Annotated in this window: 111 protein-coding genes and 3 tRNA genes (2 of these 114 only partly in view); 49 read left to right on the top strand and 65 right to left on the bottom strand. The window is 65.0% G+C overall.

The genetic code is table 11. The annotated features are described in order from the left end of the window. Together VI26_RS17910 and VI26_RS17905 are read left to right on the top strand one after the other, a co-directional pair. On the top strand, positions 1-332 hold the end of the coding sequence (locus tag VI26_RS17910; RefSeq protein WP_048411106.1) for a hypothetical protein. 805 nt of this gene lie to the left of the window's left edge; 332 of the gene's 1,137 nt are visible here — the last part of the coding sequence; its start codon lies beyond the left edge, outside the window; the stop codon is at positions 330-332. 15 nt (positions 333-347) lie between these two features. Beyond that, on the top strand, positions 348-1,250 hold the full coding sequence (locus VI26_RS17905) for a tetratricopeptide repeat protein (protein ID WP_231581049.1): 903 nt from the start codon (positions 348-350) through the stop codon (positions 1,248-1,250). Positions 1,251-1,315: 65 nt separating this feature from the next. Here VI26_RS17905 and VI26_RS17900 read toward each other — a convergent pair whose 3' ends face one another. Next, positions 1,316-2,389: an alkene reductase gene (locus VI26_RS17900; RefSeq protein WP_048411105.1), complete on the bottom strand. Its 1,074-nt coding sequence runs from the start codon at positions 2,387-2,389 to the stop codon at positions 1,316-1,318. A gap of 103 nt (positions 2,390-2,492) precedes the next feature. Between VI26_RS17900 and VI26_RS17895 the strand changes: the two genes are divergently transcribed. Continuing rightward, positions 2,493-3,362, top strand: coding sequence for a LysR family transcriptional regulator (locus VI26_RS17895; RefSeq protein ID WP_231581048.1), 870 nt, complete (start codon positions 2,493-2,495; stop codon positions 3,360-3,362). On the opposite strand, the gene VI26_RS17890 is transcribed toward VI26_RS17895, so the two are convergent. Then, complete coding sequence (locus VI26_RS17890; protein WP_048411104.1) at positions 3,331-3,855, bottom strand: hypothetical protein; 525 nt, start codon at positions 3,853-3,855, stop codon at positions 3,331-3,333. The genes VI26_RS17895 and VI26_RS17890 overlap by 32 nt on opposite strands. Next, entirely contained in the window at positions 3,852-4,328 is a 477-nt protein-coding gene (locus VI26_RS17885; RefSeq protein ID WP_048411103.1) for a MarR family winged helix-turn-helix transcriptional regulator, read from the bottom strand. Before VI26_RS17885 ends, VI26_RS17890 begins: the two co-directional genes overlap by 4 nt. Positions 4,329-4,581: 253 nt before the next feature. On the opposite strand from VI26_RS17885, the gene VI26_RS17880 reads away from it, so the two are divergent. Together VI26_RS17880 and VI26_RS17875 are read left to right on the top strand one after the other, a co-directional pair. Next, on the top strand, positions 4,582-5,268 hold the full coding sequence (locus VI26_RS17880; protein WP_156183935.1) for a hypothetical protein: 687 nt from the start codon (positions 4,582-4,584) through the stop codon (positions 5,266-5,268). Positions 5,269-5,683: 415 nt separating this feature from the next. Further along, positions 5,684-5,959, top strand: coding sequence for a hypothetical protein (locus VI26_RS17875; protein ID WP_048411127.1), 276 nt, complete (start codon positions 5,684-5,686; stop codon positions 5,957-5,959). A gap of 19 nt (positions 5,960-5,978) precedes the next feature. Here the strand turns inward: VI26_RS17875 and VI26_RS17870 are convergent, their stop codons facing one another. Further along, the gene (locus tag VI26_RS17870; protein WP_048411101.1) at positions 5,979-6,872 is read right to left on the bottom strand and encodes a LysR substrate-binding domain-containing protein; all 894 of its coding nucleotides are present in this window, start codon (positions 6,870-6,872) and stop codon (positions 5,979-5,981) included. A gap of 118 nt (positions 6,873-6,990) precedes the next feature. Between VI26_RS17870 and VI26_RS17865 the strand changes: the two genes are divergently transcribed. Then, positions 6,991-7,914 carry a DMT family transporter gene (locus VI26_RS17865; RefSeq protein WP_048411100.1) on the top strand — a complete coding sequence of 308 codons (924 nt, stop codon included), beginning with the start codon at positions 6,991-6,993 and terminating at the stop codon, positions 7,912-7,914. Between the two features lie 18 nt (positions 7,915-7,932). On the opposite strand, the gene VI26_RS17860 is transcribed toward VI26_RS17865, so the two are convergent. The 6 genes from VI26_RS17860 to VI26_RS17840 form a co-directional block, all read right to left on the bottom strand. After that, positions 7,933-8,478, bottom strand: a complete 546-nt coding sequence (locus VI26_RS17860; protein WP_048411099.1) for a disulfide bond formation protein B — start codon at positions 8,476-8,478, stop codon at positions 7,933-7,935. A gap of 13 nt (positions 8,479-8,491) precedes the next feature. Beyond that, the gene (locus VI26_RS24670; RefSeq protein ID WP_156183934.1) at positions 8,492-8,647 is read right to left on the bottom strand and encodes a DUF5993 family protein; all 156 of its coding nucleotides are present in this window, start codon (positions 8,645-8,647) and stop codon (positions 8,492-8,494) included. 127 nt (positions 8,648-8,774) lie between these two features. After that, complete coding sequence (locus VI26_RS17855) at positions 8,775-9,008, bottom strand: hypothetical protein (protein ID WP_048411098.1); 234 nt, start codon at positions 9,006-9,008, stop codon at positions 8,775-8,777. Next, positions 8,998-9,270: a hypothetical protein gene (locus VI26_RS17850; RefSeq protein ID WP_048411097.1), complete on the bottom strand. Its 273-nt coding sequence runs from the start codon at positions 9,268-9,270 to the stop codon at positions 8,998-9,000. The genes VI26_RS17855 and VI26_RS17850 overlap by 11 nt, the downstream gene beginning before the upstream one ends. Before the next feature lie 121 nt (positions 9,271-9,391). Continuing rightward, a complete protein-coding gene (locus tag VI26_RS17845) occupies positions 9,392-9,856 on the bottom strand; it encodes a hypothetical protein (RefSeq protein WP_048411096.1) in 465 nt (154 codons plus the stop codon). Between the two features lie 237 nt (positions 9,857-10,093). Then, positions 10,094-10,618, bottom strand: coding sequence for an ATP-binding protein (locus VI26_RS17840; RefSeq protein WP_048411095.1), 525 nt, complete (start codon positions 10,616-10,618; stop codon positions 10,094-10,096). Between the two features lie 227 nt (positions 10,619-10,845). Between VI26_RS17840 and VI26_RS17835 the strand changes: the two genes are divergently transcribed. After that, positions 10,846-11,535 (top strand): SOS response-associated peptidase, encoded by a 690-nt coding sequence (locus tag VI26_RS17835; protein WP_048411094.1) that lies wholly within the window; start codon positions 10,846-10,848, stop codon positions 11,533-11,535. A 197-nt stretch (positions 11,536-11,732) separates the two neighbouring features. Here the strand turns inward: VI26_RS17835 and fumC are convergent, their stop codons facing one another. Beyond that, on the bottom strand, positions 11,733-13,112 hold the full coding sequence (gene fumC / locus VI26_RS17830) for a class II fumarate hydratase (RefSeq protein ID WP_048411093.1): 1,380 nt from the start codon (positions 13,110-13,112) through the stop codon (positions 11,733-11,735). Between the two features lie 180 nt (positions 13,113-13,292). Here fumC and acnA point away from each other — a divergent pair, with 180 nt between their 5' ends. Continuing rightward, positions 13,293-15,965: an aconitate hydratase AcnA gene (gene acnA / locus VI26_RS17825; protein ID WP_048411092.1), complete on the top strand. Its 2,673-nt coding sequence runs from the start codon at positions 13,293-13,295 to the stop codon at positions 15,963-15,965. 206 nt (positions 15,966-16,171) lie between these two features. Here acnA and VI26_RS17820 read toward each other — a convergent pair whose 3' ends face one another. After that, positions 16,172-17,260, bottom strand: coding sequence for a polyamine ABC transporter substrate-binding protein (locus tag VI26_RS17820; RefSeq protein ID WP_048411091.1), 1,089 nt, complete (start codon positions 17,258-17,260; stop codon positions 16,172-16,174). A 385-nt stretch (positions 17,261-17,645) separates the two neighbouring features. On the opposite strand from VI26_RS17820, the gene VI26_RS17815 reads away from it, so the two are divergent. Beyond that, positions 17,646-19,196 carry an APC family permease gene (locus tag VI26_RS17815; RefSeq protein ID WP_048411090.1) on the top strand — a complete coding sequence of 517 codons (1,551 nt, stop codon included), beginning with the start codon at positions 17,646-17,648 and terminating at the stop codon, positions 19,194-19,196. Between the two features lie 62 nt (positions 19,197-19,258). Here the strand turns inward: VI26_RS17815 and VI26_RS23350 are convergent, their stop codons facing one another. The 9 genes from VI26_RS23350 to VI26_RS25190 all read right to left on the bottom strand — a co-directional run bounded on the left by VI26_RS23350 (position 19,259) and on the right by VI26_RS25190 (position 25,533). Further along, positions 19,259-20,890 (bottom strand): methyl-accepting chemotaxis protein, encoded by a 1,632-nt coding sequence (locus VI26_RS23350; protein WP_053074490.1) that lies wholly within the window; start codon positions 20,888-20,890, stop codon positions 19,259-19,261. A gap of 256 nt (positions 20,891-21,146) precedes the next feature. Next, on the bottom strand, positions 21,147-21,929 hold the full coding sequence (locus VI26_RS17805) for a peptidylprolyl isomerase (RefSeq protein WP_019100385.1): 783 nt from the start codon (positions 21,927-21,929) through the stop codon (positions 21,147-21,149). A gap of 26 nt (positions 21,930-21,955) precedes the next feature. Then, positions 21,956-22,744 carry a peptidylprolyl isomerase gene (locus VI26_RS17800; RefSeq protein WP_048411089.1) on the bottom strand — a complete coding sequence of 263 codons (789 nt, stop codon included), beginning with the start codon at positions 22,742-22,744 and terminating at the stop codon, positions 21,956-21,958. Between the two features lie 25 nt (positions 22,745-22,769). Then, a complete protein-coding gene (locus VI26_RS17795; protein WP_048411088.1) occupies positions 22,770-23,036 on the bottom strand; it encodes a BolA family transcriptional regulator in 267 nt (88 codons plus the stop codon). Next, positions 23,033-23,335: a YciI family protein gene (locus VI26_RS17790; protein ID WP_048411087.1), complete on the bottom strand. Its 303-nt coding sequence runs from the start codon at positions 23,333-23,335 to the stop codon at positions 23,033-23,035. The genes VI26_RS17795 and VI26_RS17790 overlap by 4 nt, the downstream gene beginning before the upstream one ends. Continuing rightward, complete coding sequence (locus tag VI26_RS17785; RefSeq protein ID WP_048411086.1) at positions 23,335-23,868, bottom strand: septation protein A; 534 nt, start codon at positions 23,866-23,868, stop codon at positions 23,335-23,337. The genes VI26_RS17790 and VI26_RS17785 overlap by 1 nt, the downstream gene beginning before the upstream one ends. Before the next feature lie 59 nt (positions 23,869-23,927). Next, positions 23,928-24,872: an SPFH domain-containing protein gene (locus VI26_RS17780; RefSeq protein WP_048411085.1), complete on the bottom strand. Its 945-nt coding sequence runs from the start codon at positions 24,870-24,872 to the stop codon at positions 23,928-23,930. 8 nt (positions 24,873-24,880) lie between these two features. Beyond that, the gene (locus VI26_RS17775) at positions 24,881-25,312 is read right to left on the bottom strand and encodes an NfeD family protein (RefSeq protein ID WP_048411084.1); all 432 of its coding nucleotides are present in this window, start codon (positions 25,310-25,312) and stop codon (positions 24,881-24,883) included. 92 nt (positions 25,313-25,404) lie between these two features. After that, a complete protein-coding gene (locus VI26_RS25190) occupies positions 25,405-25,533 on the bottom strand; it encodes a hypothetical protein (protein WP_255360820.1) in 129 nt (42 codons plus the stop codon). 117 nt (positions 25,534-25,650) lie between these two features. Between VI26_RS25190 and VI26_RS17770 the strand changes: the two genes are divergently transcribed. Next, complete coding sequence (locus VI26_RS17770) at positions 25,651-26,238, top strand: YigZ family protein (RefSeq protein WP_048411083.1); 588 nt, start codon at positions 25,651-25,653, stop codon at positions 26,236-26,238. A gap of 58 nt (positions 26,239-26,296) precedes the next feature. Next, positions 26,297-27,226: an exopolyphosphatase gene (locus tag VI26_RS17765; RefSeq protein WP_048411082.1), complete on the top strand. Its 930-nt coding sequence runs from the start codon at positions 26,297-26,299 to the stop codon at positions 27,224-27,226. A gap of 92 nt (positions 27,227-27,318) precedes the next feature. Here the strand turns inward: VI26_RS17765 and VI26_RS17760 are convergent, their stop codons facing one another. Continuing rightward, positions 27,319-27,981 (bottom strand): HAD family phosphatase, encoded by a 663-nt coding sequence (locus tag VI26_RS17760; RefSeq protein ID WP_048411081.1) that lies wholly within the window; start codon positions 27,979-27,981, stop codon positions 27,319-27,321. A gap of 104 nt (positions 27,982-28,085) precedes the next feature. On the opposite strand from VI26_RS17760, the gene VI26_RS17755 reads away from it, so the two are divergent. After that, positions 28,086-28,736: a ParA family protein gene (locus VI26_RS17755; RefSeq protein ID WP_048411080.1), complete on the top strand. Its 651-nt coding sequence runs from the start codon at positions 28,086-28,088 to the stop codon at positions 28,734-28,736. 186 nt (positions 28,737-28,922) lie between these two features. After that, positions 28,923-29,873, top strand: coding sequence for a GMP reductase (locus VI26_RS17750; RefSeq protein WP_048411079.1), 951 nt, complete (start codon positions 28,923-28,925; stop codon positions 29,871-29,873). 23 nt (positions 29,874-29,896) lie between these two features. On the opposite strand, the gene VI26_RS17745 is transcribed toward VI26_RS17750, so the two are convergent. Next, positions 29,897-30,388 carry a MaoC family dehydratase gene (locus VI26_RS17745; RefSeq protein ID WP_048411078.1) on the bottom strand — a complete coding sequence of 164 codons (492 nt, stop codon included), beginning with the start codon at positions 30,386-30,388 and terminating at the stop codon, positions 29,897-29,899. A 96-nt stretch (positions 30,389-30,484) separates the two neighbouring features. Between VI26_RS17745 and VI26_RS17740 the strand changes: the two genes are divergently transcribed. From VI26_RS17740 to VI26_RS17720, 5 genes are all read left to right on the top strand, one after another. Then, positions 30,485-31,234 carry a copper homeostasis protein CutC gene (locus VI26_RS17740; protein ID WP_048411077.1) on the top strand — a complete coding sequence of 250 codons (750 nt, stop codon included), beginning with the start codon at positions 30,485-30,487 and terminating at the stop codon, positions 31,232-31,234. A 67-nt stretch (positions 31,235-31,301) separates the two neighbouring features. After that, positions 31,302-31,829 carry a cupin domain-containing protein gene (locus VI26_RS17735; protein WP_053074489.1) on the top strand — a complete coding sequence of 176 codons (528 nt, stop codon included), beginning with the start codon at positions 31,302-31,304 and terminating at the stop codon, positions 31,827-31,829. Between the two features lie 69 nt (positions 31,830-31,898). Continuing rightward, positions 31,899-32,690, top strand: coding sequence for a hypothetical protein (locus VI26_RS17730; RefSeq protein ID WP_156183933.1), 792 nt, complete (start codon positions 31,899-31,901; stop codon positions 32,688-32,690). A gap of 83 nt (positions 32,691-32,773) precedes the next feature. Beyond that, positions 32,774-33,448 carry a hypothetical protein gene (locus VI26_RS17725; protein WP_231581047.1) on the top strand — a complete coding sequence of 225 codons (675 nt, stop codon included), beginning with the start codon at positions 32,774-32,776 and terminating at the stop codon, positions 33,446-33,448. Positions 33,449-33,523: 75 nt separating this feature from the next. Beyond that, positions 33,524-34,300 carry a transporter substrate-binding domain-containing protein gene (locus tag VI26_RS17720; RefSeq protein WP_048411076.1) on the top strand — a complete coding sequence of 259 codons (777 nt, stop codon included), beginning with the start codon at positions 33,524-33,526 and terminating at the stop codon, positions 34,298-34,300. Positions 34,301-34,450: 150 nt separating this feature from the next. Here VI26_RS17720 and VI26_RS17715 read toward each other — a convergent pair whose 3' ends face one another. Next, positions 34,451-35,242 carry a helix-turn-helix transcriptional regulator gene (locus tag VI26_RS17715; protein ID WP_048411075.1) on the bottom strand — a complete coding sequence of 264 codons (792 nt, stop codon included), beginning with the start codon at positions 35,240-35,242 and terminating at the stop codon, positions 34,451-34,453. 117 nt (positions 35,243-35,359) lie between these two features. On the opposite strand from VI26_RS17715, the gene VI26_RS17710 reads away from it, so the two are divergent. From VI26_RS17710 to VI26_RS17695, 4 genes are all read left to right on the top strand, one after another. Next, complete coding sequence (locus VI26_RS17710) at positions 35,360-36,730, top strand: APC family permease (RefSeq protein ID WP_048411074.1); 1,371 nt, start codon at positions 35,360-35,362, stop codon at positions 36,728-36,730. Further along, complete coding sequence (locus VI26_RS17705) at positions 36,727-37,884, top strand: P1 family peptidase (RefSeq protein WP_231581046.1); 1,158 nt, start codon at positions 36,727-36,729, stop codon at positions 37,882-37,884. The genes VI26_RS17710 and VI26_RS17705 overlap by 4 nt, the downstream gene beginning before the upstream one ends. A gap of 57 nt (positions 37,885-37,941) precedes the next feature. After that, complete coding sequence (locus VI26_RS17700) at positions 37,942-38,901, top strand: sensor domain-containing diguanylate cyclase (protein ID WP_048411072.1); 960 nt, start codon at positions 37,942-37,944, stop codon at positions 38,899-38,901. Positions 38,902-39,059: 158 nt separating this feature from the next. Further along, a complete protein-coding gene (locus VI26_RS17695; protein WP_231581045.1) occupies positions 39,060-40,751 on the top strand; it encodes a cation:proton antiporter in 1,692 nt (563 codons plus the stop codon). Between the two features lie 10 nt (positions 40,752-40,761). On the opposite strand, the gene VI26_RS17690 is transcribed toward VI26_RS17695, so the two are convergent. The 12 genes from VI26_RS17690 to VI26_RS17635 all read right to left on the bottom strand — a co-directional run bounded on the left by VI26_RS17690 (position 40,762) and on the right by VI26_RS17635 (position 52,644). Further along, positions 40,762-41,166: a hypothetical protein gene (locus VI26_RS17690; RefSeq protein ID WP_048411070.1), complete on the bottom strand. Its 405-nt coding sequence runs from the start codon at positions 41,164-41,166 to the stop codon at positions 40,762-40,764. Between the two features lie 62 nt (positions 41,167-41,228). Then, positions 41,229-42,947, bottom strand: coding sequence for a sensor domain-containing diguanylate cyclase (locus tag VI26_RS17685; protein WP_197081521.1), 1,719 nt, complete (start codon positions 42,945-42,947; stop codon positions 41,229-41,231). Positions 42,948-43,577: 630 nt separating this feature from the next. Then, positions 43,578-43,665, bottom strand: a tRNA-Ser gene (locus tag VI26_RS17680). Between the two features lie 114 nt (positions 43,666-43,779). Continuing rightward, a complete protein-coding gene (gene recN, locus VI26_RS17675; protein ID WP_048411068.1) occupies positions 43,780-45,450 on the bottom strand; it encodes a DNA repair protein RecN in 1,671 nt (556 codons plus the stop codon). 17 nt (positions 45,451-45,467) lie between these two features. After that, positions 45,468-46,343, bottom strand: a complete 876-nt coding sequence (locus VI26_RS17670) for an NAD kinase (RefSeq protein WP_048411067.1) — start codon at positions 46,341-46,343, stop codon at positions 45,468-45,470. Positions 46,344-46,352: 9 nt separating this feature from the next. Then, on the bottom strand, positions 46,353-47,021 hold the full coding sequence (locus tag VI26_RS17665; RefSeq protein ID WP_048411066.1) for a response regulator transcription factor: 669 nt from the start codon (positions 47,019-47,021) through the stop codon (positions 46,353-46,355). A 21-nt stretch (positions 47,022-47,042) separates the two neighbouring features. Continuing rightward, positions 47,043-49,319: an ATP-binding protein gene (locus tag VI26_RS23345; RefSeq protein ID WP_053074487.1), complete on the bottom strand. Its 2,277-nt coding sequence runs from the start codon at positions 49,317-49,319 to the stop codon at positions 47,043-47,045. 134 nt (positions 49,320-49,453) lie between these two features. Further along, positions 49,454-49,978: a peptide-methionine (S)-S-oxide reductase MsrA gene (gene msrA, locus VI26_RS17655; RefSeq protein WP_048411065.1), complete on the bottom strand. Its 525-nt coding sequence runs from the start codon at positions 49,976-49,978 to the stop codon at positions 49,454-49,456. Then, positions 49,975-50,931: a histone deacetylase gene (locus VI26_RS17650; RefSeq protein ID WP_048411064.1), complete on the bottom strand. Its 957-nt coding sequence runs from the start codon at positions 50,929-50,931 to the stop codon at positions 49,975-49,977. Before VI26_RS17650 ends, msrA begins: the two co-directional genes overlap by 4 nt. An 8-nt stretch (positions 50,932-50,939) precedes the next feature. Then, positions 50,940-51,155, bottom strand: a complete 216-nt coding sequence (locus VI26_RS17645; RefSeq protein ID WP_048411063.1) for a DUF1653 domain-containing protein — start codon at positions 51,153-51,155, stop codon at positions 50,940-50,942. Between the two features lie 15 nt (positions 51,156-51,170). Continuing rightward, the gene (locus tag VI26_RS17640) at positions 51,171-52,115 is read right to left on the bottom strand and encodes a nucleoside hydrolase (RefSeq protein ID WP_048411062.1); all 945 of its coding nucleotides are present in this window, start codon (positions 52,113-52,115) and stop codon (positions 51,171-51,173) included. A gap of 82 nt (positions 52,116-52,197) precedes the next feature. Then, positions 52,198-52,644, bottom strand: coding sequence for an N-acetyltransferase (locus VI26_RS17635; RefSeq protein ID WP_048411061.1), 447 nt, complete (start codon positions 52,642-52,644; stop codon positions 52,198-52,200). 58 nt (positions 52,645-52,702) lie between these two features. On the opposite strand from VI26_RS17635, the gene VI26_RS17630 reads away from it, so the two are divergent. Beyond that, complete coding sequence (locus VI26_RS17630; protein WP_048411060.1) at positions 52,703-53,650, top strand: tRNA-dihydrouridine synthase; 948 nt, start codon at positions 52,703-52,705, stop codon at positions 53,648-53,650. Positions 53,651-53,917: 267 nt separating this feature from the next. After that, positions 53,918-55,450: a mechanosensitive ion channel family protein gene (locus VI26_RS17625; protein ID WP_048411059.1), complete on the top strand. Its 1,533-nt coding sequence runs from the start codon at positions 53,918-53,920 to the stop codon at positions 55,448-55,450. 97 nt (positions 55,451-55,547) lie between these two features. On the opposite strand, the gene mmsB is transcribed toward VI26_RS17625, so the two are convergent. The 6 genes from mmsB to VI26_RS17595 all read right to left on the bottom strand — a co-directional run bounded on the left by mmsB (position 55,548) and on the right by VI26_RS17595 (position 62,055). After that, positions 55,548-56,438, bottom strand: a complete 891-nt coding sequence (mmsB, locus tag VI26_RS17620) for a 3-hydroxyisobutyrate dehydrogenase (RefSeq protein WP_048411058.1) — start codon at positions 56,436-56,438, stop codon at positions 55,548-55,550. Between the two features lie 18 nt (positions 56,439-56,456). Then, a complete protein-coding gene (locus VI26_RS17615; RefSeq protein WP_048411057.1) occupies positions 56,457-57,575 on the bottom strand; it encodes an enoyl-CoA hydratase/isomerase family protein in 1,119 nt (372 codons plus the stop codon). Between the two features lie 24 nt (positions 57,576-57,599). Then, entirely contained in the window at positions 57,600-58,382 is a 783-nt protein-coding gene (locus VI26_RS17610) for an enoyl-CoA hydratase (protein ID WP_048411121.1), read from the bottom strand. A 96-nt stretch (positions 58,383-58,478) separates the two neighbouring features. Beyond that, on the bottom strand, positions 58,479-59,639 hold the full coding sequence (locus VI26_RS17605; protein ID WP_048411056.1) for an acyl-CoA dehydrogenase family protein: 1,161 nt from the start codon (positions 59,637-59,639) through the stop codon (positions 58,479-58,481). 13 nt (positions 59,640-59,652) lie between these two features. After that, on the bottom strand, positions 59,653-61,155 hold the full coding sequence (locus tag VI26_RS17600; protein ID WP_048411055.1) for a CoA-acylating methylmalonate-semialdehyde dehydrogenase: 1,503 nt from the start codon (positions 61,153-61,155) through the stop codon (positions 59,653-59,655). Between the two features lie 51 nt (positions 61,156-61,206). Further along, entirely contained in the window at positions 61,207-62,055 is an 849-nt protein-coding gene (locus VI26_RS17595; RefSeq protein ID WP_043641775.1) for a 3-hydroxybutyryl-CoA dehydrogenase, read from the bottom strand. Between the two features lie 137 nt (positions 62,056-62,192). Here VI26_RS17595 and VI26_RS17590 point away from each other — a divergent pair, with 137 nt between their 5' ends. Continuing rightward, positions 62,193-62,594: a MerR family DNA-binding transcriptional regulator gene (locus VI26_RS17590; protein WP_081554702.1), complete on the top strand. Its 402-nt coding sequence runs from the start codon at positions 62,193-62,195 to the stop codon at positions 62,592-62,594. A gap of 10 nt (positions 62,595-62,604) precedes the next feature. Then, positions 62,605-63,789 carry an acetyl-CoA C-acyltransferase gene (locus tag VI26_RS17585; protein ID WP_048411053.1) on the top strand — a complete coding sequence of 395 codons (1,185 nt, stop codon included), beginning with the start codon at positions 62,605-62,607 and terminating at the stop codon, positions 63,787-63,789. Between the two features lie 31 nt (positions 63,790-63,820). Here VI26_RS17585 and VI26_RS17580 read toward each other — a convergent pair whose 3' ends face one another. After that, positions 63,821-65,050: an amidohydrolase gene (locus tag VI26_RS17580; protein ID WP_048411052.1), complete on the bottom strand. Its 1,230-nt coding sequence runs from the start codon at positions 65,048-65,050 to the stop codon at positions 63,821-63,823. 152 nt (positions 65,051-65,202) lie between these two features. Here VI26_RS17580 and VI26_RS25265 point away from each other — a divergent pair, with 152 nt between their 5' ends. After that, the gene (locus VI26_RS25265) at positions 65,203-66,738 is read left to right on the top strand and encodes a thioredoxin family protein (RefSeq protein WP_048411051.1); all 1,536 of its coding nucleotides are present in this window, start codon (positions 65,203-65,205) and stop codon (positions 66,736-66,738) included. Between the two features lies 1 nt (position 66,739). Here VI26_RS25265 and VI26_RS23340 read toward each other — a convergent pair whose 3' ends face one another. Then, entirely contained in the window at positions 66,740-67,921 is a 1,182-nt protein-coding gene (locus VI26_RS23340; RefSeq protein WP_053074486.1) for a diguanylate cyclase, read from the bottom strand. A gap of 167 nt (positions 67,922-68,088) precedes the next feature. On the opposite strand from VI26_RS23340, the gene arfB reads away from it, so the two are divergent. The 5 genes from arfB (at position 68,089) to VI26_RS17545 (ending at position 71,091) form a co-directional block, all read left to right on the top strand. Further along, complete coding sequence (gene arfB / locus VI26_RS17565; protein ID WP_048411050.1) at positions 68,089-68,496, top strand: alternative ribosome rescue aminoacyl-tRNA hydrolase ArfB; 408 nt, start codon at positions 68,089-68,091, stop codon at positions 68,494-68,496. 81 nt (positions 68,497-68,577) lie between these two features. Then, the gene (locus VI26_RS17560) at positions 68,578-69,177 is read left to right on the top strand and encodes a hypothetical protein (RefSeq protein ID WP_048411049.1); all 600 of its coding nucleotides are present in this window, start codon (positions 68,578-68,580) and stop codon (positions 69,175-69,177) included. Continuing rightward, complete coding sequence (locus VI26_RS25065) at positions 69,138-70,199, top strand: methyl-accepting chemotaxis protein (RefSeq protein ID WP_053074485.1); 1,062 nt, start codon at positions 69,138-69,140, stop codon at positions 70,197-70,199. The genes VI26_RS17560 and VI26_RS25065 overlap by 40 nt, the downstream gene beginning before the upstream one ends. 77 nt (positions 70,200-70,276) lie before the next feature. Then, entirely contained in the window at positions 70,277-70,483 is a 207-nt protein-coding gene (locus VI26_RS17550) for a hypothetical protein (protein WP_019101381.1), read from the top strand. Beyond that, positions 70,480-71,091, top strand: a complete 612-nt coding sequence (locus tag VI26_RS17545; protein ID WP_048411048.1) for a PolC-type DNA polymerase III — start codon at positions 70,480-70,482, stop codon at positions 71,089-71,091. The genes VI26_RS17550 and VI26_RS17545 overlap by 4 nt, the downstream gene beginning before the upstream one ends. A gap of 20 nt (positions 71,092-71,111) precedes the next feature. Here VI26_RS17545 and VI26_RS17540 read toward each other — a convergent pair whose 3' ends face one another. Then, complete coding sequence (locus tag VI26_RS17540) at positions 71,112-72,044, bottom strand: LysR family transcriptional regulator (protein WP_048411047.1); 933 nt, start codon at positions 72,042-72,044, stop codon at positions 71,112-71,114. Positions 72,045-72,163: 119 nt separating this feature from the next. On the opposite strand from VI26_RS17540, the gene VI26_RS17535 reads away from it, so the two are divergent. Continuing rightward, positions 72,164-72,973: a phytanoyl-CoA dioxygenase family protein gene (locus VI26_RS17535; RefSeq protein ID WP_048411046.1), complete on the top strand. Its 810-nt coding sequence runs from the start codon at positions 72,164-72,166 to the stop codon at positions 72,971-72,973. 5 nt (positions 72,974-72,978) lie between these two features. On the opposite strand, the gene VI26_RS24665 is transcribed toward VI26_RS17535, so the two are convergent. The 5 genes from VI26_RS24665 to rpe all read right to left on the bottom strand — a co-directional run bounded on the left by VI26_RS24665 (position 72,979) and on the right by rpe (position 77,314). After that, on the bottom strand, positions 72,979-73,398 hold the full coding sequence (locus VI26_RS24665; protein ID WP_197081520.1) for an N-acetyltransferase: 420 nt from the start codon (positions 73,396-73,398) through the stop codon (positions 72,979-72,981). Positions 73,399-73,499: 101 nt separating this feature from the next. Further along, on the bottom strand, positions 73,500-74,963 hold the full coding sequence (gene trpE / locus VI26_RS17525) for an anthranilate synthase component I (RefSeq protein WP_048411045.1): 1,464 nt from the start codon (positions 74,961-74,963) through the stop codon (positions 73,500-73,502). Positions 74,964-75,101: 138 nt separating this feature from the next. Continuing rightward, positions 75,102-75,770, bottom strand: coding sequence for a phosphoglycolate phosphatase (locus VI26_RS17520; protein ID WP_048411044.1), 669 nt, complete (start codon positions 75,768-75,770; stop codon positions 75,102-75,104). Between the two features lie 78 nt (positions 75,771-75,848). After that, positions 75,849-76,604, bottom strand: coding sequence for an SDR family oxidoreductase (locus tag VI26_RS17515; RefSeq protein ID WP_048411043.1), 756 nt, complete (start codon positions 76,602-76,604; stop codon positions 75,849-75,851). 29 nt (positions 76,605-76,633) lie between these two features. Continuing rightward, entirely contained in the window at positions 76,634-77,314 is a 681-nt protein-coding gene (rpe, locus tag VI26_RS17510) for a ribulose-phosphate 3-epimerase (RefSeq protein ID WP_048411042.1), read from the bottom strand. A gap of 107 nt (positions 77,315-77,421) precedes the next feature. Here rpe and apaG point away from each other — a divergent pair, with 107 nt between their 5' ends. Next, positions 77,422-77,802 (top strand): Co2+/Mg2+ efflux protein ApaG, encoded by a 381-nt coding sequence (gene apaG, locus VI26_RS17505; RefSeq protein WP_048411041.1) that lies wholly within the window; start codon positions 77,422-77,424, stop codon positions 77,800-77,802. Between the two features lie 192 nt (positions 77,803-77,994). Next, positions 77,995-79,788, top strand: a complete 1,794-nt coding sequence (locus VI26_RS17500) for an ABC transporter ATP-binding protein/permease (RefSeq protein ID WP_048411040.1) — start codon at positions 77,995-77,997, stop codon at positions 79,786-79,788. A gap of 142 nt (positions 79,789-79,930) precedes the next feature. Here VI26_RS17500 and VI26_RS17495 read toward each other — a convergent pair whose 3' ends face one another. The 6 genes from VI26_RS17495 to VI26_RS17470 form a co-directional block, all read right to left on the bottom strand. Beyond that, complete coding sequence (locus VI26_RS17495) at positions 79,931-80,326, bottom strand: hypothetical protein (RefSeq protein ID WP_048411039.1); 396 nt, start codon at positions 80,324-80,326, stop codon at positions 79,931-79,933. A gap of 71 nt (positions 80,327-80,397) precedes the next feature. Next, on the bottom strand, positions 80,398-81,120 hold the full coding sequence (locus VI26_RS17490) for a metallophosphoesterase (protein WP_048411038.1): 723 nt from the start codon (positions 81,118-81,120) through the stop codon (positions 80,398-80,400). A gap of 133 nt (positions 81,121-81,253) precedes the next feature. Further along, complete coding sequence (locus VI26_RS17485; RefSeq protein WP_048411037.1) at positions 81,254-81,919, bottom strand: HD domain-containing protein; 666 nt, start codon at positions 81,917-81,919, stop codon at positions 81,254-81,256. A 104-nt stretch (positions 81,920-82,023) separates the two neighbouring features. After that, on the bottom strand, positions 82,024-82,950 hold the full coding sequence (locus tag VI26_RS17480; protein ID WP_048411036.1) for a pseudouridine-5'-phosphate glycosidase: 927 nt from the start codon (positions 82,948-82,950) through the stop codon (positions 82,024-82,026). Between the two features lie 25 nt (positions 82,951-82,975). Continuing rightward, the gene (locus VI26_RS17475) at positions 82,976-84,058 is read right to left on the bottom strand and encodes a PfkB family carbohydrate kinase (RefSeq protein ID WP_048411035.1); all 1,083 of its coding nucleotides are present in this window, start codon (positions 84,056-84,058) and stop codon (positions 82,976-82,978) included. Between the two features lie 59 nt (positions 84,059-84,117). Then, complete coding sequence (locus VI26_RS17470) at positions 84,118-84,948, bottom strand: GNAT family N-acetyltransferase (protein WP_197081519.1); 831 nt, start codon at positions 84,946-84,948, stop codon at positions 84,118-84,120. A 175-nt stretch (positions 84,949-85,123) separates the two neighbouring features. Between VI26_RS17470 and VI26_RS17465 the strand changes: the two genes are divergently transcribed. After that, positions 85,124-85,312 (top strand): putative motility protein, encoded by a 189-nt coding sequence (locus tag VI26_RS17465; RefSeq protein WP_048411033.1) that lies wholly within the window; start codon positions 85,124-85,126, stop codon positions 85,310-85,312. Positions 85,313-85,511: 199 nt separating this feature from the next. On the opposite strand, the gene VI26_RS17460 is transcribed toward VI26_RS17465, so the two are convergent. From VI26_RS17460 to trxB, 5 genes are all read right to left on the bottom strand, one after another. Further along, entirely contained in the window at positions 85,512-86,339 is an 828-nt protein-coding gene (locus VI26_RS17460) for an alpha/beta hydrolase (protein ID WP_231581044.1), read from the bottom strand. Beyond that, positions 86,339-87,742 carry a PhoH family protein gene (locus VI26_RS17455; protein ID WP_048411031.1) on the bottom strand — a complete coding sequence of 468 codons (1,404 nt, stop codon included), beginning with the start codon at positions 87,740-87,742 and terminating at the stop codon, positions 86,339-86,341. The genes VI26_RS17460 and VI26_RS17455 overlap by 1 nt, the downstream gene beginning before the upstream one ends. 60 nt (positions 87,743-87,802) lie before the next feature. After that, on the bottom strand, positions 87,803-88,255 hold the full coding sequence (locus VI26_RS17450) for a peroxiredoxin (protein ID WP_048411030.1): 453 nt from the start codon (positions 88,253-88,255) through the stop codon (positions 87,803-87,805). 98 nt (positions 88,256-88,353) lie between these two features. Next, entirely contained in the window at positions 88,354-88,977 is a 624-nt protein-coding gene (locus VI26_RS17445; protein ID WP_048411029.1) for a Smr/MutS family protein, read from the bottom strand. 4 nt (positions 88,978-88,981) lie between these two features. After that, positions 88,982-89,938 carry a thioredoxin-disulfide reductase gene (gene trxB, locus VI26_RS17440; protein ID WP_048411028.1) on the bottom strand — a complete coding sequence of 319 codons (957 nt, stop codon included), beginning with the start codon at positions 89,936-89,938 and terminating at the stop codon, positions 88,982-88,984. 588 nt (positions 89,939-90,526) lie between these two features. On the opposite strand from trxB, the gene tig reads away from it, so the two are divergent. The 11 genes from tig (at position 90,527) to VI26_RS17385 (ending at position 101,589) form a co-directional block, all read left to right on the top strand. Further along, a complete protein-coding gene (gene tig / locus VI26_RS17435) occupies positions 90,527-91,834 on the top strand; it encodes a trigger factor (RefSeq protein ID WP_048411027.1) in 1,308 nt (435 codons plus the stop codon). An 18-nt stretch (positions 91,835-91,852) separates the two neighbouring features. Continuing rightward, on the top strand, positions 91,853-92,485 hold the full coding sequence (gene clpP / locus VI26_RS17430; protein WP_048411026.1) for an ATP-dependent Clp endopeptidase proteolytic subunit ClpP: 633 nt from the start codon (positions 91,853-91,855) through the stop codon (positions 92,483-92,485). A gap of 19 nt (positions 92,486-92,504) precedes the next feature. Further along, positions 92,505-93,779: an ATP-dependent Clp protease ATP-binding subunit ClpX gene (clpX, locus tag VI26_RS17425; RefSeq protein WP_048411025.1), complete on the top strand. Its 1,275-nt coding sequence runs from the start codon at positions 92,505-92,507 to the stop codon at positions 93,777-93,779. A 144-nt stretch (positions 93,780-93,923) separates the two neighbouring features. Continuing rightward, a complete protein-coding gene (gene lon / locus VI26_RS17420) occupies positions 93,924-96,341 on the top strand; it encodes an endopeptidase La (protein WP_048411024.1) in 2,418 nt (805 codons plus the stop codon). A gap of 174 nt (positions 96,342-96,515) precedes the next feature. Next, on the top strand, positions 96,516-96,785 hold the full coding sequence (locus VI26_RS17415; protein WP_043572292.1) for an HU family DNA-binding protein: 270 nt from the start codon (positions 96,516-96,518) through the stop codon (positions 96,783-96,785). A 44-nt stretch (positions 96,786-96,829) separates the two neighbouring features. Continuing rightward, positions 96,830-96,905 (top strand) — tRNA-Val (locus VI26_RS17410). Between the two features lie 10 nt (positions 96,906-96,915). Further along, positions 96,916-96,992: transfer RNA gene (locus tag VI26_RS17405), tRNA-Asp, on the top strand. Positions 96,993-97,064: 72 nt separating this feature from the next. Further along, a complete protein-coding gene (locus VI26_RS17400) occupies positions 97,065-98,900 on the top strand; it encodes a SurA N-terminal domain-containing protein (protein ID WP_048411023.1) in 1,836 nt (611 codons plus the stop codon). Between the two features lie 389 nt (positions 98,901-99,289). After that, the gene (locus tag VI26_RS17395; RefSeq protein ID WP_048411022.1) at positions 99,290-100,027 is read left to right on the top strand and encodes a methionine ABC transporter ATP-binding protein; all 738 of its coding nucleotides are present in this window, start codon (positions 99,290-99,292) and stop codon (positions 100,025-100,027) included. Continuing rightward, complete coding sequence (locus VI26_RS17390; protein ID WP_048411021.1) at positions 100,027-100,713, top strand: methionine ABC transporter permease; 687 nt, start codon at positions 100,027-100,029, stop codon at positions 100,711-100,713. The genes VI26_RS17395 and VI26_RS17390 overlap by 1 nt, the downstream gene beginning before the upstream one ends. Positions 100,714-100,779: 66 nt before the next feature. Beyond that, positions 100,780-101,589, top strand: a complete 810-nt coding sequence (locus tag VI26_RS17385) for a MetQ/NlpA family ABC transporter substrate-binding protein (protein ID WP_048411020.1) — start codon at positions 100,780-100,782, stop codon at positions 101,587-101,589. A 374-nt stretch (positions 101,590-101,963) separates the two neighbouring features. On the opposite strand, the gene VI26_RS17380 is transcribed toward VI26_RS17385, so the two are convergent. Next, positions 101,964-102,239, bottom strand: coding sequence for a metal/formaldehyde-sensitive transcriptional repressor (locus tag VI26_RS17380; protein ID WP_048411117.1), 276 nt, complete (start codon positions 102,237-102,239; stop codon positions 101,964-101,966). A gap of 124 nt (positions 102,240-102,363) precedes the next feature. Here VI26_RS17380 and VI26_RS25260 point away from each other — a divergent pair, with 124 nt between their 5' ends. Next, positions 102,364-103,503 carry a sulfite exporter TauE/SafE family protein gene (locus tag VI26_RS25260; RefSeq protein WP_048411019.1) on the top strand — a complete coding sequence of 380 codons (1,140 nt, stop codon included), beginning with the start codon at positions 102,364-102,366 and terminating at the stop codon, positions 103,501-103,503. A 169-nt stretch (positions 103,504-103,672) separates the two neighbouring features. On the opposite strand, the gene VI26_RS17370 is transcribed toward VI26_RS25260, so the two are convergent. Continuing rightward, positions 103,673-104,863, bottom strand: a complete 1,191-nt coding sequence (locus VI26_RS17370; RefSeq protein ID WP_048411018.1) for an MFS transporter — start codon at positions 104,861-104,863, stop codon at positions 103,673-103,675. A 55-nt stretch (positions 104,864-104,918) separates the two neighbouring features. Between VI26_RS17370 and VI26_RS17365 the strand changes: the two genes are divergently transcribed. Then, complete coding sequence (locus tag VI26_RS17365) at positions 104,919-105,386, top strand: MarR family winged helix-turn-helix transcriptional regulator (protein ID WP_048411017.1); 468 nt, start codon at positions 104,919-104,921, stop codon at positions 105,384-105,386. A 74-nt stretch (positions 105,387-105,460) separates the two neighbouring features. Here the strand turns inward: VI26_RS17365 and VI26_RS17360 are convergent, their stop codons facing one another. Both VI26_RS17360 and VI26_RS17355 read right to left on the bottom strand, forming a co-directional pair. Continuing rightward, on the bottom strand, positions 105,461-107,893 hold the full coding sequence (locus VI26_RS17360; RefSeq protein WP_048411016.1) for an alpha/beta fold hydrolase: 2,433 nt from the start codon (positions 107,891-107,893) through the stop codon (positions 105,461-105,463). A 104-nt stretch (positions 107,894-107,997) separates the two neighbouring features. Then, a protein-coding gene (locus VI26_RS17355; RefSeq protein ID WP_231581043.1) for an LD-carboxypeptidase crosses the window boundary here: on the bottom strand, positions 107,998-108,877 show its 3' portion. 119 nt of this gene lie beyond the right edge of the window; only the last 880 of its 999 coding nucleotides appear in the window; the start codon falls outside the window, past its right edge — the gene reads right to left on this strand; it ends in the stop codon at positions 107,998-108,000.

The raw sequence follows: 108,877 nt of genomic DNA, 5'->3' as shown, positions 1-108,877 counted from the left end.
CGGAGCCGGAGGGGAGCGTGTCCGGCGTCAGCGCCGATGGCCGGATGATGATAGGCAGCGCGCATGAGCTGAAGACAAGTATGTTCACGCGCCGGCTGCAAAGCACGGACGATTCTGTTCCGGTGATCTGGAACGATTCCGACACGGCGATCAAGTTCGCCGATTATCTGCAACAACACGGGGTGGAGATGCCCCAAGGCGAGGAGTTGGAAGCTTCCCCCTTCTTGATGAGCAAGTCCGGCGAGGTGTTCATGGGCGGGCTCAAGAGCGGCAAGCATTTCGTGGTCAAGGTGCCGCGCGCCGGCCAGGCTGGCCGCGTGGCGCATGAGTGAAGGCGGGAGCGGATGATGAGAAAACTAGGCGTGTTGTGCTTTGGCCTGCTGGCATTGGCCGGCGGGGTGAACGCGGCCACGCTGCCGAAGGCGTGGCTGGACAAGCCGCTGGCGCAGATACGGCAGCAGGCGCAGAACAATGACGCCGGCGCTCAGGCGGCGTTGGGCGCAATGTACAAGGACGGCGTCAAGGTGGCGCAGGACCGGGAGCAGGCCTTGTTGTGGTTGCGCAAGGCCGCCGAGCAGGGCGAAGCCGGCGCGCAGGTCGATCTGGCCGATCTCTATGCCGCCGACGGCGGGGAGGCGGCTCAGGAGGCGGCGGCCGAGCTGTACCGCAAGGCCTTTGCCACGCTGCTCAAGGCGGCGGAGCGAGGCGAGGCCGAGCGGCAGCATGATCTTGGCTTCATGTATCTGAACGGTTTGGGCGTGGAGCAGAACGACGCCGAGGCCGCCCGCTGGTTCCGCAAGGCGGCGCAGCAGGGCCTGGTGGACGCCGAGGTCAGCCTAGGCTGGATGTATGAAGGCGGGCGAGGCGTGGAGCAGGATTATGGCCAGGCTGCGGACTGGTATCGGAAAGGCGCGGACCGCGGTTATGACCTGGCGCAAACCAACCTGGGCTGGATGTACGCCAACGGCCTGGGCGTGCCGGCGGACGCGGTCAAGGCGGTGGAACTATATCGTTTGGCTGCGGTGCAGGGCCTGGCCCGCGCGCAGACCAATCTGGGCTGGATGTATTTGCAGGGCTTGGGCGTGGGCGCCGATCCCGTCGAGGCTTACGCCTGGTTCGCGGTGGCCAAGGTGAACGGCAGCCACACCGCGCCGGGCAATCTGGATCTGGCCGAGACCAAGCTGAGCGGCGCGCGGCTGGCGGCGGCCAGGAAGCGGGGAGAGCAGTATATCGCCCGGTATTCGAAGTAAGAAGCTGTTCAAAGTCTGCCGCGCTAAACAGCGGACCGGCGCCGCAACGCCGGCCGCTGCCGCGATCAGGCCGGCTGCGCGTCGCGCAGGGTAGGGTAGTCGGTATAACCCTGTTCGTTCCCGCCGTAGAAGCTGGCCTTGTCGGCGGTGTTCAGCGGCGCATTCAGCTTGAGCCGTTCCACAAAGTCCGGGTTGGCCAGCACCATGGCGCCGTAGGATTCCAGCTCCGCCAGGCCGGCGGCGATGTCGGCGCCGATCTGTTCGCGTGGGCGGCCCGGACGGTTGAGGATCAGCGCGCCTTGCCAGAGCCGGCGCAGCTCGGCCAGCAAGGCCTCGTCGCCCAGGTGCATCAGGTGCAGATAGGCCAGCCCCAGCTTGTTCAGTTCATTCACCAGATAGCGGTACAGCGCCGGGCCTTGCTCGCCTTCGTCTATGCCCCAGAGGCTGAGGCCGGGCGACAGGCGGATGGCGGTCTTGTCCGGGCCGATTTCCTCGGCGATCGCGGTGGCCACTTCGATGGCGAAGCGGGCGCGGTTTTCAATGGAGCCGCCGTATTCGTCGTCGCGGGTATTGGCGCTGGGCGCGAGGAATTGCTGGATCAGATAGGCGTTGGCGCCGTGGATTTCCACGCCGTCGGCGCCGGCCTCGATGGCGCGGCGGGCGGCGTGGCGGAAGTCCTGAACCGTCTGGCGCACTTGTTCTGTGCTCAGCGCGCGCGGGCTGGGAATCGGCTGCATTCCCGTGGCGGTGAACATATCGGCGCCCGGCGCGATGGCGGAGGGCGCGACGCCCGGTTCATGGCGCGGGGTGTTGTCCGGGTGGCTCATGCGGCCGGCGTGCATCAGCTGGATGAAGATGCGGCCGCCCCGCGCATGGACGGCGTCGGTGACTTGCCGCCAGCTGGCGACGTGGGCGTCGGTGTAGATGCCGGGCGTGGCGAGGTAGCCTTGGCCCGCGTCGGACGGCTGGGTGCCTTCGCTGATGATCAGGCCAAGGCCGGCGCGCTGAGCGTAGTAGCGGGCGGTCAGCGGGTTCAGGCTGCCGTCCGGCAGCGCGCGCGAGCGGGTCATCGGGGCCATGGCCAGGCGGTTTTGCAAGCCGAGGCCGGCGAGGCGGATGGGATCGAATACGGTGTTCATGGCTTGTCTCCTGGGTGTCGGGGGTGTCGCCATCATCTCGCGCTTTTCCTGTGGGATAAATGGGGTATTCTGGAGAAGACTGATCCATTTTTGGAGCAATGGGGTGGAACTGCTGAACGATATGGTCTTGTTCGTCGAGGTGGTCAAGGCCAAGGGCTTTCGCCGCGCGGCGGAGGCGACCGGGGTGCCGAATTCCACGCTGTCGCGGCGCATTGCCGCGCTGGAAAAGTCGATCGGGCTGCGGCTGCTGCATCGCACCACTCGCCGCATCGAGCTGACCGAGGCCGGGTTGCTGTATTACGAGCGCTGCCGCCGCATCGTCGACGAGGCCAGGCTGGCGCATGAGCAACTGGGCGAGATGCTGGCCCAGCCCAGCGGCGTGCTGCGCGCCTCGCTGCCGGTGGATTTCGCCGTGATCTATCTGGCGCCGATGATCGCCGAGTTTGCGCGGCTTCATCCCGGCATTGATTTCGATCTGGACCTGACGCCGCGGCGCGTCGATCTGGTGAGCGAGCCCTTCGATGTCGCGGTGCGCATGGGCGTGCCGGAAAACTCGCAGCTGATCGCGCGGCCGCTGGGCGCGCTGACGCCGCATCTATACGCGTCGCCGGCTTATCTGGCGCGCGCGGGCGAGCCATCAGCCCCGGAGGCGCTGGCGCGACATCAATGCCTGGGCGTGTTGAAGCCCGGCGTCTGGCGCTTTCACGGCGAGGGGCGGCAGCTCGAGGTGGCGGTGGACAGCCGCTTCGCCTTGAACAGCATCGGCTTGGCCAAGCGCTTGGCGACGCTGGACATGGGCATTGTGCTGATGCCGGAGGAGATCGTCGCCGATGAGGTGGCCAACGGCGCGCTGCGCCGAGTCCTGCCGGGCTGGCGCGGCACGCCGGTGCCGGTGTATGCGCTGACCGAAACCCGCTTGCTGCCGGCCAAGACCCAGCGCTTCATCGAATTTCTGCAGCAGCGCCTGCGTTGACGCCAGGGGCGTCCGCCTTGAAGCGGCCGCGGCTGCCGCTGCGCCAGACGCCAACGGCGGCGGTGGCCAGGATCAGCAGGATATTCAGCCCGCCGCCTATCGCCTCGCGCAGGGTGGCGGCGTGGAAGTCCGCGCCCAGCGCGCCGCCCGAGCCATTCAGCAGCGCGGCTTGCGCCAGCTGATTGGCCTGGTCCACCGCCGGCACCACCACCAAGGAGGCGTTGAGCAGAATCAGCAGCGTCAGGCCCAGCTTGAGCTGGAAGAAGCGGTTGCGCGGGCCGTAGCGCCGGTAGCCCAGCAGCAGGCCGCTGCACAGCATCAGCCACAGGCCGGGCACGGTTAGCGCCCAGGTGCCGGTCTGGATTTGCTGCCGTGTCTGCGCCAGCAGGGCCGGCGTGGTCGGGCTGGTTTCGGACAGCACGACCCAGGCCAGGATGCTGCCCAGGAACAGGGCCAGCGCGATGAAGTGGATCAGCTTGAGAGTACGGTTCATGGCTCTTCTCCAATCGGTGGGCTGAGCGCGTCCAGCGTGCTCAGCAGTTGGCGCAGGGTGTGGCAGGCGGCGGCGAAATCCGCGTCGGGCAATTGCCGCGCCAGTTGCTCGGTCCATTGCGTCTGGCTGTGCTGGGTGCCGGCGACGGTGCGCTCGCCCAGGGCGCTCAGCCGGTACAGCGGAGAGCGGGCGTGCTGGGGATTGGCTTGTACCTCGAAATAGCCTTCTTCCACCAGCTTGTGCAGTTGCTTTTGCGCGCCTTGGCGGCTGATGCCCATGCGGGCGGCGATCTGCGGCGCGGTTTGCGGCGCGCCGGCCAGGCCCACCGCGCCAAGCACTTGCCAGCGCGCGCTATTGATGCCCAGGTGGGCGACCAGTTGGTCGCCTCTTTCCAGCAGGGTGCCGTTCAGGCGGAAGATCAGCAGCATCAGATCGGTGATGTCTTGAGGGCGATGGTTTTGCTTGGTGGACATAGGGTTTCTCTTTTCGACAACTGGTTGCCATTATTGACAACTGGTTGTCAAATTGCAAGTCCTTGTGACTCTGGGCGGTGTTTTGTTGGATAGAGGCGATACAGGAATGAGGGCAGGCGCCGAGACGGTGGGCGGGGCGCGTTGCGCGCCAGATAATGATAAATGCGTATGTTCTTGTAAATACAGTCAAAAATGAAAATGTAATTTCTATGTTAGCATCGTCGGCTTCCTAAAAAAGCTCAGGTCAAAGCCAATGAAAAAACTCTTGCCCTTCTTGATGTTGCTCAGCCTGCATGCCCATGCCGACGATGAGGCGTTGCGCCAGATGTTCAATTGCGACGGTGGTTTTTTCCGGTACATCGCCGAGCCCGGCAAGGCCATTCCCGGTCTGCCGGTGACGGTGGAGAACGGCCGCGCCGCGCTGCGGATGCAGCCTATCCGCGATCAGGCGCGCGAGATGGAGGAGGATGTCAGCGGCGCGTCCGAGGGTTTGACTTCGCTGCTGCGCCATTCCGCCATCGAACAGCCGGTGGCGCTGACGCCGCAGTGGGCCTTGCGCAATTACGTGGAAGAGCACTTCTACAACACCAATGGTCCGTCGGACGTCAATGGCGTATTGGAAACTTATACTTGGGGTTTCCGGCTGCTGGGGCAGCGGGATATGACGCTCAAGCAGTTTGTGGTACAACGGCCGGATTTGAAGTTCAGCTGTTCCAAGGAGAAGGGCGGCGTCTGCGCGCTGTACCGGCAGAGGGACAAGGGTGCTTGGAAAACCATCAAGCCTTCGCAGCAGTACGCGGATGTGCCGCGCTTGTTGCTGATCGCTTCCAAGTCCGATCCCAAGCATTTCTCGCTGGAATGCTCCTTGCTGGTGGAGGGCGAACGCCTGCCGCCGCAGTTGATCAAGGATTTGCAGCCGGATTGGGCTTTGAATTTCTGAGAACCTGTTCAAAGTCTGCTGCGCTTCGGCGATACGGCGTTGAAACCGAGCTCAAAATGCTCATGTACCGTTTGTACATTCCGCTTTTTCGCTCGTTTTCGCCTTGTCTCACCCTTGCTCGCGAGGCTTTGAATTTCTGAGAGCTTGGTCTCGCGTACTGCTAATGAAAAACCCACGGAAAACCGTGGGTTTTTTGCGTGTGTTGGCGGCCTTGGCGCTTGGACTTGCGGGGGCTCAGTCCGCTTGGCGCTATGTTAATGACAAATGGTAATTAAATTATAAAAGTCAATTACGTAGTAATAACTAAAACCTTGCCCCGGCTTCGATGCGCTTGCTATACCGGCTGTGGGCGGGGCGGGCGTCGCCTGCTCCGTGTGGTCTCCAGTGTTGGATAACTCATTACGGGAGCATGATCATGTCTGAACAATTGCTGGGCGGTTGGTCCGGGTTCCGGCCCTTGAACGAGCAGGATCGCAAGGTGTTTCATCAGGCCACCGAAGGCCTGCTGGGCGTGAAATACGTGCCCTTGGCGGTATCCACCCAGGTGGTGGCGGGGGAGAACTTCATCTTCCTGGCCAGCGCGGAAGTGGTCTACCCCGGCGCGCAGCCGCACTTGGTGGCGGTGTACATCTTCCAACCGCTGGGCGGCAAGCCGCCGCATGTGGTCCGCATCGAGAACCTGCGTTTGTAAACATCCCGCCAAGACGCTGTCACGTCTCCAGCCCGCCGCTCGGCGGGCTTTTGTTTTGGGTCGCCGCCGCTTGTTCCAGCAGCCATTGTTTGAAGATGCCCATTTCCGGGTCGCGCACCGTGTCCGGGCGGTGTATCAGGTAATAAGCGAGCGCGCTTGGCAGCGGCGGCGCCGGCAGTGGGCGTAGGCGGCCGGCGGCCAGTTCGATTTGCAGCAGCGAGCGCCGCGCCAGCGCGTAGCCGCGGCCGGCCAGCGCCGCTTCGATGGCGGCGTTGGAATCGACGCAGACCACGCCTTGTTCGCAATCCAGCGTGTCCAGGCCGGCGGCGCGGCTCCATAGCCGCCAGTCGCCGCGGTGCTCGTCGTGCAACAGCCGCTCGCCGCTGAGCGCGTCCAGCCGCGCTGGCAGCGTGGGCGCGCATACCGGCACCAGTTCGTCGTCCAGCAGCTTGCTGGCGCTGAGGCCGGGGTAGTGGCCCAGGCCATGACGCACGGCGAAGTGGATGTTTTCCGTGGCGAGATCGACCACGCGGTTGCCGGTGCTGACGTGGACGTCGATGCGCGGATGCGCGCGCAGGAAGTCCTGCAAGCGCGGAATCAGCCATTGCGCGCCAAACGACGGGGTGCAGCTGAGCAGGATCACACGGCGGGCGGCGATGAGGCGGGCGGTGGCGCGGTCTATCTCGGCCAGCGCGCGCTGGCAGGCGGCCAGGTAGTCGCGGCCGGCTGTGTTCAGGGCCAGGCCGCGGGCGTGGCGTTCGAACAGCGGCTGGCCCAGGCAGTCTTCCAACTTGCGCAGCTGCTGGGACACCGCGCCGGGGGTGACGTGGAGTTCCTCGGCGGCGAGCTTGACGCTGAGCCGGCGCGCGGCGGCTTCAAAGAAGCGCAGGGATTCCAGCGGTGGCTTGGGCATGTGAGTTTAGCTTTGCTAAATGCTTGAACAGGATAAATCGTTTGTTCGCGCGGCTGACGGCATGGATGATTTCAGTATCCGGTTTAGGCGGATTCAATACAAGGTGGAGGGAAGCATCATGGGGATGGCGAGTCTGGGACGTTTGCTGCTGCTGGCGGCCTTGTGGGGCGGCAGCTTTTTATTCATGCGCATCGTCGCGCCGGTGTTGGGCGCGGCGCCGACGGCCCTGGGCCGGGTGGCGCTGGGGGCGGCCGGCCTGCTGGGCTTGATCGCGCTGCTGCGTTTGCGGCTGTCCTTTCACGGCAAGCTGCGCGCCACGCTGCTGTTGGGCGTGATCAATTCCGGGCTGCCGTTTCTATTGTTCGCGCTGGCGGCGCGGGTGTTGCCGGCCGGCTATAGCGCGATTTTGAACGCCAGCACGCCGCTGATGGGGGTGTTGATCGGCGCGGCGCTGTTTGGCGAGCGCATTGGCGTCAACAAGCTGGCCGGGGTGCTGATCGGCCTGGGCGGGGTGGCGGTGCTGACCCGCACCGGTCCGGCGACGGACCCGGCGGCCTTGTGGGGCGTGGCGGCCTGCCTGGCGGCGACCGCTTGCTACGGGCTGGCCGGTTTTTTGACCAAGCGCTGGATCGCGGACCGCGGCGGGCTGGACAGCCGGGTGGTGGCCTTGGGCAGCCAGCTGGGCGCGGTCTTGCTGCTGCTGCCCTTCATGCTGTGGCAGGCGGCCGCGCAGCCGCTGTCCTGGCCGGAGGCGGGGCCGCGGGTGTGGGCCGCCTTGCTGGCGCTGGGCTTGCTGTGCACCGCGCTGGCTTATGTGCTGTATTTCCGCCTGATCGCCGATGTCGGCCCGTTGAAGGCCCTGACGGTGACGTTTCTGATTCCGCCCTTCGGCATGTTCTGGAGCTGGCTGGCGCTGGGCGAGACGGTCAGCGGCCTGCAGGCGCTTGGCGGCGCGTTGATCGCGCTGGCCTTGTGGCTGGTGCTGCGGCCGGAGGCGCCGGCGGCGCGCGCCGCCGCGCTGGATGAGGATTGGTCGATTTAGCGGCGGCGCGGGCGCGCGTCAATTGAGCAGCAGATAGCGGACCGGGCTTTCGCCGCAGGCGGCCAGCCCGCATTCCAGGAACACCGACAAGGCATTGCCCAGCAGCAGCAATAGGGTGAGCGCGATGCCGGCCTTGGCCAGCGGGGCCAGCCGCGCCGGCGCTTGCTGGTCGAAACTGCGCGTTTGCTGGCACAGCATCAGCAGCAGCGCGCAGCCGATGAAGACGCCGAAGAAGGCGAGGGCGGCCCAGGTGTAGAAGTGCAGGCCGAGGATGGGCGGGCCGAAGCCGGCGTCGCCGGGGGCGATGTGCAGCAGCACTTGGCGGCCGGCCACCAGAAAGCCGGCGGCGGCGGCCAGCAGCATCATGCCGTAATGGCCGGGCTTGTCGCCCAGCAGCACATTGGCGGCCAACGCCACCGCGATCGCGCTCAAGGCCACGCGCTGCAGCAGGCATAGCGGGCAGGGCAGCTCATGTTGGGCGAATTGGAAGTAAAAGGCGACCAGCAATAATAGATTGATCAGCAGCAGGCCCAGCAAGTTCAGCTGGCCGGTGAGTTTCGACATGATGGGCGCGTCCTTACAGGGAGATGGGCAGCATGCTGGTGGCGTGGAATTTGAACCAGTACAGGGTCAGCGCGAAGGCGAGGCCCCAGCAGGCGTAAGCCCATTGGCGCTTGCGCAGGATCAGCGCCAGCATGGCGGCGGCGAGCAGCAGAAACAGCAGGGTGTCCATCGGGGAGTCCTTGTGGTGGTGGCGATGGGGCGCCGGCGGACGCCGGCCTTGTGCTGAAGATTAGCATTGGCGCAAGGCTTGGGGATATAGCGCCGCGCGGCAGGCGGGGACGGGCGTGGCGGCCGGCTCAGCGCGGAGGCGGCGTCTCGGCTTGTTCGCGGATCAGGTCCAGCTCGTTGTGGCTGTCTTGCAGCATGGTGGTCGCCAGCTGGCACAGCCCGGCGATGTGCTGGCGCGCGCGCGGATCGGACAATTGATTGAGCCGCGTGATCGCGTGGAGCAGCGGCTCCAGCGATTGCAGCGTGTCCATCGCCAGCCGGCAAGCCGTGGCGGTGTCGGGCGGCGGCGGGTCAGGCTTCATGCGGCTGGGGCGCGATATAAAGGCGCAAGCTGGTATAGCGCAGGCTGTAACCGGTTTCGGCGCAGTAGAGCGAGCCGGTGTGGCGGTCCGCCCATAGCCGCTGGTGATGGATGCACACCGCGCACACCTTGCGCGGCAGCACGCCCCTGGGGGTGTGCAGCATGGCCTTGACGCTGGGCAGCGGCTTGAGCAGGCGCAGGCTTTCCACGGCGATGCAGCTGCCGTGATCGGTGAGTCTGGGGCGTAACGGTTCGAAGGTCATGCCAGTCTCCATGATCATGGACGAAGCGACTGGTCTAGCCTATCAATCAAGATATTAAATAACAATAACCGCGAGGTTATGTTTTGGACGAGTGTTGCGTATTGGGCAATGCCGCGACGGCTCAGTCGTCCTGTTCGTCCTGCTCGGGATTGGGCAGCGCCAGCGGCTGGTTGTCTATGACCCGGCTGAGGTCCTGGCTCAACGCGTCCACCATGCTGCGCAGGCAGATCAGGCTCTTGCGGCTGAGCGACTTGCCGCGCATCGCGCGGTGCAGGTCGTCGATCAGCAGTTGCAGCAAGGCTTGTTCCGATAGCGACACTTCGTACTCGGCAACCCGCTCCCGCAACGGCGGCAGCGTGTCCATGTCGCCTTCTTCATCCAGCCAATAGCGCTGCAGGCCCAGGCAGTTTTCGATGTGGCGCGCCAGGCTTTCTCCCATGCCGCGGCCGCTTGGCGCGTCGGAGAACAGCCGGTAGATTTGAGGAGGGCGGCGGTCGATAAACTCGGCGAATCGGGCGACGTTGCCGTCGAAATCGCGTGCGATCAACAGGCCCAGCTTGTAGCGGCGGATTTCGGTCGTGTTCATGTGGGCTATTCAAGCCTAAATATATCCGAGTGGTAAGCTGGCAGCCGGTTAGCTTTTAACATAACCATATGGTTATGATTTGGGAGCGAAAAGACGCAAAGCCAGCAAGCATGGGCGTTTACCGTGCGCGTAAATGACATTGGCAAATTGACGGCGGCTGGTTTAGGGCGTTGTTTTTGTGCAGCGGGGATGAAAAAGCGCCAGCCGGGGCTGGCGCTGCGCGGGGCGATGCCGGTTTCAGGCGTCGGCGCTGCGGTGGGTGATGATGTTGAAGCCTTCTTGCGCGCCGGGCGGCACGAAGTAGCGGGTGATGTGGTCGAACTCGGCCTCGCTGACGCTGAACGGGTGGCTGCCCTTGGCATTGCGCTGGCGCAGCCGCGATTTGCAGGCATCGTCGTCCACATCCAGGTGGTGCAGCTGGTGGGCGGCGCCGCTGGCATCGATCAGCTCGCGCATCCAGCGGCGGTTGTCCAGGGTGTTGGCCGGCATGTCCAGCACCACCGACAGGCCTTGGCCGAGCAGGGCGGCGAGATGCGGCGCCAGCGCATCCTTCAGCGATTGCGAGCGGCGCACGTAATCGGTCAGGGTGCGGATTTCGCCGGGGTAGAGCTTGGCCAGCCAATCGTCTTCGCTGATCAGCACGGTGCGCGGCTGGTCGGCCAGGCGGCGGGTCAGCGTGGACTTGCCCGCCGCGATCTTGCCGCAAACCAAGTGCAGTGTCGCCTTAGTGGCCGTATCTTTGAATTGTTCATTGCTTGGCATGACAGTCTCCTTGGGATAGGGGCAGCTATGAAAAAACCCGCCGGTTGGGGCGGGTTGCCGGGCTTCGTCTGGCCGCGCGCCAACCCGCCTCAGAAAAAGGCGTCAATCCAATCTTGGCTGGCGTAAGGGGCGAAGCGGCGCATAGCGGCCTTATGGTGGCCGCTTGGGGCGGGCTTGTCAAACCGCCGCGGCGGGCCGGCCGGCGCAAGATCCGGTAGACTGGACCGATGTGCGTCAATTATCTGTGTCCCCATCCGGATCAACTGCCGCTGTTCGGCGTCGAGGCCGGCGGGCTGGTCTGGCAAGAAGAGGCGTGGCAGGACTACGCCGCGCCCTTCATCGTCGCCGGCCGCCAGGGTTTGGAACTGCGGCTGGGCAATTACGGCCTGGTGCCCAAGCGCCATCAGCCGGAAGGCCTGCGGCTGTCCACCACCAATGCGCGTTCGGAAACCGTGGCCGAGCTGAAAAACTTCCGCTACCCATGGCGCGCCGGCCAGCGCTGCCTGGTGCCGATGCGAGCCTTCTTCGAACCCTCGTATGAAAGCGGCCGCGCGCTGCGCTGGCGCATCGGCCTGGCCGACGACGCGCCGTTCGCGGTGGCCGGCTTGTGGCGCGCGTGGTCGGAGCCGGACGGCTCGATCAGCCACGCTTTCACCCAATTGACGGTCAACGCCGAGGCGCATGCGCTGATGCGCCGCACCCATAAGCCGGAGGACGAGAAGCGTTCGCTGGTGATCGTGCGGCCGCAGGACTACCAGGCCTGGTTGACGGCGCGGCGGCCGGAGGAGGCGCAGCGCTTGCTGCGGCTGTATCCGGCGGAGGAGATGCGGGTGGAGGACGCGCCGCTGGCGCCGCGCCAGGGCGCGTCCAAGCCGGCGCCGCAGCTGCTGCCGCGAACCCTGGGTTTGTTCGACTGAGCGACTGCCGCCTGTTCATGCTCTTCGCCGCGAGCATCCGCGAGGAAGAGCGTGAACCGGCTTTTAGTACGTGCTTACGATCTCGCGAGCAAGAGCGAGACAAGGCGAAAACGGCTGAGAAAGCGGAATGTACACACGGTACATGAGCATTTCGAAGTCGTTTTCAACGCCGTATCGCCGAAGCACAGCAGAGGTTCTTAGATCATCGCCTTCGGATCCACCCACTGATCAAACTGCTCCGCCGTCACATAGCCCAGCTCCAGCGCCGCCTGCTTGAGGGTGCCGCCGTTGGCGTGGGCCAGCTTGGCGATGGCGGCGGCCTTGTCGTAGCCGATGTGAGGGTTGAGCGCGGTGACCAGCATCAGCGATTGCTCCAGCAGTTGCTCGATGCGCGCGCGGTTGGCCTGCATGCCATGCACGCAATGATGGTTGAGGCTGTCCATGCCGTCGGCGAGCAGGCGCGCGCTTTGCTGGAAATTGTGCGCGATCAGCGGCTTGAACACGTTCAGCTCGAAATTGCCGGAGGCGGCGCCGATGGACAGCGCCACGTCGTTGCCCAGCACTTGGCAGCACAGCATGGTCATCGCCTCGCACTGGGTGGGGTTGACCTTGCCCGGCATGATGGAGCTGCCCGGCTCGTTTTCCGGGATCAGCAGTTCGCCCAGGCCGCTGCGCGGGCCGGAGGCCAGCCAGCGGATGTCGTTGGCGATCTTGATCAGCACCGTGGCCAGTTGCTTGAGCGCGCCATGGGCGTGCACCAGCGCATCGTGGCCGGCCAGCGCGGCGAACTTGTTGCCGGCGCTGGCGAAGGGCAGGCCGCAGGCGTGATTGAGTTCCGCGGCCACGCGGGCGCCGAACTCCGGATGGGTGTTGAGGCCGGTGCCGACGGCGGTGCCGCCGACCGCCAATTGATAGAGGCCTGGCAGCGCGGCGCGGATGGCGTGTTCGGCTTGTTCCAACTGGTCCACCCAGCCGGACAGCTCCTGGCCCAGGGTCAGCGGCGTCGCGTCCTGCAAATGGGTGCGGCCGATCTTGACGATGTCGGCGAAGGCGGCCACTTTGTCCAGCAGCGCGGCGCGCAGCCGGCCCAGCGCCGGCAGCAGCTTGTCGTGCACCGCGCGCGCGGCGGCGACATGCATGGCGGTGGGGAAGATGTCGTTGGAGGATTGGCCGCAGTTCACATCGTCATTGGGGTGGACGCGCCGGCTCGGACCGCGCTCGCCGCCCAGCAATTCGGACGCGCGATTGGCCAGCACTTCGTTCATATTCATATTGCTCTGGGTGCCGGAGCCGGTTTGCCATACCGATAGCGGGAAGGCGTCCGGATGCTTGCCGGCCAGCACTTCGTCGGCGGCGAGGACGATGGCGTCGGCTTTCTCCGCCGGCAGCGTGCCCAGTTCGCGGTTGGCCAGCGCGGCGGCGCGCTTGACCTGGGCCAGCGTCAGGATCAGTTCCAGCGGCAGGGTTTCGCTGGAGATGGCGAAGTGGCCGAGTGAGCGCTGGGTCTGCGCGCCCCATAGCGCGTTGGCGGGGACTTCGATGTCGCCGAAGGAATCGTGTTCTATTCTGTGTGTCATGGCATGCCTTTCGCACGGGAATGAGGTTTCGATTGTATGCTAAATGCAAGTTCAGGGCTGAACCATTGACCTGTTTTCCGGTCTGACCTCTTGGCGGAGCGCCTCAGGGCTGAGCACTTTAGCGGCGTTCCCTTATGTTTTCGTCCTTGCTTGCATCTTGGCTTTCAACAGGAGTCCTTCATGTCGCTTCGTTCCGAATCCACTTTGCGTTCCTTTACCCTGGCGTCGGGCCAGTCCTGTCAATTCCATTCGCTGCCGGCGCTGGCGGAGCTGGGGGTTGGCGATGTCGGCCGGCTGCCGGTGTCGCTGCGCATCGTGCTGGAGTCCTTGCTGCGCCATCTGGACGGCCAGCGCGTGACCGACGCGCATGTGCGCCAGCTGGCCGGCTGGCAGCCGCGCGCGGCGCGCAGCGAGGAAATCCCCTTCGTGGTGGCGCGCATCGTGCTGCAGGATTTCACCGGGGTGCCGCTGCTGTGCGATCTGGCGGCGATGCGTTCGGTGGCCGAGCGCGCCGGCAAGCCGCCCAAGCGCATCGAACCGCTGGTGCCGGTGGACCTGGTGGTGGATCACTCGGTGCAGATCGACCACTTCCGCGAAAACAATGCCTTGGACCTTAACATGAAACTGGAATTCCGCCGCAACGCGGAGCGCTACCGTTTCATCAAATGGGGGATGCAGGCCTTCGACACCTTCAAGGTGGTGCCGCCGGGCATAGGCATCGTGCACCAGGTGAACCTGGAGTATCTGGCGCGCGGGGTGCTGAGCAAGGATGGGGTGTATTACCCGGACAGCCTGGTGGGCACGGATTCGCACACCACCATGATCAACGCTCTGGGCGTGGTGGGCTGGGGCGTGGGCGGCATCGAGGCGGAAGCCGGCATGCTGGGCCAGCCGGTGTATTTCCTGACGCCGGACGTGGTGGGCGTGCATTTGAAGGGCAGGCTGGGCGAGGGCGTGACCGCCACCGATCTGGTGCTGACCGTGACCGAAATGCTGCGCAAGGCGCAGGTGGTGGGCAAGTTCGTGGAGTTCCACGGCGAAGGCGCGGCCTCGCTGACCTTGCAGGACCGCGCGACGCTGGCGAACATGGCGCCGGAATACGGCGCCACCATGGGCTTCTTCCCGCCGGACGAGCAGACCGCCGCCTATCTGACCGCCACCGGCCGCAGCGAGGCGGAGGTGGATGCGTTCCGCCGCTATTTCCAGGCGCAGCAGATGTTCGGCATGCCGCAGGCGGGCGAGATCGATTACAGCAGCGTGCTGGAGCTGGACCTGGCCACGGTCGCGCCCAGCGTGGCCGGCCCGCGCCGGCCGCAGGACCGCATCGCGCTGCCGGATTTGAAAAACCGCTTCAACGAGCTCTTGCATCAGCCGGCCAAGGCCGGCGGCTACGGCAAGGAGGGCGCCGGCGGTTTCAGCGGCAAGCTGCGTCACGGCTCGGTGCTGATCGCGGCGATCACCTCCTGCACCAATACCTCCAACCCCGGCGTGATGCTGGCCGCCGGCCTGCTGGCGCAGAAGGCGGTGGCGCGCGGCCTGAGCGTGGCCGGCCATATCAAGACTTCGCTGGCGCCGGGTTCGCGGGTGGTGACCGATTACCTGGGCAAGGCGCATTTGCTGGGACCGCTGGAGCAGCTGGGTTTCCGCGTCGCCGCCTATGGCTGCACCACTTGCATCGGCAATGCCGGCCCGCTGGAGCCGCAGCTGGAAAGCGAGGTCAGCGGCCAGGATCTGATCTGCGCGTCGGTGTTGTCCGGCAACCGCAACTTCGAGGCGCGCATTCATCCGGCGATCAAGGCCAACTTCCTGATGAGCCCGCCGCTGGTGGTGGCCTTCGCCATCGCCGGCCGGGTGGATATCGATCTGGAACATGAGCCGCTGGGCGTCGGCGTGGACGGCAAGCCGGTGTATCTGCGCGATGTCTGGCCCAGCCAGCAGGAGGTGGGCGCCGCCTTGCTGCAAGCGACGGACGCGGCCACTTACCGTCGCTTGTATCAGGATTTCGCCAGCGGCAACCCGCTGTGGAACGATATCGCCGCCAGCGTGGGCGAGGTTTACGGCTGGGAGCCGTCCAGCTATATCGCTGAGCCGCCGTTCTTCCAGGATTTCGCGATGCAGCCGACGCCGCAGCCGCCGATCCGCGGCGCGCGCGCCTTGGCGATCTTCGGCGACTCGGTGACCACCGACCACATCAGCCCGGCCGGCTCGATCAAGCCGAGTTCGCCGGCCGGCCTGTATCTGCAGGCGCAGGGCATCACGCCCGGCGATTTCAATAGCTACGGCTCGCGTCGCGGCCATCACGAGGTGATGATGCGCGGCACTTTCGCCAATGTGCGCATCCGCAACCTGATGTTGGCGCCGGACGCAGACGGCAAGCCGGTGGAGGGCGGCCTGACCCTGCTGCAGCCGGACGGCGAGCAGATGTCGATTTACGATGCGGCGATGGCCTATGTGCGCGCTGGCACGCCGACGCTGATCTTCGCCGGCGAGGAGTACGGCACCGGCTCCAGCCGCGACTGGGCGGCCAAGGGCACGCGGCTGCTGGGGGTGAGGGCGGTGGTGGCCAAGAGCTTCGAGCGCATCCACCGTTCCAATCTGGTGGGCATGGGGGTGTTGCCGCTGCAGTTCCTGGACGGCGACAGCGCCGCCGGCCTCAAGGGCGACGAGACCTTCGAGCTGCGCGGGCTGGAGGACGGCATCGCGCCGCAGCAGCGGGTGCGCCTGCTGATCCGCGACGCCGCCGGCGGCGAGCGCGAGCTGCCCTTGTTGCTGCGCATCGACACGCCGGTGGAGGTGGATTACTACCAACACGGCGGCATCCTGCCCTATGTGTTGCGCCAGTTGTTGAGCTGAAGCGCCGCGTTTGAATCGTTCCCAATGACCAACAGCCGCTTATCGCGGCTGTTGGTCATTGGCGCGGCGGGCTTAGAAGCTTGTTTACGATCCGCTGCGCGTCGGCGCTACGGCGTTGAGACCGAGCTCAAAATGCTGATGTACCATTTGTACATTCCGCTTTTTCTCTCGTTTTCGCCTTAGCTCGCGAGATCGTAAACACCTTCTTAGCTGCGGCCCAGCTTGAAGTTCTGCCACAGCCGGCCGTAGATGCGCAGCGTATCCTGGCCGACGCTTCTCTGGATGAAGCTGTTTTTCAGGTCTTCGGCATTGGGGAAGATGGAGCGTTCATTCAGATACTGCTTGCCGACGAATTGCCGCGCCGGCAGGCTGCCCGGCGCGAAGGTCACGGTATTGGCGTTGTCCGCGGCGATCTTGGGATCCAGGCTGTAGTTGATGAAGGCCAGCGCGTTGGCGGTGTTCTTGGCGTCCTTGGGGATGGTCATGCTGTCCACCCAGATGGCCACGCCCTGTTTGGGCATCAGCGGAACCACCTTGACGCCGTTCTTGGAGTCGGCGGCGCGGCGCTTGGCGATATTGAGGTCGCCGCCATAGCCCATGGCCAGGCAGACTTCGCCGCTGGCCATGTCGTTGATGTAGCCGGAGGAGGAGAAGCGGGTGACGCTGGCGCGGATGGCGTTGAGCTGCGGCATGATGGCGCGGTAGTCGGCTTCCTTGGTGCTGCCCGGGTCCTTGCCGAAGTAGTGCAGCGCCATCGGGAAGAATTCGGATGGGGAATCCAGGACGCTGACGCCGCAGGACTTGAGCTTGGACACGTATTCCGGCTTGAACAGCAGGTCCCATTCATTGGCCGGCAGCTTGCCGCCCAGCGCTTTCTTGACCTTTTCCTCATTGATGCCCAGGGTGATCACGCCCCAGAAATACGGCACCGCGTATTTATTGCCGGGGTCGGACACTTCCATCATTTTCAGCAGCGCCGGGTCGATGTTCTTGTAATTGGGGATCTTGCTTTTGTCCAGCGGCTGAAACAGCCCGGCCTTGATGCCCAGGCCCAGCACATTATTGGACGGCACCACCAGGTCGAAGCCGGAGCGGCCGGTCATCAGCTTGGCGTTCAGGGTTTCCATGCTGTCGTAGACGCTGTAATTGACCTTGATGCCGGTTTGCTTGCTGAAGGCCGGCACGGTGGTGGGGGCGATGTAGTCGGACCAGTTGTAGACATTGACGGTATTGGCCTGAGCGAGGCCGGCGCCGGTCAGGCCGAGCGCGAGCAGAGCGTGCTTCCAGGTGTTCATGTTCTCTTCCTTCTCTCTCTCTTTGCATGGCTCTCTTAGGAGCCTGTTTTCAAATCGGTATCGCCGCAGATCGTGAACAGGTTCTGTGCGGCGGCGCGGCGGCCGGGTGGGCCCGGCTCTACGCAAGGCGCGGGACGCAGCTTGCCGAACCAGCATATCGTCCTGTAGTGGTGCCGTCTATTATTTTTGCCATTTGATGTTTTTGTGTTAATTATCTGCATACTCCATGCAACCACGCCTGACGCGCGCGGTCCTGCCATAAGCGGGACCGGCCGGCGGACACGGCGGGACGCGCGCATTCGCGGCGGCATTCGCATGCCGGCGCGGACACATAACAAGGCGAGGGCCGACGTTGCGACGCGGTCCCGGACAAAGGAGATGCACCATGCGTAATGTTGACAACGCGCTGCCGGCCCCGGACGGGGGAGGACTCAGCGCCAAGGGTTTGCCCGCCGGCTCCATCGGCATTCTCGGCCTGGTGGTGATCGGCATTTCGGTGTGCGCGCCGGCGTACACGCTGACCGCCTCGCTGGGGCCGGCGGCCACCCAGGTGGGCAAGCAGATGCCGGCGGTGTTTTTCGTCAGCTTCATTCCGATGTTGCTGGTGGCGATAGGCTACCGCGAGCTGAACCGCGAGATGCCGGACGCCGGAACCTCCTTCACCTGGGCCACGCGCGCGTTTGGGCCGTGGATAGGCTGGATCGCCGGCTGGGGGCTGGTGGTGTCCACGGTGCTGGTGCTGTCCAATACCGCCGCGGTGGCGATGGATTTCATGTATCTGGCCTTGGGCCAGGCGCTGGGGCGGCCGGACATCGCGGCCCTGCCTGACAACACGGCGGTGAACATCGTCTCCTGCCTCGGCTTCATGGCGGTGGCCACCTGGATTTCCTGCCGTGGCCTGCAATCCACCAAGCGGGTGCAATATGTGTTGGTGTCGTTTCAGGTGTTGGTGCTGGCCTGGTTCGCTTGGGCGGCGTTCAGCGCCGCCGCCGACGGCGGCCATCCGTATTCCATACCGGTGGAGTGGAGCTGGTTCAATCCCTTCGCGGTGGAGAGCTTTTCCCAATTCGCCGCCGGGGTGGCGGTGTCCATCTTCGCCTATTGGGGCTGGGATACGGTGGTGACCATCAGCGAGGAAACCACGGGCGACAAACGCGCCAATCTGTCCGGCAAGGCCGCCACGCTGGTGATGGTGCTGCTGGTGGGCTCTTATGTGCTGATCAGCGCGGCGGTGGTGTCCTTCGCCGGCGTGGGCACCGACGCCACGGGCCTCGCCAATCCGGCCATCGCGGCCAATGTGTTCACCGCGCTGGCCGGGCCGGTGATGGGGCCGGCGGCCATCTTGCTGTCGCTGGCGGTGATGTCCAGCTCCGCCGCGTCCTTGCAATCCACCTTTATGTCGCCCGCGCGCACCATGCTGGCTATGGGCCATTATCAAGCGCTGCCGGCCAAGTACGCGGTGGTGGAGTCCCGCTTCAAGGCGCCGGCTTACGCCACCGTGGTGTCCGCGCTGGTGGCCTCTGTGTTTTACGCGGTGATGCGGGTGGTCAGCGAGAACGTACTGTCCGATACCATTACCGCTCTGGGCATGATGGTGTGCTTTTATTACGGCCTGACGGCCTTTGCCTGCGTCTGGTATTTCCGCAAACAGGCGCTGACCTCAGCGCGCCATTTCCTGCTGCGCGGCCTGTGCCCGGGCTTGGGCGGCATCCTGTTGTTCGTCGCGCTGATCCGCACCACGCTGGACAGCATGGACCCGGCCTTCGGCAGCGGTTCGCATATCGGCGGCCTGGGTCTGGTGTTCATCCTGGGGGTGACGGTGGCCGTGGTCGGCTTGTTGCTGATGCTGTACATGTACCGCCAGCACCCGGCCTTTTTCCGCGGCGAGGTGTTGAAGAAGGGGACGCCGGTGTTCAGCTTCGACGAAAAGATCTGAGCGCGCGCAAATGAAAAGCCGCCCGGGAGGGCGGCTTTGATGTTTGACTAGCGGCTGGCGGCTCAGATGCGGAAGAAACGCACCGCCTGATGCAGGTTCTGGGCGATGTCCGACATCGAGCGCGAGCTGTCCGCCACATTGCTGACGATGGCGGTATTTTCCTCGGCCATCTGCGCCACTTTTTCCATGTTCTGCGCGATCTCGGTGCTGGCCAGCTTCTGTTCCTGCACCGCGCTGACGATGGTGCCGGTGCTGTCGGTGGACTTGGCCACCGCTTGTTCGCCTTCCTGCAAGGCGTTTTCCACGGTGGAGACAAAGGACTGGCTGCTGCTGAGAGAAGCAAGGCTGGTGGTGATGGCGTCTTCCAGCTCCACCGACTGGGTGCCCAGCACATGGGTGACCTGGTCGATTTCCTTGGCGGACTCGGCCGAGCGTTCCGCCAGCACGCGCACTTCGTCGGCCACCACCGCGAAGCCGCGGCCCAGTTCGCCGGCGCGCGCGGCCTCGATGGCGGCGTTCAGCGCCAGCAGATTGGTCTGGTCGGCGATGTCGCGCACCTGGCTGGTCATGCTGGTGATCTTGCGGGTGTTGGCGACGAAGTTCTTCACCGCGTCGGCGATGCCGTTGACCGCTTTCTCGACATTGTCGACTTCCTTGATCAGCAGGCTGAGCTGGGCGGTGCCGTTCTTGGCGGTGACCAGGCTGGTCTGCGCGTGCTCGCGTACTTCCTGGGCGGCCTCGGCCACGTGGCTGATGCTGACGGTGAGCTGTTCCACCGCGGCGGCGGAGCTGGCGGCAGCCTGGCTTTGCTGGTGCGAGGCGGTCAGCACCTGCTCGGCGGATTCGGACAGATGGCCGGCCACGCTATTGGCTTCTTCCGCGCCTTGCTGCACATTGCCGATGGCTTTCACCAGCTGCTCGCGCATATCGGCCAGCGCGGCGATCACCTGGGCCGGTTCGTCCTTGCCGTCCGGCGTCAACTCAATGCGCAGATTGCCGGCGGCCACTTCGCGAGCGGCCTCCACCGCGCTGTTCAGCGGGCGGGTGATGGAGCGGGTCAGCAGCCAGCCTATCAGCGCGGCCGCGGCCAGGCAGATGGCGGTGATGGTTAGCGCGGTGGCGCGCACCGCGGTGGCGCTGGTTTCCGCGTCCTTGCGGCTGTCTTGGGCGCGGTCGGCTAGCGCCTTGCTGAGGGCTTCCACCTTTTGTTCCAACTGGTGGATCAGCGGGCGGTGCTCCCCAACCATGAAGGCTTCTGCCTCCTTGTTCTGGTTGGCCATCGCCAGCGCCATCAACTTTTTAGTGGGCGCGTCCAGTGCTTCCTGGGCCTGGCCCACGTCTTTGAGCAGGGCGGCGGTGGCCGGTATTGGCGGAAACTTGGCGAAGTGGTCTTCCAGCGCCTTTTCCGCGTTGTTGAAGGCCTTGATGGTTTGGTCGGTCTGCGCCTTGATCTCGGCCATCTTGGCCGGATCGGTTTCAATGATTAGATCGCGCGCGCCGATGCGTTGCTGCTGCAGGTGGTGGTCCAGCTGAGCGACTATCAGCAAGGATTCCAGCCGGTTGTCGGTAATGTCCTCCATGCCGTCGCTGATGGAGGAGAGTCCGTTGAGCATGACCACACTCATGATCAGCACCAGGGCGATCAGCGCGCCGAAGGCGAGGGCGAGTCTTTGTCCAATGCGCAGGTTTTTCATCAGTTTGTCCCGTGGTGACTTTATTGTGGTACTTCCAATTTAATATATTTATGAAGTGATCAAAAAGTGAATAATTACTTATAGGACAGCGGATAAAACTTTTGGAGACGTTTTTGCGACCTTGCGGAAAAACCATGGGCATGAGGCGGTGCGACGGCAAGGCGGGCAGGGGCGCGGCCTGGCGGCGTCGCTTATGCGAGAGGTATGAAAAAAGCGGACCGGGGTCCGCTTGGTCTGCTTTGCCACGGCGCGCGGCTTACTTCTGGATTTGCGCCTTGGCTTTGAGCTCGGCGATCAGCTTTTCCACGCGGCCGCCCATGATGCGCTGGGTCAGTTGCGGGCGGATGTCGTCCAGCGCCGGTACATTGCGTTGCACGCGGGCGTCGTCCAGCTTGATCACGTGCCAGCCGAACTCGGTTTTCACCGGTTTGGCGGTCACTTCGCCCTTGGACAGCTTGGTCATGGCTTCGGAGAACGGCGCTACGAAGGTGCCGGCTTCCTGCCAGTCCAGATCGCCGCCCTTGTCTTTGCTGCCCGGATCCTGCGATTTTTCCTTGGCCAGCTTGTCGAAGGACTTGCCTTTCTTCAGCGCGTCGATCACCGCCTTGGCTTCGGCTTCGGTTTTCACCAGGATATGGCGAGCGTGGTATTGCTTGGTTTCCGGCACGCTGGCCACTAGCTTGTCGTATTCGGCTTTCAGGTCGGCGTCGCTGACCGGATTGGACTTTTCATAGTCCTTGATCAGGCGGTTGGCCAGCGCCATTGCTTGCATATTGGCCAGTTCGGCGGCGAATTCCGGCGACTTGTCCAGACCCTTCTTCACGGCTTCCTGGCGCAGCACTTCGGCGGTGACCAGTTGATCCTTGACCATGTCGCGCGCTTGCGGGTTGGCCGGCTGGCCTTGGGCTTCCATCATCTTGACCACGGCGTCGATGCGAGCGTCGGAGATGGCCTGGCCGTTGACGACCGGGCCGGCAACCACGATGGCGCTGCCGGCGAAGGCGGCGACGAGGGCGCTGGTCAGCAGGAGTTTACGCATATTCTTAGGTGTCCTGAAGGTTTGGTTTATTGGATCTTGGCCTTGGCGCGCAGGTCTTCCACTGCCTTGGCTATGGCTTCTTCTTGCAGTTGGCGGCCGATTTGCGGCTTGGCCTCATCCAGCGACGGAAGCTTGGCGTCACGAATGTCTTCCACCTTGAACACATGCCAGCCCAGCGGGGACTGGTAGGGCTTGCCGCTGGTCTGACCCTTGCGGATGTCCTTCAGCGCGGCGGCCAGCGGCGGATCCATGCGGTTGAGGTTGCCCCAGCCCATTTCGCCGTTGCTCTGCTTGGCGTTGGGGTCGATGGAACGGGTGCGCACCAGGTCGTCGAACTTGGCGCCTTTTTTCAGGTCGGCAATCACTTTTTGCGCGTCGGCCTCGCTCTTCAGCGTGATCTGGCGCGCGTGGATTTCCTTGCTGCCGGATTGCTGGGCGGCCAGCTTGTCGTAGACGTCCTTGATCTGGGCGTCGGTCACCGGCGCCTGTTTGGCGATGTCGGCGAACAGCGCTTCGCGCAGCATTTCATTGCGGATGTCGTCCAGGCGCTGGGCGAACAGCGGCTGCTTGTCCAGCTGGCGCTTGCGCGCTTCCTGCAGAATCACTTCGCGGGTGATCAGCGAGTTCTTCAGCTGCTCGCGCAGTTCCGGATTGTCCTGGGCCTTGCCGCCGCTGCTTTGCACCACGTTGGCGACGGCGGTGTCCAGTTCTTTCTTGTCGATGGCGGCGCCGTTGACCACGGCGATGGATTCCGCGGCGGCGGGCAGGGCGATGCTGGTGGCCAGCACGACGGCGGCGATGCGGGAAAGCTTCATGGGGTTGTCCTTCTTTGGAATCAAGTCAGATTTCTTCAGGCGTGAACGCTTTGATGGCCAGCGCGTGCACCTTGGTTTGCATCAAGCTGCCCAGGGCCTCATAGATCAGCCGGTGGCGATGCACGCGGCCCAATCCTTGAAAGCGGGCGCTGACAATGGTTAGCGTGTAATGTCCGCCGCCGTCGCGCGCGCCGGCGTGGCCGGCGTGCAGCGCGCTGTCGTCCTGGATGTCCAGGTGTTCCGGCTCCAGCGCCTGCAAGGCGGCGTTCAAGAGTTCAAGCGTGCTGCTCATTGCGGAAACGCCTTGAGAAAGGGTTTGACGCTGACGCTGGCGTAGACGCCGGCCGCGATATAGGGGTCGGCGTCGGCCCAGGCCTGGGCGGCGTCCAGCGATTCGAACTCGGCGACGATCAGGCTGCCGCTGAAGCCGGCGGGGCCGGGATTGGCGCTGTCTATGGCCGGACAGGGGCCGGCCAGCACCAGGCGGCCTGCATCCTGCAGCGACTGCAGCCGCGCCAGATGCGCGGGCCGCGCTGCCAGCCGGCGCGGCAGCGAGTCGGCGGTGTCCTGGCCGATGATGGCGTAAAGCATTATTTCTTTTCCTCAATGTATTTGGCGAGGAACAGGCTTTGTGCGATGACGAAGGCCAGCATCAGGCCCAGGCCGCCAAACAGTTTGAAATTGACCCAGACGTCTTCGCTGAAACGGTAGGCGACGAACAGATTGAGCGCGCCCATGAAGGCGAAGAAGCCGGTCCAGGCCCAGGTCAGCTTGCGCCATACCGGCGCCGGCAGCTGCAGCTGCTGACCCATCATCAGTTTCAGGCCGTTCTTGCCGAGGAAGTCGCTGATCAGCAGGCCGGCGCCCATCACCCAGTACAGCACCGTGGGCTTCCACATGATGAAGTGCTTGTCGTGCAGCAGCAGGGTGGCGCCGCCCAGCACCACGATCAGGCCCAGGCTGACCCATTGCATGGTGTCCACCTTGCGGTGGCGCAGCCAGGTCCAGCCCACCAGCAAGGTGGTGGCGGCGATGGCGACGCCGGTGGCGATGAACATGTCGCGGCTCAGCCAGTAGGTGGCGAAGAACAGGATGACGGGGAACAGGTCGGTGAAGAATTTCATGCGAACGATTATGAGGGCGGCCCGGCCGATATTCAAGCCGGGCAAGGATTAAGAAGGGATTAGCGCTGGGTCTGCTTGACCACGCTCATCGCGCTGGCCACCAGCGAGCCGACATCGGCGACATTGGCCGGCAGTATGATGGTGTTGTTTTCCTTGGCCAATTTGCCGAAGGCGGCCACGTATTGCTCGGCCACTTTCAGGTTGACCGCCTCCAGGCCGCCCTCGGTGTGGATGGAGCTGGCCACGCGCTTGATCGCGTCGGCGGTGGCGTCGGCCACCAGGCGCAGCGCCTCGGCCTCGCCCAGTGCCTTGTTGATGGCGGCCTGCTTGTCGCCTTCGGAATTGTTGATGGTGGCCTGCATCTCGCCCTGGGATTTCTGGATCGCCGCTTCGCGCGCGCCGTTGGCCAGGTTGATCTGCTCCATCTTCAAGCCTTCGGATTGAGCGATGCGCGCGCGCTTTTCCCGCTCCGCGGTGATCTGCGCCTGCATCGCGTGCAGGATGTCCTGCGGCGGCACCAGGTCCTTGATCTCGTAGCGCAGCACTTTGACGCCCCAGTTGATCGCGGCCTCGTCCAGCGCCGCCACCACGGTCTGGTTGATCTCGTCGCGCTCTTCAAAGGTCTTGTCCAGCTCCATCTTGCCGATCACCGAGCGCAGCGTGGTCTGCGACAGCTGGGTGATGGCGATGATGAAGTTGCTGGTGCCGTAGGAGGCGCGCTGGGCGTCGGTGACCTGGAAGTAGAGGATGCCGTCCACTTTCAACTGGGTATTGTCGCGGGTGATGCAGACCTGGCTGGGCACGTCCAGCGGCACTTCCTTCAGGCTGTGCTTGTAGGCGATGCGGTCGATGAAGGGAATGATGATGTTGAGGCCGGGCGCCAGGGTGCCGTGATAGCGGCCGAGGCGCTCGACGATGTAGGCGTTCTGCTGCGGCACCACCGCCAGCGATTTGAACACGAAGACGATGACGGCGGCGAGCAGGATCAGGGGCAGGAGTTCCATGGGTCTTGTTATTCCGGTTGGGTTGAACTGATTTTGAGCAGATTGCCGTCGCGGCCGACGATGTAGGCGGTGGCGCCGGCTTCCAGGCTTACGCCGTCCACCGTCGCCGCGTCCCAGGCCGCGCCGCGGTATTGCACGCGGGCATGGCCGGAAGCGGCGGCATGGAGGATTTGCACCGGCTGGCCCAGGTCCGGGTCGTCGGCGCGCGGTTGGCTGGGGGCGGGCGGATGGCGGCGCTTGTAGCCGTACACCAGCACGACGCCGGCCACGCCGGCAAGGCTGGCGATCACGTATTGGCTGGCTTCGGCGGCGCCGAGCCAGGCGGCGGCGCCGCCGCAGAGCATGGCGACGGCGACGACCAGCAGGTAGAAGGTGCCGGAGAAGAACTCGGCGATCAGCGCGATCAGCGCGCTGGCGATCCAGATGGCGGTTAGCGGCAAGTCGATGACCTTGTCAAATTGATGCGCACATTTTCATGCCATCGCCGCGGAATGACAAGCGCGCGGGCGCGTCCTCTCAAGCGGGCGGGCGTTTAAACATGATCCTTGTCCGGCAGATAATGAGACAGGCGAGCCTCTTCCTCATCATCCAGCCAGAATTTGTCCAGCATTACCCAGACCACGGCAAGCAGCGAAACCAATACGACGAGCAGAGCGATCATGGCTTGGACTCCTCATCAAGGTGAATAAGGCGCGTTCCCATTTCCATTGTAGTGCCTGCCCGGCGCTTTGCCGGCGATGGGGTACAATCCTCCACCTCAGACAAGCCGAGGGGCGGAATGTTCCAGTTGCAAGCAAGGGCGCAGGCCGAGATCGAGATCAAGAAGAGCCGTTTCATCGGCATCGTGCAGCCGGTGAGCAGCCGGGAAGAGGCGCTGGCGCGGCTGGCGGAGATCCGCGCGCAATGGCCGGACGCGCGCCATTACTGCGCGGTGCTGCTGTGCGGCGCGGATTCCATGCTGGACGACGACGGCGAGCCTTCCGGCACCGCGGCGCGGCCGATGTACAACGTGTTGCGGCATAAGGACGTTTGCGATGTGCTGGCGGTGGTGGTCCGGTATTTCGGCGGAATTAAATTGGGTGCGGGCGGCTTGGTCAGAGCCTACACTCAAGCTGTCAATGCCGCGATGGACATGGCCAGCCTGATGGCGGTGGTGGCGCGCGGTGATTACGCGGCGACGGTGGATTTCGCCGGCGAGGCGCGGCTGCGCCACTTGTGCCAGGAACTGGGCGTGCCGGTATCGACGCCCGTTTACGGCGAACGGGTGAGCTTGACGCTGAGCCTGCCGCTCGCCGAGGCCGAGGCCTTGCTGGCGGCGTTGACGGACGGGATGGCCGGCGCGCTGGAGGTGTCGCCGGTCGACTGAGGCGCCGTACGGCGCGGGCGGGGCCGCGCCGGCCCTTCTAAAGGGAGAGAGGGAACTCATGTCGCAACAGCAATATCGCCTGGTGACGCGCAGCGATTTCGACGGACTGGTGTGCGCGGTGCTGCTCAACGAACTGAATATGATCAAGGAGATCAAGTTCGCTCACCCCAAGGACATGCAGGACGGCAAGGTGGAAATCACCGAGAACGACATCACCACCAACCTGCCTTACGTGGCGGCGGCGCATCTGGTCATCGACCACCATCTTTCCGAAACCCTGCGCAATTCCAGCGCGGACAATTATGTGATCGATCCCAAGGCGCCGTCGGCGGCGCGGGTGGTGTTCAACCACTTCGGCGGCAAGCAGGCGTTTCCCAATATCAGCGACGAGATGATGGAGGCGGTGGACAAGGCGGATTCCGCCCAGTATTCGCTGCAGGAAGTGCTGCACCCGTCCGGCTGGGTATTGCTCAATTATCTGATGGACGCGCGCACCGGCCTGGGGCGCTTCAAGGAGTTCCGCGTCAGCAATTACCAACTGATGTTGGACTTGATCCGTTACTGCCGCGACCACGGCATAGACGAGATCCTGGCCTTGCCCGATGTGCAGGAGCGGGTGGACTTGTACCGCCAGCACGAGGCGCTGGCCAAGGAGCAGATCCGGCGCTGTTCCCGCGTCTACGGCAATCTGGTGGTGTTGAACCTGCTGCATGAGGACGTGATCCATCCCACCAACCGCTTCATGATTTACGCGCTGTTCCCGGACTGCAATATCTCCATCCACCAGCTATGGGGCGTCAATCGGCAGAACACGGTGTTCGCGGTGGGCAAGTCCATCATCAACCGCAGCTCGCGCACCAATGTCGGCGCGCTGATGCTGCAGTACGGCGGCGGCGGCCACGAGGCGGCCGGCACCTGCCAGGTGGGCAACGACCAGGCCGAAGATGTGCGCGATGAACTGGTCGCGCGCATCCGCGGCCACGGTTGAGAGCCGATTAACGATCGCGCGGATTAAGGCGTGACAAGGCGGCGCGGCTGAACTCGCCGTGTCGCGCCTCATCACGCGCAGCAGGTCGTCGCTCAGGCCAGCTGTTGCAGCACTTCCAGCGCCTGGTGCAGGTCCTGGCATACCGCCAGCGCGTGATGGGTCTGGTCCGCCGGCGGCGTCACCAGGTCCGGCACCAGGATCACCCGCATGCCGGCGGCGACGCCGGCGTGCAGGCCGTAGATCGAATCCTCCAGCACCACGCAGCGCAGCGGATCGACGCCCAGCTTGCGCGCGGCGGCGAGGTAGACGTCCGGAGCCGGCTTGGTATGGGCGACTTCGTCGCCGGCCACCACGGTATCGAAATAAGACGCGAGCCCGGTGCGGCCCAGCTTGATGTCCGCCAGCTGGCGCTGGGTGGAGGTGGCCACCGCGCGCGGCAGCTTCTGTTCGCGCACCCAGTCCAGCAGCGCCTCGATGCCGCGCTTGAGCGGGATCTCCTCATGCTCCAGCATCTGCCAGTAATGCCGGCGGCCCACGTTTTGCAGCGCGACGGCGTGGTCCTGGCTGCCCAGCCTTTCACTGAGGAATTCGGTGCAGCGGCGCATGGACAGGCCCACCATGTCCAGCAGCAATTGATCGCTGAGCGTCATGTCCAGTTCGTCGGCGGCGCGGCGCCAGGACTCCATCGAAATTCTCTCGGTGTCTATCATCAGGCCATCCATGTCGAACAAGATGGCGTCATAGTTTTGCGGCATGAGGACTCCTTTTCCGGGCTTCGACCTTACGCCAGATGGCCCGGCTGCGGCAAGCACTTCCCCTCTGGTATAGTGGGCCATCGCAAACGGCAGAGGAGGCGGATGTGCAATCGGTATTGGTGGCCAATCCCAAGGGCGGCAGCGGCAAATCGACGCTGGCGACCAATCTGGCCGGCTATTACGCCGCGCGCGGCAAACGGGTGATGCTGGGCGATGTGGACCGGCAGCAGTCGTCGCTGGGCTGGCTGGCGCAACGCGATGCGGCGCTGCCTTCCATCGCCGGCTGGGAAGTCAAGGCCGGCGAGGCGGCGCGGCCGCCCAAGGGCACCGAGGTGGTGGTGCTGGACAGCGCCGCCGGCCTGCACGGCAAGAAGCTGGCGGCCCTGGTGTCCCGCGTCAGCCGCATCCTGGTGCCGATTCAACCTTCTCCGTTCGATATGTGGGCGAGCGAGGCCTTCTTCGAGCAATTGCTGGAAGAAAAGGCGATCCGCAAGAACAAGGCCTTCATGGCGGTGGTGGGCATGCGGGTGGACCCGCGCACCCGCTCGGCGCGCGAATTGGAAAAATTCCTGGCCAATCATGATGTGCCGGTGCTGACCTGGCTGCGCGACACCCAGCTTTACGTGCAGGCGGCTTCCAGCGGCCTGTCGCTGTTCGATCTGCCGCCATCGCGCACCCAGCGCGACCGCGACGCCTGGCAGCCGGTGCTGAATTGGCTGGGCGGCGACGCCGACGGCAGCTGGTGCGACAAATAGCCGTTTGTCTTGATCTGAAATAAAATCGCTTGACGTGAAGAAACCTGCGGCGTAAGGTGTGCCGGTAAGTGCGTGCGAGCCAAGCGAGGCGTCGCAGGGGACACTGTAAACGGGAGCCATCGAGCTCCCGTTTATGTTTGGGGCCCCTCGTTTTTTGACTCTTCATTCCGCTTTGGGAGCACACGCATGATCAAGACAGAACTCAATTACGGCGACGTTTACCTGGTGCCGAAGAAAACCGTGGTGGACAGCCGCAAGGAGTGCGATACCTCGGTTCAGTTCGGCCCGCGCCGTTTCGACATGCCGATCTACCCGTCGAACATGAAGTCGGTGGTCAGCGCCGACACCTGCGAGTTCTTTGCCCGGCAAGGCTGGTTCTACACCATGCACCGCTTCAATGTGGACGCGGTCGAGTTCACTCGCGACATGCAGGCCAAGGGCCTGTTCGCCTCCATCAGCGTCGGCGTCAACGAGGACACGCTGGAACAACTGGCCGCGCTCAAGCAGGCCGGTCTTACCCCGGAATACATGACGCTGGACATCGCCAACGCCTGGTGCGTGAAGGCCGAGCGCATGATCAAGCACATCAAGCAGCACTTCCCCGACACCTTCCTGATTGGCGGCAACATCGCCACCGCCGAGGCCGCGCGCGATCTGCAAAGCTGGGGCTGCGACGCGATCAAGGCCGGCATCGCCGGCGGCCGCGTCTGCATCACCAAGAACAAGACTGGCTTTCATCGCCCGATGATTTCCACGGTGCAGGACTGCGTGGCCGCGGTCAGCGTGCCGGTGATCGCCGACGGTGGCATCGTCGAGCACGGCGACATGGCCAAGGCCATGGCCTGCGGCGCCAGCATGATCATGGCCGGTTCCCTGTTCGCCGGCTATGACGAATCCGCCGGCGATATCGTCGAGATCAACGGCAAGCACTACAAGGAGTACTTCGGCAGCGCCTCGCAGTTCAACAAGGGCGCCTACGTCAATGTCGAGGGCAAGAAAATCCTGGTGGAGTACAAGGGCAGCATCGGCAAGCTGCTGTGCGAGCTGAAGGAAGACTTGCAGTCGTCCATCAGCTACGCCGGCGGCAAGGAATTGCAGGCGCTGCGCAGCGCCGAGATGATCCAGGTCCGCCGCTGATCCGGCCAGGCGGGCCCGCGCGGCTAGGCGGTTTGCGCCGCCGGCGCGGGCGCGTCTTGGTCTTGCCGCGGCAGCGCGCGGCATTGCGCCCAGATCGAGCACTCCAGCTGCATCGCCACTTCGTCGCGCTGATTGCGGGTGGTCCAGCGCACTTTCACCACGCCAAAGCCTGGCTGGCTGCCGGAGCGGCGCTTGTCCAGGATTTCCACGCTGACGCGCAGCGTGTCGCCGGCGCGGGTGGGCTGCGGCCAGCGCATCTTGTCTATCTGCATGCCGATCAAGCCATTGGCCATTTTCCCCAATTCGGTCTGGGTCACCAGCCGCATGCTCAGGCTGCTGGTCTGCCAGCCGCTGGCGGCCAGGCCGCCGAACAGGCTGTCCGCCGCGCGTTGCGGATCGGTATGGAAATATTGCGGGTCGTACTGGTGGGCGAAGCCGGTCAGTTCCTCTTCGCCGAGGGTGTGGCTGGGGCTGTGGAATAGTTGTCCCGGCTGCAGATCTTCAAAATAGAGCATATCGACTTACGTTCGCGTCACTTGAATTTGCAGCTTAACGCGGCCGGCGCAAGCGGTCAAAATCCGGACTGTATTCAACCGAGGGAGAACGATATTTTGTCGCAAGATAGACAGTTGGAAGTGTGCGCCGCCTCGCTGGCCTCCTGCCTGGCGGCGGAGCAGGGCGGCGCGGCCAGGGTGGAATTGTGCGCCAGCCTGGAAACCGGTGGCGTCACGCCGTCGCCGGGCATGATTGCCTTGGCGCGGCAGCGGCTATCCATCGGCCTGCATGTGATCGTGCGGCCGCGCGGCGGCGATTTCCTGTATTCCGCCGACGAGTTCGAGGTGATGCGCCGCGATGTGCTGGCCTGCCGCGACTTGGGCGTGGACGGCGTGGTGTTGGGCTTGCTGGACGCCGATGGCGCGGTCGATGTCGAGCGCACGCGCGAGCTGGTCCGGCTGGCGGGGCCGATGACGACGACCTTCCATCGCGCCTTCGATCTGGCGCGTGATCCCGAGCAGGCGCTGGAGCAGGTGATCGCCAGCGGCTGCCGCCGCTTGCTGACATCGGGCCAGGCGCCGACGGCGCTGGACGGCGCGGTCCTGATCGCAGGCTTGCGCCGTCAGGCGGGCGAGCGGCTGATCCTGATGCCGGGCGGCGGCCTGCGGCCGGACAATCTGGCCGCGCTGGCGCGCGCCACCGGCTGCGCCGAATTCCACGCCTCGGCCAGCGCGGCGGTGGCCAGCGCGATGCGCCATCGCCGTTCCGGCGTATCCATGGGCGCCGGCGGCGATGAGTACGGCTGGCGCGAAACCAGCGCCGCCACGGTGCGGGCGATGCGCGAGGTTTTGCGCGCGCTGGATTGACTCTGGTTTCACGGCTGCGGGATGATGCCGACATCGTCCGGCAAGAGACCGGGACAGGAGCGCAGACATGAGCAAGCCGCCGAATGTGGTCAATATCGAGCAGGTCGCCGCCGTCGACTATCGGGAGGGCGAGGTCTGGGGCGGCAGCTACCAGCCGCTGACGCCGGCCTTGGACGCCTTGCCGGGCCGGCTGGGCGCCAATCTGACCCGGCTGCCGCCGGGACGGGTGGGCTGTCCCTTCCATGCTCATGCCCGCGAGGATGAAATCTTCTATGTGCTGTCCGGACGCGGCGTGCTGCGCCTGGGCGACAGCGTTCAGGAAATCGGCCCTGGCGACTGCGTTTCCTGTCCGGCCGGTCATGGTGTCGCGCACCAGATCGCCAACCCTTTCGATGAAGACCTGGTTTATCTGGGCATCGGCGTCAACGACCCGCACGAAGTCTGCGTCTATCCGGACAGCGGCAAGGTGCTGGTGCGCCATCTGAAACAGGTGGGACGGCTGGAGGGCGCGCCGTATTACGACGGCGAGCCGCCGCGGCCCAGGGTGTTCGACTTGCTGGAGCGCGGCGTGCAGCCGGCGCCGAAGAAGAAATAGCCGGCGCTTGGCAGGCGGGGACGGCATGAGCGATAACGGAAGCATGGCGCACGGGCGGGTAGAGAAACGATGAGGCGGGGATTGGGCCGGGCGGCGGCGCTGGCGCTGGCATGGTCTATGAGCGCGGCGGCGGGACCGCTGTTGTTCTGTTACGAGGATCAGATTTCCTATCCTTGGCTGGACGGCCACGGCGGCGGTTTGGACATTCAACTGATCAAGCAACTGCAAGCGCCGTTGCGGCGGGCCGTGTTGCTGCAGCCGATGCCATGGCGGCGCTGCATCAATATGCTGAGCCAGGGCAAGATGGACGGCGCCTTCGCCGCCAGCTTCCTGCCGGAGCGCTCACAATGGGGCTTGTATCCGCTATTGGCCGACGGCGCGCCGGACGGCGGCCGACGGCTGCACAGTTCCAGTTATTCCTTGTACCGCTTGAAGGGCACCACGGTGGACTGGGATGGCAGCCATCTCTCCAGCGGCATGGCGCCGATAGGCATGCAGACCGATTTTTCCATTGGCGCTTTTCTGCGCAAGCAGCAGGTGGAGATAGACGACAGCAACCGCGATCCCTTGGCCATTCTGCAAATGCTGCGCTTGCGGCGGCTCAGCGGCGCGGCGCTGCAAACCCCGCGCGCCGAACAGCTGCTGCGCGAGCACCCGGAACTGGCGGAGGTGATTGAACGCTGCCGGCTGCCATTGGAGGAGAAGCCTTATTTCCTGATGCTGTCGCGCCAGTTGGCCTACCGCGAGCCGGGGCTGCCGGCCAGGATCTGGGCGGAACTGGAGCGTCAGCGCGAGGCGCCGGCTTTCCAGGCTTTGCTGCGCTCCGCCAGCCAGCATCGGGAGGCGGGCGGACATAAATGAAGTCCGGGTATTTGGCGATTGACCGCTACCGAAACTAAAGCATTTACTTTACCATCCGCTTTCCATTCACCCTGGGAAAACAAATGCACAAGAATATGCTCGTGGCCGCCGGCTGCCTATGGCTGGCGGCCGGCCCGGTCTTGGCGGAGGGCTGGAATCACCCCGGCTGGCAGGATAGCGCCGATACCCGCGTCAAGGCCTTGGCGCTGTTGCAAACGCTGAACGCCACCTTGCTCAGCAATAGCAGCGCCACCCGCACCTTGCAGCAATGGTGCGCCGAGCACCGGATGGCGGCGCCGGCGCAGATCCGCGCCTTGCGCAATCCCGCCGATCACAAGGACGCCAGCGCCGAGGTGAGGGCGCAGCTGCGCGCGCAGCCGGACGAGCGCGTCGCCTACCGCCGCGTGCAGCTGGCCTGTGGCGAGCATGCGCTGTCCGAAGCCGACAATTGGTATCTGCCCTCCAAGCTGACGGCGGAGATGAACCGCCAACTGGACGGCAGCGATGTGCCGTTTGGCCGCGCGGTGGCGGCGCTGAATTTCCGCCGTCAGACCGAGGAGGTCAAACTGCTGTGGTCGCCGCTGGAGGCCGGCTGGGAAATGAAACCGGCGCCCAAGGCCGGCGCCGGCGGCCTGGACATCGCGCAGCAAGTGCTGCAGCACCGCGCGGTGCTGTATCGCGGCAGCGACAACGCGCCGTTCAGCGTGGTGGTGGAGACTTATCAGCGAGACGTCTTCGCCTTCCCGCTGGCCTATTGAGACCGCGCCGAGCGAGTCTTGCGAGCAGGGCGCTGGCAGCGTCCGCTGCGCAAACAACAGAAGAAGAAAGCAAGCATGATGAAGACAACACAGAGATTGGGCGGCCTGTTCTTGGCCGGCCTGATCGCCGGCCAGCCGGTGCTGGCGGACCGCCTGGACGATATCCTGCAACGCGGCAGCGTGCGGGTGGGCACCACCGGAGATTACCGTCCGTTCAGCGAACGGGACGCGGCCAGCGGCGCCTATCGCGGCCTGGACATCGAGATGGCCGAGAGCCTGGCGCGGGCGCTGGGCGTCAAGCTGGAGCTGGTGGCCACCAGTTGGCCGACGCTGATGCGCGACCACGAGGCCGGCAAGTTCGACATCGCGATGAGTGGGGTGTCGATCAATCTGGAGCGGCAAAAGCGGGCGCTGTATTCGCAGCCCTATCTGAACGACGGCAAGACGCCGATCACCCGCTGTGAAAACGTCCAGCGTTTTCAGACCATCGCCCAGATCAACCAGCCCCGGGTCAAGCTGATCGTCAATCCGGGCGGCACCAATGAAAAGTTCGCGCGCGCCCGCCTGCCGGCGGCCACGCTGACCGTGCATCCGGACAACGTCACCATTTTCCGGCAGATCATAGACGGCAAGGCCGATCTGATGGTGACCGACGCGGTGGAAACCCGTTATCAGCAGAAACTGCATCCGGAGCTGTGCGCGGTGCACCCGGAGAAGCCGTTCGACTTTTCGCAAAAAGCCTATCTGCTGCCCAACGACTGGCGCTGGAAAGCCTGGGTGGATCAATGGCTGAGCCAGAGCCTGCAGAACGGCGAATTCGTCGGCTTATCGGCCAAGTGGCTGGGAAATTGAATCGAGCCTAAGAACCTGTTCAAAGTCTGCTGCGCGTCGGCGATACCGCGTTGAAACCGAGCTCAAAATGCTCATGTACCGTGTGTATATTCCGCTTTTTCGCTCGTTTTCGCCTTGTCTCGCCTTAGCTCGCGAGATCGTAAACACGTTCTAAGCTTCGCTGCCGCGCAGTTGCTCGATATAGCAATTGAACAGCTCGGCGTGGCTGGCCACGCCGAGCTTCAGATACAGATTGCGGCGGTGAACCTTGACGGTTTCCGGCGAGATCGCCAATTGCTGGGCAATGGCCTTGCTGGACAGACCGCACAAGGTCAGCCGCGCCACCTCGGCTTCGCGCTCGCTCAGCCTGCCGTGGCCGAAGCGTTCCAGGGTCTGGCTCAATTGGTCCGCCAGCCGCGCCGGCGGCGGCAAGGGCTCGGCCTGCAACTGCCAATGGCGCCGCATCGCCGCCAGCAGCCAGGGCTGCATCACCCGCAGCTTGCCGATGTCCGCGGGCGCGAATTCGCTGGTTTTTCCCAGCGACAATGACAGAACCTGATCCGGCGCCACGCGCAGCAGCAACTGGACCTCGTCCACGCCCACTTCGCCGCTCATATAACGCTGAAAGTATTCGCTTTGGCGGAAATGATCGGGCGCGATGTCGGGCAGGTGATAGAGACCGTCGGCAAAAGGCTGGCGGCTATACAGATAGAACGGGTCCAGCAGGTAGAGGCCCTGGCAGTACAGCGGCATCGGCGATGCCGCCGCGCGGTGCTGGAAATCGCACTCCTCCAGGATCAAGGGCGGCGCGCCGACGCGAAAACAGGCCGCCAGCGCATTGTCCAGCGGCGCGCTGGCGCGCAGCAGCAGCGCCAGCTGGCGCCAAAAGCCCGGCAGGCCGATATGCGCCATCAACTGCGCCAGATGTTGGTGCAGCGGCAACTCCCTCAACAGACCTTCCATCCCGCCCTCCCGGTTTGGGGTAACCCGTCACGGTGATTGGGCCCCTTTCCGCGCCAAAATACACTGTCTCCCACGCGTCTGACTACAAGGCGCCGCACAACAAGAGGAGAGCAGAGCATGAGCACATCCAAGGCCAGCCCCGGGCTGCGCCGTTCATTGAGCGTGACCGACGTGGTGTTGATCACGGTGTCGGGCGTGACGCCGGCCAGTTCCATTTTCGTGATCGCGCCGTTCGCGCTGCAAGGCGCCGGCAGCGGCGCCTTTCTCGCCTTCGCGCTGGCGGCGCTGTTGGCCGCTGCCTTCGCGCTGTGCTATGCCGAGCTGGGCGCGGCCCATCCCAATGCCGGCGGCGAGTACGTGATGATAGAGCGGGTATTCGGCCGTCGGCTCAGCCTGCTGATGTATCTGCTGATCCTGTGTCTGTTGCTGTTCGTGCCGGCGGTGCTGGCCACCGGCGCCGCGCCCTATCTGAACTCCGCGCTGGGCGCGCGGCTGGACGGCGCGGAGGTGGCGCTGGCGATGATCGTGCTGTGCTTCGGCATCGCGGTGCTGGACATCAAGCTGAACGCCTGGCTGACCGGTTCTTTCCTGCTGTTGGAAGTGGCCGCGCTGACCTTGATCGCCTGGCTGGGCTTCAGCGAGGCGCGGCAGCCGGCGGCGGTGTTGTGGCAGCCGGTGATGGCCGCGGCCGATGGCGGACTCGCCACGGTTCCCGTCGCGGCGATCGCGGCGATGGCGGGCATCGCGGTATTCGCCTACAACGGTTTCGGCGGCGCGGTGTATTTCGCCGAGGATATGCGCGAGAGCGGCCGCCCGGTGGCGCAGGCGGTGCTGGCGACGCTGCTCATCGTGGTGCTGGTGGAGTTGATTCCGGTCACCGCGCTGATCCTGGGCGCGCCGTCGCTGGCTGAGCTGAGCCGGCAAGCGGACCCGATCCACTACGTGCTTAGCCATTTGAGCAGCCCGGCGGTGGCGCGGGTGATCAGCGGTGGCATTTTCCTGTCGGTGTTCAACGCCATCATCGCCATCGTGGTGCAAAGCGGCCGTTTTCTGTACTCCAGCGGCCGGGACGGGCTGTGGCCGGCGCCGGCGAGCCGGGCGCTGCAGCGCCTCCATCCGCGCTTCGGCACCCCCTGGGTGGCCACGCTGGCGCTGGCCTTGCCGTCGGCCTTGCTGACCTTTCATTCCAGCCTGGCCGGCCTGGCCTCGTTCACCGTCATTCTGCTGATGCTCAGTTATCTATTGCTGGCGCTGGCGGCGCTGCGCAGCCGTCGCGGCCGCCATCCCCATCCTTACCGCATGCCCTGGTGGCCGTGGCCGCCGTTATTGGCCGCGGCCGGCAGCGTGTATCTATTATGGGCGGCGTTGCGGGACGCGCCGGCGCGCGATGGCTGGATCATGGCCGGCATCGTGCTGGCCGGTGTGCTGCTGGCCGCGCAGCGGCCGCGGCGCAAGGTATTGATTATCGATGAGCAGAAGGAGAGATGACTATGCAATCCAGGGCAAGATCATTGGGCATTCGCATCGGCCAAGGCGAGCCGGGCGCCTTGAACGCCATTACCGACGTGCCGGGCGTGCGCGTCGGGCATGCCGAGGCCTGGGCGGATTTCGCCGACGGCCGGCGCGCGCGCACCGGGGTGACGGTGGTGGAGCCGCGGCCGGGCCTGGCGCGCCACGCGCCATGTTTCGCCGGCGTGCATGTGCTGAACGGCAACGGCGATGCGTCCGGCCTGGAATGGCTGCGCGAGGCTGGCATGCTGACCACGGCCATCGCGCTGACCAATACCCACAGTGTGGGCGTGGTGCGCGACGCGCTGATCGTCGGCGAGCGCGAGGCGGTGGCCGGCGAGCCGCAGTTGTACTGGACCATGCCGGTGGTGCTGGAAACCTTTGACGGCCTGCTCAACGACATCAACGGCTTCCACGTGACGGCGGAGCACGCGCGCGCTGCGCAGAGGGCGGCCAGCGGCGGGCTGCCGGCCGAAGGTAGCGTCGGCGGCGGCAGCGGCATGATCTGCCATGAGTTCAAGGGCGGCATCGGCACCGCATCGCGGCGCTTGCCAGCGGCGGCCGGCGGCTGGACGGTGGGGGCGCTGTTGCAAGCCAACCATGGCAAGCGCGGCTCTTTATTGGTCGAAGGCTATCCGGTGGGGCGGCATTTGAGCTGCGAGCGCATTCCTTCGCCATTCGAGCAGCGGCGGCTGCCGCAGCCGGGCATGGGCTCCATCGTGGTGGTGCTGGCCACCGACGCGCCCTTGCTGCCGGAGCAATGCCGGCGGCTGGCGCAGCGCGCCGCCATCGGCATTGCCCGCACCGGCGGCGGCACCGAGGACTCCAGTGGCGATATCTTCGTCGCCTTCGCCACCGGCAACCGCGATCTGCCGGTAAGCGACTACGCTGATAAAGGGCCCTTGTGCAGCGAAGTGCGCATGGTCAACGCCGATCATCTGTCGCCCTTGTTCGAGGCGGCGGCGGAAGCGGTGGAGGAGGCCATCGTCAACGCCTTGCTGGCGGCCGGCGATATGCGCGGCAACCACGGCCACGCGGCGCATGGCCTGACGCAGCAGCAGTTATTGACCGCGCTGGATGCTTGCGGCTGGCGTCCGCGCGAGCCGGCGCGGCGATTTGGCGCGGCCCGGTAATGCTATTATCATGAATGGGGCCGCGCTGAACGCGGCGTGACAAGGCAGGAGGCTGAGATGAAGACACCGGAAACGCCGGCGGACGAAGCGAAACGCCTGGCGACGCTGCGCGCGCTCGGAGTGCTGGATACCGCGGCGGAAGAGCGTTTCGACCGCTTGACCAGAATGGCCAAGCGGCTGTTCCGGGTGCCCATCGCCCTGGTTAGCCTGGTGGATGAGAACCGCCAGTGGTTCAAATCCTGCATGGGGCTGGAGTCAAATGAGATTTCGCGCGACATTTCCTTTTGCGGCCACGCCATCCTGGGCGACGATATCTTCATCATTCCTGACGCGTTGGCGGATGCGCGCTTCGCCGACAACCCGCTGGTGGTGGGCGAGCCCTATATCCGTTTCTATGCCGGCTGCCCGCTGCATGCGGCCAATGGCGCCAAGGTGGGCACCTTGTGCGTGGTGGATAGTCTGCCGCGGGATTTCGACCAGGACGATGCGCAGGCGCTGCATGATCTGGCCTTGATGGTGGAGGCGGAGCTGATCGCGTTTCAAGCCGCCACCACCGATGAGCTGACCGGTATTTCCAATCGGCGCGGTTTCCGGCTGCTGGCGCAGTACAGCCTGAATTTCTGCGCGCGCCAGGCCTTGCCGGTGAGCCTGGCTTTTCTGGACCTGGACAAGTTCAAGGCCATCAACGACTGCCATGGCCACGCCGCCGGGGATCAGGCGCTGGCGGCCTTCGCCGAGCAGATGCGCGCCTCCTTTCGCTCCGCCGATCTGCTGGCGCGCCTGGGCGGGGATGAGTTCGTGGTGCTGTTGTCCGATGCCGGCCGCGAGCGGGCGCAGGCGGCGGTCGACAAGTTCGCGCGCAATCTGGATGCTTACAACGACGCCGCCGGTCAGCCCTACCGGCTGGCGTTTTCCGACGGCATCGTGGAGCTGGACCCGGAGCGGCATTTTTCGATAGAAGCGCTGCTGGCGGAAGGCGACACGCTGATGTACGCGATCAAGGGCGCCAAGAAATAGCGCGCCGGTCGTGGCCGGCCAGACAGTCAATCTCGGGAAATTTCACCGGAACTTTCACTTTTCCGCCCCCCTCTAGTTTGAAACCGGCGCATGCGGGCCATGCGTTCCATATAACAAACACAGCTCGGGGGGCGGCCGCCATGGTCCACAATGTTTCATTGATTTCAACCATTGCGGCGGGCCTTGGCCTGTCCCTGATCCTGGGGCTGCTGTGCGAGCGGATCCGCATTCCGGCGCTGGTCGGCTATCTGCTGGCCGGCATCGTCATCGGTCCGGCGACGCCGGGCTTCGTCGCGGATATGCAGATAGCCGCGCAGCTATCGGAAATCGGCGTGATGCTGCTGATGTTCGGCGTCGGCCTGCACTTTTCGATGAAAGACCTGCTATCGGTCAAGCGCATCGCCGTGCCGGGGGCCATCGTGCAGATGAGCGCGGCCACCAGCCTGGCGCTGTTCGTCGCCTGGTGCTGGGGTTGGGGCTGGTCCAGCGGCCTGATCTTCGGCTTGTCGCTGTCCTGCGCCAGCACCGTGGTGCTGCTCAAGGCGCTGGAGGTGCGCGGCATTCTCGACACCATCAACGGCCGCATCGCCGTGGGCTGGCTGGTGGTGGAGGACCTGGCCTGCGTGCTGGTGCTGGTGTTGATGCCGCCGCTGGCGGCGCTGCTGGGCGGGTCGGCCGTAAGCACCGGCGGCGGGCCGCTGTGGCTGACCATTGCGCTGACCCTGTTGCAAGTGGCGGCCTTCATCGCGCTGATGCTGATTGTCGGCCGGCGCGCCTTGCCGTGGCTGCTGTGGCGGGTGGCCAAAACCGGTTCGCGCGAGCTGTTCACGCTGGCGGTGACTGCGGCGGCCATCGGCATCGCCTTCGGCGCAGCCCATATGTTCAATGTTTCCTTTGCGCTGGGCGCGTTTTTCGCCGGCATGATGATGCGGGAGTCCGAATTCAGCCATCGCGCCGCCCGCGATTCTTTGCCGTTGCGCGACGCGTTCTCGGTGCTGTTCTTCGTGTCGGTGGGCATGTTGTTCGATCCGACCATTCTGCTGGAGCAGCCGCTGATGGTGCTGAGCGCGGTGGCCATCATCGTGTTGGGCAAAACCCTGGCGGCGCTGGCCTTGGTCACGCTATGCCGCTACCCGCTGACCACGGCGCTGACCATTGCCGCCAGTCTGGCGCAGATCGGCGAGTTTTCCTTCATCCTGGCCGGCCTGGGCGTGACGCTGGGCCTGCTGTCGGCGCAGGGCATGAGCCTGGTGCTGGCCAGCGCGCTGATCTCGATTGCGCTCAATCCGCTGTTGTTCGCCGGGCTGGAGCCGCTGCGCGGCTGGCTGTTGGCGCGCTCGGAATGGGCGCGCAGCCTGGAACGCCGGGCCGACCCTTATGCGGAACTGCCGATGAGCACCGAGCGCAAATACCTGGAAGGCCAGGTGGTGTTGGTGGGTTACGGCAGGATTGGACGCGGTCTGGCCGCGGAGCTGGAACGCGGCCATGTGCCCTATGTGGTGGTGGACCAGAACCGCGAACTGGTGGAAGCGCTGCGCAATCAGGGTCGCGCGGCGGTGACTGGCGACGCCGCCGAGGCGGCGGTGCTGATCCAGGCCCATATCGTCAACGCCTCGGTATTGGCGGTTTCCACCGCCGACGCGCTCAATCTGCGGCAGATGGTGGAACTGGCGCGCACCTTGAATCCGGAGTTGCGCATCGCGCTGCGCGCGCGTAGCGGCGAGGAGGCCGAGCTGCTGCGGCGCGAAGGACTGGGGACGGTGTTTCTGGCCGACGAGGAACTGGTGGGCAGCATGGGCCGGCATGTGCTGGCCGGCTTCGCCGCGGAACGGCTGCAAGCTGCGCACTGAGCGCGCGGCTTCAGCTTGCTGGCTGGCTTTCCAGCCAGGCCTTGGCCGCGGCCAGATCGCGCGCCATCCAGGCGGCGTCGGCTTCGAAGCGGGCGTCGTCGACGCCGGGTGGGCGGAACAGGGTCAGCACCAGTTCGCAGCCATCATCGCGCGCCAGCAGGCGCAGCGGAATATAAACCTCGGCCTGGCCGGGTGGCGACAGCCAATGATCCAGCACGCCGTAGTCGTTGAGCGGAGAGAAGCGCACCGGCATCGCGCCATGCGGCGTGTCCGCCAGCCAGCCGTCGCCGGCGCGGCGCAGCGCGCCGGCCAGGCCGGACGCCCATAGTGGAAAATGTTCCGGCGGCGCCAGCAAGGCATAGGCGCGCTCCAGGGAGCAGGCGATGCTGATGCCGATATGGCGTGGCGTGGACATGGCGGCTTTCGCGGCGGGCAGTGCCTTGAGTGTAGCCGGTGTCGCGGCATGTCCGCCCGCGCTCACGTCTCTTCCAATCCCACCCGGTTGCGGCCGGCGGCCTTGGCGCGATACAGCGCCTGATCCGCGCGCTTGACCACGGTTTCTGCTTGCTCGTCATCGGGACGGGCGGTGGCCAGCCCTATGCTCATGGTGATGGTGCCCACGTCAGGCGCCTGCGATTGCTCGATCGCGGCGCGGATTTTTTCGGCCAGCACCGCGCCGCCCTTGGCATCGGTGTCGGGTAGCAGCAGTAGAAACTCCTCGCCGCCGTAACGGGCGGTGAAATCGGTGACGCGGGCCGAGGCGCGCAGGGTGTCGGCGATGTGGCGCAGCACGCGGTCGCCGGCGTCGTGGCCGAAGCCGTCGTTGACGCGCTTGAAGTGGTCGGCGTCCAGCAACAGAACCGAGTACGTCGCGCCGATGCGGCGGTAACGCAGGTGCTCCTCCTGCAGCTGCTCATTGGCCGCCATGCGGTTGTTGAGCCCGGTGAGAGCGTCGCTGCGTGCTTGCCGCGCCAGTTCGGTGGCCTTGCGCACCAGTTGGCGGTTGGTTTCGCGCAAGGCATCGGTGCGCTCCGCCACGATCTGCTCCAGGTTGGCATTGATATCGGTCAGTTCCTGCTTGCGGGCGAGCAGGGTGGTGGTCATGTTCCGCATCGCCCGCGATAGCTGGCGCAATTCCTGGGTCTCGCTGGCTATGTCCCAGTCGGCGCGCTCGTCGCCCTGGCCGATGCGCTCGGCGATGCCGGCCAATTGTTCCAGCGGCCGGCTGAACAGGGCGGCCAGCTTGTACACCGCCAACATCAGCAGCAGGGTGAGAATCAGCCCGGACAGGATCAAGGTGGCGCGCAACTGGTTCAAGGCCGCCAATGCCTGCCGCTTGGGCTGGCGGACGACGATGCGCCAATCCAGCCCCGCCTCGTTCATCCGCGCCTCGCTGTAGAGGTAGTCGCCGCCATCGGGCCAGAGCCCCAGGCGGAAATCCTGCCTGGATGTCTGCGGCGCCGGCGCACGCACTTTGCCTATCGCTTCGAACGGCGACAGCATATTGCCGCTCTTGTCGATGATGAATACCTGCTGATGGTTTTCGGCGGGCAGGCGCTCGCGTATCGTTGCTTCCACCCAGTCCCACAGGGCATGGGTGGCGAGCACGCCGCGCAGCTTGCCGGCGGGGTCGTAGATGGGCGAGGCGAAATCGACGAAGCGCAAGGGCTCGCCGTTGGCGGCTGCAGGTATCAGTTTGGCCAGCAGCACCGCCTGGTGAACGTCGCCGACGAAGGAGGCGTGCTGGCCATGGATGAACCAGGGGCGCTTGGCGGCGCTCTGGCCCTGCAACATGCCGCTGGTGGCGGAAACAATCTTGCCGTCCGCGTCGGCAATGCCGATCCAGGCATAGTAGCGATAGGCCTGCTTGGTGCGCTCCAGGCTGCGGCGCAGGTCGTCGCTGTCCAGCGGCGCGCGCACATAGGCCGGCGTCTGCGCCAGCAGGATCACTTCGCGGTGGCGCTCCTGTACATTGTTGGCGATGGCCTTGGCGATATTGCTGGCCAGCCCGTACATCGCCTCCCCTTGGCTCCGCACGATGCGATCGGACAGCACCTTGTCCAGACTCAGCGCCGCCAGCAGCGCGGAAGCGAGAAACAGGCCGCCGAACAATAGGGTCAGCCGGAGCCGGAAACTGTCGGGCAAGGCTCGAGGGATCAAGGGCATGGCGGCGGCGCGAGGGTGCGATGCATTCATTATATAGGCCGGTGGCGGGGTTGGAACCTGCTTACGATCCGCTGCGCGTTGTGGAGCGTTACATGGTGAGCACGGTTTCGAAATGCGGATGCACCACTTGCACATTCCGCTTTCTCAGCCGTTTTCGCCTTGTCTCGGCTTAGCTCGCGAGAGGGTAGACACGTTCGACGCATGGCATGGCGGTACTCAAGTTTGAGTGTCAGTCACCGGCTTGCCAAGGTGTCGATAGGGAATGAAAAGGACGTGGGGAGCGGGCTGGGTCACGCATGGTCCGGGTTGGCTAGGTCAAGCCAATGGCTCGGGCGCATGGTGCAAGAAACCAGGAGGGTGCCCAGCAAGGCGGGTGGCGCACTAAGAAGCTGTTTACGATCTGCTGCGCGTCGGCGATACGGCGTTGAAAACCAGCCCAAAATGCTCATGTACCACGTGTACATTCCACTTTTTCGCTCGTTTTCGCCTTAGCTTGCGAGATCGTAAACAGGTTCTAAGAAAATTTGAGGCATGCTTGGGGCGTGCGGATACTGTTTACCTTGGCCTAACCCATTGGTCCCAAGCAAAATAAATGCCGTCCTAACCCGCGTGGATTCAGCCTTTAGGACGGATTGGCGCTGATTAGGACGGCATGCATTCTGGCGGAGGCTGTGGGATTCGAACCCACGGACGGTTGCCCGTCGGCAGTTTTCAAGACTGCTGGTTTAAACCACTCACCCAAACCTCCAGTGTCTGGTCATTGTCGATGCGGGCGGCGCGCAAGATCACGGCATGAATCCGGCCTGCTGCACTTCCCGAATCGGTAAGAGGGCGCAATTCTAGCGGGTCTTTGTCGCTTTGGCTATAGGGCCGGCGCATTTGACGCCAGCATTTCCGCCGCGTGCTCGCGCGTGGTCTGGGTCAGCTCCACGCCGCCCAGCATGCGGGCGATTTCCAGCACCCGCTGTTCGCTGTCCAGCGGCTCGATGCGGCTCTTGACCCGGCCCTTGTGCTCGCTCTTGCTGACCTGCCAGTGATGACTGCCGCAGGAGGCCACTTGTGGCAGGTGGGTGATGCACAGCACTTGGTAGCGTTGGCCCAGCTGGCGCAGCATGTGGCCGATGACTTCGGCGACCCGGCCGCCGATGCCGACGTCCACTTCGTCGAAGATCAGCGTGGGCACGCTGGCCACCTGGCTGATCACCACTTGCATGGCCAGGCTGATGCGGGACAGCTCCCCGCCGGAGGCCACTTTGGCCAGCGGGCGCAGGCTGGTGCCGGCGTTGGCCGCCACCAGGTATTCGATGGACTCCAGGCCGTGGGCGCCGGGTTCGGACAGGGCGGCCAGTTCGATGGCGAAGCGCGCGCCGCCCATTGCCAGATGCTGCATTTCCGCGCCGATGCGGGAGGATAGCTCGCTGGCGGCCTGACGGCGTTTGCCGGACAGCGCCTCGGCCAGCGCGCGATAGCGCGCCTGCGCGCTGGTTTCCGCCAGGGACAGCGCCTCGATATCGGCGGAGGCTTCCAGCGCTTGCAGCTGCTGCTGCCAGTCGTCCAGTTTTTCCTGCAGGTCTTGCGGCTGGACCCGGTATTTGCGCGCGGTGCTCATCAGAGCTTCCAGCCGGCCTTCCACTTCGGCCAGCTGGCCGGGGTTTTCGTCGATATCGCTGGCGTAGTCGCGCAGGCTGTAGACCACTTCGCGCAGTTCCGCGTCCACCGAGTCGAGCAGGGACAAGGTATCCGCCAGCTTGGGGTCCAGGTTGGCCAGCTTGCTGAGCCGGGTTTGCACCTGGGACAGCATGGTCAGGCAGCTATTGTCCATTTCGGACAGGGTGTCCACCGCCAGCTGGGCGCTTTGCGCCAGCTCGGCGGCATTGGCCAGCCGCGAGTGGCTTTGGTTCAGCGCGCTCCATTCGTCCGGCTGCAGCTTGAGTTCGCTCAGCTCGTTGATCTGCCAGTTCAGCCGTTCGCGCTCGACTTCGGATTCGCGCGACATGCGCTCGGCGTCGGCGCGGGCGCGGCGGGCGGTCTGCCAGTCCTGCCAGGCCTTGTGCACGTCGCGCGCCAGCGCGGCGGAGCCGGCGTAGTCGTCCAGCAACTGGCGTTGGGCATCGGCCTTCATCAGCGACTGATGGGCGTGCTGGCCGTGGATGTCGACCAGGAACTCGCCCAGTTGCTTGAGTTGGCTGAGGGTGGCGGCCTGGCCGTTGACGAAGCTGCGCGAGCGGCCGGATTTGTCCAGCAGCCGGCGCAGCAACAGCACCGGGTCGTCGCCGCTGAGGCCGTTTTCTTCCAGCCAGGCGTCGATTTCCGGGCGGCCCTGGGGGTCGAATTCGGCGGTGATCTCCGCGCGCTCGGCGCCTTCGCGCACTTGAGCGCCTTCGGCGCGGTCGCCCAGCAGCAGGCTCAGGGCGTCGAGCAGGATGGATTTGCCTGCGCCGGTTTCGCCGGTGAGCACGGTGAAGCCGGGGCTGAAGTCCAGCGCGATGCTGTCGACGATGACGAAATCTTTAACGGTCAGCGATAAGAGCATGGGTGTCCGCGTATGTGTCAGAGCAGGCGCTCGCCCCAGTGGAGCTTGTGGCGCAACATGTCGTAGTAGTTGTAGCCCAGCGGGTGCAGGATGCGCAGCGGGTTGCGGTAGCGGCGGATCAGCACCCGGTCCATTTCCATCAGGTCGCAATGGGACTGGCCGTCGAAGTGCACGCGCGCGTCCAGACCGCGGGTGAGCATGAATTCCACTTCACAGGAATCGTTGACCGCGATCGGGCGGTTGCTCAGCGACTGCGGGCAGATCGGCACCAGCGCGATGGCCTGCAGCGTGGGGTGCAGGATGGGACCGCCGGAGGCCAGCGAGTAGGCGGTGGAGCCGGTGGGGGTGGAAACGATCAGGCCGTCGGAGCGTTGGCTGTAGACGAACTGGTTATCGACGAAGACTTCGAACTCTATCATCGAGCCCATCGCGCCGCGGCTGAACACCACGTCGTTGAAGGCCAGCGCGTTGGCCACTTCGGCGTCTTCGCGTATCACCGCGGCCTGAAGCAGGATGCGGTCCTCCGGCAGGAAGTCGCCGCGCAGGATGGCGTCCACCGAATCCAGCATCTCGTGCAGCGGGATGTCGGTCATGAAGCCCAGCCGGCCCTGGTTGATGCCGATCAAGGGCACGCGGTAAGGGGCCAGCAGCCGGGCGATGGACAGCATGGTGCCGTCGCCGCCCAGCACGATGACGATGTCGGCCAGCTTGCCCATGTCGTTGCGGTCTATCAGCGCGTGCGGGCCGGCTTCCTGCTGGGTGGCGCTGTCCTTGTCGATCAGCACGGTGGCGCCGGAGGCGGACAGGTGGTCGGCCAACTGGCGCAGGGATTCGACGATGGCGGGCTTGCTGTGCCGCGCCACCAGGCAGACATGCTTGAACAGTCGTTCCATGGCGTTGTTTCAGTAAGGGGTGGGCGTATCGTTCAAAAAACTGTCGTCGTTCGGTTTCTTGCCGGTGGCTTCCAGCGCTTTCAGGTAGAAGCGCACCAGGTCCGCCAGAGAGTCTACACCGAGTTTGTTGAACAGGTTGGCCCTATGTACTTCTATGGTGCGCGGGGACAGGTCCAGCACCCGGGCGATTTCCTTGCTGGACATGCCGTCCGCCACCAGTTCCAGCACTTCGCGCTCGCGGCCGCTGATGCGGGCGAGCAGGCCCATCACTTCCTGGGTTTCCTCTTCCTTGCGGTGTTGCAGAATGCTCAGCCGTATGCCCTTGCGCAGGCTTTCTATCAGCCGCGCCTGGTCTATCGGCTTGGTCAGGAAGTCGATGGCCCCGGTCTGGAACGCGCGGCGGCATTGTTCGATGTCGCCGTGGCCGGTGATGAAGACGATGGGCAGGGTCACGTTTTTGTCCAGCAGCTGCTCTTGCAGCGCCAGGCCGGTGATCTGCGGCATGCGGATGTCCAGCACCAGGCAGGCGATGTCGTTGCCGCCGTAGTGGGCGAGGAATTCCATTGCATTGGGATAGGTGACGGTGCGCATGCCTTGCGCGGCGATCAGCATGGCCAGCGAATCCAGTACGGCGGGATCGTCGTCGACGATGTAGACGGTTGGCGTGGTGTTTTGCATTGTGTTGTTGACTCCTGCCGGTTACCCCGTTGGCGGCGGTGCGTCCAGTTGCGGCAGTTCAATGATGAATTCCGCACCGCCGGTTGGTTTATTGCGCGCGTTCAGCTTGCCGCCGAACGCTTCTATGGCGGTCTGGCAGATGGCCAGGCCCAGCCCCATGCCGCTGGCCTTGGTGCTGAAGAAAGGCGAGAAGATGCGGTCCAGCAGCTCCGGCGCGATGCCGGCGCCGTTGTCGCCTATGCTCAGGCGGATCCAGCGGCCGTTCAAACTGGTGGCGATGCTGAGCCTGCCCCAGGGGGCGACGGTTTCCATGGCGTCCAGCGCGTTGCGCATCAGGTTCAGCACCACTTGTTCCAGTTGTATGTTGTCAGCGTAGACCAAGGGCAGGTCGTGGCAAATATTCTGCTCAATATGAATATCGTGGGTTTTCAGTTCGTATTCCAGCAGGTTGAGCGCATTGCCCACCACCTGGTTCAGATTGATGGGGGTGAATTGCTGGGTTTTCTTGATCACGAATTCGCGCAGGCGCTGGATGATCTGGCCGGCGCGGCTGGCCTGGGTGACGGAGGAGTCCAGCGCGCGGCGCAGCATGGCCATGTCCGGATCCTCGTCCTCCAGCAGGCTGAGCCCGGCCTGGCAGTAACTCATGATGGCGGACAGCGGCTGGTTGATCTCGTGGGCGATGCCGGAGGCCATCTCGCCCATGGTGTTGATGCGGGCGACGCGGGCCAGCTCCATTTCGTGCTGGCGCAGCCGGGTTTCGCTGGCTTCCAGCGCCGCCAGCATGCGGCGGCGGATGGGGGCGGTGTCGCGGAAGGTCAGCACCGCGCCCATCAGCCGGCCGTCGCGGCCGGGCAGCGGGGACACCGAGCCTTCGATCAGCAGTTTTTCGCCGTCGCTGCGTATCAGGTAGCAGTTTTGCGCCAGCAGCACGGTTTCGCGGCGCTGGATGGCCTTGTGCACCGGGTCTTCCTCCACCTGGCGCGCAAATTCGTAGTTGAGCCTCACCACTTGGTGCAGCTTGCGTTGCGCGGCGTCGAGCGCCTTCAGGCCGAGCAGGGTTTCCGCCGCCGGGTTGAGGTAGCGGATGCTCAGATCGATGTCGATGCTGATCACCGCGTCGCTGATGCCGCTGAGCGCCACCATCGCGTATTCGCGCTCGCGGTGCAGCCGGTCTTGCGCCTGTTCCTGCACCTGGCGGTTTTGCGCCAGCAGCGCGAGGATGATCAAGAGCAGGTAGGCCGGCAGCATGGAAAAGACCGCGCTGAGCAAGAGCTCCAGCGGCGCGGTGCGATCGAAGCCCAGTTGGCGGCGCACCACCAGCTCATAAGGCAGGTAGGGGCTGTCCAGGTTCTTGCGGATTTCCATCGCCGGCAGCAGCCATTGCGCCAGCCAGCCGGGTTGATCCTGCTGCGGGTGGCGGTAAATCAACCGGTCGTAGCCGCTGGGCGCGTTGTCCTTGCGCTGCAGCGTCACGCTGTAGCGCAAGGACATGCTGGGCGTCAGGCTGACCAATTTGTCCAGCGCCAGCACCTGCAGCACCATGCCGGCGGTCTGCTCGCTGCGCACCAGCGGCACCGGCGACGGCGCCTCGGTATTGTAGATGGCGGAAAAGAAGGCCAGGCCCTGCTGACCGCTGTTGAGGCGCAGCACCGGCGACACCGCCTCGCCCTGGCCCATCGCGCGCGCGGCGGTGGGCGCCAGCACGCTGTCGGCCAGCAGGTCCAGGCCCATTTCGCGCCAGTCGTCGGAGGCGAGGCCGGGCTCGGCCATGCTCAGCGGCAGGTAGCGCGGCCGCTTGGGCGCCAGCCGCCAGCCTTGTTGCTGGCTCCAGCCATTATCTTGTTGGTGCTGGTAATCACGGATGCGATAGGGCTGCCCTTGCAGCTGGCTGCGCATGCGTTCGAATTCGCGGCGGTAGGCGTGGCTGACCAGCGGCTGGTAGCCGATGAAGTAGAGCTGAGGCTGTTCGCGCGCCAGCGATTCCACCAATAAGCGGATGCGCTGTTCGCGCTGGCTGTTTTCCTGGCCGACGATGTCGACCACGCTTTGCTGCAGCATCTCGCTTTCCTGCAGCCGGGTCTGCAGGCCGGAGAGAATCAGGCCCTGCACCTGCTGGTGCTCCTGGCGCTGCTGGTTCAGGTCCAGCGCCACCGATTGACCCAGCAACAGGGCGAAGGTGAGCAGCCACAGCACGGCGCAGGCCAGGCGGCCGCGCGGCGTGGCGGTGCGCAACAGGTCCAGGTGACGGGCTAGGGCGGCGTGGAGTGAAGTGATGATGCTGTGCTTGTCTGCCATGGGGAAGCTGAGGCTTGGGTTCGTCCGGCGCGCGGCCAATTCGGGCAGCGCCGCTACTGGGCCGGATTATAGCGGCGATGCCCTAGTCACGCGAACCATGCCGCTTGGTTCGCGTGACTCTGGCGGAGTATGTCTTATTTTTTCAAATATTCAGAAAAATATTGCTGGAATTTCGCCAGTTTTGGCGCAACCACCATTTGGCAATACGGTTCGTGACCATGCTGCTCAAAATATTGCTGATGATAGTCTTCCGCCGGGTAAAAAGTGACCGCGGCTTCCAGCCGGGTGACGATGGGGGCCGAATAGTCTCCGGCCAGCTCCGCCAGCATGCGCTCCGCCGCCTGGCGTTGTTCCTCGTCGTGATAGAACAGCACCGACGCGTATTGCGGGCCGACATCGTTGCCCTGGCGGTTGAGGGTGGTGGGATCGTGCAGGTCGAAGAAGGCGCGCAGCAGGGTGTCGTAATCGATCCTGGTCGGATCGTAGCGGATCTGCACCGCTTCCACATGGCCGCTGCGGCCGGCGCAGACTTCCTTGTAGCTGGGGTTGGCTCCGGGGCCGCCGGTATAGCCGGAAACGGCGCTGTGGACGCCGGCCAGGCGGTGGTAGGCGCTTTCTATGCACCAGAAGCAGCCGCCGGCGAAGGTTGCGGTTTTCATGTCGGGCTCCATTGACGGGGTGGGTGTGTATCAGTCGCGGCGGAATGGGAAATCTGTCCCGTCACGCCGAAGGTTTGCCAGGCCAGGCGCACGGTTTCGGTCTGGATCGCCACGGTGTCCTCTATGGGCACCGCGTAGCCGCCGCCCATGGCGACGGCCACCGCGGTCCCCGCCTGGCGACAGGCGTCCAGCACCATGCGGTCGCGTTGGGCCAGGCCGTCCCGGCTCAGCGCCAGCTTGCCCAGGCGGTCGCCGGCGTAGGGGTCGGCGCCGGCCAGGTAGAACACCAAGTCCGGCGCCGCGGCGGCGAACAGGCGCGGCAATTGCTGGGCCAGGATGGCGAGATAAGCCGCGTCGCCGGTGCCGTCCGCCAGTTCGATGTCCAGGCTGCCGGGCTCGCGCCGGAATGGGAAGTTGCCGGCGCCGTGCATGGAAAAGGTGAAGATGCGCGCGTCGCCGCGGGTGATGGCGGCGGTGCCGTCGCCTTGATGCACGTCCAGATCCAGCACCAGCGCGCGGCGGGCCAGGCCTTCGTCCAGCATCAGGCGCGCGGCCACGGCGATGTCGTTGAACACGCAAAAACCGCTGCCCATCGCGCGGCCGGCATGATGGGTGCCGCCGGCCAGGTTGACGCCGCAACCCTGCGCCAGCGCCCAGCGGGCGGCGGCGATGGTGGCGCCCACCGAGCGGCGGCTGCGTTCCAGCAACTGCGGGCTCCAGGGCAGGCCGATCTCGCGCTGCTCGGCGTTGCTGAGCGTGCCCTTGAACACCTTGTCCAGATAGGCGTCGTCATGGGCCAGCGCCAGTTCGTAGCGGCTGGCCGCCGGCGCGGCGTCCATCGCCTCGGCGGCGAAGCCGGCCACCGCCTGCGCCAGCAGCGCGTATTTCCGCGCCGGGAAACGGTGTCCGGGCGGCAGCGGCAGCGGGAACTGATCGGTGCGGAATATGCGCATCGCGGCGCTCAGAATACCTTGACCAGCGCGAAGCGCGGCAGGGTCTGGCCCTCGTGAACCACGCTCTCCTCGAACATGCCGGCCGGGCGCGCCCACAGGCCGAACTCGCCGTAGAGCGCGCGGTACATCACCAGCAGTTCGCCGGTTTCGGAGTGAGTGGCGGTGCCCAGCACTTCGTAGAGCGGGCCTTTGTAATGGCGATAGATGCCGGGAGCGATTTTCATGGGGCCTCCTTGGGGTTACGGCAGATGGGAGAGGGCGTCGGCCATCAGTTGGAACAGGCCGTCGGCGTCCACCTCGCTTAGATAGAGCGCGTTGGGCGCGCGTCCGGATTCGCCGTGCCAGTCCACCACGGTGGCGCCGGTGGTGTAGTGGCCGGCCAGTTCCACCACCACGTTGACTTCGCGGCCGCGGAACAGCTCGGGGCGCAGCAGGTAGGCGATCACGCAGGGATCATGCACCGGCGCGCCGTCCTGGCCCAGCTTTTGCACATCGTAGCGCTCCAGCGAGGTCAGCAGCGCCGCCGCCAGCGGGCCGCAGCGGTTGGACAGGCCGCGCAGCAGTTCCACGCGCGCCGGCGTGGTCGTCGCCTGATGGGTGACGTCCAGCGGCAGCATCACGATGGGCGCGCCGCTGCGCAGCACGATGTCGGCCGCGTGCGGGTCGGTATAGATATTGAATTCCGCTGCCGGGGTCATATTGCCGCCGGCGAAATAGCCGCCACCCATCAGCACGATGCGGCCGATGCGCGCGGCGATGTCCGGCGCGCGGCGCAAGGCCAGCGCGATATTGCTCAGCGGGCCCACCGGGCACAGGGTGACGCTGCCGGCGGGCTCGCGGCGCAGGGTGTCGATGATGAAGTCCACCGCGTGTTCGGCGCGCACCGGCATGGCGGGTTCGTGCAGCGGCGCGCCGTCCAGGCCGCTGGCGCCGTGCACGTGCTCGGCGCCCTGGTAGGGCTGGACCAGCGGACGGTCGGCGCCGGCGTAGACCGGCACGTCGCCACGGCCGGCCCATTCGCAGACGATGCGCGCATTGCGGGTGGTCAGCTCCACGCCGACATTGCCGGCCACCGTGGTCAGCCCCAGAAGCTCGATGTCGGCGCTGGCGCCCAGCAGGAATAGGATGGCGACGGCGTCGTCCAGGCCGGGGTCGGTGTCGAAAATGACGCGGTGCTGTTTCATGTCGGCTCCTGTGGGCGATGTCATCAAGGGGGCGAAGGATGCCGCAGCGCTTGACGGCGCGTCAAGGCGCGGCCCGGCGGGCTTAGCCGGCGCTCCATTCATAGACCCGGAATTCGCTATCCAGTTTAAACCCGGATTGTTCGTATAGTCGTTGTGCGTTCAGATTGCCGTGAGCGGTTTGCAGCGTGAGGCCGCCGCCCAGCGCGGCGACGTGAGCCTGGCAATGTCGCAGCAAGACTCTAGCGACGCCGTTGCCGCGGCTGGCCGGCGCCACGAACAAGTCGTGCAGCAGCCAGTGCGGCCGCAGGCTGAGCGAGGAGAAGCCTGGATAGAGCAGGGCGAAGCCTTGGACGCCGGCGCTGTCTTGCGCCAGGAAGACCACCGCTTCGCCCTTGCTCAGCCGCTGTTCCAGGAAGGCGGCGCAGGTTTCCGCCGGCTGCGCGACCTGGTAGAAGTCGAGGTAGGCCAGGAATAAGGGCAGCCAGCTGCGGACGGATTCCGCGTCGGCTTGGCGGATGGCGATTTGCATTGAATGCCTTTCCCCGCTTTGCGGTACAATATTCGCCTTTTTTCCGGCGATGTTTGCAATGAAATTGGTTCTTGCCCCGATGGAGGGCCTGGTGGACGAGGCGATGCGCGATGTGTTGACCCGGGTGGGCGGCATTGATCTGTGCGTGACCGAGTTCGTCCGCGTCACCTCGGCGCTTCTGCCCACCCGCACCTTCATGCGCCTGGCGCCCGAGCTGGCGCGCGGCGGCAAGACCCGCGCCGGCGTCACGGTGCGGGTGCAGTTATTGGGCTCGGACCCGGTCTGCCTGGCCGAGAACGCCGCCAAGGCCGCCAGCCTGGGCGCGCCGGGCATAGACCTGAATTTCGGCTGTCCGGCGCCCACTGTCAACCGCCATCGCGGCGGCGCCATCCTGCTCAACGACCCCGAACTGTTGTTCCAGATCGTACAGGCGGTGCGCGCGGCGGTGCCGGCGGAAATACCGGTTACCGCCAAGATGCGCTTGGGCTATGAAGACAAGAGCCGGGCCTTGGAATGCGCGCACGCGCTGGAAGCCGGCGGCGCGCAGGAACTGGCGGTCCATGGCCGCACCAAGGTGGAGGGTTACCGGCCGCCGGCGCACTGGGACTGGATCGCCCGCATCCGCGACAGCGTGGCGGTGCCGGTGGTGGCCAACGGCGAGGTGTGGACGCTGGACGATTACCGCGCCATCCGCGAGCAAAGCGGTTGCGACACGGTGATGATAGGCCGCGGCCTGGTGGCCTGCCCGGACCTGGCGCTGCGCATCAAACGCCAGGACGCCGCCGCGCCGATGCCCTGGAGCGAGATGCAGCCCTGGGTGCTGGACCTGTTCCTGCAGTGCCGCGTCCAGTCCGAGGATGGACGCTACCCGGTGGCGCGCACCAAGCAATGGCTGGGTCAGCTCAAGCGCACCTGGCCGGAAGCCGGAGAACTGTTCGAGCGCATCCGCCGGCTGACCTCGCCGGACGATGTGGAGCCTGTATTGCGAGACATGCTTGCTAAGTAAATGTACTCATATCTAAATGCTATGGGAATGTGTAGCATTCAATTGCGCGCTGCACTGGTATAGCAGGGCGCTGTGATTCCGGCGGCTCCCCAGCTCCGGCGATTACACTTCCCCGATACCTTGCAGCCCTCCCTACACGGGAGGGATTTTTTTTATCCGCCGCCATGAGCTATCAATGAAAAGCGGCCGGCAAGTTGTTTCCTCTGTTTCTCCTGCCGCGGCGGCGCCATCGGCGCTTTCCCATCAAGACTTCAGCGCGGAGGCGGCATGGATACGGCCCCCACGGTTAGCTGGCTGGAAAAACTGGTGCCCCAGGCGTGGCACGACAGCCTGACGCTGTTCGTGGCGCTGACCGCCGCCTGCGCCGCCTTGCTCTATCTGCTGCGGCCGGAAACCCGCAAATCGACGCTGCGCTCGCTGCTGGCCGCCGCCGTGGCGCTGGTGGTGATCAATCTGGGCTTGCAGGGCGATCAGATCGCCGAATGGCTGAAGCAGGTCGCCATCATCGTGCTGGGCTTGGCGCTGATCCGGCTATGGGCGATGATGTTGATGCGGCTGTTTCTGCCGCTGCTGCGCCTGCATCCGCCGCGCATTCTGGAGGACATCCTGCTGGTGCTGGGCTGCGTCGGCTGGGGCCTGGTGCTGTTGCGCCTGGCCGGCCTGGACCTGAGCCACATCGTCACCACCTCGGCGGTGATCACCGGCGTGCTGGCGTTCTCGATGCAGGACACGCTGGGCAATATCCTGGCCGGCCTGTCGTTGCAGCTGGATAATTCAGTGGAGGTGGGAGACTGGATCAAGTCCGGCGAACTGTCCGGCCGAGTGGTGGAAATCAATTGGCGCGCCACCCTGGTGGAAACCCGCAACTGGGAAACCGTGGTGATTCCCAACAGCCAGCTGATGAAGGGGCAGTTCGCCATTCTGGGCAAGCGTCAGGGCGTGCCGCTGCAATGGCGGCGTTGGGTGTGGTTCAACATCAATTGGGACACGCTACCCAATCAGATCATCTCCGTGGTGGAGCGCTCCTTGCGCGAGGCGCAACTGCCCGGCGTGGCCTTGTCGCCGGAGCCCAACTGCATTCTGATGGGCTTCGAGAACGGCTACAGCAAGTACGCGGTGCGTTACTGGCTGACCGATCTCGCCGCCGACGATTTGACCGATTCGGTGGTGCGCACTCATATCGACGCCGCCTTGCGCCGCCATAATCTGAAAATGTCCTCGCCGCACTACAATGTGCTGACCATCAAGGACAATGAGAAGTACATGGAAGCGCGGATGAAGAAGCACCTGGAGGAGCGGGTGCAGGCGCTGCGCAAGGTGGAACTGCTGTCCAGCCTCAATGACGAGGAACTGGTGGTGTTGGCCGACCAGCTCAAGTTCACCCCCTTCGTCACCGGCGACATCATCATGCATCAGGGCGCGGTCGCGCACTGGCTCTACATCATGCTCAATGGCGAGGTGGAAGTGTGGGTGAATCTGCCGGACGGCAGCCGCAAGCTGGTGGATGTGCTGGAGGGCGGCAACTTCTTCGGCGAAATGGGCTTGATGACCGGCGAGGCGCGCAGCGGCACCGTGATCGCGCGTTCCAATGTGGAATGCCTGCGGCTGGACAAGGAGTCCTTCCAGTCCATTCTGAGTTCGCGCAAGGAATTGGCCGAGGCGATCTCGTCGATTCTGGCGGAGCGGCTGGCCGAGCGCACCCGCAAGCTGCCGCAGGATTGGCAGGAGGGGCACGGCGCGCCGCAGCGGGCGGAGCTGGTGGACAAGATCCGGCGCTTCTTTGGCCTGGTCAAGCATTGACCGTCATTCACCACCCGGACGGACTTGCCGCGCCAAATGCGTGGCGGCTGGCCTCCGGAGTCTTGTCAGCGGCCCCAAGGCGGGGCCGCGCCAGTATTCAATCCAGCGGGTGGAAGTGCTTGAGGATGCTGGAGAAATCCAGTTTGCCGAAACCGGCTTGCGCGTGCTCCTCGTACAGATTGCGCGCCAAGGATCCCAGCGGATTGGCCGCGTGGCTGTGCAGCGCGGTTTCCTCGGCCAGGCCCAGGTCTTTCAGCATCAGTTCGGTCATGAAGCCGCCGCTGTAGCCGCGGCTGGCCGGCGCGTTCTCCATCACCCCGGGCCAGGGGTTGTACAGCTCGGTGGCCCAGTTGCGGCCGGAGCTCTGGCTGATGATGTCGGACAGCACCTTGGGGTCCAGCCCGTTCTTCACGCCCAGCGCCAGCGCCTCCGCGGTGCCGGCCATCAGGATGCCCAGCAGCATATTGTTGCAGATCTTGGCGGTCTGGCCGGCGCCGGCGGCGCCGGCGTGGAAGATGTTCTTGCCCATCGCCTGCAGCAAGGGCCGCGCCCGTTCCAGCTCGGCGGCGGCGCCGCCGACGATGAAGGTCAAGGTGCCGGCGGCGGCGCCGGCGGTGCCGCCAGACACCGGCGCGTCCAGCATCTTGAGGCCGGCGGCGTCGGCCGCGGCGGCCACCTTGCGCGCGGTGGCGGCGTCTATGGTGCTGCAATCGATGACCAGGGTGCCGGCCGGCAGTTGCGCGAACAGGCCGGACTCGCCCAGGTACAAGCCTTCCACGTGGCGGCCAGCCGGCAGCATGGAAATCACCGCGTCGGCACCATGGGCGGCATCGGCGGCGCTGGCGGCCGCGCGCGCGCCGGCGGCGACCAGCTTGGCCAGCGCGTCGGCGGACAGGTCGAACACGTTCAGCTGATAACCCTGCTTCAGCAGGTTGGCGGCCATGGGGCCGCCCATATTGCCCAGGCCGATGAAGGCGATGGTTTGCATCTTCTGTCTCCTCGATTGTTATTGGAGCGCGGCCAGCGGGTGGTCGGCCTCAGTCCACGGCGAATCGAAATGGCTGTCCACCCAACCCGGCGGAATGTCGCCCAGCTCGCGGCAATGCCATTGCGGCGCGCGGTCCTTGTCCACCAGCAGCGCGCGCACGCCTTCGCGGAAGTCCGGCTTGGCGCAGAAGTTGACCGACAGCGCCAGCTCCATGCGCAGGACCTCGGCCAGGGACAGGTGTTTGGCGCGCTGGAAGATTTCCCAGCAGACGGCGGCGGAAGTCGGGCAGCCGTGGGCGAAGCTCTTGGCGGCGGCGGCCAGCCACGGGTCTTCAAAGGCGGTGTCGCGCAGCGCGGCGGCCACCGCTTCCAGGCTGCCGCGGTTCATCAACTGATGCACCGCCAGCAGATTGCGGCCGGCGTTGGCCTCCGGCAGCGCCACGTCGCGTTCCATCTCGTTGAGCAGGGCGCTGACCAGGCCGTGGTGACGTTCCGCCGGCTGCTCCCAGGCCAGCTCGCGCAGCGCGGTCAGCAGCGCGGCCTGGCCGTCGGCCGGCAGCACGTGGTCGGCCAGATTGCACAGCAGCGCGTCGCCGGCGTTCAGCGGCGCGCCGGTCAGGCCCAGGAAAAGGCCGAGCTTGGCCGGCATCCGTTGCAGGAACCAGCTGCCGGCCACGTCCGGGTACAGGCCTATGGTGATTTCCGGCATCGCGATGCGGGTGGCCGGGGTGGCCACGCGGTGGCTGGCGCCGGCCATCAGGCCCAGTCCGCCGCCCATGACGATGCCGCCGCCCCAGACGATCAGCGGCTTGCGGTAGCGGTGGATGCGGTAGTCGAGCCGGTATTCCTCGCTGAAGAAGGCGACGGCGTGCGGGTTGGGGTAGACCTCGCCGTCTTCCAGCAGCGCGGCGCGCAGCGAGCGCACGTCGCCGCCGGCGCAGAAGGCCTTGTCGCCGGCGCCGCGCAGCAGCACGGCCACCACGGCGTCGTCGTTCTCCCAGGCGCTCAAGCGCGCGTCCAGCAGCCGTATCATCTCCAGCGTCAGCGCGTTCAGCGATTTTTCCGCGTTCAGCGTGGCGATGGCGATGCGCTGGCCGCCGCGGACCGGCAGTTCTTCAAACAGTACCAGGTTGGACATGGCGGATTCGTCCTTGGGTGAGGGTCAGGCGTTCTTCCATTGCGGCGCGCGTTTTTCCAGGAAGGCACGGGTGCCTTCGCCCTGGTCCTGGGTGTCGAACAGCTTGATGAAGCCCTCGCGCTCGTGGATCAGGTTGTGCGCCGGCGGCTGCAGCCGCGCGCGCTGCACCAGCTGCTTGCACACCGCCACCGAGGATGGCGACTGGCGCGCGGCTTTTTCCGCCAGCGTGAGCGCGGCGTCCAGCGCCTGGCCCTTGGCCACCACTTCTTCCACCAGGCCGATGCGCTCGGCGGTGCGCGCGTCGATGCGCTCGCCGCACAGAATCATGCGCTTGGCCCAGCCTTCGCCCACCAGCCAGGGCAGGTTCTGGGTGCCGCCGGCGCAGGGCAGCAGGCCGACGCCGGCTTCCGGCAGCGCCATTTGCGCCTGTTCTTCGGCGATGCGGATGTCGCAGGCCAGCGCGCACTCCAGGCCGCCGCCCATCGCATAGCCGTTGACGGCGGCGATGCTGACGCCGCGGAAGGCGGACAGGGCCTCGAAGGCCTCGCCGAACAGCATGGTCATCTCGGTGGCCACCTTTTTGTCGCCGTCGGCGAACAGCTTGAGGTCGGCGCCGGCGGAGAAGAATTTCTCGCCCTGGCCGGTGATCACCAGCGCGTAGATGTCGCGGTCGGCGTTCAGGTCCGCCACCAGCCGCTTCAGCGCGCTCAGGCTATCGCGGTTCCAGGTGTTGGCCGGCGGATTGTCTATGGTGATCACGGCGGTGTGGCCGCGTTTTTCCACGTTCAGGTGGGCGTAGTGATTCATAGCGTATGCCTTTATGGATTCGGTGTGGATGAGGGAGGCCGGAAAACCCCGATGCAAGCCGGCGCAACGCAGCATCGGGGATATTCCCGGCTTCGCTCAGCGCAGGGTTTCCAGCGCGCCGTCCTGCAACAGCTTGCGCGCCACGATCATCCGCATCACTTCATTGGTGCCTTCCAGAATCTGGTGCACGCGCAGGTCGCGCACATGGCGTTCCAGCGGGAAGTCCTTCAGATAGCCGTAGCCGCCGAACAGTTGCAGCGCGTTGTTGGCCACATTGAAACTCAAATCGGTGGCCAGCCGCTTTGCCATGGCGCAATAAGCGCCTGCGTCCGGGCTGGCCTGGTCCAGTTTCCACGCCGCCAGCCGCACCATCTGCCGCGCGGCCACCAGCTCGGTCAGCATGTCCGCCAGCCGGAACTGCACGCTTTGCAGCTCGGCCAGCGGCTGGCCGAATTGCTGGCGTTCCTGCACATAGCGCTGGGCGGCGGCCAGCGCGGCCTGGGCGGTGCCCACCGCGCAGGTGGCGATATTGATGCGGCCGCCGTCCAGGCCCTTCATCGCGAAGGCGAAGCCCTGGCCTTCCTCGCCCAGCCGATTGGCGGCCGGGATTTCCACATTGTCGAAGGTGATGGCGCGGGTGGGCTGGCTGTTCCAGCCCATTTTTTTCTCTTTCTTGCCGTATTGCACGCCGGGCGCGTCCGCCGGCACCACGAAGGCGGACACGCCCTTGGGGCCGGGGCCGCCGGTGCGCGCCATTACCACCAGCACCTGGGTGCTGCCGGCGCCGGAGATGAACATCTTGGAGCCGTTGAGCACATAGCTATCGCCCTTGCGCTCGGCGCGGGTCTTCAGCGAGGCGGCGTCGGAGCCGGCGCCGGGCTCGGTCAGGCAGTAGCTGCCCAGCAGCTCGCCGCTGACCATGTGCGGCACCCAGCGCTCGGCCAGTTCCGGGCTGCCGAAGCTGGCTATCATCCAGCTGACCATATTGTGGATGGTCAGATAGGCGGCGGTGGAGGTGCAGCCGGCGGCCAGTTCTTCAAAGACGATGGCGGAGTCCTGCCGCGACAGGCCCAGGCCGCCGTAGGCTTCCGGCGTGTACAGGCCGAGAAAGCCCATCTCGCCGCTGCGGCGGATCACCTCCAGCGGGAAGGTTTCCTCTTCGTCCCATTCCGCGGCGCGCGGCGCGAGCTCGCTGGCGGCGAAGTCGCGGGCGCTGTCCTGAAAGGCGATTTGTTCTTCGGTCAGTGCGAAATCCATGGCGGGCTCCCGGTCAGCGCAGCGAAATGGTGGTGTTGACCTTGCCGCCGCTGGCGGCGTCGTCGAACCAGCGGCTGGTGACGGTCTTGGTCTGGGTGTAGAACAGCACGACCTGCTTGCCGTAGGGGCCGAGGTCGCCCAGCTTGGAGCCGCGCGAGCCGGTGAAGCTGAACAGCGGTACCGGCACCGGGATGGGCACGTTGATGCCCACCTGGCCGACGTCGATCTCTTCCTGGAATTTGCGCGCCGCCGCGCCGCTCTGGGTGAACACCGCGGTGCCGTTGCCATTGGGATTGGCGTTGACGATGGCGATGGCGTCGTCCAGCGAATCCGCCGCCATCAGACACAGCACCGGGCCGAAGACTTCCTGATGGTAGACGCTCATTTCCGGTTTGACGCCGGAGAAGATGGTGGGGCCGACGAAGTTGCCGCGCTCGTAGCCGGCCACCTGGATGTCGCGGCCGTCCAGCTCCAGGCGCGCGCCTTCTTCCACGCCACGGGCGATCAGGCCGGCCACGCGTTCGCGGGCGGCGCAGGAGATCAGCGGGCCCAGGTCCGGGTTGTCCTTGCCGGCGCCCACGCTCAGGCCGCGCGCCTTGGCCACCAGTTCCGGAATCCACTGCTGGGCCTCGCCCACCAGCACCGCCACCGACAGCGCCATGCAGCGCTGGCCGGCGGCGCCGAAAGCGGCTCCGGTCAGTTGGTTCAGCGCCTGTTCCTTATTGGCGTCCGGCAGCACGATGGCGTGGTTCTTGGCGCCCATCATGCACTGGGTGCGCTTGCCGCTGAGGCTGGCGCGCTGGTGCACATGGGTGCCCACCTTGGTGGAGCCGACGAAGGACACCGCCTTGATGTCGCGGTGGTCGCACAGCGCGTTGACTACTTGTTCGCCGCCGTGCACCACATTGAGCACGCCGGCCGGAATGCCGGCTTCCAGCGCCAGTTCCACCAGGCGCATGGTCACCATCGGGTCTTGTTCCGACGGTTTGAGCACAAAGGTGTTGCCGGTGGCGATGGCCATCGGGAACATCCACAGCGGAATCATCGCCGGGAAGTTGAACGGGGTGATGCCGGCGCAGACGCCCAGCGGCTGCAGCACGGTATAAGTGTCGACGCCGCCGGCGACGTTCTCCGCGTATTCGCCCAGTTGCAGATTGCCGATGGCGGACGCGTGCTCCACCACTTCCAGGCCGCGGAAGATGTCGCCCTCGGCGTCGGCCAGGGTCTTGCCTTGCTCGGCGGTCAGCAGCGCCGCCAGCTCCTTCATGTGCTCGCGGATCAGCTGCTGGTATTTCAGAAAGATGCGCGCGCGCGCGCCGATGGCGGTTTTCTTCCAGCCGGCGAAGGCGGTCTTGGCGGCGCTGACGGCGGCGTCGACTTCGTCCTGGGTGGCCATCGGCACCCGCGCCAGCACTTCCTGAGTGGCCGGGTTGACGATGTCACGCCATTCGGCGCTGCGGGATTCGACGAATTCGCCGCCGATCAGCAATTTGATGGTGGGGACTGCCTGGGTCATGGTGCTGCCTCCGTCTGATCTTGAATAAAGCCCGTTGCCGGCGGCGCCGGCTCAGGCGTAGCTGTAAAAGCCCTTGCCGCTCTTGCGGCCCAGGTGGCCGGCCTGCACCAGCTGGGCCAGCAGCGGGCAGGCGCGGTATTTGCTGTCGCGGAATTCGGTGTAGAGGATGTCCATGATGGACAAGCAGGTATCCAGGCCGATCAGGTCCGCCAAGGCCAGCGGGCCGATGGGGTGGTTCATGCCCAGCTTCATCACGGTATCGATGTCCTCGGCGCTGGCCAGGTTTTCGTATAGCGTGAAAGCGGCCTCGTTGATCATCGGCATCAGCACCCGGTTGGAGACGAAGCCGGCGGCGTCCTTGACCGTGACCGGGGTTTTGCCCAAGGCCTGGCTCAATTCATAGACCAACCGGTAAGCGGCGTCGCCGGTTTGCAGCGCGCGGATGATCTCCACCAACTGCATCACGGGCACCGGGTTCATGAAGTGCATGCCCACCACGCGCTCCGGCTGGCTGACCCAACTGGCGATGCGGGTTAGCGAAATCGAAGAGGTGTTGGACGCCAGCACCGCGTCCGGGCGCACCACGGCGGCCAGCTCGCGGAAGATGCTTTCCTTGACGGCGGCGTTTTCGGTGGCGGCTTCCACCACCAGATCGCGGTCGGCCAGGTCGGCAAGGCGGGTCGTGGTCTGGATGCGGGCGAGAATGGCGGGGACATCGGCTTCGGCCAACTGGCCTTTCTTCACCAGCCGCGCCAGGCTGGAGGCGACGGCGGCCAGGCCCTTGTCCAGGGCGGCCTGGCTGACGTCGGCCAGGCGCACTTCGTAACCATGGGCGGCGAAGACCTGGGCGATGCCGTTGCCCATGGTGCCGGCGCCCACCACTGCGATTTTGGCTTGCATGTTGTTTCCTCGACTATTTGCTCTATGCTGTATTCAAGATAGCTTGACGTTTACGTTAACGTCAATCAACAATGACAAGCGCAACGGCGAATGTTGCGCGAATGGTCCGGCGGCGCCGGGGAGGGCGGGAGAGGGAGATGGCGGAGCAGACTTACAGCATTACCGAGTTGGCGCAGGAGTTCGACGTGACCACGCGCACCATCCGCTTTTACGAAGATCAGCAACTGCTGGAACCGCTGCGGGCGGGGCAGCGCCGCATCTACAGCCGGCGCGACCGGGTGCGGCTGATGCTGATCCTGCGCGGCAAGCGCATCGGCCTGTCCCTGCAGGAAATCCGCGAGCTGTTCGCGCTGTACGACGCGGCCAGCGACGACGCGCCTCAGCTGCACGAATTCATCCGCATCCTGCAGCGCAAGGAACAGCAGTTGCTGGAGCAGATGGAAGACATCAAGGTGGTATTGAGCGAAATTTCCCAATTACGGCATCAGTGCGAGAAAACGCTGGACAGGCGCGGCACGGATGCCCGGCAATCGACATGAGGAGTAAGCAATGCAACAGCAAGACATCGTGATCGTGGGCATGGCGCGCACCGCCATGGGCGGCTTCCAGGGCGCTTTGGCGGCCAAAACGGCGGCGGAGCTGGGCGCGGCGGCGATCCAGGCCGCGGTGGAGCGCGCCGGCGTGCCGGCGGCCGACATCGACGAAGCCATCATCGGCTGCGTGCTGCCGGCCGGCCAGGGCCAGGCGCCGGCGCGCCAGGCGGCGCTGGGCGCCGGCCTGTCGCTGGCGGTGAACTGTACCATGGTCAACAAAATGTGCGGCTCCGGCATGAAGGCGGCGATGCTGGCCCATGATCTCTTGCGCGCCGGCAGCGCGCGGGTGATGGTGGCCGGCGGCATGGAGAGCATGAGCAACGCGCCCTATCTGATGACCAAGGCGCGGGCCGGCCTGCGCCTGGGCCATGGCGAAATCAAGGACCATATGTTCCTGGACGGCCTGGAGGACGCTTACGACAAGGGCAAGCTGATGGGGGTGTTCGCCGAATGGTGCGCGGAGAAGTACGGCTTCAGCCGCGAGGCCCAGGACGCCTTCGCCATCGCCTCGCTGAACCGCGCCCAGGCAGCCATCCGCGACGGCCTGTTCCGCGACGAAATCGCGCCGGTAACGGTCAGCGGCCGCGGCGGCGAGCAGGTGGTGGACACCGACGAGCAGCCCTTGAAGGCCAATGTCGACAAGATTCCGACGCTGAAACCGGCGTTCAAGAAGGACGGCACGGTGACGCCGGCCAACGCCAGCTCCATTTCCGACGGCGCCGCCGCGCTGGTGTTGATGACGGCGGAGGAGGCGGCGCGCCGCGGCCTGCGCCCGCTGGCCCGCATCGTCGGCCACGCCACCCACGCCCAGGAGCCGGGCTGGTTCACCACCGCGCCGGTGGAGGCGATCCGCAAGCTGCTGGCCCGGGCGGGCTGGAGCGCCGGCGACGTCGATCTCTACGAGATCAACGAAGCTTTCGCCGTGGTGACCATGGCGGCGATGCAGGACTTGGGCCTGCCGCACGACAAGGTCAACGTCCACGGCGGCGCCTGCGCGCTGGGCCACCCCATCGGCGCTTCCGGCGCGCGCATCATCATCACCTTGCTGTCGGCGCTGCGTCAGCGCGGCGGCAAGCGCGGCGTGGCCAGCCTGTGCATAGGCGGCGGCGAGGCGACGGCGATGGCGCTGGAGTTGCTGTAAGAGCTTTTCAGACGGTGAAGCCTGGTCGGGCCTAGCCCTCGGCCCACCAGCCCGGCCGGCCGCCGCGCAGCACGCCGCGCACCGGCTTGCGGCGGGCGATCAGCTCGGCGGAGCAACAGGCGTCCACCAGGGTCAGATCGGCGGCGTCGCCGACTTGCGGCCACACCTGGCGGCCGGCGTCGTCCAGCGGCGTCAGGCCGCGGCTGATGTGGCGCAAGGCGCGGCTCAGCGAGTATTCATCGTTCCAGCCGTGGCGCTCGCCCAGACGGCTGGCGCGCTCGACGATGCTGCCGCTGTTGTAGGGCGTCCAGTGGTCGTTGATATTGTCGTTGCCCAGGCTCAGCGGAATGCCGTGCGCGGCCAGGACGCGCGGCGGCGGCATAGGCACGTCGATGGGCGCCGCCGATACGATGGCGATGCCGCTGGCTGCCAGCGCCGCGCACACCTGGTCCAGCCGGGCCGGTTCCAGTTCCCCCAGGCAGTAAGCGTGGCTGACGCTGACCCGGCCGGCCAGGCCGGCCGATTCGCTCAGCCGCGCCAGCCGTTCCAGCGTATGGGCGCCCAGCTCGCCGCGATCATGCAGATGCAGGTCCACCGGCGCATCGTGCTTGACCGCCAGCTCCAGCGTGGCATTGAGCGAGCGTTCGATGTCGCCGTCCACGCTGGCCGGGTCCAGCCCGCCGACCACGTCGAAACCGGAGGCCAGCGCCTGGTCCATCAGCTTGAGGGTGCCGCCGGACAGCAGGCCGTGCTGCGGGAAGGCGACCAGCTCGTAATCCAGCCAATGCTTGCGGCTGTCCAGCGCCAGACGCACTTGCTCCATGGTGGCGAGACCGGCCACCGGGTCCACATTGCAATGCACGCGGGCGAAGGCGACGCCGTCGGCGGCGATCAGGTCCAGCAGCGCTTCGGCGCGGCGCCGGGTGTCCGGCAGGAAATCCAGCAGGAAACCTTGTTCCTCGCGGATGCGTTCCGCCACGCTGACGAAGGGCGTGGCGGCGCGCCAAGGCCCGCCGTAATGGCCTTTGTCCAGGTGGATGTGCATGTCGGCGAAGGCCGGCAGCGCCAGCCAGCCGCGCGCGTCTCGGCGCGGCCGGCCATCGTCAGGGACGGCGTCGAAGCGTAGTTCGGCGATGCGGCCGTCGGCGATCAGCAAATGGGCGCGGCGGGTGGCGGTGGCGATGATCTGGCCGGCGGTGTCGCGTTCGAAGCCGTCTTCCAGCAATAGGGGGCCAAGCCAGTAGGCGGGTAGGGCGGTCATGCGAGCTGTCCTTGCGGCGGGAGTGGCGGCGTCGCGCGGCGCGCGCGCGACAATGGATTTTTTATCGCTAAGCACAGAAGGGATTGCACTTTATTACGTTCGAATAATTGCGTTAGCATGGTTCGACAAACCAACTCTAAGAGAATTCTGCGATGAAGCTTACCTTGATCTCGCTGGCTTTTGTCGCCGCCAGCCTGGCCTTGCCGGCGCAGGCGGCCTCCGCTCCGGCGGATGGACATGCGCTGCCGCCCGGCATCGCCTGGCTGCAGGGCGATGTGGCGGCGGCCTTCGCCAAGGCCAAATCGGAAAACAAGCCGCTATTCCTGTACTGGGGCGCGGTATGGTGCCCGCCGTGCAATCAGGTCAAGGCCACCATTTTCAACCGCCAGGATTTCATCGCCCGCGCCCGTCAGTTCGTGCCGGTCTACCTGGACGGCGACAGCCCGGACGCGCAAAAACTGGGCAGCGAGTTCAAGGTACGCGGCTATCCGACCATGATTCTGTTCCGGCCGGACGGCGTCGAGATCACCCGCCTGCCGGGCGAGGTGGATCCGGAGCGCTATCTGCGCACGCTGGAGCTGGGGCTGGTGGCGGCGCGGCCGGTGAAGGCGCTGCTGCGGGCGGCCTTGGACGGCGACAAGCTGGCGGACGGCGACTGGCAATTGCTGGCGGATTATTCCTGGGACACCGATCAAGCGCAGATCGTGTCGGAGAAACAGGTGGCGGCGACGCTGGCGCGCCTGGCGGACAAGGTGCCGGCGCAGCCGGCGGCCACCGCGCAGCGGCTGAAGCTGAAAGCGCTGGCCGCAGCGGCCAGCGAGGAGGCACCGGTGGCGGACCGAGGGCAGGGGCTGGCCGTCGCGCGCGCCGCCTTGGCGCAGCCACGCGCCAATGCCGACATCCTGATCAATAGCGCCGCCGACATCGTCAAGGCCTTGAGCGCGGACGGGGCGGAGCGTCAGGCGCTGGCGGCGCAATGGAACGCCGCGCTGGAAAAACTGGCCGCGGACGCCGGCTTGTCCACCGCCGATCGCCTGGGCGCCTTGTCCTCGCGGCTGACGCTGGCGCGCTTGAACCAGCCCAAGGGCGAGCTGCCGCGGTCCTTGCGCGAGGAAGTCAAACAGCGGGTGGCGGCGGCGGACAAGGCCACCGCCAATCCCTATGAGCGCCAGGCGGTGATCACCGCCGGCGCCGACCTGCTGACGCAAGCGGGCTGGCTGGATGAATCCGACGCGCTGCTGAAGGCGGAGTTGGGCCGCTCCCACGCGCCGTACTACCACATGCTGATCCTGGCCTCCAACGCCAAGCAGCGCGGCGACAAGGCGGCGGCGCTGGACTGGTATCGTCAGGCTTATGAGGCCGCCAACGGCCCGGCCACGCGGCTGCAATGGGGTGTCAGCTATCTGAGCGGGGCGATTGAGCTGGCGCCGGCGGACGAGAAGCGGATCGAGAGTACCGCCAGCGCCATTTTCAAGGAAGCGGGCGGCACGCCCAGCGCCTTCTACGAGCGCAATCGGCGCTCGCTGGAAAAAGCGGTGAACCGGCTCAAGGCCTGGGGCCGGCAGCAACAGCAGGCGGCGGCGCTGGCGCGGCTGGCCGGACAGCTGGACGAGGTGTGCGCCAAGTTGCCGGCCGGCGATCCGCAAAAGCCGGTGTGCGAGGGCTTGGCGCTGTCGGCCCGGTCTTGAGTCATACCGCGGCCGGCAGCGCCGACAGCATCACCTTGTCGCGGCCGTGATGCTTGGCCTGGTAGAGCATGGCGTCGGCCTCGCAGAACAGGCTTTCCAGCGAGGCGTGGCTGCTGTTCAGGCAGGCCACGCCCAGGCTGGCGGTGAAACGCAGCCGCGCGCCGGCGTCCGGCAGCGGCAGTTCGATGCGGGCGATGGCGGCGCGCAGCCGTTCCGCTACTTGCGCCGCCTGCTCGCGGCCGGTGTCCGGCAGCAGGATGCAAAACTCCTCGCCGCCGTGGCGGCCGATCAGATCGGTCTGCCGCGCCTGGCGGCGCAGACAGTCCGCCAGTTCGGTCAGCGCCTGGTCGCCGGTCAGGTGGCCGTGACGGTCGTTGATGCTTTTGAAATGGTCCAGGTCCAACACGATCAGTGACAGCGCGCGCCGTTCGCGCTGGGCCTTGCGGAAGGCGGCCACCGCTTCCTCGTCGAAACTGCGCCGGTTCAGCAAGCGGGTCAGGCTGTCGCTGCGCGACTGCTGCAGCAATTGGTCCATCGCCCGTTCGTACACCAGATAGAGCTGGCAAACCACCACGCCGTAACCGGTCCATTGCGTCATCAACAGCAGCAGGTTCTGCCTTTGGCCGGCTACTTCCAGTTCCGGCTCTCCCGCGGACAGCGCCAGCGCCAGCCGGGTCAACTCCAGCAGCAGGGTCAGCACCGCCAGCGCCGAGGCCAGCGATTTGCCGGCGCGCGGCTTGTCCTGCTCCGCCTGCCACAAGCGCCAGGAAATCATTCCCCACAGCAGGCAGCCGCCCAGCGAAAAGATGGCGTGGCGCGCCAGCGCCGAGTGGGCCAGGCCATCGTGGGTGAACAGCAGCAGCGGCACGAAGATCAGCGCCAGCCCCAAGGGAAGGCTGTAATGGCTGGAATGATTGTAAAAACGTTCGATGCCGATCAGCACCTGCAGGGCGGCCAGCTGGATCAGCAGCTTGGAGCTGATCGAGATCAGCGCCTGATCCAGCTCCAGCGGCGCCAGATAGAGCAGGCCGGCCGCCGCGTCCAGCAAGCCGCCTATGGCCAGCGCCAATACGGCGGGCTGGCGTTGGCTGCGGCGCCAGAACAGGAAGGTGACCAGGGAGATGACCAGGCTGTAGCCGGCGGTACAGGCCAGCGTTGTCCGTGGGTCGAGGAAAAATGACATCGTGTTCTACTAGCAAAGAGCGTCTGGCTGGGTATCGGCCAGGCAAGCGCAAGACAATAGCAGTCTATTGATATCCATACAATTTCACTCTGAAATAAAACGCCGCGCCATGCCATGGGATGCGGCGGGTGCGCTACAATTATCTCTTTTGATTGTTGGTCTGCATCATGGACAAGCCGCGGTATCCGATCAGCGAGCGCGAAGTGGAATTCAGCGCGATGCGCGCGCAAGGCGCGGGCGGGCAAAACGTCAACAAGGTATCGTCGGCGGTGCATCTGCGCTTCGACGTGCGTGCGTCCTCGCTGCCGGAATGGCTGCGCGAGCGCCTGCTCGCGCTGGCGGACCAGCGGCTGAACAAGGATGGCGTGCTGGTGATCAAGGCGCAGCAGCACCGCACCCAGGAATTGAACCGCGCCGACGCGCTGCAGCGCCTGCAAGCCTTGATCGACGCCGTCAGCCACACCCCCAAGGTGCGCCGCGCCACCAAGCCCACTTACGGCTCCAAGCAGCGCCGCCTGGCCGGCAAGACCCGGCGTGGCGAGGTCAAGTCGCTGCGCGGCAAGGTGGACTTGTAGCCGGCCCAATTGCTTCGGTGAAATCGCGGGGATGTATTAGTGTTAATGCTGAAGGCATGAATACTGAGAAGGGAGGCCGCGATGTGGAGTCTGACAATCCGGGCGCAGCTGCGGCTGTTGGCATGCGGGGCGGTGGTGTCCTGCCTGTTGATCGGCGCGGTCGGCTATCAAAGCACGGCGCAACTGGTGCGGAATATCTACGAATTGCTAGATAGCCAGGGGGCTGTGCGCCGGCAGATGGATGCCGACATGATGCATGACGCGGTGCATGCCGATGTGCTGGCGCTTTTGTTGGCGCAGAAAAACGGCGATCGTGAGGCGCTCAGCGATATCCGCAAGGATGTCGACGAGCATCGCAAGCGTTTCCTTGGCGCGATGAAGGAGAACCAGGACAAGCTCAGCGATCCAGCGGCCCGCGCCTTGCTGCAGCAGATCCTTCCCGTGGTGGAGCGCTATACCGCGACCGCGACCGCCATCATCGCCGGTGGGTTTGAGCATCCGGAGACGGCCGCCGTGAGTTTGAAGGGTTTTCAGCAGGATTTCGCGCTGCTGGAAGACAAGATGGAAAAACTGGCCGACGCCATCGACAACGGCTCGCGACGGCAGAGTGATAGCTCGGTGGCGCAGGTGGGGGGGCCGCGGTGGTCATCATCGTGGCGGCGGTGGCCGCGGCGCTGCTGATGGCCTTGTTGTGTTGGTGGGTGGCGCGCTCGATGCTGCCGCCGATCGAGCACTTCAAGGACGCGGCGCAGCGCATAGAGCGCAGCGGGGATTTGTCGATCCGGGCGCCGGTGGGCCGCAACGATGAGTTGGGCGCCGCCATCGGCGAATTCAACACCTTGATGGATACCTTGCAGGGCATTGTCGGCAAGGTGGGCCAGACCTCCGGCGCGTTGGGCGGCTCGGTAGACGAGATCGCGCAGTTGACCCTGCGGGTGGGGCAGGCTAGCCAGCAGCAGACCGATTCGGCCCAGTCCATGGCCGGCGCCATCCAGCAACTCGCCGATCATCTGGCCAGCGTGGCCGAGCACGCCGACAGCACCTTGCAGATCGCCGGCGAAGTGGGGCAATGCTCGAGCGAAGGCAGCAGGGCGGTGCAGCAGACCGTGGGCAATATCGGCAACCTGGCCCAAACTATTCATCACAGCGCCAACAGCGTGCAATTGCTGGAGGGCGATATCCGCAAGATAGGCGGCATGGTGAATTCGATCCGCGGCATCGCCGATCAAACCAATCTCCTGGCCTTGAACGCCGCGATAGAAGCCGCGCGTGCCGGTGAATCCGGCCGCGGCTTCGCCGTGGTGGCCGACGAAGTGCGCGCGCTGGCGGAGCGCACCGCGCAGGCGACGGCGGACATCGTCAACGTCATTTCCCAGCTGCAGGCCACCTCGGAGCAGGTGGTCAGCGGCATGGAAAACGGTGTTGGCCAGGTGGAGGAAGGTGTGGAACTCGTGAAACAACTGGGCGGCATGGTGGACCAGATCGGCCGTCAGGCCGGCGTGGCGGAGGAGCGCATCCGCAATATTTCCCGGCTGCTGGACAACCAGAAGGCGGCCGGAGCGCAAATCCTGGTCAACGTCGACGCGGTGACCGAGCATGCCGGCACCACCAGCCGTTCGGTGGAACAAGTACAGGACGAATTGCTGCAGCTGCGCGGCCATTTTGGCGAACTGAGCGAGTCCATCCGCCACATGCGCGTTTGATCCGGTTTGGCCGCCACGGCCGGCGCGGGTAGAATGCACGGTTTTTGACACGCCGAAGCGGCGCGGAGGATGCGGCCATGGCCAAAAAACAGAAACAGGACGAACTGGACGAGGAAACCCGCGCGCTGCTGGAATGGTGCGCCGAGGTGGAAACCCATCTGGTGGCGGCCGGCGCCACGGTGGCGGAGGCGCAGGAGCATATAGAGGAACAGGCGGAGTGGTACACCGACCAGTACTACGACGGCTTGAGTCCGGAAGAAGCGGCGCGGGCGGCGCTGAAATGAGTCGACGCATCGCCGTCATCGATTTCGAAACCAATGGCGCGTCCCCGGGACGCGATTGCCGCGCCACCGAAATCGGCGTGGCGCTGCTGGAAGATGGCCGCATCGTCGATCGCTATCAAAGCCTGATCAATGCCGGCGTGTGGATTCCGCCGATGATAGAGCGGCTGACCGGCATCAGCAACGCGATGTTGCGCGATGCCCCGCCGCCGGCGGTGGCAATGGCGGAGGCGGCGCGCTTCGTCGGCGACACGCCGCTGGCCGCGCACAACGCCAGCTTCGACCGCAAGTTCTGGGATTACGAGCTGGCCCAACTGGGTCTGGCGCGCAGCCAGGATTTCGCCTGCACCCTGCTGCTGTCGCGCCGGGTGCTGCCGCAGGCGCCGGACCACAAGCTGGGCACTTTGGCGCGCTGGCTGAGCCTGCCGGACACCGGCCGCGCCCACCGCGCGCTGGCCGACGCGGAAATGGCCGCGCATTTGCTATCGCATCTGCAGGGCGAATTGAGCAGCCGCTATGGCGCGCACCTGTGCGGCCATGGTCAGCTGTGCGGCATGCAGAAGATCAGCGCGGCCAAGATAGGGCAGTATCTGCAGGCTCAGGCCGGCTGAGACCTCGCGCGGCGCAAGGTTCATCCCGCGTTGCCGGGCGCGCCTACGCCAAACTCCGGCCTGGCGGCGAACCAGCCCTGGGCCCGTTCGCGCAAGGCGGCGATGGCCGGCGTGTCCGTGCGTTCCCGCAGGCAGGCCAGCACGATGCGTTGCGTCGGCAGCGGATCGGCGATGGGCCGCAGCGCCAGCGGACGGCCGTCATAGCTGTGGTCGCCGCTGGGCCGGGTGTAGGCGATGGCCACGCCCAGTCCGTGAGCCACCATGCCGCGTTGCAGTTCAAGACTGCGCACGGTTTCCAGCCGCGCCGGCCGCAGGCCGTGCATGCGCAGCAAGTCCAGAAAATGCGCACCGCTGTATGCCTGTTCGGTCAGCAGCAGCGGCCATTCGCATAATTCCCTCAAACTCACTTGTTCACCCCGCGCCAGCGGATGGTCGGCCGCCAGCAGCGCGTGGGGCGCCAGCGTGCGCAGTTCGGTCAGCGCCAGCGCGGGTGGCAGCGCCAGATCGTAGCTGATGGCGGCGTCCAGCCCGCCTTGCAGCAGTTGCGGGCCGATCAGGTCGAAGCCGCACTCCCGCGGCTCCACGCGCAAGGACGGGTGCCGTTCGCGCAGCGCGCTCAGCAAGGGCGGCAGGCAGTAAGGCGCCAAGTCCTCGAAGCAGCCCAAGGCCAGCTCCCCGGCCAAGGATGCCGCGCCGTCGGCCAGCCCCTCCAGCGCCATCGCGGCTTCCATGGTTCGCCGCGCCTGTGCCAGCGCCTGGCGGCCAAACGGCGTCGTCGTCATGCCGGAGCCGCGCGCGCGCACGAACAGGGCCTGGCCCAGGATCTCCTCCAGTTCGCCGATGGCGGCGGATACCGCCGGCTGGGAGACGTTCAGCCGTTCAGCCGCCGCGCTGATGCCGCCGTGACGGGCCACCGCCAGCGCGTAGCGCAATTGACGCAAGGTCAGCTTCATCGCTTTTTCCGAGGAGGATGATCAAAACATATTATTTTATTTTGGCATGGACTTGTGGCGATAGTGAGGACGGGCGCCCGCAGTGGCGGAGTGCATCGATACAAGAGGAGGAGAAGCCCATGTCAGCCTGTCCCGAAATTTCCACCGCCGACATCGCCGCTTTTCAGCGCGACGGCGCCATCTGCCTGCGTGGCTTGTTCAGAGATTGGGTGGAGGTCATCGCCGCCGGCATCGAGCGCAATCTGCAGGCGCCCGGCCCCTATGCCGGCAATGTGGTCGCCGCTGGCGAGCCGGGGTCCTTCTTCGAGGATTATTGCAACTGGCGGCGCATTCCCGAATTCGAAGCGGTGGTGACGGCGTCGCCGGTCGCGGCGGCCGCGGCCACCCTGATGTGCTCGGCCAGCGCGCAATTCTTTCACGAGCATGTGCTGGTCAAGGAGCCGGGCACCCACAAGCCCACGCCCTGGCATCAGGACATCCCGTATTACTTCGTCGATGGCGAGCAGACCGTCAGCTTCTGGATTCCGGTGGACCCGGTGCGCGAGGCCACTTTGCGGCTGATCGCCGGCTCGCATCGCTGGGAGGAGTGGGTGCGACCGGTGCGCTGGAAGGACGATTCCGGCTTCTACGAGGGCGATGCGCGCCGCTATCGCGACGCGCCGGACCCGGACCGCGAACCGGGCATGACGGTGCTGGAGTGGGCCTTGGAGCCGGGCGACGCGGTATTGTTCGATTTCCGCACCGCGCATGGCGCGCGCGGCAATCCCGGCGGCGGACGGCGGCGCGCGCTGTCCTTGCGCTGGCTGGGCGACGACGCGCGCTACGTTGAGCGGCCGGGCCGCACCTCGCCGCCGTATCCGGATCACGGCATGCGGCCGGGTCAACGCTTGCGCGAGGATTGGTTTCCGGTGTTGTGGCCGGCGGCCTAGGCCTGTCAGGCGCTCCAGCGCATCAGGAATTCGCCGTCGGCGTGCCGGATATCGACAAAGCCCAGGCGCTGGTAGAGCCGGCGCGCCGGATTGCGCTCCAGCACGCTGAGTTCCAAGGCGGCTCCGGCCTGTTCGGCCTCGCGCTGCAAGCCGCGGAGCAATTGCGCGCCCAGGCCGCGGCCTTGCCGGTCCGGCAGCAGTTGCAGCTGGATCAACTGCCAGGCGGGGAGCCGACGCGCGACTTTGAGCAGGCCGATGTCCCGCTCGCCCTCCATGATGATGGCGGCGTGTTCGAAACCATCGTGGACTCGGCTCAGGAGTGCATCTTCATCACAGGGGCGGCCCGCCGTTTGCAGATGGGGACCCATGCTGGCGCGGCGCAGCGCCAGTAGGAAGGCGAGGTCGCTGCGGACGGCCGGGCGCAAGGCGATGGGTTGGCTCAGCGTTTTTCTCCTGAAGTCGAGCTTGGAGACGCGGTGCTTTGCACCATAGAGAACGGCCCGCCTAGGCGGGCCGTTTGTTCGGATCAGGCGTCCAGTCCTTGCTGGGCCAGCGCCGCGGCGCGCAAGACCGCGCGCGCCTTGTTCTGGGTTTCCTGCCATTCCATTTCCGGCGAGGAGTCGGCGACGATGCCGGCGCCGGCCTGCACGTAGAGCATGCGGTTCTTCAACACCGCGGTGCGGATGGCGATGCACAGATCCATGTCGCCGTTAAAGCCCAGATAGCCGACCGCGCCGCCGTAGATGCCGCGCTTGCTGGGTTCGTACTGGTCGATGATTTCCATCGCCCGCACCTTGGGCGCGCCGGACAGGGTGCCGGCCGGGAAGGTGGCCTTGAGTACGTCGATGTTCGATACCTCGGGGCCAACCTTGCCTTCCACGCTGGACACGATGTGCATCACGTGGGAATAGCGCTCGATCGCCATATTGTCGGTGACGCGCACGCTGCCGGTGGTGGCGACGCGGCCCACGTCGTTGCGGCCCAGGTCCATCAGCATCACGTGTTCGGCGATTTCCTTGGGATCGGCCAGCAATTCGGCCGCCAGCGCTTCGTCCTGCTCGCGGTTCTGGCCGCGCGGGCGGGTGCCGGCGATAGGGCGCACGGTGACGGTATCGCGCTCGCGGCGCACCAGGATTTCCGGCGAGGCGCCCACCACGTGGAAGTCGTCGAAGTGGTAGAGGAACATATAGGGCGACGGGTTCAGGCTGCGCAGCGCGCGGTAGAGGCTGAGCGGGGACTCCGCGAACGGCATCTGCATGCGCTGGGACAGCACCACCTGCATGATGTCGCCGTCTTGGATGTAGCGCTTGCAGTCGGCCACCGCGTCCTTGAACGCCTGTTCGCCGTATTCCGAAGCCGCTTGCGAGGCCTGGGACGGCAAGGACAAGGGCACTTCCAGCGGCTCGCGCAGGCGCGCGCGCAGTTGCGCCAGCCGCGCCTCGGCCTTCAGCAGCGCGTTGGGCACTTCCGGATCGGCGTAGACGATGAGGAATAGCTTGCCGGACAGATTGTCCACTACCGCCAGTTCCTCGGACACCATCAACAGCATGTCCGGGGTGCCGATGGCGTCGGGCTTGGCGGTTTCGGCCAGCCGCTTTTCGATGTGGCGTATGGTGTCGTAGCCGAAGTAGCCGACCAGGCCGCCGGCGAAGCGCGGCAGGTTCGGTTGCGGCGGAGTGTGGAAGCGCTGCTGGAAGGCTTCGATGAAGGCCAGCGGGTCGCCGCTGTGGCGTTCTATCACCTTGTCGCCGTATTCCACTTGCACTTGCTGGCCATTGACCCGCAAGCGGGTATTGGACGGCAGGCCGATGAAGGAGTAGCGGCCGAAACGCTCGCCGCCGACGACGGACTCCAGCAGATAGGAATAGGGCTGGTTGGCCAGCTTCAGATAAACCGACATCGGAGTGTCGAGGTCGGCGAACAGCTCCAGGCTGACCGGGATGCGGTTGTAGCCGGCGGCGGCCAGGCGGTTGAATTCTTCATGGTTCATGGCGGGTCCTGCGCTTTTGCGGTCGTGGTGAGGTCGAATGCAGCTTGTCAAACAGGCATTGAGCGACGCCATCGGCATCCAAGCCGGTATCCTTGCATCATCATGAAGTTGTCATCCGTAAAAGAAATTATCAGCTGATCAGCTATTCTTCATCAAATCGTAAAGTTCGGCAATATTGGCCACCACCAGATCCGCGCCCAGCGCGGCGGCGTCGGCATAGCCGTAGCTGACGGCCACGGCGGCGCAGCCGGCATTGCGCGCGGCCAGCACGTCGTTGGCGGAGTCGCCCACCATCGCCATTTGCTCCGGGGCGATGCCCAAGACCTGGCAAACGTGCTGCAGGGGCAGCGCCGACGGTTTCTTTTCCGCCAGGGTGTCGCCGCCGATGATCAGGCTGAAGTGGTCGCGCAGGCCCAGTTGCTCCAGCAGCGGCAGCGCCAGCCGCTCGGATTTATTGGTGATCACCGCCAGCGGCAGCTGCAGCGCGCGCAACAGGCCCAGGCCGTCGGTCACGCCCGGATAGATGCTGGTGTTGTCGCTCAGGTGCTCGCGGTAGTACTGGATGAAGAAGACGTAGCCGCGTTCCCACAGCGCCGGATCAGCCTGGCCGTCGCGCTCATTGGTCAGCGCGCGGTGCACCAGGCTGGCGATGCCGTCGCCGACGTGCTCCTGGATGCGCAGCGCCGGCAGCGGCGGCAGGTCCAGGTGTTCGCGCATGGCGTTGGCGGCGGCGGCGAGATCGGGAATGGAGTCGACCAGGGTGCCGTCCAGATCGAAGGCGACGGCTTTGATGTGTTTCAGATTCATATGCGTTTCAGCGCGGCGGCCTTGGCCGCCGCTTGTGCTTGTCGCGCGCGTTTGCGCGCGGCGGATTGTAAACAGGCGTCAGCCCAGGTTGCGGATGTCCACCACGGCTTGCAAGCCAAAGGCCGGCGACAGCAGATGGTCGACGATGCGGCGCGCGGCGGCGGCCGGGGTGCTCAGTTCTCCGTCCGCCTTCAGCGCGTCGAAGCGGGCTTTCTGCGGAAACTGCTCGGTGTCGCTGCCGCGGATGCTGGCCTGCATCTCGGTGTCCACCACGCCGGGATAGAGCGCGACGATTTGCGCGGCGTTGGCCTGGCTGGCCTGTTCCACGGCCACGCTGCGGCTGAAGTGGTCCAGCCCGGCCTTGGTGGTGCAGTACACGCTCCAGCCCGGATAGGGCTTGGCCGCGGCGCCGGAGGATATGTTCAGGATGCGGCGGCGGGCCTTGAGGCCGGCGCTGGCGCGCAGCAGCGCGTCGGTGGCCAGCATGGGCGCGGCCAGATTGATCGCCAGCGCGCGCACCACGTCTTCGGCCGGGTAATGGCCGGCCTGGGCGATGGGCGTGACCACGCCGGCGTTGTTGATCAGATTGAGGCTGGCGCAATCGGCCGGCTTCAGTTGTTCCACCGCTGCGGCGATGGCGGGCGCCACCGCGGCGGCGTCGGCGAGGTCGACGTCGAGGGCGATCAGGCGCTCGGGGTAGCGGCGCGTCAGCGGCGCCAGCGCGTCCACGGCGCCGCGCGCCAGGCCGGCGACGCGGTAGCCGTCGGCGAGCAGGGCTTCGGTCAGCGCCAGGCCAAGGCCGCGCGAGGCGCCGGTCACGATGAAGGCATGCATAGTCTGTGCTCCTGGTTTGAGGGCCGGTTTCAGCGGAGTTGGGCCAGCTCGGCGCGCATCGCGTCGATCACGGTCTTGTAATCGGCCTGGCCGTAGATGGCGGACCCGGCGACGAAGGTGTCGGCGCCGGCCTCGGCCACCGCGCGGATATTGTCGGTCTTGATGCCACCGTCCACTTCCAGCCAGATTTCTCCGCCGTGTTTGGCGGTGTATTCATCGATGCGGCGGCGCGCCTCGCGCACCTTGTCCAGCGCGTGCGGAATGAACTTCTGGCCGCCGAAGCCCGGGTTCACCGACATGATCAGCACCATGTCTATCTTGTCCATCACATGATCCAGGTAGGACAAGGAGGTGGCCGGGTTGAACACCAGGCCGGCCTTGCAGCCGGCGTCCTTGATCAGGCCCAGCGTGCGGTCTATGTGCTCGGAGGCTTCCGGGTGGAAGGTGATGATGTCGGCGCCGGCCTTGGCGAAGGCGGCGGCCAGGCTGTCCACCGGCTTCACCATCAGGTGCACGTCGATGGGCGCGTTGCTGTGCGGACGGATGGCCTCGCACACCATAGGCCCTATGGTCAGGTTGGGCACATAGTGGTTGTCCATCACATCGAAATGGATGATGTCGGCGCCGGCGGCGATCACGTCGCGAACCTCTTGGCCAAGACAGGAAAAATCGGCGGAAAGAATGCTGGGGGCGATACGGAAAGTGCGCATAGGGCGTTGCTTTGGGCAAGGATGAACACGGGATGGCCACATTCTACCGCGCCAAATGCGGGACGTCGGGATAAAATAAAGCACAAACAACAAAAGGAGCGCAGAACATGGCGGAAAAAACCTACCGCGTCGAAGTCCAGGCCGAGCCGCATTACATCGAAGAGCAATCCAATATGGCCAACGACATCTATGTGTTCGGCTATCGCGTCCGCATCACCAATACCGGCAGCGAACCGGCGCAGCTGATCAGCCGCCACTGGATCATCGCGGACGCCAACGAGCAGGTGCAGGAAGTGCGCGGCATGGGCGTGGTGGGCGAGCAGCCGCGCATCGAGCCGGGCCAGTCCTTCGACTATTCCAGCGCCACCCACCTGAAAACCCCCTACGGTTCAATGAAGGGCAGCTACCAGTTCCTGGCCGACGACGGCAAGCGTTTCGAGGCGGAGATCCCCGAGATGAATCTGGTGGCGCCGCGCGTGCTGCACTGAAACGCTCCCGCCGGCGGTGCTATTTTTCCCTTGGCCAGGTCCACCACACGATGAAGGTGGCCAAACCGCCGGCAATCGCCGCTTCCAGCAATAATATCCACATATCCGCTCTCCCTAGCGAGCGTTGATGATGTTCGCAAGACCGCTCAACTCTCACTTTGGAACAGCTTGTCGTCACAGGCAATCCCAAATATGCGTTTTACCCATTCCGGCCCGGCCCCGGGCAACCGCAACGACGCAGCGACGCTGAAGACGCTGCTGCCTTATCTGTGGGTGTTCAAGGGCCGCGTGCTGCTGGCGCTGTCTTGCATGATTCTGGCCAAGGTGGCCGCGGTCAGCGTGCCCTTGTACCTGAAAGACATCGTCGATCAACTCTCGGTGCCGGCCACCTTGCTGGCGCTGCCGGTGCTGGCGCTGGCCGGCTATGGCTGTGCCCGCCTGCTGTCCAGCGTGCTGGGCGAACTGCGCGACGCGGTGTTCGCGCGGGTGATACAGGGCGCGGTGCGCAGCGTCGCGCGCGGCGTGTTCCAGCACCTGTTGCGGCTGTCGCTGCGCTTTCATCTGGAACGCCAGACCGGCGGCATGAGCCGCGATATCGAGCGCGGCACCAAGGGCATAGGCTTTCTGCTGAACTTCACCGTGTTCAACATCCTGCCCACGCTGCTGGAAATCGGCATGGTCACCGCCATCCTGCTGCACCGCTATGCCTGGCCGTTCGCGCTGGTGACCTTCGCCACCATCGCCGTCTACATCGCCTTCACCCTGGTGGTGACCGAGTGGCGCACCGTCTACCGCCGCAGCATGAACGATCTGGACTCCAAGGCCAACGCCAAGGCGATAGACGCGCTGCTCAATTACGAGACGGTCAAATACTTCAATAACGAAGGCTACGAGGCGGCGCGCTACGACAAGAATCTGGCGGCCTGGGAGGCGTCGGCGATCAAGAACCAGGTGTCGCTGTCCATGCTCAACGCCGGTCAGGGCCTGATCATCGCCAGCGGCGTCACCCTGATCATGGTGCTGGCGGCGCGCGAAGTGGTGGCCGCGCGGATGACGGTGGGCGATGTGGTGCTGGTGGCCACCTTCATCACCCAGCTATACGCGCCCTTGAACTTCCTCGGCTTCGTCTACCGCGAGATCAAGCATTCGCTGGCCGATATCGAGCGCATGTTCTCGTTGCTGGGAGCGAATGAAGAAGTGGCGGACGTGGAAGGGGCGGCCACGCTGGCCGCGCCGGCGGCCTCGGTACGCTTTGAACAGGTGGGCTTCGCTTACGAGAGCAAGCGCCGGATTCTGAGCGAGGTCAGCTTCGAGATTCCGGCCGGCAAGACATTGGCGGTGGTGGGCGCCAGCGGCGCCGGCAAGTCCACGCTGTCGCGGCTGCTGTTCCGCTACTACGACGTCAGCCAGGGCCGCATCCTGGTCAATGGCCGAGATATCCGCGAACTGAGCCAGGACAGCTTGCGCGCTCATATCGGCATCGTGCCGCAGGATACGGTGCTGTTCAACGACACGGTGTATTACAACATCGCCTACGGCCGGCCCGGCGCCAGCCGCGAGCAAGTGATGGAAGCGGCCAAGTCCGCGCACATCCACGATTTCGTCAGCAGTCTGCCGGACGGTTACGACACCATGGTGGGCGAGCGCGGCCTCAAGCTGTCCGGCGGGGAAAAACAGCGGGTGGCGATTGCGCGCACCATTCTGAAGAATCCGCCCATCCTGATCTTCGACGAGGCCACCAGCGCGCTGGACTCGCGCACCGAGAAGGCGATCCAGCGCGAGCTGGCGGAAATCTCCGCCAACCGCACCACGCTGATCATCGCCCATCGGTTGTCCACCATCGTTGACGCCGACCAGATCCTGGTGATGGAGGCCGGGCGCGTGCTGGAGCAGGGCAGCCACCGCGAGTTGCTGGAGCGTGGCGGCCGCTACGCCGAAATGTGGCGCTTGCAGCAGACGGAGCAGCCGGCGACCGACGATGCCTGAAAACCTATTTACGATTCGCTGCGCGTCGTGACATGTGGCACGGTGAGTACCGCTTCGAAATGCTCATGTGCCACGAGTACATTCTGCTTTCTCAGCGCTTCTCGCCTTGTCTCGCTCTTGCTCGCGAGACTCTGAACAGGCTCTAAGGCCTTGGTTTTCCAGCGGCCTTGAGTTCGCTCATCGCCGCCAGCACGCCGTCGGCCAGCGTCAGCATGCGCTGGCAGTCCGCGGCCTGGGGCAGGGAAGAGACGTCCAGCGTTGGTGACAGCGCTTGCAGCGCGCGGCGGGCGCTGGCGGCGACATCGGCGGCCAGATTGAAGTCGCCGGGCGACAGCACCCGGCCATTGCGGATTTTCTTGTAGTACACGGCCGCCATCTGCGCGTACTGCGACGCGGTCTGTTGCGCGTCCAGGCTGGGGTTCAGCGTATCCAGCAGTGCGATGATTTCGCGGCAGGCCTGTTCCGCTGAACTCCAGCGCTTGTCCTGCTGCTGGCGTTGCTGCGCCTGGGGCTTGCTCGCGGCTTTCTTGCTGGCCATCTGGGGCTCCTGGAGGAAAAGACAGAGCGCCGCATTCTAGCCATCCCGGCCACGGCGCGCCAGCGGCCCGTTCAATGCAGCTGGAACTCCATCAGCCCATGCTCTTCGCTGGGCAGCGATAATTCGACGAAATCATTCAGGCAAAACAAGGTCAGCTTGCCGCCGTAGACCGCGCCGGTATCCAGGTTCAGCACATTGTCGAAACGAGTGGCGCTGGTCTGCGGGGTATGGCCAACCAGCAGCAGCTCGACGCCGCTGACCACGCCGCCGCGGCCATTGCGCGCGCGTTCGCGCGACCACAGCGCGGTGTTGCGGCTGGCGTCCGGCAGGGTGCCGTTTTCCAGACCCGCGACCAGGGCGTCCCAGTCATTGTCCGGGCAATCGGCGTGCACCACGCCTATCCTGCCGCCAGCGCCGTCGGCGATCTCTATCGCGTAGGGCAGGCGCTGAAAGGCTGCGAGGCAGGCTAGTCGCTGCGCCGTGGGCAGGGCCAGCAGCCAGGAGCCGCCATTGTTGACGTGGCGGATCTCGGCCTGCTTGTCGCCCAGCAGCGAATCGATCGCCAATTGCTCGTGATTGCCGCGCACCGCGTGGAACCACGGTTGCGCCAGCCACTCCAGCACCGCGGCGCTGTCGGCGCCGCGGTCCACCATGTCGCCGACCGAGAACAGCCGGTCGCATGTGGGATTGAAGGCGGCCATTTTCAACAGCCGCGACAGTTGACGGAAGCAGCCGTGGATATCGCCTACCGCCCAGTCGCGGCCTTGGGTATTGCGTTGCAGCTTCAGAATCATGCTTGAACTCGGGGGTGGGGTGCGGATATTTTGCGCCATGCCGATGGTTTTGTCATCGTATTGATAGTTTCCAAACTAGAACTATTTTTGTTTGACTATCAGTGGCTTAGCGAGTTCTTTGGCGAGTCTGAGCTTAGCCGGTCAGCCATTCCTGGCAGAATTGCCGGCGGAATTCGAACAGCGCTTGCAGCCGCTGCTCCGCCATTTTCCTGCCGGCCTCGGTCTGCATCATGCCTGGCAATTTAGCCAGTTTTACCTCGATATGGTCCAGCGCCCAGCGGCGGTCGTCCAGCTCGCGGTCTGCGCCCTGAGGGTCCAGCGGGTGGGCCAGCGCGGAATCCATGCGGCCGGCGGTGTAGAACAGCCGCGCCAGTCCGATGGCGCCCAGCGCGTCCATGCGATCGGCGTCCTGCACGATGCGCGCCTCCAGGCTTTGCGGCGCGATAGCGGCGCTGAAGCTGTGCGCTTCGATGGCGTGGGCGACGCCGTCGAGCTTGTGCTGCGGAAAGTTGTCGGCGGCCAGCAGCGCGCGGGCGCGCGTGGCGGCCTGGCGCGAGGCTAGATGGCGCTCCGGGTGGTTCTTGGGCAGGTTGACCAGGTCGTGCAGATAGCAGGCGGCCAGCACGGTCAGCGCGTCGGCTTCGGGGTGGGCGTCCAGCAACTGGCGGGCGCAGGCCCAGACGCGGTGGAAGTGGTTGAGGTCGTGGGCGCCGTCGTCGTCGCCCGGCTGTTGCAGCAGCAACTGGATCAGGCGTTGGCGCCAGTTTTCCAGCGGGGTATCGCTAAGGGGGTGGCTCATTGCGGCGGTGGTGGGTTGGGGCAGAGGATTACAGCCCCAATCCGCACCGCCGTCAAGCCGGCGTTAAAAGCCGGTTCAATGTGTCGTTCTTGCTCGCGAGGCGCTTAGCCGGCGCTCAGCTCGCAGTAGCGCGCGGCGATCGCCGAGGCTAGGCGGGCGTTGTTCAGCACCAGCTGGATGTTGGCGGCCAGGCTGTTGCCGCCGGTCAGTTCGCAGACGCGGGCCAGCAGGAAGGGGGTGGATTCCTTGCCGGCCACGCTTTGCGCTTCGGCCTCGCCCAGAGCTTGTTCGATGGCGGCGTCGATCTTGTCGCGCGGCATCGCGTATTGCTCCGGAATCGGGTTGGCCACTACCACGCCGCCGCGCAGCTGCAGCTGCCACTTGGCCTGCATCGTGGCGGCGATGTCGGCGGCTTCGTCCAGACGGTGGTCCAGCTTGAAGGCGCTGTCGCGGGTGAAGAAGGCCGGCAGGTGGTCGCAGCGATGGCCGATGACCGGCACGCCATGGGTTTCCAGGTATTCCAGCGTCAGGCCCAGGTCCAGGATGGACTTGGCGCCGGCGCAGACCACGGCCACCGGGGTTTGCGCCAGTTCCTGCAGATCGGCGGACACGTCGAAGCTGCGCTCTGCGCCGCGGTGCACGCCGCCGATGCCGCCGGTGGCGAACACGCGGATGCCGGCCATCGCGGCGATGATCATGGTGGTGGCCACGGTGGTGGCGCCGCTGCGCTTGCCGGCGACGATGAAGGGCAGGTCGCGGCGGCTGACCTTGGCGATGTCGCGGCCGCCCTTGCCCAGGTATTCGATCTCGTCCGCGCTCAGGCCGGCTTTCAAGCGGCCGTCGATGATGGCGATGGTGGCCGGCACCGCGCCGTGGGCGCGGATTTCCGCTTCCACTTGCAGCGCGGTTTCCACGTTCTGCGGATAGGGCATGCCGTGGGAGATGATGGTGGACTCCAGCGCCACCACCGGGCGGTTGGCGGCCAGGGCGGAGGCGACTTCGGGATGGATGTCGAGATGGGCGTTGTGCATTGCGTGCTCCTTGTTGATGACGAGATCAGGCGTTCAGATAGGCTTCCACCGCCGCGCGCGACAGTGAGGGATTGTTGGTGGCGGCGGAGGACAGCGTCAGCGCGGCGCAGCCGCGGGCGAAGCGCACGCTGTCCGCCAGCGGCAGTTCATTGAGCCAGCCCCAGGCCAGGCCGGCCATCAGCGCGTCGCCGGAGCCGGTGGTGTTGACGATGGCGCAGTCCGGCGCGTCCAGCCAGCCGTCGCCGGCTTCGCCGCTGTAATAGATGCCGGCGCCGGCCATGCTCAGCACCACGCGGCGCACGCCCTGGCCATGGAACCAGCGCGCGGCGTCCGGCGCGTGTTCCGGCCGTTCCAGCGGCAGGCCGGACAAGGCGGCGGCTTCCAGGCGGTTGGGCTTCAAGGTGTGGATGCGCGACAGCCAGGGGCGAATGCGCTCGGCCTTGAACGCGGAGACCGGATCGATGAACAGCGGCTTGTCGCCGCTTTCGGCGATCAGCCAGGCCAGCGCGTCGGCGCATAGATTGGTGTCGGCCACCACCGCGCCGGCGTGGCGCACCAGCTCGCGCTGCGCTTGCAGCCGTTCCGGCGTCAGCCGCTTGAGGATATCCATGTCGTTGATGGCCAGCGCCATGTCGCCATCGGCCTGCTGGATGGACAGATAGGTGGAGGTGGCGGCGTCCGGCAGCGTCAGACAGCCGCGCACGTCGACGCCGGCGCGCTGGGTGGCTTCCAGCAGCGAACGGCCGTGGATGTCGTCGCCCACCACCGAGACCAGCCGGCAGTCGGCGCCCAGCCGCGCCAGGTTTTCCGCGACGTTGCGCGCCACGCCGCCGGGCGAGCAGCGCACCTGGCCGGGATTGGAGTCGCCGTGGCGCAGCGCGGCGGCGGCGCTGCCGACGATGTCCATATTGGCGCCGCCGACGGCGGCGATATAACGCTGCTCGGCCAGGATGTAGCCTTTGCCGCGGATATGCCCCTTTTGCACCAGATTCATGATGTGCCCGGCCACCGCCGAGCGGCTGATGCCCAGTTGATCCGCCAGCTCCTGCTGCGGGATCAGCGGATCCAGGCGCAGCAGAGAGAGGATTTGTTGTTCCCGCTCAGTCATCAAACATTTGTCCGTTTAGCAAACATTTGTTTGATGTTACCGCTATGGCATGCACACGGTCAAGCGCGGCGCATCTCCCATTGCGACAGCCACAGCTGGCCGCCGCAGCCGCGCAGCAAGTCGGCCATCGCCTGATCGGCGGCGTCGATATTGTTGCAGCCGAGGCGCTCGGCGCCGATGGCCGCTTGCGTCGCGGCCAGCAACGAACGGGCGACGCCACGGCGTCGGCAGTCGGCGCGCACCGCCAGTTCGGCGATGTCGCCGGCGCTGGAGTGCAGGGCATAGCCGATCAGGGCGCCATTCCACCGCGCGGTCAGCAAGCTCAGCGGCGGCCGCGCCCGTTGCAGGCTGTCGCGGCTATTGGGTATTGCCGGTTCGAAGTCCAGCGTCCAGCACGGCCATTCTTCCGGCTGCCCCTCTTGCAGCGTCCAGTCGCCGGGTGGCGCGACGATGGCTTGTTCGATGCGGTAACAGTCCAGCCGGCGATGCGCTTGAAAGCCGAGGCCGGTATAGGCGGCCAGCGCAGCGGCGTTGTCGGCGATCACTTCCAGCCGTTGGCGGCGGATGCCGCGGCTGGCCAGGCGCTGGCTCGCCGTGGCGGCCATCGCCTGCAGCAGACCCCGACGGCGCGCGGCCGGCAGCACGCCGGTGGCTATGCAATAGCCGGCAGGGCCGCTCTCATCGCAATGGATGCCGGCCAGCCACAGGCCGACGAGAGCATCTCCTTGCCAGGCGCCGACGCTGAGTTCAGGCCGCCAGCCGCGACGGTGCAGCATGGCGGCCAGCTGTTCTTCGTCCATCCGCATCGGCACCAGATAGTCGTCGAAAGCCTGGGTGAAGGCTTGGTGGATCAGGGAAAAATGAGTGAGGGAAAGGCTGTGCAAACGCATGGATGCGGTCTCGGTGAATGCGGAGGGGCGTCCGGTATTATGCCGTCCGCGTCGCATCGTGGCCCAGGGCTGTAGTGTATTGGATACAAAAGATTAAATTCGGCGATGACAGCCGGCGATGATGCGTCTAGACTGTAGCCATGCGCATTGTGCGTGTTTCAGAGGGAGGCGAAGTATGGATGGATTGAGTCAGATCAGTGGGCAGGGCGTGTCCAACAGCATCCAGATCTACGCATTGAAAAAAGCCATGTCGGCGCAGTCGCAGTCGGCTTTGAGCTTGGTGCAAGGCGCGTCCGACAATATGGCACAGGCCCAGGCCAGCAATCCGGCCCATCTGGGGCAGAATATCGATACCCGAGCCTGAGACGGCGGGGTGACTGAAAAAGCGGCCTAGGCCGCTTTTTTTATTGTGGGGTTTCAGAACCTGTTCACGATCTCGCGAGCTAGGGCGAGACAAGGCGAAAACAGCTGAGGAAGCGGAATGTGCTCGTGACGCATGAGTATTTCGAAGCGGTGCTCACCGCGCCACGTCTCATGACGCGCAGCAGTGCGTAAACAGGTTCTCAGGCGCTGAGCGCCTGATTCCAGTCTTCCGGAAACTGCCGTTCCAGCCAGCTGGCCAGCCATTCCGCCGCGCTCTCCCAGCGCGTGTCCAGCATCATCATGTGGCCGAGATGGGGCAGGATGTCCGCCGCCACATCCAGCCGCCGCGCGGTGGCGACCACGTCTTCCGGCCCTACGAGCTTGTCCTCGGCCGCGCCCAGCACCAGCGCCGGCATCTTCGCCAGCGGCCGGTTGGCCAGCGGATTGACCAGGGTCATGTCCATCAAGGCGCGCTGGCTTTCCTGCTGGCAGCGGCTGATCAGCAGTTCCACCGCCGATTCCGGCGCATCCGGCGACAGCAGCATGTCTTTCAGTTCGACGAACTCCGGGTCGTACAGGCCGTGCTGGTACATATTGAGCTTGAGGAATAGCGCCGGCGCCTGCGTCAGCAGCCGCAGGCTGGACGAGGCGAGCCCGCCGGGCGGTACCGAGGCCAGCAAGGCGGCGCCGGGCAGTTTGTGGCGGCTCAGGTATTGCTGCGCGACAAAGCCGCCCATGGAATGGCCGACCATCACCGGCGCGGCCGGTAGTTGTTTGAGCGTTGCGTCGAGATTGCGCACATAGTCGTCGACGCCGATCGCGGCCAGGTAGTCCCGACCCTCGCTGCCGCCGTGGCCTTCCAGGCTCAGCGCCCAGCAATCGTAGCCTTGTCGGGCGAACCAGGGCATGAAATTCTCCCGCCAGCACCAGGCGCCGCAAAAGGCGCCATGCACGAACAACAACGGCGGCGCGAGACGCGCCGCCGTTGTTGCCGGAGCCTGATGCAGCAGTTCCAGGCGTGGATGCATCACAGCACTTCGGCCGCGTGGTCGGCCAGCCGCGAGCGCTCACCGCGCTGCAGCGTGATGTGGCCGGAATGCTCCCAGCCTTTGAAACGGTCTACCACATAGGTCAGGCCGGAGCTGCCCTCGGTCAGGTAGGGGGTGTCGATCTGCGAGATATTGCCCAGGCAGACCACCTTGGTGCCGGGGCCGGCACGGGTGATCAGCGTTTTCATCTGCTTGGGCGTCAGGTTCTGCGCCTCGTCTATGATCAGGTATTTATTGAGGAAGGTGCGGCCGCGCATGAAGTTCAGCGATTTGACCTTGATGCGGGAGCGGATCAGATCGCGGGTGGCGGCGCGGCCCCAGTCGCCACCGTCGTCGTCGCTCTTGTTGAGCACATCCAGATTGTCTTCCAGCGCGCCCATCCACGGCGCCATCTTTTCTTCCTCGGTGCCGGGCAGGAAGCCGATGTCCTCGCCCACCGGCACGGTGACCCGGGTCATGATGATTTCCGAGTACAGCTTCTGCTCCAGCGTCATCGCCAGGCCGGCGGCCAGCGTCAGCAGGGTCTTGCCGGTGCCGGCCTGGCCCAGCAGGGTGATGAAGTCCACTTCCGGGTCCATCAGCAGATTGAGGGCGAAATTCTGTTCGCGGTTGCGCGCGGTGATGCCCCAGACATTGTTCTTGTGATGGCTGTAATCCTTCAGCGTCTGCAGCACCGCGCTCTTGCCCTCCACCTGGGTCACGCGCGCTTGCAGCGGCTGGGCGCCTTCCTGCCACAGCATCTGGTTGACGTAAAGGTTCTGGCCGTCCGGGCCCTTGACCTGGTAGTAACTGCGCCCCTGTTCCTGCCAGGACTTCATGTCCTTGCCGTTGCGTTCCCAGAAGCTCTCGTCGATCTCGCGGGTGCCGGTGTAGAGCAGGTCGGTGTCTTCCAGCACCTTGTCGTTGAAGTAGTCTTCCGCGTCCAGGCCCAATGCGCGGGCCTTGATGCGCATATTGATGTCCTTGGACACCAGGATCACCGAGCGGCCGTGCTGCAGCTCCTTCAATGCCATCACGATGCCGAGAATCTGGTTGTCGGCCTTGCCCACCGGCAGCGACGGCGGCAGCACGCTGTGTATCGCCTGAGTCTGCAGGATCAGCTTGCCGGTGGCGGCGTCGCGGCTGGCGCTTTTTAGCGGTATGCCGGATTCGATCTCCGCTTCGGCTCCGCTGACGATCTCGTCCAGGAAGCGGCTGGCCTGACGGGCGTTGCGCGCCACTTCGGACATGCCCTTCTTGTGGGTGTCCAGTTCTTCCAGCGTGATGATGGGGATGAACACATCGTGTTCTTCGAAGCGATACAAGCAGGTGGGGTCGTGCAGCAATACGTTGGTATCGAGAACAAACAGCTTGCTGGCGCTGACTTTTTTGCGGCTGGCCATGATGATCCCCTGGTTTTATCGTGGGGCGGCCCGGAAGCTGGCCGGCCCCGACGCGGTTTTTTAGAGCGTCTTGACGAAGTCCAGCACCGCCGCGGCGTGGCCGGGCACTTTGACGCCGCGCCACTCGCGCGCGATGTCGCCGTTCCGGTCAATCACGAAGGTGCTGCGCTCAATGCCTCGGACTTGTTTGCCATACATATTCTTCATCTTGATGACGCCGAACAGATTGCAGACGGTCTCCTCTTGGTCGGACAGCAGTTCAAACGGCAGCTCCAGCTTGGCCTTGAAGTTTTCGTGGGACTTCAGGCCGTCGCGGGAAATGCCGACGACGACGGCGCCGGCCGCGGCGAATTCGGCATGGAGATCGCGGAAGTCCATGCTTTCATTGGTGCAGCCGGGCGTGTTGTCTTTGGGGTAGAAGTAGATCACCAGCGGCTTTGGGCTGGAGGACAGCTGAAACGAGACGCCGGCGGTGCCGGGCAGGGTGAAGTCGGGGCAAGCAGTGCCGGACATGCAATAACTCCTGTGGTGGAACTGGGTGGTGCGTCCGCCTTGTCTTGAGATTAGCGGATTCCCGCCCGGTTAGACAATGGGAATGGGTAACGAAATTTTCACGGCGCGTGTTCGCGGCGCAGCAGCACCAGCAAGGCGCCGGCGCCGCCCATGGTTTCGCCGGCCTCGCAAAAGGCCAGCACATCGGGGTGGTGCTTGAGCCAGGCGCGCACCATGCGCTTGAGCACCGGCTGGCCGTTGGAGCCGAAGCCCTTGCCGTGTATCACTCGCACGCAAGGGCCGTGGCGCCGCGCCTGGTGCAGGAACAGCGCCAGCGCATCCTGGGCCTGGTAGCGGTCGCAGCCGTGCAGGTCGAGCTGGCGGCTGACCGGCCAGAAACCGGCGCGCAGTTTCTTTAGCGTGGCGGAGGGCATGCCTGGACGGGCGAAATGAGTGTCGATCTCGGCCGGTTCGAACCAGCCCACCATCTGCTGCAACAAGGCCTGCTGCACCGCCTCCGACGTCGTCTCGTGGGCGTGGCGGCGGCGCGGGTGCGGGCTGGGCTTGGCGCGCGGGCTGGTATGGCGGCCATCCGGTTTCAGCGGCTTGACGTCGCGGAATAGCTGGCGGAAGTCCGGTTCCGGCTCGGCCGGCGGGGCGGCGGAAACGGAAACGCCAGCCGGCGCGCGGGAATCGCGCACCTGCTGGCGCAGGCCTTGTAGCGCTTTTTTGAACGCTTTCAAGTGTTTACTTCAGGCTGTCCAGATAACGTTCCGCGTCCAGGGCGGCCTGGCAGCCGGAAGCGGCGCTGGTCACCGCCTGGCGGTAGATGTGGTCCTGCACGTCGCCGGCGGCGAACACGCCCGCCACGCTGGTGGCGGTGGCGTTGCCTTCGCGGCCGCTCTTGGTGATCAGGTAGCCGGTGCCGTCCATTTCCAGCTGGCCCTTGAAGATCTCGGTGTTGGGCTGGTGGCCGATGGCGACGAACAGGCCCAGCACCTTGATCTCTTCAGTGCTGCCGTCCTGCATGGACTTCAGGCGCAGACCGGTGACGCCGGAATCATCGCCCAGCACTTCGTCCAGGGTGGCGTTCAGCTTCAGGCTGATCTTGCCTTCCTTGACGCGGTCCATCAGCTTGTCGATCAGGATCTTCTCGGCGCGGAAGGTGTCGCGGCGATGGATCAGGGTCACGTGCTTGGCGATATTGGCCAGGTACAGCGCTTCCTCGACCGCGGTGTTGCCGCCGCCGATCACCGCCACGTCCTGGTTGCGGTAGAAGAAGCCGTCGCAGGTGGCGCAAGCGGACACGCCCTTGCCCTTGAACGCTTCTTCGGACGCCAGGCCCAGGTATTTGGCCGAGGCGCCGGTGGCGATGATCAACGCGTCGCAAGTGTATTCGCCGGCGTCGCCGACCAGGCGGATCGGCTTTTCGTGCAGATGGGTGGTGTGGATGTGGTCGAACAGGATCTCGGTGCCGAAGCGCTCGGCGTGCTGCTGAAAGCGCTGCATCAGTTCCGGGCCCATCACGCCGGCCGCGTCCGCAGGCCAGTTGTCCACGTCGGTGGTGGTCATCAGCTGGCCGCCTTGCGCCAGGCCGGTCACCAGCACCGGCTTCAGGTTGGCGCGCGCGGCGTAAACGGCGGCGGTATAGCCGGCGGGGCCGGAACCCAGAATCAGCAGGGGACTGTGGCGAGTCGTGGTCATGATGTTTTCCTGTGTGAAAAGCGGGTAATGAAACCGATTGCGTCGAACCGGACGGCCTGATTGGAGCCGTGGTTGAGTCGTTCAGTTCTGAAGTATGGTGCCTGTCCGCCGGAATCCAAGAGCGGACTCTTTCGGGCAGCGCGCGCGCCGGGCGCGGGCGTTTCGGCTGACAATATACAAGAGCGGCGGGGCAAGGTTAAGCGTTCGCTTGATTGGAATATTCAACATCGCTGATTGAAATCTTTTATCGGCGTGTCGCCGCCGGCCTATCGACCTGACCTGTCTCTGTTCAAAATCACGCGCGCATTCATCCGTCGATTCAAAAACTTGGCTTGCGCGCGGCGCCGGCGGCGCCCGCGGCGAGCCCGCCGTCCTGCGCTGGCCGTGACGCCGGGCTGGCCGGGCGGCTACTTGCCAGCGCGGGCCGCGTGCTATACTGTCCGCTTTCGCGTTGGGTGCGCGGTGTAACTCCGCGCAGCGCCACTTGGAGGTGCGGTAATGGAGATGCGGCAATGCCCGCCGAGTCCGCCTATCCGTGGCGTCGTACCGTCCCAGATGACTAAACCTGTCACACACTAAGGATTTAACATGCAAGTACAGCTGGAAACATTGAGCAATCTTGAGCGCCGCATGAACATCGCCCTGCCGCTGGCAGCCATCGACGCGCAAGTGGCCGAGCGCCTGAAGCGCGTAGCCCGCAACGCCAAGATCCAAGGTTTCCGCCCGGGCAAGGCTCCGTTGAAGATCGTGGAAATGAACTACGGCGCCCAGGTGCGTGAAGAAGTGATGGGTGAACAGGTTCAACAGGGTTTCTACTCCGCCGTGAGCGAGCAGAAGCTGCGCGTTGCCGGCTACCCGCGCTTTGAGCCGGTAGCCGCCGGCGACGACAAGGAAAGCTTCAAGTTCGCCGCTACTTTCGAGGTTTACCCGGAAGTGAAGGTGGGCGAACTGGCCGGCAAGGAAATCGAGAAGCCGCTGACCCCGGTGAGCGATGCCGAGATCGAGAAAACCATCGACATCCTGCGCAAGCAGCGCACTCGCTACAACCGCGTTGAGCGCGAAGCCGCCGCCGGCGACCGCGTGATCATCGACTTCAAGGGCGCCATCGACGGCGTGGCCTTCGAAGGCGGCTCTTCCGAGAACTTCCCCTTCGTGCTGGGCCAGGGCCAGATGCTGGCCGAGTTCGAAGCCGGCGTCACCGGCATGAAGGAAGGCGAGATCAAGAGCGTGGAAGTGAGCTTCCCCGAGGACTACCATGGCAAGGACGTGGCCGGCAAAACCGCCGTGTTCGAGATCCTGCTGAAGAACGTGGCTGAAGCCGTGCTGCCGGAAGTGAACGATGAGTTCGCCAAGCAACTGGGCATCGCCGACGGCGACGTGGAAAAAATGCGCGCCGAAATCCGCAAGAACGTCGAGCGCGAAGTGAAGCGCCGCCTGCAGGCCCGCACCAAGGAAAACGTGATGCAGGCGCTGCTGGACGCCACCGAGATCGAACTGCCGAAAGCCCTGGTCAGCCTGGAAATCGGCCGTCTGGTCGAGCAGGCCCGTCGCGACATGCAACAGCGCGGCATGAACGTCAAGGACATGCCGTTCCCGCCGGAACTGTTCGCTCAGCAAGCCGAGCGCCGCGTGGCCCTGGGTCTGATCCTGTCCGAAGTGGTGGAATCCAACAAGCTGGAAGCCAAGCAGGACCAAATCAAGGCCATGATCACCGAGTTCGCCGACAGCTACGAAGATCCGGCTGAAGTGCTGACCTGGTACTACGCCAGCCCGGATCGCCTGGAAGGCCCGACCTCCATGGTCCTGGAAGACAATGTGGTTGAATTTGTGCTGTCCAAGGCCAATGTTGTAGAGAAAGAACTGTCCTTCGACGCCCTGATGGGCAACAACGCCTGATAACAGCTGGAGTGGCCGATGAAATCGATGATGGAACCTCAAGGTCTGGGCCTGGTGCCCATGGTGGTGGAACAAAGCGGCCGCGGCGAGCGCGCGTATGACATCTACTCGCGTCTGCTGAAGGAACGCATCGTGTTCCTGGTGGGCCCTGTCACGGATGAGTCGGCCAACCTGGTTGTGGCGCAGATGTTGTTCCTTGAATCGGAAAATCCGGACAAGGACATTCACTTCTACATCAACTCGCCGGGTGGGTCGATTACCGCGGGCATGTCCATTTACGACACGATGAACTTCATCAAGCCGGATGTCTCCACCCTGTGCATCGGCCAGGCCGCCAGCATGGGCGCCTTCCTGCTCGCCGCCGGCGCCGCGGGCAAGCGTTTCGCGCTGGCCAACAGCCGGGTGATGATCCACCAGCCGCTGCTGTACGGCGGCGGCCTGTCCGGCCAGGTCACCGATATCGAAATCCATGCGCGTGAACTGGTCAAGGTCAAGGCCAAGATGAACGAACTGCTGGCCAAGCATAGCGGCCAGCCGCTGGAGCGCGTGGTGGCCGACACCGAGCGCGACAACTTCATGTCCGCCGACGAGGCACAGGCTTACGGCTTGATCGACAAAGTGCTGACGTCCCACAAGGACGTGACAGCTTAAGGAGCGATGGAATCCGCCAATGGCTGACAAGAACAGCAATGAAAAGCTTCTCTACTGCTCTTTCTGCGGCAAGAGCCAGCATGAAGTCCAGCGCCTGATCGCAGGGCCGCAGGTCTTCATCTGCAACGAATGCGTCGAGCTGTGCAACGACATCATTCGCGAGGAGCTGGAGAAGGGCGTCGGCGATGCCGCGTCCGTCTCTGAAGACCGTCCGCTGCCGACGCCGCAGGAAATCCGCGCGGACCTGGACCAGTACATCATTGGCCAGGACTTCGCCAAGAAGACCCTGTCGGTGGCGGTGTACAACCACTACAAGCGTCTGAACAGCCCGGCCAGCAAGAACGAGGTCGAGCTGGCCAAGAGCAACATCTTGCTGATCGGCCCGACCGGCTCCGGCAAGACCCTGCTCGCCCAGTCACTGGCGCGTTTGCTGGACGTGCCCTTCGTCATCGCCGACGCCACCACGCTGACCGAAGCGGGTTATGTGGGCGAGGATGTCGAGCACATCATCCAGAAGCTGCTGCAGAAGTGCGATTACGACGTGGACAAGGCCCAGCGCGGCATCGTCTACATCGACGAGATCGACAAAATCTCGCGCAAGTCTGAAAACCCGTCCATCACCCGCGACGTATCGGGCGAGGGCGTGCAGCAGGCGCTGCTGAAGCTGATCGAGGGCACCGTGGCCTCGATTCCGCCGCAGGGCGGCCGCAAGCATCCGAACCAGGAATTCATCCAGGTGGACACCACCAATATCCTGTTCATTTGCGGCGGCGCTTTCGACGGGCTGGAGAAGATCATTCGCCAGCGCTCGGAAAAGGGCGGCATCGGCTTCGGTGCCGACATCAGCTCCAAGGACGACGGCAAGAGCCTGTCCATGCTGTTCCAGGAAGTGGAGCCGCAGGATCTGATCCGTTTCGGTCTGATTCCGGAACTGATCGGCCGCCTGCCGGTGGCCGCGACGCTGGAGGAGCTGGACGAGGAAGCGCTGGTCACTATCTTGACTCAGCCGAAGAACGCGCTGATCAAGCAGTACCAGAAGCTGTTCTCGATGGAGTCGGTGGAGCTAGAAGTGCGTCCGTCCGCCTTGCGCGTGATCGCCAAGCAGGCGCTGAACCGCAAGACCGGCGCGCGCGGCCTGCGTTCCATTCTGGAACGGGCGCTGCTCGACACCATGTACGAGCTGCCGTCCATGGCCGACGTGGAAAAAGTGGTGGTGGATGAAAAGGTTATCGACAAGGGCGACAAGCCGCTGTTCATCTATCGCGACAAGGACGATAAGGCGCAGTCGGCCTGATAGTCCGCCGCGCTTCCGGAGACCGCCCAAACCGGGCGGTTTTTTATTTGTAGAGCCGGAAATCTGATTTAGTATGGGGGTGTTGAATTTTGTCGTCCGCCCCCCCATCTCCCAAGCATTGTTTCATAAGCAAGGTTAGGTGATATGCCGCAACCCGCAGAACTCAAAGAAGAAGCCACGCTGCCATTGCTGCCGCTGCGCGACGTGGTGGTCTTCCCCCATATGGTGATCCCGCTGTTCGTCGGCCGCGCCAAATCCATCCGCGCGCTGGAGCTGGCGATGGACGAGGGCAAGCAAATCCTCTTGGTGGCCCAGCGCTCGGCCTCCAAGGACGAACCGTCCGCCGACGACCTGTATCAGGTCGGCACCATCGCCTCGGTATTGCAGATGCTCAAGCTGCCGGACGGCACCGTCAAGGTGCTGGTCGAAGGCCGTCAGCGCGCGATGATCGAATCGGTGGGCGAAGAGGACGAATGCTTCGTCGGCGCCTTCAAGCCGCTGAGCCCGGAGGCCGAGGAATCGACCGAGACCGAGGCGATGCGCCGCGCGCTGCTCGCCCAGTTCGAGCAGTACGTCAAGCTGAACAAGAAAATCCCGCCCGAGGTGTTGAACTCGCTGGCCGGCATCGACCGCGCCGGCCGCATGGCCGACACCATCATCGCCCACTTGCCGCTGAAGCTGGAGCAGAAGCAGGAAGTGCTGGAGATGTTCGATGTGCAGCAGCGCCTCGAGCATCTGATGTCGCAGCTGGAAGGCGAGATCGACATCCTGCAGGTGGAGAAGCGCATCCGCGGCCGCGTCAAGCGGCAGATGGAAAAGAGCCAGCGCGAGTACTACCTGAACGAGCAGGTCAAGGCGATCCAGAAAGAGCTCGGCGAGATGGACGAGGTCAGCGACCTCGACGAGCTGGAAAACAAGATCAAGGCCGCCGGCATGAGCAAGGAAGGCCGCGAGAAGGCGATGTCCGAGCTCAAGAAGCTGCGCATGATGTCGCCGATGTCGGCGGAAGCCACCGTGGTGCGCAACTACATCGACACCCTGCTTGAGCTGCCGTGGAAGAAGAAGACCAAGATCAGCAAGGACGTGGCCAAGGCCGAGGAAGTGCTGGACGAGGATCACTTCGGCCTGGAAAAGGTCAAGGAACGTATTCTGGAGTACCTGGCGGTGCAACAGCGCGTCGACAAGCTCAAGGCGCCCATTCTGTGCCTGGTGGGACCGCCGGGCGTGGGCAAGACCTCGCTGGGCCAGTCGCTGGCGCGCGCCACCAACCGCAAGTTCGTGCGCATGGCGCTGGGCGGGGTGCGCGACGAGTCCGAGATCCGCGGCCATCGCCGCACCTATATCGGCTCGATGCCGGGCAAGGTGCTGCAGAACATGAGCAAGGCGGCGGTGAAGAACCCGCTGTTCCTGCTGGACGAAGTGGACAAGATGGGCGCGGACTTCCGCGGCGATCCGTCGTCGGCCCTGCTGGAAGTCTTGGACCCGGAGCAGAACCACTCCTTCATCGACCATTACGCCGAAGTCGAATTCGACTTGTCCGATGTGATGTTCGTGGCCACGGCCAACTCGCTGAACATTCCGCCGGCGCTGCTGGACCGGATGGAAATCATTCGTCTCGCCGGCTACACCGAGGACGAGAAGGTCAATATCGCCACCAAATACCTGTTGCCCAAGCAGATGAAGGCCAACGGCGTGCAGGAGGGCGAGTTGGCGGTGCAGGAGACCGCGCTGCGCGACATCGTGCGCTACTACACCCGTGAAGCCGGCGTGCGCAGCCTGGACCGCGAAATCGCCAAGATCTGCCGCAAGGTGGTGACCAGCGCCTCGCTGAAGGCCGGCAAGGCGGCCAAGGTGACGGTCAGCGGCCGCAACCTGGACAAATACCTGGGCGTGCGCCGTTTCGATTACGGCATCGCCGAGGACGAGAACCGCATCGGCCAGGTCACCGGCCTGGCTTGGACCGAGGTGGGTGGCGAATTGCTGACCATCGAGGCGGTGTCGCTGCCGGGCAAGGGCAATATCATCCGCACCGGCCAGCTGGGCGAGGTGATGCAGGAATCCATCACCGCGGCGATGAGCGTGGTGCGCAGCCGCGCGCGTTCGCTGGGCATCAAGCCGGACTTCTACGAGAAGAGCGATATGCACATCCACGTGCCGGAAGGGGCGACGCCGAAAGACGGCCCCAGTGCCGGCATCGCGATGACCACGGCCCTGGTGTCCGTCCTGACCGGCATTCCGGTGCGCGCCGATGTGGCGATGACCGGCGAGATCACGCTGCGCGGCGAAGTACTGCCCATCGGCGGCCTGAAGGAAAAGCTGCTGGCCGCGCATCGCGGCGGGATCAAGCATGTGTTGATCCCCAAGGGCAATGAAAAAGATTTGGTTGAAATTCCCGCCAATATCAAGCATAAAATCGAAATCCATGCCGTTAAGTGGATAGACGAAGTCTTGGCCTTGGCGTTGGAGCGACAGCCGGAGCCTTTGTCGGAAGAAGAAAAGCCGGCGGAGGAGTTGCGAGCGACGCAGGAGGCAGCGCAAGGCGTGTCCGTGATGAAGCATTAAGAATCATGGCCTTAGCCGAACGTTGAATAACTTGTGTTCAAGCGGCTTTCCAGCGGGTTTGCGAAATGGCAAAATGCCCGTCAAAGCCGCTTGACACAAGGATTTCGCCCTTGCTATAAAGCAAGCGGTTTTTATCCGAATTACGTAGACCGAGAACGACGAAAGGGGACTTACGTGAACAAGTCTGAACTGATTGATGCTATTGCCGCTGAGGCCGATATCTCCAAAGCTGCCGCCGCCAAGGCGCTGGATGGCATGGTGGCTGCTGTAACCGACGCTCTGAAAAAGGGCGACACCGTGACGCTGGTGGGCTTCGGCACTTTCTACGTTGGCGAGCGCGCAGAACGCAGCGGCCGCAACCCGAAAACCGGCGAAACCATCAAGATCCCGGCAGCACGTTCGCCGAAGTTCCGTGCTGGCAAGGCACTGAAAGACGCGCTATAATTAGCGGCCTTGGCAGCCTCTAAGGGCTGGCAAGGTGTTTCGAGGGGCGTTTAGCTCAGTTGGTAGAGCGTCTGCCTTACAAGCAGAATGTCGGCGGTTCGACTCCGTCAACGCCCACCAAGTTTCGGTTGGAGTGGTAGTTCAGTTGGTTAGAATACCGGCCTGTCACGCCGGGGGTCGCGGGTTCGAGTCCCGTCCGCTCCGCCAGAACTCACAAAAAGGTGAACGAACTACAGCGTTCACCTTTTTTTTTGACAAGGGTGGCTCAAGCCAATCGCCATGTTCGAGTTTGTCCAGAACAATAAAGTCTTCATTCAGGTTGTCTTGGGAGCTGTCGCGTTGACCTTCGTGGGCTTCGGCGTGGGCAGTTATGAAGCAGCTTCCGACGACCCTTATCTCGCCAAGGTGGGTTCCGCCAAGATTTACAAGCGCGATCTGGATCGGGCATTGGAAGGCCAGCCCACCGATTCCGCCAGCCGCCAGGCCGCGCTGGAAAACCTGATTCGCCAAGAGCTGCTGCTGTCCGACGCGCATGACCGTGGCGTCACCGTCAGCCCCGAGCAGTTGCGCAAAGTCATCGCCTCCATCCCCGCCTTCCAGGACAACGGTAAATTCAGCCCGACGCGCTACCGCGAATTCCTGCAGAACCGCTATCCGTCGCCCGAGGCCTTCGAAACCCAGGTCAAGCGCGACATCGTGCTGCAAAGCCAGCTGACCGGCATCGCCGGCACCGAATTCGTCGCGAATACCGTGGTCAGCCGCCTGGCCGGCTTGTTGGGCGAGGGCCGCGAAGTGCGCGCGCTGCTGCTGAAGCCGGCGGACTTCGCCGCTGAGGTCAAGACCGACGACGCCGCGCTCAAGGCATACTACGACGCCAACGCCAAGCGCTTCCGCCTGCCGGAGCAGGTGAAGCTGGACTACGTGCTGCTGTCCCAGGACGCGCTGGCGCAGAGTGTCAAGCCCAGCGACGCCGAGCTGCAGAAATACTACGAACAGCACAAGGCCGAGTTCAGCAATGAGCAGCGCCGCGCGTCCCACATCCTGCTGACCGTGCCCAAGGACGCCAAGCCGGAGCAAAAGGCCAAGATCAAGGCCGAGGCCGAGGCCTTGCTGAAGGAAGTGCGCGCCAATCCGACCCGCTTCGCCGAGTTGGCCAAGGCCAAGTCGCAAGACCCGGGCTCCGCCGCCAATGGTGGCGATCTGGGCTTCTTCGATCGCGGCATGATGGTCAAGCCCTTCGACGACGCGGTGTTCCGCATGCAGCCGGGCCAGATCAGCGAGGTGATCACCACCGACTTCGGCTACCACATCATCAAGCTGGCGGAAGTGAAGTCGCGCGACTTCACCGAGGTCAAGGCGGCTATCGCCGAGAAGCTGCAGCGCCAGCAGGCCGGCAGCCTGTTCCGCGCTCAGGCGGACAAGCTGGCCGAACTGGCTTATCAGCAGGGCGATTCGCTGAAAGCGATCGCGGAACAGCTGAAGCTGCAGCCGCAGCATTCGGATTGGCTGGGGCGCGACAAGCCGGCGACGGACGCATTGCTCAATAGTCCGAAAGTGCTGGAAGCGGCGTTCAGCGAAGACGTGCTGAAGAAAAAGCACAATAGCGAGCCGGTGGACATCGGCAATGGCCGCCTGCTGGTGCTGCGCGTGGCCGATCATCAGCCGGAACGCCAGCAGAAGCTGGACGAGGTGCGCGACGCGATCAAGGCGGAGCTGGTGGCCAAGGAAGGCGCCAAGCTGGCCGAGAAGAAGGGGCAGGCGCTGTTGGCCGAGCTGAAGGCGGGCAAGGGCGAGGGCAAGGCCTGGGGCGAAGCCAAGACCGTGCTGCGCCGCGATCCGGCCGGTCTGCCGATCGCCGATGCGCGCGCGGTCTTCGCCGCCCAGGCGGGCAAGCTGCCGGCCTTCGCCGGCGCCAAGCGCGACAACGGCGATTATGCGCTTTATCGCATCGACAAAGTGATCCCGGCTCCGGCCGCCAGCGAGGCCGAGCGTGGCCAGCTGGGCGCCATCCTGGGCGAGATGAACGCCAATGCCCAGCTGTCCAGCTATCTGGATACCCTGCGCCAGAAGTACAGCGTCACCATGGGCAAACAAGGCCTGGCCGACGCGCAGTAAGTTCGGCGCAAGGCCAAATGGACCGCCGCTAGCGATTGCTGACGGCGGTTTTTTATTGTGCTGACGCTTTGGGTGTGCGTGCTTTGCTTATTTGCTTATAACCCCTAGTATTAAAAGATGGTGACTTTGGTGTCGGATGCGACAAATACCGGTTTTTTTGGGTGGCGGGTATTGACTGGAAACGAAAATAGATGTTCAATCATAAACAAATTTAGTCGCCGATTTGAACACAGCTTGCGGGCGTAAAACAGCTAAAGCGTGGGTAAGCAGACCCAGGACGTGATCCAGCATCTGCTTACAGTAATCTCGATTCAGCAGTGATTCCGAAGATTCCCATGCAAGGCCCGCCGGCTCCAATCGGCGGGCCTTGTGCTTTTGGAGTGTTTGGAATGATTCATCTACAGAATGTCCGCAAGCGGTTTCGCCACCCCGAGGGTGGCTGGTTCGACGCGGTGACGGAAACCTCTCTGACCATCCGCCCGGGTGAAGTCTTCGGCCTGATCGGTTTTTCCGGCGCCGGCAAGTCCACCTTGCTGCGGCTGATCAATTTGTTGGAACGCCCGGACCACGGCGCGGTCATCGTCGACGGCGAAGACCTGACCAGCTTGTCCGCCAAGGCGCTGCGCCGCGCGCGCCAGAACATCGGCATGGTGTTCCAGCAATTCAATCTGATGGCCAACCGCACCGTGGCCGGCAATGTCGCCTTTCCGCTGGAAGTGGCCGGCTGGTCCAAGGCGGATATCGACAAGCGCGTCAATGAATGCCTGGAAGTGGTGGGCCTCTTGGACCGCGCCAACCATTACCCGGCGCAATTGTCCGGCGGCCAGAAGCAGCGTGTCGGCATCGCCCGCGCGCTGGCGCCCAATCCCAAGGTGATCCTGGCCGACGAGCCGACCTCGGCGCTGGACCCGAAAACCACCCAAGCGGTGCTGGAGTGCCTGAAGGACATCAATCAGCGCTTTGGCGTCACCATCGTCATCGTCACCCATGAAATGGGCGTGGTGCGGGCGATCTGCCACCGCGCGGCGGCGCTGGACGCCGGCCGGGTGGTGGAAGTGGTGGAAGTGTCGAACAATGTCGTGGCGGCGGATTCCGATCTGGCGCGCTCGCTGCTGGAGGCCGCGTAATGGATGCCGCAACCCTGAACGAAGCCGTGCAGAACCTGGTGAGCATGGGACCGGAGATCTGGCAGGCGCTGCAGGAAACCATGGTGATGCTGGGCCTGGGCTTGAGCGCCGCCATCTTGCTGGGCGGTCCGCTCGGCATCGTGCTCTATCTGACCCAGCCGGGTCAGCAATTCGCCAACCGCGCGCTGAACGGCGTGCTGGGCTGGACGGTGAACCTGGTGCGTTCCTTCCCCTTCATCATTCTGATGGTGTCGCTGGTGCCGCTGACACGGGTGCTGGTGGGCAGCACCATAGGCCCCATCGCCGCCTCGGTGCCGCTGGCCTTCGCCGCGATTCCGTATTTCGGCCGCCTGGTCGAGCAGACGCTGCGCGAGATCCCGCGCGGCGTGGTGGAAGCGGCCGAGGCGATGGGGGCCAGCCCGCTGCAGATCATCTGCAAGGTGCTGATCAATGAAGCCCGTTCCGGCCTGATTTCCAGCCTGACCATCCTGACCATCAGCTTCCTCAGCTATACCGCGGTGGCGGGGGTGGTGGGCGGCGGCGGCATCGGCGATCTGGCGATCCGTTACGGCTATTACCGTTACCAGACCGATGTGATGGTGGCCATGGTGCTGCTGCTGGTGGCGCTGGTGCAGATCATTCAACTGCTGGGCAACCGCCTGGCGGCCAAGCTGGACAAACGTTGACATCCGCCGGCGCCTGGCGCCGGCAGGGTGAACCCTTTATCTATCAATGACAAGCAGGAGAAACAGATGCGCAGATTCGTGATCAAGGCAGTGGCGGCTTCGGTATTGGGACTGGCGGTGGCCGGCGCGGCGCTGGCGGCGGACCCGGCCAAGAAGGATATCGTGATCGGCACCACCGTCGGCGACTTCGGCGATATGGTCAAGCAGTCGATCAAGCCCATCCTGGAAAAGCAGGGTTATAAGGTCAAACTGGTGGAATTCACCGACTATGTGCGTCCGAACCTGGCCTTGCAGGAAGGCGCGCTGGACGTGAATGTATTCCAGCACAAGCCTTATCTGGACAACTTCGCCAAAGAGCACAAGCTGAGCCTGAAAGAGGCGTTCCAAGTGCCGACCGCGCCGCTGGGCGTTTACGCCGGCAAGGTCAAGGCCTTGAAGGACGTCAAGGTGGGCTCCACCGTGGCCGCGCCCAACGATCCGTCCAACTTCGCCCGCGCGCTGGTGATGCTGGCCGACCTGGGCTGGGTCAAGCTGAAGCCGGGCATCAATCCGCTGACCGCTTCCGAGCGCGACATCGCCGTCAATGTGAAGAAGATCAAGATCATCCCGCTGGAAGCCGCGCAACTGCCGCGTTCGCGCAGCGACGTGGACTTCGCGGTGATCAACGGCAATTTCGCCACCAGTTCCGGCATCAAGCTGACCGAGGCGGTGTATCAGGAAAAGAGCTACGCCTATGTGAACTGGGGTGTGGTGCGCGCGGCGGACGCCGGCAAGCCCTGGGCCAAGGATGTGGTGGCGGCATACAACTCGCCGGCCTTCCAGGCTTACGCCAAGCAGAAATACGCGGGCTACAAGCTGCCGCAGAACTGGAAATAAGCGCGATCGCTTATTGACGCGCCGCGGGCGGATGGCCGGCGGCGCAGGATTTCTTGTAACACTCCTGGCTACAAGACTTGATGGGAGGGCTTAGCCCTCCCAATTTTTTTGCGCGCTTAGAACGTGTTTACGATCTTGTGAGCTAGGGCGAGACAAGGCGAAAACCGTTGAGAAAGCGGAATGTACAAGCGGTACATGAGCATTTCGAAACGGTTTTCAACGCCGTATCGCCGACGCGCAGCAGATCGTAAACAGGTTCTTAGACCCGCTAACAAAACCCCTGATCCTGCGTTGCGCCTTCTTGTCGCACTACTGGTACTGTCTGCGTCGGCGCGCCTTGGCTCAGGTGCGCTGCGCGGTTTTGTCAGGGGCTCTTATTTCAGATAGGAGCGCAAGACGCCCACCACCTGTTCCAGGTCCCGGCTGCGTTGCGCGGGATCGGCCGCGTCCGGGCCCAGATGCTCGCGCAGATGGCCCTCCATCACTTCCATCATCAGGCCGTTGACGGCGCCGCGCACCGCGGCGATCTGCTGCAATATCGCCGAGCAATCGACTTCCTGTTCCAGCGCGCGCTCCAGCGCTTCGGCCTGGCCCTTGATGCGGCGGACGCGGGTCAATAGCTTTTTCTTGTCTTTCACGGTGTGCGGCATGCGCGCGGTTTCCTTTTCTTGGTAATATACTGGGGTATAGTATATTGAACGCCATTCTGCCGCGGGGCGCTGATGCGAGCCCGCCGCGGCGGTCAAACGGAACTCATTGTAGAGAAGGTCACAGATGCCGCCAATCGCCGAGCTGATTCAACAAGGAAACATCAATCTCTGGCTGTTCATTCCATCCGCTATTCTGCTGGGCGCGCTGCACGGGCTGGAGCCAGGGCATTCCAAGACCATGATGGCGTCCTTCATCATCGCCATCCGCGGCAGTCTGGGCCAGGCGGTGCTGCTGGGCTTGTGCGCGGCCCTGTCGCATTCCTTGATCGTGTGGCTGCTGGCGGGGCTGGCGCTCAAATACGGCAATCAGCTGATCGCGGAGCAGGCCGAGCCGTATTTGATGTTGTTCTCGGCCGTGGTGGTCTTGACGGTGGCGGGCTGGATGTTGTGGCGCACCTGGCGCGATAATCTGGCTGCACGGGCGATGCGGCAAGCGCCTCATGGCGGCCGCATGATAGATACCGGACACGGCTTGCTGGAGGTCGTGCTTCTGCCGGGGACGGTCGCGCGCGTGGCCTTGTACCAGTATGGCGCCGGACTGCGGCGAGCAAAGCCGGCTGGACAGGGCCTGACGCTGGAGTGGTGCTTGGATGGCCGCGCGGGCGAGTCCGGTTTCGAAACTGAGGGGGAGTATCTGTTGAGCGCGCCGTTGCCGGCGGGAGCCCGTATCGGGGCCTTGCGGCTGGCTCATGGCGGCCATGCGCACCATTATCCGCTGCGGCTGACGTCACCGCTCGACGCGGCGCAGGCCGGGCCTTATCGTCGCGCGGCGGAGGCGGGGCCGGCCAAGAGTCTGCGGCGTGGGCCGGAAACGGTGTCGATTTATCAGGATGCCCATGAGAGGGCTCACGCCGAGCAGATCCAGCGGCGCTTTGCTGGCCGTGAGGTCGGTAATGTCCAGATCGCCTTGTTCGGCCTGACCGGCGGCCTGATACCGTGCCCAGCCTCGGTGACCATTCTGCTGTTATGCCTGCATCTGAAGCATTTTTCCCTGGGCGCGACCCTGGTGGCGTCGTTCAGCCTGGGCCTGGCCATGGCGCTGGTCAGCGTCGGCTTGCTGGCCGCTTGGGGCGTGCGCAAGGCTGATGCCCGCTTCGGCGGGGTGGGCGAGTGGGCGCGGCGCGCGCCTTATCTGTCGGCCGGGCTGATGCTGGTGGTTGGTTTGGCCATGGCCGCGCAGGCCGTGAGCGGCCTGGTAGCTTGAGCGCGGCCAAGATACGGCGCTTCACAGGACGTGTTCATGATCTCGCGAGCAGGAGCGAGACAAGGCGAAAACGAGCGAAAAAGCGGAATTTACTCGTGGTACATCAGCATTTTGAGCTCGTACTCACCGAGCGACGCCTCACGAAGCGCAGCAGACCTTGAACAGGTTCTCAGGCTATGCGCGGGCTTGGGCGGCCTTGCCGCCGGCCGTGGGCGCGCGCGGCCAGCGCCCCAAGACCGGCCAGCACGGCGGACAGGCATAACACCGCCGGCATGCCGGCGTGTTGAAAGCGCTGAGCGCCCGCGGCGGCGCCGATAGTGATGCCCAGGTAGAGGGCGCTGCTCATCATGCCGAGCACCGTGGTCCGGCGGCGGGGGAAGTGTTGCGCGGCATGGGCTTGCGCCGCGGGGAAGAAGCCGTAGGCGCTCAAGGCCAGCAAGAACAGGCCGGCTGCCAGCACCGGCAGCGATGCGGCGGACCAGAGCCAGGCCAGGGCGGCGAAGATGGCGCTCATCGCCAGCAAGGCGGCTTGCACCATCGGCCATGAGCCGATGCGATCGGCGATCTTGCCGCCCAGCAGCACGCCCAGCGCGGCGCCGCAACCAAAGCTGCTGAGCAGCGCGGCGATGTGGCCGGCGTCGGCGGCGTGTTCCCGCCCGAGCGCGGTGGCCAACAAGGTGTAACCGGCGTAGACGCTGGATGCCCAGGCGGTCATGGTGAGCAGATGCGGCCAGGCTTGCAGCAGGCTTTCCGGCGCGGCGGCCGCGCCCTGAGCGGCGCGCGGCGGCGGGCCGCCGGCCGTGCGCCAGGCGCGCATATTGAGCGGCAGCATCAGCGTCAAGGCCGAGGCCAGGCCGAGGAAGACCAGACGCCAGTTGCCGATATCGCCGACCAGCAGGCCGAAAGGCGCGCCCAGTCCCAGCGCGATCACCAGCCCGGAATTGACCTGAGCCATGCGGGAGGCTCGCCGCTCCGTTTCGGCATGTTCGGCGGCGAGGGCGTAAAGCATGGGTGAGATGGAGGCCGCGGCGAATCCCGCCAGCACGCGGCTGGCCAAGAGATGAGCAAGGCTGGTGGCCAGCGCGGTATAGGCATTGGCGGCGGCGAGGGCCGCGATGCCGAACAGCAACACGCCGCGCGCGCCGCAGCGCTCGGCCAGGCGTCCCTGCAAGGGACAGGCGATGGCGTAGGTCAGGCTGAAAGCGCTGACCAGCACGGCGAGAGAGGCGGGTTGATAGCCCAGTTCGCGGCCGATCAGCGGCAGCAGCGGCGAGATGACGAATAAGTCGGTGCCGACCAGGAAAATGGTGAACCAGGCGATGGGCAGCCACTTGGCGGCGTGCTTGGGGGCGGATGACATCTTGACGGCTCCGTGCAATGATAGAGTTCTAAGATAATATTAGAGGTCTAACATTATGCGCAATAGGCAAATGTCATTGCCGGAGGCGGGCGAGGACAAACGCGGGCCGGAAGGGCGCCTGGGTTATCTATTGCGTCAGGCCGCTGCGGCGCATCGCTTGCGGATGGAGCGGGCCTTGGCCGATCTGGACATCACGCCGCCGCAGTTCACGGTGTTGACGATGCTGGCGTCCTATCCCGGCTGTTCCAATGCCGACATCGCCCGCATCGCGGTGCTGACCGCGCCAACGGTCACGGTGATCGTCGGCAATCTGGAGGCGAGAGGGGCGGTGACGCGGCGGCGGCACGCGGAACATGGCCGCATCCTCCACATCGACGTCAGTGCTCAGGGTTTGGCCTTGTTGGAGCGTTGCCGCGAACGGGTGCACGCGCTGGACGAGGCGCTGCTAGCCGGCTTTGCTGAGGAGGAAGAGGCAGCGGTGCGGCGCTGGCTGTCCGCCGCCGCGCGCGATCCCGCCGCCTGAGAGGCCGCTCTAGGCCTGTCGCCGCCAGCGGGCGCGCCGCGGCTTCAAGCGCAAGGCCTTGTCTTGCCCGCGGCTCAGCCGAGCGTCTTCGCCGCGCTGGCGCGGCCCAGATAACGTTCCAGCCAGCGATCCTGCTCCCACAGCATATGCAGTATCGACTCGCGCGCGCGGTAGCCATGGCTTTCCGCCGGCAGCGTCACCAGCCGCGCGGTGGCGCCCAGGCCCTGTAGCGCCTGGTACAGCCGTTCGCTCTGCAGCGGGAAGGTGCCGGGGTTGTTGTCCATTTCGCCATGGATCAGCAGCAGCGGGTCCTTGATCTGTTCGGCGTAGTTGAACGGCGACATGGTTTGATACACCGCTTTGGCCTGCCAAAAATTGCGTTCCTCCGACTGGAAACCGAAGGGCGTCAGCGTGCGGTTGTAAGCGCCGGAGCGGGCGATGCCGGCGTGGAACAGCCGGGTGTGCGCCAGCAGATTGGCGGTCATGAAGGCGCCGTAGGAATGGCCGCCGACGGCGATGCGGGCGGGGTCGGCCACGCCTAGGCGCAGCACTTCGTCCACCGCGGCCTGGGCGTTCATTTTCAGTTGCGGCAGATAGCTGTCGTTCGGTTCTTTGTCGCCTTCGCCGACGATGGGCATGCCGGGGTCGTCCAGCACCGCGTAGCCGCGCGCCAGCATCGCCAGCGGCCCCCAATAGCTGATGCGGTTGAAGCGGTACGGCGATTCCGTCACCTGGCTGGCCGCGGCGGCGGTTTTGAATTCGGTGGGATAGGCCCACATCAGCAGCGGCAGCGGGCCGTCGCGCTTGGCTTGGTAGCCGGGCGGCAGATACAAGGTGGCGGTCAGTTCCACGCCATCGGCGCGGCGATAGCGCAGCAACTGCTTGCCCACGTTCTGCAACTGCGGCGTCGGATGCGGCATATGCGTCAGCATGGCCAGGCTGGCCGGCCGGCCTGGTTCCAGCCGGTAGAGGTTGGGCGGCTGCGACGGAGATTCGCGGCTGAGCAGCAACTGGCCTGCCTTGTCGTCCAGCAGCGCCAGCGCTTGTTCGAACCACGGCGCCCGTGATTGCCACAAACGGGTGGCGCGCTTGTCGTCCAGCGCGTAGCGGTCGACGAAGGGGCGGTCGCCATCCGGGCCGGCGCCATCGCCAAGCAGGTAGATGGCCTTGCCGTCCGGCGTGGTCTGCAGCACCAACTGGCCATTGGCATTGCTGACCGTGGCGGCCTCACCGGGGTCGCTATAACGGTCTTCGGATTTGCGGCTGCTCAGCAGTTCCGGCGCGGCGTCTTGATCGGGGCGCGCGCGCCAGACTTTCAATTCCCGGGTTTTCCACCAGTGTTCGCGCACCAGGGCCAGGTCGCCGCGGCCCCAGCGGATGTCGACGAAGCGGCTGGCCAGCCGCTGCCATTGGCGCGGCGCTTGCTGGAAGGGCGCGGCTTGCAGAAAGAGCGCGTCGCGCTCGGCGGCGGCGCGGCCAGGGTCGCCGCCGTCCAATGCCTCGACCCAGAACAGGCTGGCCGGCGCATCGGCGCGCCAGGCCACTTCGCGCGGACCGGCCTCCACCGCGTCATTGCCGGAAGGCATGCGTTCCAGCAGCGGCCGCTGGGCCACGGTGCGCACGATGCGTCCCTGCCGATCCAGCACGTCGATGCGCTTGGGAAAGCGCGACAGCGGCACCAGCGTGGAATAGGGGCGTTGCAGCCGGGTGGTCAGCAGATATTGGCGGTTGGGCGCGCCGCTGACGCCGAGATAGCGTTCCGGCTGGCCGATGAGGCTGAGTTTGCCGTCCATGCCGACCAGCGCCAGCTGGCTTTGCAATTGGTAGTCCAGCAGGTCGGCGTCGTAGGCGGTCTTGAGCAGGTCGGGGTAGGTGCGGGTTTGCGACAGCGCGCCGCCCTCGCTTTGCTGGATATTGGGGCCGTCCGGCGCGGCCGGCGCGCGCGGCGCCGGGCCTTGGCGCGCGGGCACCAGCTTGACCAGCAATTGCTGGCCTAGCCAGGCGAAGCCGGGGCCGGCGGCGGCGTTGAGATGGAAATCACCCAGGCGGCGCGCGCGGGCGCTGGCGACGTCTAGCAGCCAGAGCTCCACCCCCTTGGCGCCCCATAGGCTGAAGGCGACGCGGCTTTCATCGGCGGACCAGGCGCTGTCGGCGATGCGAGCGTGGGCGGGCAGGCCTTGCACCGCGCGGCTACGAGCCTGGCCCAGGTCCAGCAAGCTGAGCGCATTGCCGAAGTCGAAGCGGCTGGCGGCGCGCATCGCCGGGTTGAGGCGCAGGCCGGCCAGCTTGAGCTCCGGCTGGGCGACATCGGCGATGCCTGGCAGGCCGGGGCGTTGGATCTGCAGCAGGGTTTGGCGCTTGGGTCCCAGGCTTTGCAGCGGCGGGCGCGGCGCGTCCACCAGCGCTTGCAGTTCGGCGGGCGGAGTTTGATAGCCGGCGGCGGCGGGCAGCGTGAGCGCGCCCAAGAGTAGCGGCGCGCCGACAAGCAGCGGAAAACGACGAGGCATGCGGGACTCCTGGCGAGGCATGAGGGGCAAGCCGAAAAACTTGCCCTAGTCTAGCCGGAGCGTCAAGGCGCGCCGCGCGCGAGCGGCGGCGGTCAAGCGCGCGCTTAGAACGGCGCGGTGGCGCTAAGCAATTCTTTTTGCTGGGGATTAGCCGGCGTTACCGGGTAGTCGAAGAACTGCAGCGTCAGGCCGCCGCCGTCGGCGCTGAAGCGGGCCGGGAAGCCCAGCGGCAGCGTGGTCTTGTCGTGGACATGACCAAAAGGAATGCCAGTCAGTACCGGAAGGCCGGTCAGGCGACGGATTTCCGCCAGTACCGCGTCCAGGGTGTAGCCGGGATCGTAGATGTCGATCTGGCGGTTCATATTGAAGTCGCCGATGAAAATGGCGCGCTGCTTGGCCAGCACGCCGGCCTGATGCAACTGCTGCAGCATGCGCTCGATGCGATAGGGTTGCTCGGCGACGTCCTCCAGGAACAGCAGGCCGCCCTTGATGTCCGGCAGATAGGGGGTGCCGACCAGGCTGCTGAGCACGCTGAGGTTGCCGCCCCAGAAAATGCCCTCGCCGCTGGCATTGTGGCGCTGCGGCGTGTCGACGCGCAGCTGGCGGTTGGCGGTGGTGGTGGTGGTCAGGAATTCGTTGAGGGTGAAGGCGCTGACTTGCTTGGCGCCGAAGTCGCTGACCATGGGGCCGGCGAAGCTGCCCAGTCCGCCCTTGGCCAGCAGGGCCAGCTGGATGGCGGTGAAATCGCTGTAGCCTATCAGTTGGCTGCCGGATTCGCGCAATAGCGGACACAGCCGGCCGTAGTCGATATGCGGCAGCAGGCGGGTTGCGCCGTAGCCGCCGCGGCCGGCCACCAGCAACTGCGGCGCGCGTCGGCGCGAGATCAGCTGGTTGAGGTCGGCCAGTCTTTGCGCGTCGCTGCCGGCGAAGCGCTGCTCGCGGCGGTCCAGGGCCTGGACGTTTTCCAACTGGTAGCCGGCCTGG

Source organism: Chromobacterium sp. LK1 (genome assembly GCF_001043555.1).
Lineage (GTDB): Bacteria > Pseudomonadota > Gammaproteobacteria > Burkholderiales > Chromobacteriaceae > Chromobacterium > Chromobacterium aquaticum.
Note: the sequence above shows the minus strand (reverse complement) of the source record. Positions and strands in the feature narration are given on the sequence as shown.

What these genes read in the sequence shown, in the direction of transcription:
- VI26_RS17905 (WP_231581049.1), top strand. Translation starts at nt 348, where the DNA reads ATGAGAAAACTAGGCGTGTTGTGCTTTGGCCTGCTGGCATTGGCCGGC.
- VI26_RS17900 (WP_048411105.1), bottom strand. Translation starts at nt 2,389, where the DNA reads ATGAACACCGTATTCGATCCCATCCGCCTCGCCGGCCTCGGCTTGCAA.
- VI26_RS17890 (WP_048411104.1), bottom strand. Translation starts at nt 3,855, where the DNA reads ATGAACCGTACTCTCAAGCTGATCCACTTCATCGCGCTGGCCCTGTTC.
- VI26_RS17885 (WP_048411103.1), bottom strand. Translation starts at nt 4,328, where the DNA reads ATGTCCACCAAGCAAAACCATCGCCCTCAAGACATCACCGATCTGATG.
- VI26_RS17880 (WP_156183935.1), top strand. Translation starts at nt 4,582, where the DNA reads ATGAAAAAACTCTTGCCCTTCTTGATGTTGCTCAGCCTGCATGCCCAT.
- VI26_RS17875 (WP_048411127.1), top strand. Translation starts at nt 5,684, where the DNA reads ATGTCTGAACAATTGCTGGGCGGTTGGTCCGGGTTCCGGCCCTTGAAC.
- VI26_RS17870 (WP_048411101.1), bottom strand. Translation starts at nt 6,872, where the DNA reads ATGCCCAAGCCACCGCTGGAATCCCTGCGCTTCTTTGAAGCCGCCGCG.
- VI26_RS17865 (WP_048411100.1), top strand. Translation starts at nt 6,991, where the DNA reads ATGGGGATGGCGAGTCTGGGACGTTTGCTGCTGCTGGCGGCCTTGTGG.
- VI26_RS17860 (WP_048411099.1), bottom strand. Translation starts at nt 8,478, where the DNA reads ATGTCGAAACTCACCGGCCAGCTGAACTTGCTGGGCCTGCTGCTGATC.
- VI26_RS24670 (WP_156183934.1), bottom strand. Translation starts at nt 8,647, where the DNA reads ATGGACACCCTGCTGTTTCTGCTGCTCGCCGCCGCCATGCTGGCGCTG.
- VI26_RS17855 (WP_048411098.1), bottom strand. Translation starts at nt 9,008, where the DNA reads ATGAAGCCTGACCCGCCGCCGCCCGACACCGCCACGGCTTGCCGGCTG.
- VI26_RS17850 (WP_048411097.1), bottom strand. Translation starts at nt 9,270, where the DNA reads ATGACCTTCGAACCGTTACGCCCCAGACTCACCGATCACGGCAGCTGC.
- VI26_RS17845 (WP_048411096.1), bottom strand. Translation starts at nt 9,856, where the DNA reads ATGAACACGACCGAAATCCGCCGCTACAAGCTGGGCCTGTTGATCGCA.
- VI26_RS17840 (WP_048411095.1), bottom strand. Translation starts at nt 10,618, where the DNA reads ATGCCAAGCAATGAACAATTCAAAGATACGGCCACTAAGGCGACACTG.
- VI26_RS17835 (WP_048411094.1), top strand. Translation starts at nt 10,846, where the DNA reads ATGTGCGTCAATTATCTGTGTCCCCATCCGGATCAACTGCCGCTGTTC.
- fumC (WP_048411093.1), bottom strand. Translation starts at nt 13,112, where the DNA reads ATGACACACAGAATAGAACACGATTCCTTCGGCGACATCGAAGTCCCC.
- acnA (WP_048411092.1), top strand. Translation starts at nt 13,293, where the DNA reads ATGTCGCTTCGTTCCGAATCCACTTTGCGTTCCTTTACCCTGGCGTCG.
- VI26_RS17820 (WP_048411091.1), bottom strand. Translation starts at nt 17,260, where the DNA reads ATGAACACCTGGAAGCACGCTCTGCTCGCGCTCGGCCTGACCGGCGCC.
- VI26_RS17815 (WP_048411090.1), top strand. Translation starts at nt 17,646, where the DNA reads ATGCGTAATGTTGACAACGCGCTGCCGGCCCCGGACGGGGGAGGACTC.
- VI26_RS23350 (WP_053074490.1), bottom strand. Translation starts at nt 20,890, where the DNA reads ATGAAAAACCTGCGCATTGGACAAAGACTCGCCCTCGCCTTCGGCGCG.
- VI26_RS17805 (WP_019100385.1), bottom strand. Translation starts at nt 21,929, where the DNA reads ATGCGTAAACTCCTGCTGACCAGCGCCCTCGTCGCCGCCTTCGCCGGC.
- VI26_RS17800 (WP_048411089.1), bottom strand. Translation starts at nt 22,744, where the DNA reads ATGAAGCTTTCCCGCATCGCCGCCGTCGTGCTGGCCACCAGCATCGCC.
- VI26_RS17795 (WP_048411088.1), bottom strand. Translation starts at nt 23,036, where the DNA reads ATGAGCAGCACGCTTGAACTCTTGAACGCCGCCTTGCAGGCGCTGGAG.
- VI26_RS17790 (WP_048411087.1), bottom strand. Translation starts at nt 23,335, where the DNA reads ATGCTTTACGCCATCATCGGCCAGGACACCGCCGACTCGCTGCCGCGC.
- VI26_RS17785 (WP_048411086.1), bottom strand. Translation starts at nt 23,868, where the DNA reads ATGAAATTCTTCACCGACCTGTTCCCCGTCATCCTGTTCTTCGCCACC.
- VI26_RS17780 (WP_048411085.1), bottom strand. Translation starts at nt 24,872, where the DNA reads ATGGAACTCCTGCCCCTGATCCTGCTCGCCGCCGTCATCGTCTTCGTG.
- VI26_RS25190 (WP_255360820.1), bottom strand. Translation starts at nt 25,533, where the DNA reads ATGATCGCTCTGCTCGTCGTATTGGTTTCGCTGCTTGCCGTGGTCTGG.
- VI26_RS17770 (WP_048411083.1), top strand. Translation starts at nt 25,651, where the DNA reads ATGTTCCAGTTGCAAGCAAGGGCGCAGGCCGAGATCGAGATCAAGAAG.
- VI26_RS17765 (WP_048411082.1), top strand. Translation starts at nt 26,297, where the DNA reads ATGTCGCAACAGCAATATCGCCTGGTGACGCGCAGCGATTTCGACGGA.
- VI26_RS17760 (WP_048411081.1), bottom strand. Translation starts at nt 27,981, where the DNA reads ATGCCGCAAAACTATGACGCCATCTTGTTCGACATGGATGGCCTGATG.
- VI26_RS17750 (WP_048411079.1), top strand. Translation starts at nt 28,923, where the DNA reads ATGATCAAGACAGAACTCAATTACGGCGACGTTTACCTGGTGCCGAAG.
- VI26_RS17745 (WP_048411078.1), bottom strand. Translation starts at nt 30,388, where the DNA reads ATGCTCTATTTTGAAGATCTGCAGCCGGGACAACTATTCCACAGCCCC.
- VI26_RS17735 (WP_053074489.1), top strand. Translation starts at nt 31,302, where the DNA reads ATGAGCAAGCCGCCGAATGTGGTCAATATCGAGCAGGTCGCCGCCGTC.
- VI26_RS17730 (WP_156183933.1), top strand. Translation starts at nt 31,899, where the DNA reads ATGAGGCGGGGATTGGGCCGGGCGGCGGCGCTGGCGCTGGCATGGTCT.
- VI26_RS17725 (WP_231581047.1), top strand. Translation starts at nt 32,774, where the DNA reads ATGCACAAGAATATGCTCGTGGCCGCCGGCTGCCTATGGCTGGCGGCC.
- VI26_RS17720 (WP_048411076.1), top strand. Translation starts at nt 33,524, where the DNA reads ATGATGAAGACAACACAGAGATTGGGCGGCCTGTTCTTGGCCGGCCTG.
- VI26_RS17715 (WP_048411075.1), bottom strand. Translation starts at nt 35,242, where the DNA reads ATGGAAGGTCTGTTGAGGGAGTTGCCGCTGCACCAACATCTGGCGCAG.
- VI26_RS17710 (WP_048411074.1), top strand. Translation starts at nt 35,360, where the DNA reads ATGAGCACATCCAAGGCCAGCCCCGGGCTGCGCCGTTCATTGAGCGTG.
- VI26_RS17705 (WP_231581046.1), top strand. Translation starts at nt 36,727, where the DNA reads ATGACTATGCAATCCAGGGCAAGATCATTGGGCATTCGCATCGGCCAA.
- VI26_RS17700 (WP_048411072.1), top strand. Translation starts at nt 37,942, where the DNA reads ATGAAGACACCGGAAACGCCGGCGGACGAAGCGAAACGCCTGGCGACG.
- VI26_RS17690 (WP_048411070.1), bottom strand. Translation starts at nt 41,166, where the DNA reads ATGTCCACGCCACGCCATATCGGCATCAGCATCGCCTGCTCCCTGGAG.
- VI26_RS17685 (WP_197081521.1), bottom strand. Translation starts at nt 42,947, where the DNA reads ATGAATGCATCGCACCCTCGCGCCGCCGCCATGCCCTTGATCCCTCGA.
- recN (WP_048411068.1), bottom strand. Translation starts at nt 45,450, where the DNA reads ATGCTCTTATCGCTGACCGTTAAAGATTTCGTCATCGTCGACAGCATC.
- VI26_RS17670 (WP_048411067.1), bottom strand. Translation starts at nt 46,343, where the DNA reads ATGGAACGACTGTTCAAGCATGTCTGCCTGGTGGCGCGGCACAGCAAG.
- VI26_RS17665 (WP_048411066.1), bottom strand. Translation starts at nt 47,021, where the DNA reads ATGCAAAACACCACGCCAACCGTCTACATCGTCGACGACGATCCCGCC.
- VI26_RS23345 (WP_053074487.1), bottom strand. Translation starts at nt 49,319, where the DNA reads ATGGCAGACAAGCACAGCATCATCACTTCACTCCACGCCGCCCTAGCC.
- msrA (WP_048411065.1), bottom strand. Translation starts at nt 49,978, where the DNA reads ATGAAAACCGCAACCTTCGCCGGCGGCTGCTTCTGGTGCATAGAAAGC.
- VI26_RS17650 (WP_048411064.1), bottom strand. Translation starts at nt 50,931, where the DNA reads ATGCGCATATTCCGCACCGATCAGTTCCCGCTGCCGCTGCCGCCCGGA.
- VI26_RS17645 (WP_048411063.1), bottom strand. Translation starts at nt 51,155, where the DNA reads ATGAAAATCGCTCCCGGCATCTATCGCCATTACAAAGGCCCGCTCTAC.
- VI26_RS17640 (WP_048411062.1), bottom strand. Translation starts at nt 52,115, where the DNA reads ATGAAACAGCACCGCGTCATTTTCGACACCGACCCCGGCCTGGACGAC.
- VI26_RS17635 (WP_048411061.1), bottom strand. Translation starts at nt 52,644, where the DNA reads ATGCAAATCGCCATCCGCCAAGCCGACGCGGAATCCGTCCGCAGCTGG.
- VI26_RS17630 (WP_048411060.1), top strand. Translation starts at nt 52,703, where the DNA reads ATGAAATTGGTTCTTGCCCCGATGGAGGGCCTGGTGGACGAGGCGATG.
- VI26_RS17625 (WP_048411059.1), top strand. Translation starts at nt 53,918, where the DNA reads ATGGATACGGCCCCCACGGTTAGCTGGCTGGAAAAACTGGTGCCCCAG.
- mmsB (WP_048411058.1), bottom strand. Translation starts at nt 56,438, where the DNA reads ATGCAAACCATCGCCTTCATCGGCCTGGGCAATATGGGCGGCCCCATG.
- VI26_RS17615 (WP_048411057.1), bottom strand. Translation starts at nt 57,575, where the DNA reads ATGTCCAACCTGGTACTGTTTGAAGAACTGCCGGTCCGCGGCGGCCAG.
- VI26_RS17610 (WP_048411121.1), bottom strand. Translation starts at nt 58,382, where the DNA reads ATGAATCACTACGCCCACCTGAACGTGGAAAAACGCGGCCACACCGCC.
- VI26_RS17605 (WP_048411056.1), bottom strand. Translation starts at nt 59,639, where the DNA reads ATGGATTTCGCACTGACCGAAGAACAAATCGCCTTTCAGGACAGCGCC.
- VI26_RS17600 (WP_048411055.1), bottom strand. Translation starts at nt 61,155, where the DNA reads ATGACCCAGGCAGTCCCCACCATCAAATTGCTGATCGGCGGCGAATTC.
- VI26_RS17595 (WP_043641775.1), bottom strand. Translation starts at nt 62,055, where the DNA reads ATGCAAGCCAAAATCGCAGTGGTGGGCGCCGGCACCATGGGCAACGGC.
- VI26_RS17590 (WP_081554702.1), top strand. Translation starts at nt 62,193, where the DNA reads ATGGCGGAGCAGACTTACAGCATTACCGAGTTGGCGCAGGAGTTCGAC.
- VI26_RS17585 (WP_048411053.1), top strand. Translation starts at nt 62,605, where the DNA reads ATGCAACAGCAAGACATCGTGATCGTGGGCATGGCGCGCACCGCCATG.
- VI26_RS17580 (WP_048411052.1), bottom strand. Translation starts at nt 65,050, where the DNA reads ATGACCGCCCTACCCGCCTACTGGCTTGGCCCCCTATTGCTGGAAGAC.
- VI26_RS25265 (WP_048411051.1), top strand. Translation starts at nt 65,203, where the DNA reads ATGAAGCTTACCTTGATCTCGCTGGCTTTTGTCGCCGCCAGCCTGGCC.
- VI26_RS23340 (WP_053074486.1), bottom strand. Translation starts at nt 67,921, where the DNA reads ATGTCATTTTTCCTCGACCCACGGACAACGCTGGCCTGTACCGCCGGC.
- arfB (WP_048411050.1), top strand. Translation starts at nt 68,089, where the DNA reads ATGGACAAGCCGCGGTATCCGATCAGCGAGCGCGAAGTGGAATTCAGC.
- VI26_RS17560 (WP_048411049.1), top strand. Translation starts at nt 68,578, where the DNA reads ATGTGGAGTCTGACAATCCGGGCGCAGCTGCGGCTGTTGGCATGCGGG.
- VI26_RS17550 (WP_019101381.1), top strand. Translation starts at nt 70,277, where the DNA reads ATGGCCAAAAAACAGAAACAGGACGAACTGGACGAGGAAACCCGCGCG.
- VI26_RS17545 (WP_048411048.1), top strand. Translation starts at nt 70,480, where the DNA reads ATGAGTCGACGCATCGCCGTCATCGATTTCGAAACCAATGGCGCGTCC.
- VI26_RS17540 (WP_048411047.1), bottom strand. Translation starts at nt 72,044, where the DNA reads ATGAAGCTGACCTTGCGTCAATTGCGCTACGCGCTGGCGGTGGCCCGT.
- VI26_RS17535 (WP_048411046.1), top strand. Translation starts at nt 72,164, where the DNA reads ATGTCAGCCTGTCCCGAAATTTCCACCGCCGACATCGCCGCTTTTCAG.
- trpE (WP_048411045.1), bottom strand. Translation starts at nt 74,963, where the DNA reads ATGAACCATGAAGAATTCAACCGCCTGGCCGCCGCCGGCTACAACCGC.
- VI26_RS17520 (WP_048411044.1), bottom strand. Translation starts at nt 75,770, where the DNA reads ATGAATCTGAAACACATCAAAGCCGTCGCCTTCGATCTGGACGGCACC.
- VI26_RS17515 (WP_048411043.1), bottom strand. Translation starts at nt 76,604, where the DNA reads ATGCATGCCTTCATCGTGACCGGCGCCTCGCGCGGCCTTGGCCTGGCG.
- rpe (WP_048411042.1), bottom strand. Translation starts at nt 77,314, where the DNA reads ATGCGCACTTTCCGTATCGCCCCCAGCATTCTTTCCGCCGATTTTTCC.
- apaG (WP_048411041.1), top strand. Translation starts at nt 77,422, where the DNA reads ATGGCGGAAAAAACCTACCGCGTCGAAGTCCAGGCCGAGCCGCATTAC.
- VI26_RS17500 (WP_048411040.1), top strand. Translation starts at nt 77,995, where the DNA reads ATGCGTTTTACCCATTCCGGCCCGGCCCCGGGCAACCGCAACGACGCA.
- VI26_RS17495 (WP_048411039.1), bottom strand. Translation starts at nt 80,326, where the DNA reads ATGGCCAGCAAGAAAGCCGCGAGCAAGCCCCAGGCGCAGCAACGCCAG.
- VI26_RS17490 (WP_048411038.1), bottom strand. Translation starts at nt 81,120, where the DNA reads ATGATTCTGAAGCTGCAACGCAATACCCAAGGCCGCGACTGGGCGGTA.
- VI26_RS17485 (WP_048411037.1), bottom strand. Translation starts at nt 81,919, where the DNA reads ATGAGCCACCCCCTTAGCGATACCCCGCTGGAAAACTGGCGCCAACGC.
- VI26_RS17480 (WP_048411036.1), bottom strand. Translation starts at nt 82,950, where the DNA reads ATGCACAACGCCCATCTCGACATCCATCCCGAAGTCGCCTCCGCCCTG.
- VI26_RS17475 (WP_048411035.1), bottom strand. Translation starts at nt 84,058, where the DNA reads ATGACTGAGCGGGAACAACAAATCCTCTCTCTGCTGCGCCTGGATCCG.
- VI26_RS17470 (WP_197081519.1), bottom strand. Translation starts at nt 84,948, where the DNA reads ATGCGTTTGCACAGCCTTTCCCTCACTCATTTTTCCCTGATCCACCAA.
- VI26_RS17465 (WP_048411033.1), top strand. Translation starts at nt 85,124, where the DNA reads ATGGATGGATTGAGTCAGATCAGTGGGCAGGGCGTGTCCAACAGCATC.
- VI26_RS17460 (WP_231581044.1), bottom strand. Translation starts at nt 86,339, where the DNA reads ATGCATCCACGCCTGGAACTGCTGCATCAGGCTCCGGCAACAACGGCG.
- VI26_RS17455 (WP_048411031.1), bottom strand. Translation starts at nt 87,742, where the DNA reads ATGGCCAGCCGCAAAAAAGTCAGCGCCAGCAAGCTGTTTGTTCTCGAT.
- VI26_RS17450 (WP_048411030.1), bottom strand. Translation starts at nt 88,255, where the DNA reads ATGTCCGGCACTGCTTGCCCCGACTTCACCCTGCCCGGCACCGCCGGC.
- trxB (WP_048411028.1), bottom strand. Translation starts at nt 89,938, where the DNA reads ATGACCACGACTCGCCACAGTCCCCTGCTGATTCTGGGTTCCGGCCCC.
- tig (WP_048411027.1), top strand. Translation starts at nt 90,527, where the DNA reads ATGCAAGTACAGCTGGAAACATTGAGCAATCTTGAGCGCCGCATGAAC.
- clpP (WP_048411026.1), top strand. Translation starts at nt 91,853, where the DNA reads ATGAAATCGATGATGGAACCTCAAGGTCTGGGCCTGGTGCCCATGGTG.
- clpX (WP_048411025.1), top strand. Translation starts at nt 92,505, where the DNA reads ATGGCTGACAAGAACAGCAATGAAAAGCTTCTCTACTGCTCTTTCTGC.
- lon (WP_048411024.1), top strand. Translation starts at nt 93,924, where the DNA reads ATGCCGCAACCCGCAGAACTCAAAGAAGAAGCCACGCTGCCATTGCTG.
- VI26_RS17400 (WP_048411023.1), top strand. Translation starts at nt 97,065, where the DNA reads ATGTTCGAGTTTGTCCAGAACAATAAAGTCTTCATTCAGGTTGTCTTG.
- VI26_RS17395 (WP_048411022.1), top strand. Translation starts at nt 99,290, where the DNA reads ATGATTCATCTACAGAATGTCCGCAAGCGGTTTCGCCACCCCGAGGGT.
- VI26_RS17390 (WP_048411021.1), top strand. Translation starts at nt 100,027, where the DNA reads ATGGATGCCGCAACCCTGAACGAAGCCGTGCAGAACCTGGTGAGCATG.
- VI26_RS17385 (WP_048411020.1), top strand. Translation starts at nt 100,780, where the DNA reads ATGCGCAGATTCGTGATCAAGGCAGTGGCGGCTTCGGTATTGGGACTG.
- VI26_RS17380 (WP_048411117.1), bottom strand. Translation starts at nt 102,239, where the DNA reads ATGCCGCACACCGTGAAAGACAAGAAAAAGCTATTGACCCGCGTCCGC.
- VI26_RS25260 (WP_048411019.1), top strand. Translation starts at nt 102,364, where the DNA reads ATGCCGCCAATCGCCGAGCTGATTCAACAAGGAAACATCAATCTCTGG.
- VI26_RS17370 (WP_048411018.1), bottom strand. Translation starts at nt 104,863, where the DNA reads ATGTCATCCGCCCCCAAGCACGCCGCCAAGTGGCTGCCCATCGCCTGG.
- VI26_RS17365 (WP_048411017.1), top strand. Translation starts at nt 104,919, where the DNA reads ATGCGCAATAGGCAAATGTCATTGCCGGAGGCGGGCGAGGACAAACGC.
- VI26_RS17360 (WP_048411016.1), bottom strand. Translation starts at nt 107,893, where the DNA reads ATGCCTCGTCGTTTTCCGCTGCTTGTCGGCGCGCCGCTACTCTTGGGC.